Source organism: Mesorhizobium sp. NPDC059054, assembly GCF_042739215.1.
GTDB lineage: Bacteria > Pseudomonadota > Alphaproteobacteria > Rhizobiales > Rhizobiaceae > Mesorhizobium.
Genome location: NZ_JBHYHV010000006.1, coordinates 227,304 through 340,949 on the forward strand (window position 1 = coordinate 227,304; position 113,646 = coordinate 340,949).

A 113,646-nucleotide genomic window follows, 5' to 3' on the forward strand; every position below is an offset into this window, starting at 1 on the left:
CTGGCCGATGTCTTCATTTCGGTAGGTGCTGCCGCAGTCGTGCTCGACGAATTCCTTTCCTGGCGGCGGCAACCGCGACCTTAGAGCAATCCCAGCAAAAGTGCGCAGCCGGAGTTGCGCAAAAACAAAGAGTTAGAGCGTTTCCGCGGTTCCACGAAGAGCGGAAACGCTCCGGGACGATTGACCACGTTTGTTTTCGAACTAGCCTGACCTTCTCATCCAAAGATCGAGGAACAGCCTGTGCCGGATACCTTCAAAGCCATTCTCGTCTCGCGCGACGAGGACAAGAAGCAGTCGGTCGCGGTTACCGAGCTGAGCGAAGCCGATCTGATGGAAGGCGACGTCACTGTCGCGGTCGAAGCCACGACGGTGAACTACAAGGACGGGCTGGCAATCACCGGCAAGGCGCCCGTGGTGCGCCGCTGGCCGCTGGTGCCCGGCATCGATTTTGCCGGTACGGTACTTTCCTCCGATCACGCCGACTGGCGCAAGGGCGATCGCGTCATCCTGAACGGCTGGGGCGTCGGCGAAACCCACTACGGCGCTTATGCAGAACGAGCCCGCGTCAAGGGCGACTGGCTGGTGCCGCTGCCGGAAGGCATCACCGCGCACGATGCCATGGCCGTCGGCACCGCAGGTTACACCGCGATGCTGTCGGTGATGGCGCTGGAACGCCACGGCATCGTGCCGCAGCGCGGCCCGCTGATCGTGACGGGAGCGGCCGGCGGCGTGGGCTCCGTCGCGGTCGCGATCCTGTCAAAGCTCGGCTACCATGTCATTGCCTCGACGGGGCGCTCGTCCGAAGAAGCCTATCTGCGCGATCTCGGCGCCGCCGAGATCATCGCCCGCGACGAACTGACGGGTCCGGCCAAGCCACTCGCCAGGGAACGCTGGGCCGGCGGTGTCGACGCCGTCGGTTCCACCACACTGGCCAACGTGCTGTCGATGACCGCCTATGGCGGCGCTGTCGCTGCCTGCGGCCTGGCCGGCGGCATGGACCTGCCTTCTTCGGTGGCCCCCTTCATCCTGCGCGGTGTCTCGCTGCTCGGCATCGATTCCGTGATGGCGCCAAAGGAGGTGCGGCTCGAAGCCTGGCGGCGCATCGGTCGCGACCTCGATCTGGCAAAACTCAAGGCGCTTTCCACCACGATCGGTTTCGACGACATCGTTGCTGCCGCCACCGACATCGTCGACGGCAAGATCCGTGGGCGAGTGGTCGTCGACATGTAGCTCCTCGATTGCCGGGCCGGTTGGCGGCTTAACCTGCCGCCTATCCGAGGGTCTCCTCAAAAGCCTCGCGTCCGCTCCCGGAAAGCCAGGACCGGAACGAGCGAATTTCTGGATTGATCGCACGCATGGCATTCAGGTCGACGTGGTCGGCCAGTGGCCCGGCGTCCAGGCTCGCGGCCATATGCCCGAGATCGGGATTGGCCGCGAGAACCTCTTCGGGGAAGCGTGCATAGGTGATCGGACGGCCGGCAGCTTGCGTAAGGATGGCCTCCAGCTCACTGCCGGTAACGGTATCCCCCGCGATCTTCAGCGTCTTGCCGCCGAACCGCGTCTTGTCGGCAAAGACCGCGGCCACGAATTTGCCGATGTCGTCCACGGCGATGAGCTGCATTGACTGATCCGGGCGGAGGAAGAAGGTGAAGCGCCCCTCCTCCAGCCCGAACCCGGGTCTCACGAGCATCTCCATGAAGATCATGGGCCTGACGATGGTTGCAGCAATGGGCAGGCTGCGGACATGCGCCTCTATGCGCGGTTTGGCGTCGAAACGCGCCACACCTGTCAGCGTCTCCCCCGCGCTGGCGCCCGAGGAATAGACAAGATGGGCAATGCCGCTCTCTGCGGCAAGGTCCGCGATAGCGATCCCGGCGCGCACCTCTTCTTGCTGAGCCAGATTGCCCGGCAGGACGCTGAAGACGCCGTATACGTCCTTCATCGCGGCGCGGATCGCCTCGATATCCTCGAACGAACCCTGCACGAGTTCGACACCGGCATCGCGAAGCGCGATCGACCCTGGTGCCGCAATGTCCCGCACCAGAGCACGAACGGGCCACCGCGCCTGCAGCAGAGCCCGGGCAACCGATCCTCCCTGCCGGCCTGTGGCGCCGAACACCAGGACTGGAAGTTTGCCATTCGTCATCCGGGAACCCTCGTGCTGAACGAGGGTACCCATATATACTGTTGGAACGCCGCTGGAAGACGGCACATTTTCCAGCCCAGGGCACAAGGATGATACGCTTGGACAAACCGCTCCATGGCAGGCCTGATGAGATTGTGGGCCGCCGCTTCAAACCGTACCCATCGAACGGGGTCTGCACGCGGCTCGGCGACAAATGGACCGTCCAGGTCCTGTGGCGCCTCTCTGTCGCACACGGAAAACGGCTTCGTTTTTCAGCGCTCAAAAGCGAGATCGACGGAATTACGCAGCGCATGCTGACGCTTACGCTGCGCAATCTGGAACGGGACGGCCTCGTGGCGCGCCACTACTTTCCCGAAGTGCCGCCACGCGTCGAATATGAACTGACCGAGATGGGCGCAGGCATTTTGTCGGCGCTCGAAGGTCTCAACTTCTGGATCCAGGACAACTTACCTCGTATTGAGGAAAACCGGCGCGCTTACGACGATGCCGGGCAATGAGATGGCGGGCCGTCGTCAGATCACCTCGGAGTAGTCCGTCGGACGCAGCACGCGTTCGGTTATCTGGCCGACCATGCTGCCGGATTCGGTCGCGGTTCTTTCCTTGATCTCGGACCATTCGCTGTCCGCCATGAACCTCGCCCAAGCGTCGGTCATCGTCTGCTCGTCCGGCCAGCGAAGCAGATAGACAAACTCGGTTCGTCCTTGTGGCTGCGTCTCCCACAACGCGATGAAGTCGAAGCCGTATTTTTTCATGATGCGGATGGCGTGGTCGCGGAAGCGGGCATGGAACGCTGCCTTGTTCGCTTCGAATATCTCGTAGATGCGCAATTGGTGGATCACTCGGATGTCTCCTTTCTGCTTCTCAGCCAGGGCCGGAGAGATCGCGGGCCATGCCGCGACAAGCATACCCGTCAGAATCTCACGGCGGGTGGCCGATAATCGGCACCTGGAACCTCTGTTGGCCCGATCACAGTGCTGGGATTCCTCGCCCATGGCTCACTCCATCCTGGCTTCATGAACAGGATGGATGATTGGTTTCCGCAGGTAAAATATATTGTATATGACTATTTGATATCTCTAGGATATCAAACTGCTCGTTGTTCGGACAATGTCGAGGAATTTGTCCCGTGCGGGCGTTGGCCTGGATGCATCCCAGGCTGCAAGGACGTCCAGGAACGAGGCGTCTCCTGTCCCCTCCACGACGATCTGGCGAAAGACGATGCCGTCGCGTAGCCCTTGCCTGACGGAAGCGGGCACAAGGGCAATGCCGAGCCCACCCGCGACCAATCCCGTGATCGTTTCGATCTGCCGGGCTTCCTGTACGATGCGGGGAGAAAATCCTGCTGCGTTACAAAGCGCGATCATCTGATCGTAGAATCCCATCCCTTCAGAGCGAGGGGTTGCGATAAAGTCGTCTTCCGCCAGAGCCGCGAGAGGAACCCGCTGCTTGGCAGCCTGGGCATGCCCTTCCGGCAAAGCAACCACGATTCCTTCGCGGGCGATGCGCTCGAAAACCAGCTCCGGGACTGCGACGCCTGGCCGTCGCATCAAACCGATGTCGGCCAAGCCCGCTTTCAACGCGGCGATCTGTTCGTTGGTCGTTGCCTCCCGTAGCGTCAATTCGACATCGGGCAGACGGGACCGAAAAGCCTGGACCACCCTGGGAAGAAAATTGAAATGCAGCGTGCCAACGAACACTATTTTCAAGCTGCCGCTTGTTCCTGACGCGACCCGCCTCGCCTGCTCGACACCCGTTTCGAGTGCCCCGAGAACATTGCGCGCCGTCTCCAGAAACGAGACACCCGCAAGCGTCAAAGCCACATTGCGGTTGTTCCGTACGAACAATGGCGCGCCTATCTCGGCCTCCAGGCGCCGGATAGCCTGACTGAGAGGAGGCTGGGCCATATGCAGCCGCTCCGCCGCACGGTGGAAATGTAATTCTTCGGCGACAGCAACGAACTGACGAAGCAAACGAATCTCGATCATCAGGCCGACGTTACAACGATTGTACGAGACCTACATGTCCCGCATTTGCACCCATGCTGCAGACCGGCGCAGGGAAAGCGGCGAAAATCGCTAAAATTCGAGGGGTCCGGCGCAACCTTCTATAATTTATCTGTGGCTAAGATAGCCGCATGATAGGGGACGAGACTGTAACGAAGGTGGGACCGCAGCGGCTCGCTGACCAGGCCGAGCCGGCAGCGCAGCGCCGCCTGCTGGCCACCACGCCACCGCTGGCACCGACGATGGATCGGCGCGAACACGAAGGCTTGCCCTTTGCGATCTTCGTGGCGCTTGTCGTGCTCGCCGGTCTTTCCCACCTCACAGGCGCGCCGCCCTTCATCACGGCCGGCGTGCTTGCGACAAGCCTTGCCGGCTTGGCCCTCTTCCTGCGCAATCGACGCAGTGAGCACGACGCCGTTTCGATCCTTGACGACACAGCCGCCCGCAGCCGTGCCGAAATCGAAACCATGGCCGACCGCATGTGGGAGATGCAGGAAAGCGAGGAGCGTTTTCGTGGCCTCATCGACGCGCTCGGCGACCTAGTCGTGCACCGCGACCGCGACGGCCGCATCGTCTATGCAAACCGCGTCTTCGCCGACCTGGTCGGGCAGGACCAGGTCGATCTTGCCGGCATGACGCTGAAGGAGCTCGGCGTCGACATAGGCATCGTCCCGGACGCCGCCTTTTCCGGCCGCGACTGCCTGAGTTCGACCGACGTTGTCATCCGCACGCCGAACGGCCCGCGCTGGTTCTCGTGGATCGAACTGTCGATGCGCGACAAGGACAGCGCCGAGGTTTCCCACAGGGCGATCGCGCGTGACATCACTGCCCGCAAGCAGGCTGAATCTTCGCTGATCAATGCCCGCGAGCGCGCCGAATACGCCAGTCAGGCCAAGTCACGTTTCCTCGCCACCGTCAGCCATGAAATCCGTACGCCGATGAACGGCATCATGGGCATGGCCAAGCTGCTCGCCGATACCAGGCTGACGCCCGAACAGCGTACCTATGTCGGTGCGGTTTCGACATCGGCCAGCGCGCTGCTGGCGCTGATCGAGGACCTGCTCGACTATTCCAAGATCGAAGCGGGACGTTTCGCGCCCGAACCGCAGCCGATGTCGCCGCGCGAGATCGCCGACAACGTCGTGGAACTTCTGGCCGCGCGCGCCTTTGCCAAGGATATCGGCCTGGCCTGCCATGTCGCCGCGGATGTACCGCAGATCATCACGGCCGATCCTGGTCGCGTTCGTCAAGTGTTGCTCAACCTGATCGGCAACGCCGTCAAGTTCACCGAGACGGGTGGTGTGCTGGTCAACGTCACCCGTCAGAGCACCAGTGGCGGCGACCACCTCGTCTTCTCGATCACCGACACCGGCCCAGGGCTCAGCGAAGCTGACATGGACCGCATCTTCGAGGATTTCGAACAAGCAGACGGCACTTCGACACGAAAGCACGGCGGCGCCGGCCTCGGACTTGCCATTTCGAAACGGCTGGCAGCCGCTATGAGCGGGACGATCAGTGTTTCCAGCGCGCCCGGCGAAGGCTCGCAGTTCGTTTTCCAGCTGCCGGCACGGGAGCCCATCGAGACAACCGGCGACCGCGCCGGCGTCCTGGTCGATCGCCGTGCTGTCATCGTTTCGGAAAACGCCACCGAGGCCGAGGCGATCGCCCGCACCATCCGTGCCCATGGCGGCGATGCCGAAATTGTCGCCAACGCCGCCCAGGCATTGCCGTTCGCGCGTTTCTGCAACGTTCTCCTGATTGACGCGCGCCTGGAAGACAACGAATGCCGGACGCTCAAGCGACTGCGGCGGACGGGCTTCATGACCTGCGAGGCGGTGACGCTCATCGCCCCATCCGACCGCGGCGCCCTGGTCGAATTCCGTGCCGGGGGATATGCAACCTTCCTGGCCCGCCCGGTCCGCGGCGAAACCCTGCTGAGGGTGCTTCTGGCCGGCAACGCCGCCGTCGGCGGACTATTGCCCGGCCCGAGTCAGCTCGTGACCGCGCCTGCCGGCAGCGCAAGCAGCCTCTCGGTGCTGATCGCCGAGGACAACGACATCAACGCGATGCTTGCCCGCGCCACGTTGCAGAAAGCGGGACATCATGTCGACATCGTCAACAACGGCCGCGCCGCAGTCGATGCGGTAGCCACTGAAAGCCCGGCCAGGCGTTACGACGTCGTGCTGATGGACCTGCATATGCCGCTGATGGACGGCATGGACGCGATCGCGGCGATTCGCCGCCATGAAGAGGCATCCGGCATTGCCCCGGTGCCGATCATGGTGTTGTCGGCGGACAGCCAGGAAAGGACCCGTCATGCCGTTCTCGCTCACGGCGCCTCCGGTTTTGTCACAAAACCGCTTGATCCACAGGCTTTGGTGCATGCCGTGGAGAGCCAGGCGGCAGCCTGATTCCGCAGTTCCCGGTTGTTAGGTAAGCCGGCTAGGCAGGGGGTCGTTGCCGTCTTCCCCTTGCTCCTCACCATGTATCACGGTACTGTCACAATCCTGTAGCACCTACATCGTATCCCGACGCCAAGAGGGATGGCTCGAAGGAGAATCACTCGTGCATACAGCGATGCCGCAAGGTGAGATGCAGGGGAACACCGGAGGCAGCGCGATCCAGAGGATGAGGACGATCGAGTCCATCACCGGTACCTTGGGCAAGATCGGCAGCCTGGAAGTGCGGCTGGCCCGGGACGAGTTGGAAATCGCCGCCGCTCAGGAAATCCGTTATCGCGTTTTTTATGACGAGCTCGGTGCCCGCAAGAGCCGGCTGCAGTCGCTCGAACGCCGAGACGCCGACCGTTTCGACCCCGTCTGCGACCATCTCCTGGTATTCGACAACGCCCTTCCCGGCCCGGACCATCGTCGTATCGTCGGCACCTACCGGTTGCTGCGCCAGGAAACGGCGGTCCGCGCCGGCGGCTTCTATTCCGAGGATGAATTCGAACTCAGGCGGCTCATTGCCAAGCACCCCGGTCAGCGCTTTCTTGAGCTCGGCCGCTCCTGTGTTCTGCCCGAATACCGCTCAAAGCGCACCATCGAAGCGTTGTGGCAAGGTCTGTGGGCCTATTTCACCCATTACGACATCGGCGTTTTGACCGGCTGTGCTTCCTTCCACGGCATCGTTCCGGCAGCGCATGCCGAGGCGCTCACCTATCTCGCGCATCACTGCCGCACCAGTCCGGCATGGGACATCCGCGCCAATGACGGACGCTATTGCTCCATGGATCTGATGCCAATCGAGGCGGTCAACGCCAAGGCCGCGATCGCCGCGATGCCGACGCTGGTAAAAGGTTATCTGCGCGTCGGTGCGCGCATCGGCGATGGCTGCGTCATCGACCACGACTTCAAGACTGTCGACGTCTTCATCGTGTTGCCCGTGCGCGAAATCGGCGCCCGCTATCTGAATTATTACGGCGGCGAAGGGCAACGCTTCGCCGCCTAGCAACAACGATGGCTGATGACTTTTCCACCGTCTTCGAACGCCTGAAACGGGCGGCTCAGGACCTGCCTGACCTTGTCGAGACCACTTCTTACGGCACGCCGGCGCTGAAGGCCGGCAAGAAACTGCTCACCCGCGTCAAGGATGCGGAAACGGCGGTGGTGATGTGTCCGCTCGACGAGAAGGAAATGTTGCTCCAGGCAGCACCTGACATCTATTTCGAGACCGATCACTACAAGGGCTGGCCGGCGTTGCTGGTGCGCATGAACGTGGTGTCCGACCACGAACTGCGTCATCGCCTGGAGCGAACCTGGCTGACCCAGGTCCCGAAAACGAAAGCAAAGACCTGGCTGGCCGAGCGGGAAAAATCACCGGACAAACGATAACGTCGCCCCGAATTGCGTAAAAACAAAGAGTTAGAGCGTTTCCGATAAAAGCGGAAACGCTCCGCATCGAAATTACGGAATATCCTCGGGCCGCCGTCCCGGGCGGCTCTTATAAGGCGTAAACGACCAGCCGAATTTCAGTGCCCCACCCCGTACCGCGAGGGCCGCAAGCACGCCGGCAGGATATGAGAGCTGCGGCGGCAAGTGAAGAAGCTCGCCGGCCGTATAGACACCGGCGCCTATGATGGCCGCCGTCACATAGATTTCCGGCCTGAGCAGCACCGAGGGCTCGCCGGCCAGCAGATCGCGCAGGATCCCGCCGAAACACGCCGTCATCATGCCCATGATGATCGAGATGGCCGGCGAACCGGTGATCGCCATGCCCTTCGCAGCGCCGATCACCGCAAAGACCGCGAGGCCGACGGCATCCAGCCACAGTAAGAGCTTGTAGCGGGATTCGACGCGGTGCGCGCCAAAGAAGACCACGAGAGCCACCACGGTGCAGATCAGCACATAGTCGCGGTTGGCAACCCAGAACACCGGCACGCCAAGGATAAGGTCACGGAAGGTACCACCGCCGATACCAGTCACTGCCGCCAGGAAAACAAAGCCGATGATGTCGAGCTGCTTGCGCGAGGCCGCCAACGCACCCGTCGCCGCGAACACCGCGACACCGGCATAGTCGATGAAGGTGATGGCGGACATCGGAAGCCTGAGGCTGGAGCGGCAGTAGGCAGTAGGCAGTAGGCAGTAGGCAGTAGGCAGTAGGCAGTAGGCAGTAGGCAGTAGGCAGTAGGCAGTAGGCAGTAGAAACCTATATGCTGCTCAGTACAAAAGCCAAGGGCGCCGCGGTTCTCACCTGACGCCCTTTTTCTACTGCCGACTGCCTATTGCCGACTGCCTATTCAGGCATCCTTCTCGGCCTGCTCGTTGACCGGCCCTGGCTCGGTGGGCTCGGCAGTTGCCTTGGGCCCGCCCTTGGAAACGCCGACCATGGCCGGGCGCAGCACGCGCTCACCGATCGAATAGCCGGGCTGCACGACCTGGACGACGGTGTTCGCCGGCATATCGGGGTTCGGCACTTCGAACATCGCCTGATGGAAGTTCGGATCGAACTTCTCGCCTTGCGGCTCAAGCTTCTTCACGCCATGGCGCTCGAGTGCTGAGAGCATGGCACGCTCTGTTATGTCGACGCCCTCGATCAGAGCCTTGAGACCTGCGTCGGCAGCCGCCTTCGCTTCTGCCGGAATGGCATCAAGCGTGCGCGCCAGATTGTCCGATACCGAAAGCATGTCACGCGCGAAATTGGCGATCGCATAGGTACGGGCATCCTGGACGTCACGCGCGGTACGGCGGCGTAGATTCTCCATCTCGGCCGCGGTGCGTAGCGCCTTGTCCTTCAGTTCCTCGTTTTCCTTCAGCAGCCGAACCAGCGCCTCATAGTCGCCGTCGACGCCACCTTCTGCGCGTTCCGTTTCAGCTTCCGCCGCTTCGATATCTTCAGGCGCGCGTTCGTCTTTTGCCTGGTCGCTCATCGCCATTTCCCGTCATGCCGGTTGGTTCTGGATTTGTGCCCGATATCGAGGTTTGGAACTCAAAAATCAAGGGGAAAGGGCATTTCCAGCAGTATCGTTGTGCCGATCGTCAAAAGCACACAACACAAACAAATTAATTCAAATTTTACGCTGTTTCGACCCGGCGCTTGCCAAATTGCCGCAATGCGGGAACGATTCACCGGCGGGGAAGTTTCAAGGCCGACTAAGGATTTGAGGCCATGTCCCGTACCAATGCAGCCAAGCACGATCAGTTGCCGACGCAGATCAGACGCCAGTTTTCCGATCGTTCGAACCAGCGGTTCCTGCACAGCTTGCCTACCTTCAGGGTCGTCAGCGAGATCCCCGAGCCGTTGCGCACTCTGCTCGACAGGCTCGACGCACAGGAAAACAGCACTCGGAGCCGCTAGAGCAATTCCAGGAAAAATGTGTAACGGTTTTCCATCCGGAATTGCGTAAAAACAAAGAGGTAGAGCGTTTCCGCGAAAAAACGAAACGCTCCAGCAGCAAGCCAATCGACCCGCGATAAACCCGTCAGGCGGCTGCAGCCTTCATCAGGTCGGCCGCTTTTTCCGCGATCATGATCGTTGGCGCATTGGTGTTGCCGCCGATCAGCGTCGGCATCACCGAGGCATCTACGACGCGCAAGCTTGAGACACCGCGGACGCGCAACTTCGGGTCGACGACAGCCATGTCGTCCGTACCCATCCTGCAGGTGCCCACCGGGTGATAGATCGTGTCAGCGCGGGCACGGATGTGGTTCATCAGTTCGGCATCGCTGGTCACGCCAGCCATATGGAGTTCCTTGTGGCGATATTTCGCCAGCGCCGGCGCTTCCAGCACATTGCGCATCATCTTCGCGCCTTTCAGCATGAGTGCCGCATCGCGCTCGTCGGACAGATAGCGCGGATCGATCCGCGGCGCGGCCAGAGGATCAGCACTCGCAAGCGTCACCTCACCGCGCGAATGCGGCCTTAGCACGCAGACATGGCATGAGAAGCCATAACCCATATGCATTTTTCGGCCGTGGTTATCGACAATCGCGATGATGAAATGCAGTTGCAGGTCGGGCCGCTGCAGCGACGGCTCCGATTTCATGAAGGCACCGCCTTCGGCATAAGGCGTCGCGATCATGCCGGTGCCATCCTTGCGCCACTGCAGGATGTTTTTCACCAGATTGATCGTGCCCTTGAAGCCGAGACCCATCATGTCGGTTTCCCTCGATTTCCAGCTCATGATGAAATCGAGATGGTCCTGCAGGTTCTTGCCAACGCCGGGCAGATCGTGCGCCACCGAGATATTCTGACTGGCAAGTTCCCTGGCCGGACCGATGCCCGACAAAAGTAGAAGCTGCGGCGAACCGAAGGCGCCGCTTGAGACCACCACCTCGCGTCCGGCGTGGGCAAAGGCCTCGCCCTTGGCGGTGCGATAGCGCACACCGGTCGCCCGCTTGCCGTCCAGTATGATGCCGGTGGCATGGGCACCGGTGATGACGGTGAGATTCTTGCGGCTCATGGCCGGGTGCAGATAGGCGGCTGCCGCCGAACAGCGTTCGCCATTGCGCTTTCCGCCCCAGAACTGGGTGACCTGATAGAGCCCTGCCCCCTCCTGCTCCGGCCCGTTGAAATCCTCGTTCGGTCGGATCTGGTTCTCGCCGCATGCCGCGACGAAGGCACGGCTGAGCGCGCGCGGGCTTTGCTGTTCTGCCACCCGCAGCGGGCCGTCGCCGCCATGCAGATCGCTGGGGCCGCGCTGGTTGCCCTCCGCGCGCTTGAAATAGGGTAGCACTTCGTCCCAGGACCAGCCTGCACAACCGGAGGCGACCCAATCGTCATAGTCGGCTGCGTGGCCGCGAACATAGAGCATGGCATTGATGGCGCTGGAGCCACCCAGTGCCTTGCCGCGTGGCTGATAGCCCTTGCGCCCGTTGAGACCTGGTTGCGGCACCGTCTCGAAGGCCCAGTTGTTGATCTTTGGACGACCCGGCAGCAGCGCCACGATGCCAGCCGGCGCACGGATCAGCATGTCCTTGCCTTCGCCGCCCGCTTCCAGCAGGCAGACACTGACGGACGGGTCCTCCGAAAGCCGCGCGGCCAGCACCGAGCCCGCCGAGCCGCCGCCGGCGATGACATAGTCGAACTTCATGCTGGCCCCTCCAGGCTGCCGGCGGATATTCCGTCCAGCCCGCTCACAGAAGCCGCAAACGCCAGAGTTGTAAAGATATGCAACCGGCTACCAAGACCGGACCTTGGCCGATTGTTCTGCGACCGTTCCCGTGCCGTGGGATCGTTCAGTTGGTCGGGGTGCGGCGCCAGCTGTAGTTGCCGGTCGGAGCCGAAGCTTTTGCCGCCGGCTGGTAGTGGACCGGAATGCCGTCGAGGCGGCCTTCCTCCAGGCGCTTGAGCAGAACCGGATGCGTGATTTCGAACTCGTCGAAACCGACGCGCAGCATATGTGGCAGCTGGTCGATCAGCACCTGGCCGGTTGCCCTGACTGCACCTTCGAAACCATGGCGGCTGCGCAGCAGCGATGCCTTGGAGAAGGAACGGCCGTCGGTGAAGGCCGGGAAGGCCAATGCCACCAGTGAAAGCTGGTCGAGCAGGTCGACGATCTTGTCCAGTTGATCCCCCGGCTGCAGCGAAACACCGAGCCGCTCCTTCGCTGATACCCTGACCTGCGGATCGAGATCGAGGAATGCCTGCAGCGGCAGGATGAAACGGCCATTGCCGGAAAGCGCGTCGGCGGTTTCGGCATGCGTCCAGTCATCCTCGCGGAACCCGTTGGGGGTCCACAGGCGCGACGCCGGCGCGGCGCTCGTCTCGGGCTTTGCGGTTTCGGTCATGAAGGCGAGCATATGGCTTATTCTTCTGTCAATTTCCAGTGTGGAGAAGGGATTAAGGGAGTAGGGCAGTAAGGGAGATCCAGGGATTGCCCTTACTGCCCTACTCCCTCCATCTCACAGCGCTGCATCGGTCAGCGACTTCTCCAACCCGGAGAGGTGAATGCCGCATTCGGTCTTGGCGTGACCGGCCCAACGACCGGAACGTGCGTCTTCGCCCGGCTGCACGGGCTGCGTGCAAGGGAAGCAACCGATCGACAGATAGCCATAGGCGACCAGCGGATTTTCACGCAGCGCGTGCTGGCGCATGTAATCGGCCTGATCGCCGGTCGTGAAACGCGCAAGCGGATTGATCCGGACGCGCGGGCCGACCGCTTCGAACGCCGGCAGCGCCGCGCGGGTCGAGGCCTGGAAGCGCTTGCGGCCTGTGAACCAGGCGCGATACGGTTCGACACCACGCGCCATCGGTTCCACCTTGCGCACGTCGCAGCAGGCATCGGTATTGGTCTCGTGCAACTTCCCCGTCGGGTCGATACGGGCAAGTGCTGCCTCGTCAGGTGTCACGACCTGGATATTGGTCAGGCCGAAATCGGCAGCCAGCGCGTCGCGATAATCGAACGTTTCCTCGAAATGCTTGCCGGTGTCGAGGAAGATGATCGGCAGGTGCCGGTCGACCCCGGCAATCATATGCAGGAGCACCGCCGAGTCCGCGCCGAAGGAAGACACCGCAGCGAGTTCGCCTGCGAACAGCTCAGTCGCGGCGCGCTCTATGATCTCATGCGGGCTCAGATGTCCGTAAAGCGCTTCGAAGGCAACGGCTTGCGCTGCCGCTCCACTTTCGCTCGGACCAGCCTGATCAAGCGGCCTTGGCTTCGCCAGCATAGAGCGCCTCCTTGAACGGCGCCGGACCAACGCGGCGATAGGCATCGAGGAATTTTTCCGATCTGTCGAGACGGATGGCGAGATAGGTCTCGACAACGGTTTCGATGGCGTCGGTGATTTCGTCCGGACCGAAGCCGCGGCCGATGATCTCGCCGACCGAGGTGTGTTCGTCCGCCGAACCGCCGAGCGTGACCTGGTAGAGTTCAGCACCCTTCTTCTCGACGCCGAGAATGCCGATATGGCCGACATGGTGATGGCCACAGGCGTTGATGCAGCCGGAAATCTTCAGTTTGAGTTCACCGATGTCGCGCTGCCGCTCCAGCGAGGCGAAACGCTTGGAGATGTTCTGCGCCACGATGATCGAACGCGCATTGGCCAGCGCGCAATAATCGAGGCCGGGGCAAGCGATGATATCGGAGATCAGGTCCGAGTTGGCGGTCGCCAGGCCGATCTCGGCCAGCCGGTCGTAGATCGCCTTCAGGTCGGCGCGCGCCACATGCGGCAGGATCAAGTTCTGCTCGTGACTGACACGGAGCTCGTCGAACGCATATGTCTCCGCAAGGTCGGCCACCGCGTCCATCTGGCTGTCGGAGGCATCGCCCGGTACCTCGCCGATGCCTTTCAACGAAATCGTCACCGCCGCGTAATCGGGATTGCGGTGGGTAACGACGTTCTGGTCGAGCCATTCGGAGAAGCTGCGCGAGTCCAGACGAGCCAGCTTGATCGCCTCGTCACCTTCGGGCCGCGCCGGCAGCATCGGCGGCGCGAAATAGGCGTCGATCGCCTTGATGTCGGCTTCCGGCAGCGTCAGTTCGCCATCCTTCAGCTCAGCCCATTCCGCCTCGACCTGGCGCGTGAATTCTTCGACACCAGTCTCGTGCACCAGGATCTTGATGCGCGCCTTGTACTTGTTGTCGCGGCGTCCGTAGAGGTTGTACACGCGCAGGATCGCCGTGCAGTAGGACAGAAGGTGCTCTTCGGGCAGGAAGTCGCGGATCTTCTTGGCCACCAGCGGCGTGCGCCCCTGCCCGCCTCCGACATAGACCGCAAAGCCGAGTTCACCAGCCGCATTCTTCTTCAGATGCAGGCCGATGTCATGCGTCTGGATGGCGGCGCGGTCGCGCTCGGCCCCAGTCACCGCGATCTTGAACTTGCGTGGCAGATAGGAAAATTCGGGATGCACGGAGGACCACTGACGCAGGATCTCGGCATAGGGGCGCGGATCGGCGGCCTCGTCAGCGGCAGCGCCGGCAAAATGGTCGGCGGTCACGTTGCGGATGCAATTGCCGCTGGTCTGGATGGCATGCATCTCGACCGAGGCAAGGTCGGCGAGGATTGCCGGAATGTCGGATAGTGCCGGCCAGTTGAACTGGATGTTCTGGCGCGTGGTGAAATGGCCGTAGCCCTTGTCATATTTGCGCGCAATGTGGGCGAGCATCCTGAGTTGCTTCGAGGACAGCGTGCCGTAAGGCACCGCGATACGCAGCATATAGGCGTGCAATTGCAGGTAGACGCCGTTCATCAGGCGCAGCGGCCGGAACTGGTCCTCGGTGATCTCGCCGGCAAGGCGGCGTTCCACCTGGTCGCTGAACTGGGCGACGCGGGCCTGTACGAACTGATGGTCGAACTCGTCGTAGCGGTACATATCTTGTCCTCCGGGCACCGAGGCGCCCGCTTCTAGTGATCAGGCCGCGTTCGGGCGGGCCTGTTTGCCGAGATCGTTGCGGTTGGTAGGGCCGGCGGCACGGATCCTCTCGCGCAGACGCAGCGGATGAATGACGCCATCGACGACATCGACATCGATCAGGTTGACGTCGACCACTTCGTTGGCAGCCAGCGAGGCGGCGCCGATCGCTTCCAGACGCTCTTCGGCCGCCTTGTCGGCAGCGAGTTCCGAGCTGTCGATCGTCTCGGCCCAGGCGCCACCGGCGTACCAGACGGCCTCACCATCGGTGAGACGGTTCGCGGTGAGAATCTTCATGATGCTGCTCCCTGGACGGCCGGCTGACCGGCCTCTTGGTGCTTGCGGGCCGCGAGGGGCTCGGAACGGTCGAAGTTGGCGCCGGCGACCGCATCGCCGATGATGGTCATGACAGGACCGACCAGATCGCCGCGTGCCTCCAGCGACGGCAGGTCGGCCAGCGTGCCATGGAAACGGCGGCGGTTGGTCAGACTGGCATTCTCGACGACGGCAACCGCCGTATCAGGTGACAGCCCGGCTTCGATCAGCCGGCCGGCGACGTCGGCAGCGACACTGCGGCCCATATAGACAGCGACCGTGGCGCCAGAGATGGCGAGCTTCGCCCAGTCCGGCAGTGTACCGCACTTGAGGTCGTGGCCGGTGGTGAAGACCATCGAAGAGGTCACGCCGCGCAAGGTGAGCGGCAATTCGAAGTCGGCTGCAGCGGCGAAGGCGGCGGTAACGCCAGGCACCACTTCGTAGGAGATACCGGCCTCGCGCAGCGCCGCCATTTCCTCGCCTGCTCGGCCGAACACCAGCGGATCGCCGCTCTTCAGCCGCACCACGCGCCGCCCTTCGCGGCCGAGCGAAACCAGCAGGGCGTTGATTTCCGTCTGCGACTTGGAATGGCAGCCCTTGCGTTTGCCGACCGGCAGACGCTCGGCATCGCGGCGGCCCATGGCGACGACAGCTTCCGGCACCAGCGCGTCGAAAACGATGACGTCAGCTTCCATGAGAAGGCGCTGGGCGCGCAGGGTCAGCAGATCTTCGGCGCCCGGTCCGGCACCGACCAGCGCGATATGGCCACTGTAGACTTTGTTGGAAAGCAGCAGCTTGGAGGCGGCCTCATGGGCAGCCGGCAGATTGCCGGCTTCCACCGCGCGCGCCGGCGAACCGGCGAAGAAATCCGCCCAGAAGCGGCGACGGCGATTGCCCTTGGGCAGGATACGCTCCGCCGCTTCACGGAAGGTTGCGGCAAGGGCTGCCAATGGTCCGAGCGAGGGCGACAGCAATTGATCGATGCGGGCACGGATCATCTGCGCCAGCACCGGGCCGGCGCCCTCGGTGCCGATAGCGACGGCCACGGGCGCGCGGTTGACCAGGGCAGGCGTGAAGAAATCGCACAGTTCCGGCCTATCGACGGCGTTGACCGGGATATTCAGCGCACGAGCATCTTCCGAAACCCGACGGTCGAGTGCTTCCTCGCCGGTGGCGGCAAAAACCAGCGCCGCACCAGCCAGATGCGCACTGCGATAAGCTTCGACAATGTGGTTTGCGCCGTTTTCAGCGACCCAGGCAGACAGGGCCGGTTCCAGATGTTCGGCTACGATATGCAGGCGAGCACTGGACTGGCCAATCAACCGTGCCTTGGCCAGCGCTTCCTCGCTGCCGCCGACGATGACCACGGCTTCGCCTTCTACCCGCATGAAGACGGGAAAGGCATTGAGCTTGGACGTGGCGTGCGGCATTGCGGTAAGACCCTGAACAGGTTGGCATTTCTACGCGCATGCGGGAAAGATCAGAAGAAACGCACTCGCGCGCCTTCGTTTTGGATGCAATCTCTTTTCTGAAAGCAGCGGGGGCTGGAGAAAAATTTTTCTCTCGACGGCAAAACGAGGCCGGCAATGCCAGCCCATTTCCATTCCGGCCGATCTTTTAACCGCAGCCCGCCTTTCCAGCAAAACACATTTTTCTAATTTCTATCTATTTAGTAGAATTAAGCACTGGAACACCGAACGGCCCGCAGACACCGCAAATCGCCCTACCCGCGCATTTCACATGCATTTCAAGGACCTCGTGGGGTTGCACGGCATCGTCGCCATCCCCATAGTGGAATAAGGCGGCGGCTCAGGGCGACGCTCATCCAACATCGTTAGAGCGCTGCGCGTCCATTGGGGGACGCAAGAACGCTCTAACATTTTAAAGCTGCGCATCGTGCTTTCCGAAAATCGGTTCCGATTTTCGGGCCGATACGTTGGAACCAAGAAGGGCGCTCCATCGACCATGCCGCATGACACCCCCCTTATCGCAACCATCGTCGTCGGTCTGGGGTTGGCATTCGTCTTTGGCGCCATAGCCAATCGCTTCCGCATTCCGCCTTTGGTCGGCTATCTGCTGGCCGGCATCCTCGTTGGTCCCAACACGCCAGGCTTCGTCGCGGACCAGGGCCTCGCGCTCGAGCTCGCCGAGATCGGCATCATTCTCCTGATGTTCGGCGTCGGCCTGCATTTTTCAATGAAGGACCTGCTTTCCGTGCGCGCCATCGCGCTGCCCGGTGCGGTGGTGCAGATCGGCTTTGCCACCTTGCTCGGCTGGGGGTTGGCCTGGATGCTCGGCTGGTCGCTCGGTGCCGGTCTGGTGTTCGGCCTGGCGCTTTCGGTGGCCAGCACCGTGGTGCTGCTGCGCGCGCTGCAGGAGCGCCGGCTGGTCGAGACCGAGCGCGGCCGCATCGCCGTCGGCTGGCTGATCGTCGAAGATCTTGCCATGGTGTTGACGCTGGTGCTTTTGCCGGCGTTGGCTGGTGTGCTCGGCGGAGTGGATCAGGCGCCCGCACCTGGCGGCCTCTATGGGCTGACCGCCGACTATGGTGTCTGGGGCGTGGTCGGCGTCACCCTGGCCAAGGTCGTCGCCTTCGTGGTTTTGATGCTGGTGGTCGGCCGCCGTGTCATTCCCTGGGTTCTTCATTATGTCGCCCACACCGGCTCGCGTGAACTGTTCCGCCTGGCGGTGCTGGCCGTGGCACTTGGCGTCGCCTTCGGCGCGGCCAAGCTGTTCGGTGTTTCGCTGGCGCTCGGCGCCTTCTTCGCCGGCATGGTGATGAGCGAATCCGAGCTCAGCCATCGCGCCGCTGAGGAATCGCTGCCGTTGCGCGACGCCTTTTCCGTGCTGTTCTTCGTTTCGGTCGGCATGATGTTCGACCCATTCAGCGTGATGCAGCACATCTGGCCGGTGCTGGGGACGCTCTTCATCATCGTCATCGGCAAGTCGCTGGCCGCTTTCGCCATCGTGCTGCTGTTCGGCTATCCGATCGCGACGGCACTCATCATTTCGGCCAGCCTTGCGCAGATCGGCGAATTTTCCTTCATCCTGGCCGAACTCGGGGTCGGCCTGAAGCTTCTGCCCGAGGAAGGGCGCGACCTGATCCTGGTCGGCGCGATCCTTTCCATCATCCTGAACCCGGTGATGTTCCTGCTGGTCGATCGGCTGAAGCCGTGGCTTGAGCAGCGGCGTGGCGCCGATGGCGCGGCGGTCGCCACGGCCCCGATCGGCCCGGCAACGACTGTCGGACAGGTCGCGACCACGGGCGAGAAGCCGGAAGAGGACGATGCCCCCACCCCCACAACCCAGACCAACCACACGATCCTGATCGGCTACGGCCGTGTCGGCAGTCTGGTGGGCGCGGCACTGAAACAGGCCGGGGAGCCATTCCTCGTCGTGGAGGACGCGGACAAGACGGTGGCGCGCCTGAAGGCGGACGGCATCGAGACCGTGACAGGCAACGCCGCCAAGGAAGACGTCTTCGCCGCGGCCAACCCGACATTGGCCAAGCGGCTGATCCTGGCCATTCCGAATGCCTTCGAGGCTGGCCGCATCGCTCTCCTCGCCCGGGCCGCCAACCCGACGATCGAGATCGTCGCCCGCGCCCATTCCGATGCCGAAGTGGAACATCTGGAAGGACTCGGCGCCAACACGGTTATCATGGGCGAACGTGAAATCGCGCGCGGCATCGTCGAAGCCGTGCTGAAACCGGGACCAAACCAGACCACAGTGGAGCCTGTGCCGGCTGCCTAGAGCAGTTCCAGCAAAAGTGCGTAGCGGTTTTGCGTCCGGAATTGCGCAGAAACAAAGCGTTGGAGCGCCGCGCATCCTTTCGGATGCGCAATCGACGCTCCGACACCATGATTTGGTGCGTGACCTTTTCCGGAATCGATCCGATTTTCGGGGTCATGCGCGAGGGCTGGCGGTTTTCGGCTTCGCAGCCTTGCGGCCACGCTGCCGCACCAGCAGCCGTGCACGGTCGCGTTCCTCGGCAACACGCCGCGCCCTGGCAGCCAGAAGATCCTTGCGGGCGACCAGGCCGACCAGCTTGCCTGCGGCGTCGATCACCGGCACACGGCCGATCCCGTTTTCCGCCATGCGGTCCGCCAGATGGCCGACCAGTTCGTCCGGCCTGCCAAACAGCGGTTCCTCGACAAGCACATCGCCAAGTAGGGCTCCGCGGTCGACCTCGCCGCTCTCGCTGATCCAGGCCAGAACGTCTCCCCGCGAGACCATCCCCACAACGATCCGATCCGATGTGATGACAGGATAGCTCTTGTGGCGATGATCGGCGCTCATGAAATAGTCGATCGTCTGGCCGACGCTCCAGGATGCGTCGATCGCATCCGGTTTCACCATCACATCCTTCACCCAGGCTTGTTCGAACGGATCGGCTTGATATTCGCGCGTGATGTGCAGGCCACGACGCGCGATCTTCTCGGTCAGGATGGACCGTTTGAGCAGAAGCACCGTCGTGGCGTAGGCGATCGCGCAGGCAACCAGCAGCGGCAGCAGCGCGTGCTGATCTCCCGTCAGTTCGATCGCGAAAAGCGTTGCCGTCAATGGCGCGCGCATCGTGCCGCCCATCATGGCAGCCATACCGAGAAGCGCCCAGAAACCGTTGTCAGCCTGCGGTAGCAGAGGTGTCAAAAGCGCACCCAGCGCGCCGCCGAAGATCAACAGCGGCGCCAGCACACCACCGGACGTGCCCGAGCCCAGCGCCACTGCCCAGATGATGGCCTTGACGACAAGAAGCAGAAGGGCCGCTTTGAAAACGAGGTCTCCGGCCAGCAGATGGTGGATATTGTCGTAGCCGACGCCCAATGCCGCCGGTTCGATCAGGCCGCCAAGACCGACCACGAGACCACCGATCATCGGCCACCACATCCAGTGGATCGGCAGCTTCTGGAACAGGTCCTCCGTGCCATAGACCATGGCCGTGAGCAGACCTGAACCCAGCCCCATGGCGAGCCCAACCACCGTCCATGACAGAAAGGCCGGCAGCGAGGGGGCCATCTGGCCCGCATAGGCAAACAGCGGCGCCGGATCGAGCAACAGCGTGCGTTCGGCCGCCGCAACCGTCGCGGCGACGACCACCGGCAGGAAACTTCTCGGTTTCCATTCGAAAAGCAGAAGCTCGACCGCCAGCAGCACCGCGGCAAGCGGCGTGCCGAAGATAGCCGTCATACCGGCGGCCGCGCCCGCCACCAGCAGCGCCTTGCGCTCACCGGAGCTGAGATGGATCGTCTGCGCGATCAGCGAGCCGACGGCGCCGCCCGTCATGATGATCGGGCCCTCCGCGCCGAAGGGACCACCGGTGCCGATCGAGACCGCCGAGGAAAGCGGTTTGAGCAGGGCAACCTTGGCGCTGATGCGGCTCTGGCCGATCAGGATCGCTTCGATGGCCTCGGGTATGCCATGACCGCGGATTTTTTCCGAGCCGAAACGCGCCATCAGGCCGATGATCAGGCAGCCAATTACTGGCACCGCAACCATCCCCCATCCGAGAGGTGAGCCTGCGATCGGCAAGGCTTCCAGGGAGAAGCGGCCATAATAGGCGATGTTGGTGCAAAGTGTGATCAGCCTGAGCAGGACCCAGGCGGTACCCACCGAGGCGGTGCCCACGACGGCGGCAATGGCCATCAGCATGAGCACACGTGCATCGGCGGTGAAGTCACCCGGCCTTGGCACGGAGTGCCTGGACGAGAAATGGGGCGGGTGTCCCAGCGCAACGCTGGCTGGCTTATGGGTCTCGGTCGATGTAGGCATGATGACAGTGCTGTTGATGAATTTATATCGCACTACGATATAAATTCTCGAAAGGGAATGACCCGGTGATCAAAAAACCGAAAGCAGGCTCGGGGCGCCCGCGTTCTGGCGGCTCGCAAAGCGTCGACTATCGCTCCCTCGCCGAGTTCCGTTATGCGATCCGCAGGTTTCTTGCCTTCAGCGAAGCGGCGGCAAGCAAGGCAGGCCTGACGGCGCAGCAGCACCAGGCGCTGCTCACGATCAAGGGCGTGGGCGAGGCTGACGGCTTGTCGATCGGCGATCTGGCGACCCGGCTGCTGGTGCGACAGCATACGGCCGCAGAACTCGCCAATCGGCTTGAGGAAGCGGGCCTCGTGCGCCGCCGGTCTGATCCGAACGATGGCCGGCGGGTGCTGCTTACGCTCACACCGGAAAGCGAAAAACGCCTGCAATCGCTTTCTGATATCCATCTGGACGAAATCAGCTCGATGGCGCCACAGCTGGTGTCCATTCTGGCGAAATTGAGCAACACCGGTGCGTAAGAGATGAGCTAGCGCGACCGCGCTTTTCCGAAACCCGCCGGCGTCTCAGCCACCGCTCAGGATATCGAAGATCGAGGTGCTGCGCTTCTTGGTAGGCCCACCGACATCGCCGGGCGGTACCGGATGATCGATCGAGGCGGTGCTGCCATTGTCGCGTGGCATGGCAGGACTGTCGTCCTGAGCCTGTTGACGCACCGCGCGCGCCGGCTGATCGGCCGAGGCCGACGGCACGCCTCCCGACACCGGCGCCGGTGGCGTGAGGTCCGAGGGAATATCGTCCTGCACGACCGTATCGGATGGCGTCGAGCGCCAGGTGCCAGGCAGAGGCTTCACCGGAACGCCCTGATGCGCGGCCATCATGAATTCATGCCAGGCCTGCGCCGGCAATGCGCCGCCGGTGACGTTCTTCATCGCGGTGCCGTCGTCATTGCCGAACCACACGCCGGTGGTGAGATTGGCGGTGTAGCCAACGAACCAGGCATCGCGCGAATTCTGGCTGGTACCGGTCTTGCCGGCGGAAGGCCAGCCGAAAGCGGCTTTTTTCGCGGTACCGACCTCGACGGTGCCCGACATCATCGAATTCATCATGCCGATGATCTCGGTGCGCGCCACGCGCGGCGCCGAGCCTTCCTTGGCCTTATAGAGCACCTTGCCGTTGGTGTCGGTGATGCGGCGCACGAAATGCACCTCCGGCCGGAAGCCGCCATTGGCGAAGGGGACGTAGGCCGAGGTCAGTTCCAGCGGCGTCACTTCCGAAGTGCCGAGCGCGATCGCCGTGTTGTTCTGCAAATCGGACTCGATGCCCATGCGGTGCGCGGTTTCAATGACCGCATCGGGGCCAACTTCCATGGTAAGCTGCGCCGCCACCGAATTCAGTGATTTGGCCAGGGCCGTCGCCAGTGTGACCTTGCCGTAATATTTGCCCTTGAAGTTGGCCGGCGTCCATTTTCCGATGCGGATGGGAGCGTCGTTGCGCACGCTGTCAGGCGTGCGGCCGGCTTCCAGCGCCGTCATGTAGACGAAGGGCTTGAAGGCCGAGCCGGGCTGTCGCCGTGCCTCCGAGACGCGGTTGAACTGGCTGGTCGAATAGTCGTAACCGCCGACCATCGCCCGCACCGCACCGGAATTGTCGATCGACACCAATGCTCCCTGGGTGACATTGAGTTTCTTGCCCTTCGCATCGACCAGTTCGCGGATCGATTTTTCAGCGAGCTTCTGCAGCGTGAGGTCCACCGTCGTTTCCACGACAATGTCGCCGCGCACATCACCGATCAGGGTCGGGATTTCTTCGACGATGGTATCGGCGACGTAGTTTTCCGAGCCGGTCCAGTAGGATGGCGCGCGCACCGCGGGGGCTGCCATCGCCGTCTTCAGTTGCTTGTCGCTGATCATGCCCTCCTCACGCATGGCGCCCAGCACCAGCTGAGCACGGCGCTCGGCGGCCTTGGGATCGCGCGCCGGCGAGAAGCGCGATGGCGCCTTGAGCAGGCCGGCGAGCAATGCTGCTTCCGAGAGCGTCACGTCCCGCGCGCTCTTGCCGAAATAGCGGCGCGAGGCCGCTTCGACGCCATGCGCGCCGGAGCCGAAATAAACCCGGTTCAGATACATTTCGAGGATCTGATCCTTGGTGTGCTTCTGCTCCAGCCAGATGGCGAGCAACACCTCCTGCACCTTGCGCTCCAGCGTCCGGTCCGGCGTCAAGAACAGGTTCTTGGCCAACTGCTGGGTCAATGTCGAACCGCCCTGCCGCAGGCTGCCGCCGATAAGGTTGGTCACGACCGCACGGGTGAAGCCGATCGGGTCGATGCCGTAGTGTGAATAGAAGCGCCGGTCCTCGATGGCGATGACGGCTTCGGGAATATAGCGCGACATCTCGTTGAGGCCGACCGCCTCGCCACCACTCGCTCCCCGATTGGCGATCAATTGGTCATCGACATCGACGATCTTGATATTGGGCGCCCGGTCCGGAACCGACCATGTGGTGGCCGCCGGCATCTTGGCGCCGTAATAGACGACGACGCCGGCACCTGCGATGCCGCCCCAGATGGCAAGCACGAAACACCAATAGAGCAGCCGTCCGAACAGGCCGGTCTTGCTGCGCTTGCGCCGGCCGCCACGGGCCGGCTTGGGCCTGGTCGCGCTGCGTTTGCTGGAGGATTTACGGTTTCCCGGCACGACGCGGTCCTCTTCCCGCACCGAGAATCCCGTAGAAGAAGCCGCTTGCGACGGCCCGTCGAAGCTGGGCTCGATGCGTCTGTCCCTGCGGTCCGCCATGCGCGCTGCCGATAGTCCCGATGCCGATGGCGCTCCGATGGAGACTAGATGAGGCGGTTTAAAGGCGGGTTAACCAGCGCTTGAAACAGCACCATTACCGCGCATTCGCGATCAGGCGTCGGAGAGTTAGGCGTGCGTGGCGGGCTTTCCAAACAGCTTTGCTGTCGCGATTCACCGAGCAGCGGATCACTCCCGCAGCAGCGCTTCATAGCGATCTCCGATCTTCCCGACCTCGAAATCCGCCGCCCTGCCTGCCAGGATCTGGGCGGGTTTCGGCCGATCCAGCATCTCGGCCATTGCATTTGCCATCGCCGTGTCGTCGCCTACTGGCACGAGGGCTCCGAAACGGCCATCCCCAAGAATCTCGCGCGGGCCATGTGGTGCATCCGTGGAGACTACCGGGACACCCGCTGCCATGGCCTCGACCAGGACATTGCCGAAGCCCTCGCTTGTCGATGAGAGAACGAACAGATCGGTTGCCGCATAGCAAGCTGCGGGATCATTGACATAGCCCGCAAAGAGCACGTCGGAGCCTATGCCGATTTCCTGCGCATAGACTTGCAGCTCTGCCGCCAGCGGCCCTTCACCGAAAATGACAAGACGAGCCCGGCGGTCGGCGCGCAGCGCGGCAAAAGCTCTCAGCAAAGTCCAATGGTCCTTGACCGGAACGAGGCGTCCCATGGTGGCGATGACCGGACCATCGCCCATCGCCTTCAACCGGGCCTGCCAAGCATGGGAATGCCCTGGGCTCGCGGCGGTCGGTGGCAGCGGGTTGTTGATGACGACTACCTTGGATTTGGGAAAGCCCCCCGCCACAAGATCCCTGCCAACGCCTTCCGATACCGCGATGACCCTGGTTGCGCGTGCCGCCACCAATCTGGAAAGATGGTGTGCCAGTCTGGCGCCGAGCCTGTCAGACGAAAGCGAAGCGGCGGCATGGAAGCTCGGAAAGAACTTGGCCCGGCTTCTTGCCAGCAACAACGCCACCGCCATCAGCAGATTGGCGAATTCGGGCGCGCTGAAGACCGCATCGGGTGCGAGACGCTTGAGCAGGCGTGCGCCTTGCACGACGCCCTTCAGTGTTTTCGCCTTGCTATAACCTTCGTCTCGAATGGCAAAACCGAGGTCGATCAGGCGTACCGCGGGCGAGCGCAAGGCGGCATTCGGTCCTTCGGCATTCCAGGTAAAAAGCGTGACGTCGTGTCCCCGGGCGGCGAGTTCATTTGCCATGAGGACAAAGACACGCTCTGCGCCGCCGCCTCTTAAGCTGGCGATGTGGAAAACAATGCGCTTTGCCATATTGTTTTTCAGGCGCGGGCTGCGCCAACTTTCGGATTGTTTGGAGGGCGGCGCATGTCACGTATGATACCCCAGGCGATAGCGAGGAACATGCCGAGAGCAAAGCCAGCTACTGCCCCCAACACGATCATGATCGAGGTACGGGGTGGCCACGAGCGCCCATTCGGCGGCACCGCCATGGAAATCACCTGGACGTTTGTGGTGTCGATCTGCTCGCGTTCGGTGATCTGGCGCGCACGGGAAAGGAAGCTCTCATAGATCGCCGACTTCGACGCTGCATCGCGCAGAAGCTCGCGCAGGGCGACTTCCGATTCATTGTCCGTAAAAACCCTGCCTTTGAGATCATTCATTTTTGCATTGAGCGAAGCCAACGCTGCTCTGCTCCTGTCGAGATCGACTTTTGCCTGATCGACAGTGCGGCTGAACTCGGCTCTGAGCTGCGCGTCGACGGTCGTCAATTCCGTTTTGAGACGTACGATCGTTGGATGGCGAGGGCCAAACGTCATGGCTTGCGAATCGATTTGCTGCCGCAGGCTGTTTGCCCTTTCGCGCAGCGCCGCAAGCGTTCCTGAAGTCTCGGGAGCGGAACGAGTTCCGTTGACGCCCGATGCGACCAAGGCATCATAGTTCGCCTGCGCGGCGACAACACGCGATTGCTCCTCGACAAGTTGGGTATTGAGCTGCGTCATCGTTTGAGAGCTGACGAGCTGGCCATTGCTGGAAGACAGACTGTGGCTGCGCCTGTAGGCCTCGACTTTTTCTTCGGCCGCCTGCACATCGTTCCTGAGCTGGCCCAGTCGTGCGTCGAGAGCGGCAGCGGCACGGCTTGCACCGGAAGCCTCGGCATTCGCCAGTTCTTCCTGGAACGTCTTGGTTATGGCCTGCGATATCTCGACGGCTTTGTCCGCAGTTTGGGCCGATACAGAAAGCGTCGTCACGAACGACTTTTCATCCCCACTGGTTTTGACCTTCTGCGCCAGGTTTTTCAGCGCGGTAAGTTTCGGGTCGGCCTTGGCGTCGTTGGCTTTGCCGCCACTTCGGCTGGCATCAAAGAATTCTGGATCGTTGGTGAGGTCAAGCTCATCCACCACACGTGAAAGCACACTGCCCGAGGTCATGATACGCTGCTTGCTGCGCATGCTCAGGATCTGTCCATCGACCTGCCCCGATTGAGGGTAAAGATCGTTCTGGACAACCTGCAAATTGGCGGGGTTGATCAAGATGTCGGTAGTGACAGTATAGCGTTGCTTGCCCAGCAGCCCGTAGGCTCCCCCGAGGATACCGCCGACGATTGCCAGTAGAAGAGCCATCACAAGACCCGCGCGCAGCCACACAAACAGACGCCGAAAATCAAGTTCCAAAAAGGCCCCGATCTTGTCGAGCGTCACCGTTGCGACTGGTTCTTTGGCAGTCATCACCTCCTTCGAAGGTGACGTGAGCGCCGATGCCACGGGTGAAGCACGTTGTTGCAGCCCTGCTCCGCTGGCACGCCGCGCATTTTCGATCCGTTCATAAGGGCTGATACCGCCGGCCGCCGCGGACGTTGGGGGGCGGGAACCCGCAGACATGTGTTAACCCTTGTTATTCTTCACCATACGCAGCCTGCTTACCGAAACATCGTTAACATTTTATTTTCCATGTTTGCATATAGATTGGCCAATCCGGCATACCATGACGATCCGGCGAACCTTGCGGATATCGGTGACCAGATGTCGTGTGAATACCCCTATTTAGGATAGGCTATGAGCAGCCTGACTGCCGGATCGGAACAGTTATCCAGCCGGGCGCGCCGTCAGAATGCGCTGTCGCTTCTGTTTTTCCTATGCGCGGCCTTTGCACTCCTGATCCGCTTCACCGTACCGCCGCAGCTGATGAACATGGTGGTCAACTATACGGACGAGGGCGGGCCTTTCTACGCAAAACTCCATTTCGGCACCTATGCGATCTTCTTGCTGACCCCGCTTGTTCTTTTCAGCCGGCCCTTTCTGCTGCGCGGCGACGAAATTGGAATATTCAAGGTGTTGCTTCGCTATTCAGTGCTGGTTTTGGCACTGGTGCCCTACCTGTTTGCTGCCGGCCGCGCCGGTGCGTCCGGTTTTGTGGTCGACACATATCTGGTGGCAGGCGCCGCGGGCTTGATGATGCTGGCCTTGAACCCGCAAGCGAGACGAGCATTGGGCGATGTGGTCCTCGTAGTGCTGATCCTGAGCGCCGCAATAGGTGTTGTTGAAGTCATGATCCAACATCGTTTTCTACCCTTCACCGAGAATGAACCCGAGTTCAGGCCAATCGGATTGGCGGGACACCCCCTGGCATTGGGGGGGCTTAGCGCTATCGCGATAGGCTTCGTGGCGTCGACCCGCTGGCGCATATGGGTGCGGGTGCTTTCGATCTTGATATTGTTCGTCGGCATCGCGGCGTCGGGCGCGCGCACTGCCCTGATCCTCACAGTTGGTGAAATCTTCATTCTCCTGTTGTTCGTGCGCTGGCCGCGATTGACGCTCGAACATCAGCGGCAAGCCAAGTTCGTCGTGCTGATGTTCGCCGCGATAGCTGGCATGGCGATGATCGCTGTCCTGTTTTCCGCCGGTTTCCTGAATCGGTTCAGCAACACGATCTTCGACGCAAATTTCATGGCACGGGTGACGATCTACCAAGTTTTCGGGCTCGTCAGCTGGAAGGACATTCTGTTTGGGATGGACGCAAACGACCTCTTGAGGATTGTGAATGAGCAGTTGGGGCTACCCCACATCGAGAGCGCTCCGGTGGTCTTTGCCCTGTTGTTCGGCATTCCCGTAGCCATACTCTTCTTCGCATTGATACTCTGGTTCATCTTCAGGTTGCTGCACGACGTCCCTCTACCAGCCAAGGTCGCCACCGCTGTATTCCTGCTCGCCTCGCTGTCGAACAACGCCCTGTCTTCGAAAACGCCCGACGTGACGATTTTGGTGGTGTTGTTGCTTGCCTCCAGAAAGCCGCCAGACGTTTCGCCTTCGGTTGTCTTCGAACGGGCGCGCACTCAATCCGGCTGATGCATTTCGCAGGAGGACCTGCCGGCTTGGGACCGGCGGAAAAATTTAGCCGGCGCTGTCTATGACTTCGACACGCCCTGCGCGGTTGAGCGTATGAATGCCGGCGCGTGCCCACGCTGACCCCGGACAGATCGGGCGAGGCGAGGAAAAACGGACATCGTTATCGTCGAGCTGCTCCAGGCTCATCAGGCCAAGACCGCCGCCATAGGCGCGTGAGCCGTCTTGAACGGGCAACACCTGAGTTGCGCCGCGGCGAATGATAGCGCCGCCGGGACGGGCCGCAGAGTGATCGACGGCGATGGGATTGAGCGCATGGCCAATCCATGGTCCTCGCAGTGAGGGCGCACCATAGACAGCCAATGTGTCCGAGGCGCTGCCATAGCCGTACCGTTCTGTTCCCAGCAGCCAGAAACGACCATCGGATTCGAGCAATGTCGCGTCATTGAAATCACTGTCGGGGATCAGCACCGTGTCGCGTACCCACCGGTCCGGAAACCGCACGGCACGATAGAGCACGACTTCGCGCGCCGAACCGCTCTCGGGGATCATGAAAACCTCGCCGTCGTGGGCGAATACCTGCGGATATGACAGGTGGTGCCCTTCTTCGAGTACGAGCCGCGGAACCCCGAACTTGCCATCACCATGGAGTTCTGCGACGGAGATTACGCCGCGACCCGTCGCATATGGAAATTCCTCGACAAACAGATAGTGGCGGCCATCGCGCTCGAAAACAAACGGGTCAGCGTAAAAACGTTCGCCATCATCCGGAAGAACCGTGAACGGCGAACCGTCAATCCTCCCGGTTTCGGCGATTCCAGGTCCATCGATCAGCCGATAGGCGACCTGCCAATAGAACGGACGCCGTCTCTGCCTGAGTTTCTCTACGGCGCGATTGACCAAGCCTTTGCAGAAATATGGCCCGGCGTGCCGAACAAAACCGCCATTCTTCAGAGGGGGCTGCGCGCTATCGGCAATCGGCTGGAGCTTGCCCCCGAAAAAACGGGCGACGCTTTGCACAATCAGCGAGATAGCGCCGGCAAGCAGATTGTTGCTGGTCCGAGAAAGCCAGAACCTGTCCCCGAGCATGGGGCGAGCCCGTGCCACGACAACGCCATCGAGGCGAGCAGCAAGTTCGGGCAGTTGCCCGCTCGCCAGCATTGTGTTGATGCCGGCGAGAAAAGTGCCTTGACCGCAAAACTCCAGTTGCAGGATCGGTGTCGTTTGTCTCGTTGCACTGCCGGTGAGATCGATGATGAGATCGGGAGGGCCGCGATCGATCGCCGGAAGCGGCGCGACGCGAGTCGCCAGAGAGGGACCAAAGCGCCAGCTTTCGATCGCCAGAACAGCATCGAATGCGCGAGTGCTCGGTGCCGCTGCCGATGTGCGACGGTATGAAGCGACGTGGCCCGCCGCTTCCAGCCGCACAAAAAGCTCATTTTCCCAGCGCCGAGACATGGCGGCGTGGCCGATAAATAAAATATTACCCAAGCCCAAGTATTCTCTTTAGCGCCACTGCGGTTTGATATCTTTCGATACAGTCCTTGGCAAGAGATGTTGCAGAAGATGTGAACTCGAAGATTAACCGTATGATAACGTTTACAATCGTGAAGACGCTACCAAATGCTATGCAGTCTGGCAGGGACGCCATCTTCGGCGATCGAGGGTAACCATGAACGCCGCTTCATCTGCCAAGGTGCCTTCCAAGAGGAAACTGCTGATCGTGTTCGGCACGAGGCCGGAGGCGCTCAAATGTTTTCCCGTAGCGCGTGCCGCCCTTGCCCAACCAGGCTTTGTCACGGAGATATGCGTCACGGGCCAGCATCGCGAAATGGTCGATCAGGTCATTGAGCTGACAGGCCTGCCGGTGCACCACGATCTCAATATCATGCAACCCGGCCAGACATTGTTCGACGTGACTTCGCGCGTGCTACTCGGGATGGCCAATGTGCTGGACAAGGCCAAGCCCGATATTGTCCTCGTGCAGGGCGATACGACCACCGCGATGACAGCGGCGCTCGCTGCCTTTTACAAGCGTATCCCGGTCGCTCACATAGAAGCAGGGTTGCGCAGCCATGACATCAATTCTCCCTTTCCGGAGGAATTGAACCGCAAGATCGCCGGCAGCATCGCCACCTGGCATTTCGCGCCAACCGCCGAAGCACGCGACAATCTGCTCGCCGAGGGAAAGGCTGCGGACACGATCTTCGTGACCGGCAACACGGTCATCGACACGCTGCTGCATTTCTCCGACGAGATCGATGCCAACATCGAGATGAACGCCAAGTTTGCCGCGCGTTTTCCTTTCCTCGATCCAACCAAGAAGATGATCCTCGTCACCGGTCACCGGCGGGAAAATTTCGACGGCGGCATCCAGCGCATCTGCAGCGCCCTCAAGACATTGGCGATGCGCGAGGATGTGCAGATCGTCTATCCGGTCCATCCGAACCCCAACATCCGGCAGGTGGTCGACGAGGCACTTGCCGGAGTGCAGAACATCCACCTGATCGACCCGCAGGACTATCTGCCGTTCCTGTACTTGCAGAAACGGAGTTATCTGGTGCTGACCGACAGCGGTGGTGTGCAGGAAGAAGCACCATCGCTTGGGAAGCCGGTACTGGTGATGCGGGAAAATACCGAGCGCCCGGAGGGCGTCGCGGCAGGCACCGCTCGGCTGGTCGGCACCGACATCGAGAAAATTCTGTTCAATGCCAATAGCTTGCTCGACGACGGGCGCGTCTATCGTAGTATGGCGGAGCGACACAATCCCTACGGCGATGGCCGAGCCGCGACCCGGATCATTGAGGAACTACAGCATCATGGCTGAAATCAGAACCGTTTCCGTTATCGGCATGGGCTATATCGGCCTGCCGACCTGCGCCATCTTTGCCAGCCGTGGATTCGAAGTCATCGGCATTGATGTTAATGAGTCGGTGGTCGCGAAGGTCAACCGTGGCGAAATCCACATCGTCGAACCCGACTTGGACGGTTTGATCCAAAAGGTTGTGGCCAATGGCAAGCTCAGGGCCTTCGGCACCCCCCAGTCGGCTGATGCCTATATCATCGCCGTACCGACCCCGATCACCGAAGAGCACAAGCCGGATATCAGCTATGTGCTTGATGCGGCTCGAAGCATCGCTCCGGTCCTGAAGCGCGATGACCTCATCGTGCTGGAATCGACGTCGCCGGTCGGCACAACACGCACCATGACAACCCTTCTTGCCGAGTTGCGGCCCGATCTCAAATTCCCTGTCCCGCATGGCGAAGAGGCGGAGGTACTGGTTGCCTATTCTCCCGAGCGCGTGCTGCCGGGAAAGGTGCTGACCGAGCTGATCAACAATGACCGTTCGATCGGCGGGCTTTCGCGCAAGTCGTCGGAAAGAGCCGCTACACTTTATTCGAGCTTTGTCGCCGGCGATCTGTTCATAACGCAGGCCGAAAGCGCGGAACTGGTAAAGCTGACCGAAAATGCGTTTCGTGACGTCAATATCGCCTTCGCCAACGAACTTGCGGCGGTCTGCCAGGATTTGTCGCTCAATGTCTGGGAGGTGATCGATCTCGCAAACCGGCATCCGCGCGTGAATATCCTCCAGCCGAGCCCTGGCGTCGGTGGTCACTGTATTGCGGTCGATCCGTATTTCATCATCGACGCCGCACCGAACAGCACGCGGCTGATCAGTTCGGCGCGCCGCATCAATTCCGAGCGTCCACTGTCGGTGGTCAAGGACATCGAAGCATTACTCGACCCTACCCGCGAGCAGACAATCGCCTGCCTTGGACTCAGCTTCAAACCCAACATCGACGATATGCGCGAGAGTCCTGCCGTCGAGGTGGTGAAACTTCTGTCCAAGCTCCCCAATCTCAAGATCATCGCGGCAGAGCCCAACGCGCGCGCGCTGCCACGCGAGCTCGAGGGCAACGATATCGCTTTTACAGATGCACTTTCCGCCATCGACCAATCCGATATCGTGGTTCTCCTGGTTGATCATCGACAGTTCAATTTCGTTGATCCCGAGGCGCTGAAAGACAAGAAGCTGGTCGACACGAGAGGCCTCTGGACCTGGCGCAAGGCGCGTAAGCCGGATGCCCGCATCGAAGGCAAGAGATCCGAACTGGAGCGTTCCCGTACCGGGGAAGCGGCATGAACGTGCACGATGCGGCGTGGGCGCAACATCCCCTGTTGGCATCACGGCACCGGGAGTTTCTCGGCGCGCCCATTCATGCGTTGACCATGGCGGAGACGCTTTCCATTGTCGACGAGGCAATGGCCACGCGTCGACCGCTGCACCATGTCGTCGTGAACGTCGCCAAGCTTGTAAACATGCGCAACAATGCCGAATTGCGCGAAGATGTGGTCTCGGCCGACGTGATCAATGTCGACGGCAAGGGAGTGCTTTGGGGCGCTCGGCTCTGCGGGATCAAATTGCCGGAGCGCGTCACCGGTGTCGATGTCATGATCAATGTGCTCGCCCTCTGCGCAAAGAGGGGTTACCGGCCGTTTCTTCTGGGTGCCGAACAGCACGTTCTCGACGCGGTTGAAAGTCAGCTCGCCAAAGATCATCCAAGTCTCAGCATTGCCGGCAAGCGCAATGGTTATTTCAAGACGGAGGAAGAGGCCGAGGTCGTCCAGGCCATCAACGATTCAGGTGCGGACTGTCTGTTCGTGGCCATGCCGACGCCGAGAAAAGAGCGCTTCCTCAAGCGCTATCGTGACGAACTTACGCCGAATTTCTTCATGGGGGTGGGAGGCAGTTTCGACGTCTATGGCGGGAAAGTCGCCCGGGCACCTAAATTGGTCCAGGCGGCCGGCATGGAGTGGCTGTTTCGCGTCGCGCAGGAGCCACGGCGTTTGTGGCGGCGTTACTACGATACCAACACCGCCTATGCATGGTTGCTGTGCCAGGAGTTCTGGTCCCGCCGGATACGCCGGAACGTCAATCCATAGGATTGGTCTAAAAGGTCGGCAGGCGCGCCTTGACCTTGTCGAGGAAAAGCACGGCCTCCGCAGGATAGAACATACAGATCAGCGCAAAAAACGTCGCCGTCCCTGCGCTGCCGCCGGCCGCCAGCGGCAGAATTGCCGGCGCTTGACCAAGAAAACCGGCAGCAAGAGCGGCGACCAGGCCCGTGCTCGCAGAGAGGACGACAGAGATGCCAATGTCGCGCCACGGCACGGGCACCGGCGTGAGCCGATGGCTGATGACAATGCAGGTTACCAGAGCTGCCACCGATCCACCCGCCAACGCCAGCGCAGCACCCAGTTCCGCCATCTTGGGGATCAACAGGAAAGACAGCGAAATCGTCCCGACCGAGCCGAAGAAATTGACAATGATCAGCAGCCACGGCCGCTTGTGTGCGTGCACCACGACGCCATAAACGAAGGTTGCGAGATTGGCGCAGAGCACGCTGAAAGCGATAACTGGAAACAGCAGCCCGAAGCGGCCATGATAATCCGCAGGCAGCATAAGCCGCGTGATATCGGTGCTGAGCGCGACGAGCATTGCCGCGACCGGCAGGCAAAGGCGCATCATCAAGGCTATAAGCTTCGACAACAAGCGGCTTGATGCCTCAGGACCCTCCTCGTCAAAGCGGTTCACCACCTCCGGAAATGCCCCTGTGTTGATTGCATTTGCAATCATGTCGATCGGCTGTCGGGCCAGTGCATAGGCGGCAGCGAAGACTGCTACGGCGCTGGCATCGTAGTAAACCTTGAGGAACAGTCGTTCAGCACTGTTCAGTCCAAAGCCGACCAGGGCCATGATGACCAAGGGAGCGCCGAAGGCAAAAAACTCCTGGCGAGTGAAGCGCGACGGGCCGGGAACGACGTGCCGGGACGCGACGATACTCGCTGTGATGCCTGCAATCAGCATGCCAAGGCTCGAGCCGAGTGACACCGCAAGGAAGGAGCGTTGGAACAGCAGGATGGCGGCAATCGGCAATACGAGTTGCAGCAGACTGCGCAAGGCTTCAAGGATCGAATAGACCGAATGCCGCTGTTGCATCTGCAGTATAGTCAATGCGAAGCGGCCGATCGACCCGGCAATCAGATAGCTGCCGACGGCAATGGCAAACTCGCCCCAATGTTCCGGCACGATTATCACCGAGGCAATTGCGGAGATAACCAGCGCAACGAGGGTCGTGGCAAGCAACACCTGCCCCGCCAGGATCAGGCTGCCTTTGCTGATGTCGCCTTTGCCACCAAGTCTAAGAAGCGAAATGCGCAGCCAGTTGGTGACAGCGACATCCGTCATTTCGCCCACCGTGACCACCAGCGTCAGCAAGCCGTAGTGGGTCTGATCGATCATGCGCGTCATGATGACCAGCAGGAGCAAAGCGGAAATACGTGTCAGCAGAATCGCCGGGGCGTATATTAGCGTGGAACGAAGTAGCAAAGGTTTTCCCCGGACAATTCAGCCTGATTAACCGTTGACCGGCGCGAAAGCCAGCAGCATGCCACCAAAGAACGACAGATCAGTTGGGCTATAAGCTTTATTTGACACCTTTGCTTTACCGCTGGTCGCATGTGCTATCCGCAATGGTGTCATGTTGCAGTCTCCCCTGAGCAACCCAAAACTGCATGTCCTCGTCGCAACGCCTTCGGGTGGCTCGGGGCAAGGGGGCATTGACCGCATCATGGGGGCGCTCAAGCGGGAGTTCGCCCGCCAGGAAATTGCGGACATCGACGTGCGGTTCATTGCCAGCCGCGGTCCGGGACATGTCGGGCTTTCGATCTTCTATACACTCGGTTTTTGTCTGCGCATGTCTGCGGCACGCTTTGCCGGAACCGCCGACGTCGTTCACATCAACGTAGCGAGCACGGGCAGCACATACCGGAAGATGGTTATTGCGATGTGCGCACGAATGCTCGGCATCTCCTATGTGCTGCATCTGCACGGGGCGGAATACAGGACCTTCTGGAGCGGAGATGGCGGTTTTTTGGACCGCCGTATCCGAAGCATGTTCGAGCATGCCAGCCGCATCGTGGTGTTGGGCCGAATTTGGCGCGACTTCATCGCCAGCCGCGCGCCGGGTGCCGCTGGAAACATCGTCATCGTGCCCAACGCCACTGAAACTCCGGTGCTGGAACATGTCGGCGGCGGAGACGGTGTCCATATCCTGTTTCTTGGTCGTATCGGCGAGCGCAAAGGCGTGCCGCAACTATGCGATGCCCTGGGGAACATGAAGTCTGTAGGGCGTTGGCGCGCGACGATTGCCGGCGACGGCGAGGTCGAGGAGACGCGTGCGCGATTGGCACGACTCAGCCTCGCGGACCGCGTTCAGCTTCCGGGCTGGGTCGGGCCAGATGAGGTTGCCGCTCTGATCGCTTCCGCCGACGTGCTGGTGCTTCCCTCCTTTGCCGAAAATCTGCCTGTCTCGGTCATTGAAGGCATGGCCAGCGGCCTAGCCGTTGTGGCGACGCCGGTCGGAGCCGTGGAGGACATTGTGACCAACGAGCAAAATGGTTTGTTGGTCCCTCCCGGTGACGTTGCTGCATTGACGGAAGCGTTGACGCGCTTGGTTGAAGATCCGGCACTGCGTAAGCGCCTTGGAGAAGCCGCCAAGGCTGTGCACAGGGAGCGGTTGGAAATTGCTCCCTTCGCGATGGCATTGCAGTGCGTGTGGCGCGACGCGGCGAGCGGCACCCGACTGGAGGCAAGATCATGAAATTGCTCGACATCGCACGCGGCGCCTATGTGCGAAGCCCCGAACCCGTGAGGCGGCTTTTAGCGCCGCTGGTGGCGCGCGTACCGACCACGATGAAGTTCGGTGCGACCTATCGTTCGTGGCGAGAGCAGATCGCTCACGCGGCGGCGGATCCTGCTTACGCCGGGCAAGCACATCTGGCCGCGCTGCGGGGATTGCTGCAGAAAGCGCATGGGGGCAGTCCCTTCTATCGTGGGTTGATCGACAAGGCCCTTGGTCCCGGCTTCGACCTTGCGGCACTGCAGCTCGCCGACCTGCGCCGCCTGCCAGTGCTTACCAAACAGGCCTTGCGCGACGCGGGTAGCGCCGCGCTGGCGGAGCCCGCCGCAGACCTCGACGAAGCCACGACCAGCGGAAATCATACCGAGCAGCCTTTTGTCTTCTATCTGGACAAGGACCGGAGCTCCCGCGAGATCGCCTTCGTCTATGACGCGTGGTCGCGCATAGGCTACGACGAGCAGACCGCGCGCGCCTGCTTCCGGGGTTTCGGCCTCGACGCCCAAGGCAAACGCCTGCACGAGTGGGAGCCGGCGTTGCGCGAACTGCGGCTTTCGGTGTTTCCGATGACTGTCGAAGATGCTGCCTTCTACCTCGATCTGATCGACGAACGAGGCATCCGTTTTCTCTATGGCTATCCTTCGGCGATCGAGTTGTTTTGCCGGCATATGCGCAAGCTCGGCAGGATACCGAAACTGCGCATCGAAGGCATCATGCCGATTTCGGAGCCCCTTTTTCCTCACCAGCGTGCCAGCATCCAGGCCGTGCTTGGCGAGGTGCCTTTCGCCTGTTTTTACGGCCTCAGTGAAAAGGCACTGTTCGCCATTGAAATACCCGGACGCGTGGACAGTTACGAGTTCAATCCGCTTTACGGGCTGGCGGAACTGATCGATGACAACGATGCTCCCGTCGTGAAACCGGGCAAGCTGGGGCGGCTCGTCGGCACCGGCTTCCTGTCGACCGGCATGCCGTTCATCCGCTACGATACCGGCGATCGTGCCCGGCTGCTCGAACTGCCCAGTGCCGAAAACGGCCAGCGGCTGAGAGTCGAGGCCATCATGCCACGCCGCAACATTGATTATCTGATTGCCGCGGACGGCAGCCATGTGGTGAGTTTGTCGCTCGCGCCGGAGGATCCCATTTTCTTTGAAGGACTGCAGGAATTCCAATTCTATCAGGATACGCCGGGTGAAGCGGTGGTCCGCTACATTCCGATCGACGGGACCGCGGGCAATCCAGCCGAGCGGCTGATCGCCAACCTGAATGCGCAGACCCATGGCGCTATCCGGTTTTCGTCGAAGCAGGTCGAGCGCATTGCCTGGGGGCGCGGCGGCAAGCGCGCGTTTGTCGATCAGCGTCTCAACATCGCGGACTTTGAATAGAGGGCCTCAAGGTGCGAGACCCAGTGCCTTCAACAAATCGAGATCCGGTAGCGCAGGCCCGCTGGGCTGGATGACGGTCATTCCATACGGATTGGTGTATTCCCAGATCGACCACGGCATCCCATAGCGCTCCGCCAACTGCCGTACCGCCGTCAGATAACGCAAACGGTCGGCATTGAATGCGCCCATGCTGCCATCGGAGGACATCAGGATGACGCCGAATTCGCCCATGAACAGGCGCCGGCTTTCAATGTTGTTGGCCTTGGCCCAATCGACCGCCTGTTGAAAAACAGCTTCGAGCTGGCTCGCCCCCCAGTTTTCCTCGAAATATTGGGCAATCCTTTCGCGCGCCGCCACTGTGTTCATCATGCGTTCGACCTGGCTCAGACCGGCGGCTTCCATTTGCGCTGCAAGCGTTTCAATCACGACTTCAGGCGTGCTGCTGGCGGCCGGCCACGGAAGGCCTGAGGCGAAAGTGGTTGTCCCGTCTGGCCGCTGGTGCGTGAAACTGTGCGGCTCGTACATATGAAAGCTGTAGTAGAGGTGGGGATCGTCGAAGCCGGGCTTCAGATTGACCAATCCGGCAACGCTGCCGCCACAGCCACCTGTCGCGACGACCGTGAGATCGCGGCTGACCGCGCGGATATCGCGGACCGTGTCCGACATGATCCGCTGCCAGTCATCGCTTCCGCTTGAATCGCAAGGGTAGTGGGTCGGCTCATTAAAAGGTTCCAGGGCAACCTTGTCGGTGCCGATCTTGACCAGCATCGCAGCCACCGCCGCGACCATCGTGCGGTAGCGGGTCACGCCTTCGCTGTCGGCGCTACCAGAAATTATCTTGAGACCGTAGGCCGGAACCTGTTCGACGCTGTGCAGGTTGAAAACCACCTTGAGCCCGTTCGACACGACATGCTCCACTGCGGCGGCAAGGACGTCCAGTGCCTGCTGGCGTTTGGCGCCATCGCTGGCAAGCAGAGGGCCCGGATCGACAGTCAGCCGGACGAAGTCGAAACCCATGGAACGGATGCCGGCAAAGACCTCCCCATCGGGCCAGTCGGCGAGAGGCCTGCCTGCGCCGAGCCATTCCTTCTCGGTTCGGTAAGGCGGCCATTTGTAGGAGCGGTCCTGTTCGACCGGGGACCAGTTCAGCCACCCATGCACGCCAACGCCTTTTTGCAGGGCAATCGGCTCGGCTTCGGCGCCTGTGATCAGCGAGAGTGCCCATATTGCGACAAACGCCACTATTCTCATCGCCGATCTCCGTATCATTATCGAAGATATTAACCGGGGGAATGCAAAGGAAGCATTGCGGTCAAATGGCTTCCCGGCGGCATGGAGTACAACTGTGGCGGAGCTTGCATGAGGATCGGCTGGTACATCAACCGATTGCGCAGCATGAGCCCGGCCGAGATTTTGCATCGGCTGGGCGAGCATCGTCGCAAGGTTGTTTCCAAGCGTCGCGACGATGGCTGGCAGCGTTATCGTTCACCCCAACTGCATCCCGTGTTCCGCGCATTGAGGGGCGCCGCGCAGGCAAACGCGACCGCTGACCGACGGCAAGCCATTACGGCTGCCGTCGCGGACACACTTGCAGGGCGGTTTTCCGCGCTCGGGCGGACATGGCCACCGCGCGATCCCGGCTTTCTGTTTCCGGCTGAATTCTGGCGTCTCGATCCGGTGAGCGGCACGCTCTGGCCCGGCCCTGAAGTGCATGCCTTCAATGTCGACTTCCGGTCGACCGGCGATCGTGGCGACGTAAAATATGTATGGGAGATCAACCGGCTACAGCAGTTGCCGCCGCTGGCTATGCATTGGCTTCTCTCTGGCGATCCACAATGCCTAAACGCCATCGAGGCGACCATCGACAGTTGGCATTCCGCCAATTCCCCCTTTCGCGGAGTCGCCTGGGCCTCCGGCATTGAAGTCGCGTTACGAGCCATCAGCCTGATTGTGACGCTGGATATTGCAGGCGACAAACTGGCTGCGACGACACGCGACAAAATAGGTGAGATACTAGCGGCGAGCGCTTACTGGCTGCCTCGGTTTCCTTCCCGGTTTTCGTCCGCGAATAACCATCTCGTCGCGGAACTGGCCGGGGAATATTTGATCAGTCTGGCTTTTGGGGCCGAGTCCGCCTCCGCCCGCACGGCACTCATTGCCGAAGTCGACAAGCAGATTCTTGCCGACGGCGCCGGCGCCGAGCAAACCCCGACTTATGCGGCCTTCACCGCCGAGCTCATCTTGCTGTGCGCCACCGCGGCACATCAGGCCGAGGCGCCGTTTCCCGCATCCGTCGAGAAACGCTTGGCTGCCTTCGCCGATTTCGTGGATTGGCTTCCCGCAAAGGCCCGGGGATTTGGTGACGACGATGAAGGCCGCGTGATCACGCTGGGGGATGAGTGCGATTATGTCCGATCGGTCGCGGCTGCCATTCACGGTTATTTCGGCATGGCAGGCGCTGCCCCGGTGCCAGATGATTTTCGCAGCCTTTTCTTTGGCGTGCCACTGCAGCCGGCAGCAATGCCGCACGGATTACGAACATTTGAGCAAGGTGGCCTCTCCGTCTGGCGCGGGACGATGAATGGTCGCAGCATCGAACTGACATATGATCACGGCCCACTCGGCTATCTCTCGATAGCGGCTCACGGTCATGCGGACGCGCTCTCACTCACCTTGTGTATCGACGGCGATCCGGTACTGGTCGATCCTGGCACGTGGCTCTATGGCTCGGGAAGAGAGTGGCGCGATTGGTTTCGCTCCACCCCGGCGCACAACACCTTGAATATAGAAGGTCAGAGCCAAAGCATCATCTCGGGCCCGTTCAACTGGTCACACAAGGCGCAGGCAACATTGGTGGAGAGCCGACACGAGTTGCCATGGAGGCTGCGCGCGCTGCATGATGGATACAAAAGCCGTTTCGGCATTGTGCATCAGCGCACTGTAACGGGCGAAGCCGACGGCATTCTGGTCACCGACCAATTGCTTGGCCGCAGCCGTAAGGCCGAAATCGTTTTCCAACTTGCAGCCGGCTTGGAGGCAAACCGAGACGGAAACACCGTCATGGTGTCGCGCGGCGGCGAAACACTGATGACAATCCGCTTTCCGGACAATTCGGTCGACATCCGCGCTGGCGGCGATACACCGGGGCAAGGTGGCTGGGTTTCACCACGTTTCGGCGTAAGACAACCTGCGCAACGTCTCGCCTGGCGTGGTGAGGTCGGCAAGCACGGCGTAGATGTTCGTCTCGCGGTAAGTCCACCACAGCATCAATAAGACGGCCAGGCTTTCCGTCCTGTTCAACATCATTTAAAATACATTCAGGGGTTTAGCAGTTTTGACACGGTTGATCTGCTAACCGGAGCGGCATGTTGCCCTTTCGCATTTCGAATGATCGCGAGTCTCATGCGGCGGGCTTGGCAAAATTTGCGTTTCACATCTAACCGGATCGCCAATTCACGATCCAGGAGACCATGGCATCGATGCTCTCGGAAGTTGTCAGAGTGGTCACCACAAAGCTGGCGAACATCGACTACGTGACGCTCGGCCTCCTGTTGGTCACGGCGTTGGGCAGTGCGTTGATCGTCTACTGGCGAACCGTCGAGCATAAGTCCTTCCGGGATTTCTTCGATTTCGCTTTTCCGGCGGAAGTCATGCTGCATCCCTCGGCACGGGCAGACCTTTTATTCTGGGTCACCAAAAAGCTGATGATGCCTTTCCTGCTCATTCCTGCCGGCGTCACTTTCATCGCCGCTATGGGCTATGCGACAAATCAGTCGCTCGGCTGGCTCTTTGGCATCTCGGGTCCGATCATCGACGGGCCCGCCGGGCCGGTGACCCTCATCCTCTTCACCGTGACCATGCTGATCGCCTATGACATCTCGTACTATCTCTACCATGTCGCCCAGCATCGCTTCCCGTTCCTATGGGAATTGCACAAGGTGCACCATTCAGCGGAAGTGATGGTGGGGATCACCAAGGATCGGGTTCATCCGCTTGACGATCTGATGAACCGTGCCTGGGACGGCGTTATCCCGGGGATCTCCTTCGGCATATGGAGCCTGATCGCGCTAAATCCCGTAGAGATCGCCGTTTTTGGCATCAACGTCTATGTCATCCGCAACATCCTGATGATGGACTTTGTCCGCCACACCCATCTGAAGATCTCCTTTGGCCCGCTGGACCACGTTATCCTGTCTCCGCATTGGCACCAGGTGCACCACAGCGTGGATCCCAGACACTATGACAAGAATTTCGGCCTGCTTTTTTCGTTCTGGGATCGCATTTTTGGAACGCAGTTTGTTCCGGATCCGAAGGAGGATCTCAAATTCGGCCTGATGGACCGTGATGTGCGCGACTATCAATCGCTCTACGGTCTTTACATCCTGCCGCTCAAGAAGATGGCGGGACACATCGTTCGATTTTTCAAAAGACGCTCCGCAAATGTTGCGCAGCCGGAAGATCGTCTTCATCCATGAACGAAACTGTCGCGATCGACACCGTTGGGATGGAGCGGATGGAAATTGTCGGCTCAGCTGATCGCTTGGCTGCGGTCGAATCCGAGTGGATGGAGCTATGGCAGCGCACCGACAGCCTGGTCTTTCAAAGCCATGGCTGGATTTCGGCCTGGTGGAGCACGGTACGGGACCGTGATCAGCGCTCGCTGCGGATCGGCCTTGTCTGGAACGCCGATCGATTGGTCGCTGTCATTCCCCTGGCGATCAGCAGGCGCAAGGGCCTTCGGTTCCTCGAATGGGCTGCCAACAGCTACACAGACTATGGAAACATTCTGGTCGCACCAGAATGCAGCCAAACAACGCTCGAGCATCTCTGGACTCGCATCTGGTCCGAAGGTGGTTTCGATATCGCCTTTATCAATCGTCTTTTGCCGGATGCGCAGGCCCACAGGATTTTCGCACCAGGAGTTTCCGGCGGCATCAAGCTTCGCCGCAATCATCGGGAAGAAGTCAGCTATCGGGTAGTCGGACAATGGGACAGCGGAGCAGCATGGCTGGCAACGCATCCGAAGAAAACGCGGCAGAACTATCGGCGTGGCATCAAAATGCTGGAAGAGGCAGGCGAAGTGAAGTTTCGCCTGGTTGCGCCTGACGAGCCTCTGCAGCCAATGTTGGAGAGGCTGTCTGAACTCAAGCGTAGATGGTTGGTGCAGCACACACGCGAATCCGACCTTTTTGAAGAGGGCGAGTCCGTCCTCACCGCGCTGGTGGACATGCTTGCGCGCGCCGGTGTGCTGCGGATTTTTGTGATTGAATGCAACGGCGAAATGGTCGCAGTCTCGATCAATATCGTCCAGCGCGGCGTCATGATGGCATTCGTCACCACCTACGATCCGGATTTCAGCCGTGCGTCGCCGGGGGTCGTCTTGATGGTGGACTATATACAATGGTCGATCGACCACGGCTTGCGGATGGTCGATTTCCTCTGTGGTGGCGAGGCTTTCAAACATAGGTTTGCAACGGAGGCTGTGACCCTCCAGTCGGTTCTTGGCGCACGCACCACGCGGGGCGCACTCGCTGTCTGCGCCGATCGCATCTGGAAGAAGATCGGCAGCGTGCGCACACGCGAATCGACGTCCGAGCGCCAATCCAGCCCGACCAAGGAGACTGCCGAATAGCCAGTCGCCTCTTTCCCGCGCGTAAACTTGCGGTTCAAAAGAAATCCGTTGAAAGCCTGCTCCAGCTTTCGCCTGCCAAGCCGCCTATAAAGATATCGTTTTGTTGAACCGCGCTCAGCACGTCGGCGCGTGCGGTCAAAACACAGACATTGGTCGCCAGGCGAAAGAACATCGTAGATTGTTGTGAAAGCGCACTGAGATAGCGTGGATCTACCCGACCTTGCGCCGCAATATGACCCTCTTCTTGCAGATGAAATAGCATGCCGTCGACGGCATGCCTTTCCGTGCCGGACTTTGCGATCACACTCAACACTTGCGCCATGCCGTTCGGTCGGCGGTAATAACAAAAGAAGCCGGTTGGACTTCCAGCACGATCGTTGATTGCAAACAGTCGTAGCGTGCCCATGGCACGATTTTCCATTGCCATGCCGAGCAACCAGCTGAAATCGTCCTCTGTCCAGGCCGGATGCGCCGGATAACTTTTGAGCAGAACCGGAATAAGGGAAATGGCTTCGTCCTGCGCTATTTCCTTCACTGTCGCACGGGATTTTGCGGCTTGGCTAACCGGAAAAAGCGGATTCAGAATCTTGCCTACGGCGTTTGATGCCAATCCGCCCAGGAAGGGCAGCCGATTTGCAACGTACTTCGTCACATAGCTTCCCGTCTTGAATATGCGGGTCCATCCGAGCCCATGTGCGCCGAGCGTCACGCCTCCGATGGCCTCAAAATGCCTCAGACTCACCGGAGCGGCGCTGTCGCTGAAACTAAATATCTTTTCGCTCGGCCGCAGGCTGAGGGTCAATTCGGCTGCCCCGCGTGGCGAACCTCCCGGTTTCATCATGTAAGCGCAAAGGAGCCGCCCCATGATCGATTGTCCGTTAACGGTGTAAGGAATTGGCAAGGCTGCGACCACGCTGTCTATTTCGCCATGGTCATTTTCATGCACGATGCTCGCGATCGCCGGATCGTAATAAGCATTCTCAAAAAAGAGCCGCTGAAAATACCGATCGAAGTTTTCGTTGCATGACTTCGAATGGGGGCGGAAAACCAATTTGAACAGGGCACGGACGGCTGGAATGTCGTCAATATTCATCGCGCGCACATGTCGCAATTTGACGTTATTCGCCGATGACGAGATATACCCCATCTGGGCCCCCAATTGTTTGTCCCTCGGTGGAACTGCGACTCACCTGGCCACATAATTTAGACAGGTGACAGCATCGTTGCGAATTTACGTTAAGCTGCCGGTTGCAATACCGTAAGCGTCGAAATTCGGTTATCTTTCGGTTAATCCTTCTCGTTGTTTGATGATTATTTCAGGGGCGTCTGCCAGAATCAAAACTTTAAGGTCATAGAATCGGGCAGCCCTTAAGCTTTAGCCAGATTGATCAATTCTTGCGGGATCATTCCGACGTCGACGATCCGGGATCCAAAATCGAGATAGCGCAGATCGCAGGAGATCGAAGTGGCGTGGTCTTCGCGACACTTCGGATAGCGGCATGGCGGCGCCCACAACCGGCTGACACGAGAGCAACTGCTCGCGCGGTGTTGATGCGGATGCTGATCGCACAGAACAGGTATGAGCCGTCCTAAGTGTCATCTGCCCCCAGCCGCAGCAAACCAGATCTTCGTCAACTACTCCGTGAAAACAGACCGCGTCACTCTTTCGTGAATGAAACGGAAGGAACTTTGCCGGGAACGGCCCGTTGAGGGGGACTTCCTGAGGAATTTTCGTCCGCTCGAAGTCAGGCATGTCCCTCCATGTCCTGTAAACGGCTCGCTGCAACACCCCCTGCAGCGGGCCGTTCAATTTTTAAGGTCCCGGGGAATTAAGTTCGCTGACGAACGGCTATCAGAGACGTCACGATCGCCGGCAGGAGGCGCTCCAGATCAATTTTTGAATCTGGTCATCAATCCTACGTGCGTGGCCTTTCGCTCTCCCCACAAAGGAGTACAGTGAACATCTCTCCTCACAAAGGAGTACAGTGAACTGCTCCAGTGCATGACCCCGAAATCGGGTTCGATTTCGGAAAGGAGCATGCGCTGATGTCTGGGAGGTTGCCAATGAACCGCCTGCAATTTGTCGTGCCGGTGCGGCTTTCGCGTGGACCGGGCCATCCGATCAAAGAAATCGAAGGCGTCGCCGAAGCGATCGCATTTTTGCGTGAATGGCCTGCAGGGCGTCGCGGCCCCGTTTTCAACTGCGCCATGAACTGCTGCCTCGCCGCCGATGCCGGCCAGATCAGCACCGATGATGCGCGCCGCTCCTTTGCCGGCTTCATCCGCATCAGCGGAATGCTCGTCGATGAGAGGATTGGCCACTATGTGGTCGATCATAGCCATGAAAGGCCGATGCGCAGAAGCGCTTAAGGTCGATCCGGATAGGACAAGGCCGTTTTGAAAGCCATTCCCAGGAACAGGCCCGGGAATGGCTTTTTCATTTTTTCTGCCGCGGCAGGCGTTCTGAAGCAATTCCAGGAAAAGTGTGTAACGGCTTTCCGTCCGGAATTGCGTAAGACAAAGAGCTGGGGCGTTTTCGTGAAACGCTCTAGGCCTGTTTGACCAGCCTGATCAGGACCAGAAGAATGATCGCGCCGATCGCGGCGTGAATGATCGAGGCAATGATACCCGATCCCAGGCTGATGCCCAGCGCTGGAAACAGCCAGCCTGCGATGAAAGCGCCGACGATACCGACAACGATATTGCCGATCAGGCCGAAACCGAAGCCCTTGACGATCAGGCCGGCTAGCCAGCCGGCAATCGCGCCGATGATGAGGAAGACAATCAGACTTTCGACACCCATGGCAGTCCCTCTCGAACATGGGCCGAAACCAGGCGAAGCTGCGAATCAGGCCCCGGTTGCAATGCGGGGACGATAGTTCAACCGGGCAAGAAAAGCCAAGCGCGCTTTAAAGCGCCGCTCTAGAGCAAATTGCGAAAAACAAAAGCTAGAGCGTTTCCGTGAAAAACGGAAACGCTCTAGGCGTCGTCATCCTCGTCGGCGGAGGCAGGCCGCCAGCTTGTCGGTTCTATCTTTTTCTGGGTATGGCCGTCGATCGCCGCCCACCAACCGATATCGCCAGGATTGACGTCACCGCCGAGAGCCTTGAGGCGCTCGGCCGAGCGGTATTGCGCGATGGATTCGTTCAACACGCCGTCGCCGTCGGTCCAGTAGACGGTCACCTTGGAGCCGTCCTTCGGCGCGGTTTCGATCGGTTGTCTTTCAGCCATGTCCTAGCCTCCATCGGCCCTCAACTGTGGGCGAAAATATCCTCTTCGTCCCAGCCCATGAGGTCGAGTTTGGCACGGGTCGGCAGGAAGCGGAAGCATGCGTCTGCTTCCTTGACCCTGCCGTCGCGCTCCAATCGGCCGGCCAGCACATCGCGCAGCCGATGCAGGTAGAGCACGTCGGAGGCAGCATATTCGAGCTGTTCCGGCGAAAGCGTCTCCGCTGCCCAATCGGAGGACTGCTGCTGCTTCGACAGACTGACCCCAAGCAGTTCCTGGCAGATGTCCTTCAGCCCATGGCGGTCGGTATAAGTGCGCACCAGTCGCGATGCGATCTTGGTGCAGAACACCGGCTCCGGCATGACGCCGAAGGCGTTGTAGAGCACGGCAAGATCGAAGCGGCCGAAATGGAACAGCTTGGTGACCTTGCGGTTTTTCAGCAGGCTGACCAGGTTCGGCGCCTTCTTCTGGCCAGGCGCGATCTGGATGACGTCGGCAGAGCCGTCGCCCGGCGAGATCTGCACGACACAGAGCCGGTCGCGGTGCGGGTTGAGGCCCAGAGTCTCGGTGTCGATGGCAACTGCATCGACATCGTAATGGCTGAGATCGGGCAGATCGTTCTTGTGGAAGCGAATGGTGCTCATGGCCGGCGCTCTCAACGGGTCAGCGCGTCGAGGATACGCGCCCAGGAGCGCTGTCCTTTGTGGAACGAGCTCAAATCGTATTTCTCGTTCGGCGAGTGGATACGATCATCCGAAAGGCCGTAACCGACCAGCAGCGATTCCATGCCGAGGAAATTCTGGAAATCGCCAACGATCGGGATCGAACCACCCATGGCGATCATCACCGCCGGCTTCGGCCATTCATCCGACAGCGCGTTCTTGGCCTTGGTCAGGAATGGCGAGTCATAGGAAAGCTGGATCGCCGGCGAGCCGCCATGCGGGTGGAATTCGACCGAGCAGTCCGCCGGCAGGCGGCTCTCGACGAATTTGCGGAAGGCGGCGCGGATCTTGTCCGGGTCCTGCTTGTGCACGAGGCGGAAGGAGACCTTTGCGGAGGCCTCCGCCGCGATCACCGTCTTGAAACCCTTGCCGGTGTAACCACCATTGATGCCGTTGAACTCGGCGGTCGGGCGCGCCCACACCAGTTCCAGCACCGAACGGCCCTTCTCTCCCGACGGAACCGAAAGGCCGATTGGGCCGAGGAAGGTCTCGGCCGTCTCACCCAACGCTTCCCACGATTTCAGCACCTGCGACGGCGTCTCTTCGACACCGTCGTAGAAGCCAGGGATGGTCACGTGGCCGGTCTCGTCATGGATGTCGGCCAGGATCCTGGCCAGGATGCGGATCGGGTTGGCCGCGGCGCCGCCGAATTCGCCCGAATGCAGGTCGCGGTTGGCTGCCTTGATGACGATTTCTTCGCCGACGAGACCACGCAGCGCAGTCGAAATGGCCGGGGTTTCGCGGTCCCACATGCCGGTATCGCAGACCAGCGCGAAATCCGCCTTCAGTTCCTTGGCATTGGCATCGAGGAACGGCTTCAGCGATGGCGAGCCGCTCTCCTCTTCGCCTTCGAACAGGATGGTGATGCGGCAGGGTAAAGAACCATGTTCGGCTTTCCAGGCACGGCAGGCCTCGACGAAGGTCATCAACTGTCCCTTGTCGTCGGCGGAACCGCGACCGGTGATGACCTTGCGGCCTGGCTCGATCTCCTTCATCGCCGGCGCGAACGGATCGTCGTGCCACAGATTGAGCGGGTCGACCGGCTGCACGTCATAGTGACCGTAGAACAGCACGTGCGGCGCACCGGCAGGACCTTCGTGATGGGCAACCACCATCGGGTGGCCGGGCGTGTCGCGCACAGAGGCGTCGAAACCGATCGACTTCAGATCCGCCACCAGCCATTCGGCGGCCTTGCGGCAGTCGGCCGAAAAGGCCGGGTCGGTGGAAATCGACTTGATCTTCAACAGGTCGAAGAGACGATCAAGGCTCTGGTCGAGGTTCTTGTCGAGACGATCGAGGACGGGATTGAGAGCGGTCATTGCGGGCCTTCTGATCTAAAACGGCGATTCCGCGGCGACCCTATCGCATGACCCCGAAAATCGAAATCGATTTTCGGAAAGGATCATGCGCCAAATCAAAATGTTAGAGCGTCCTTTGCGCGTCCAAGTGGACGCGCGGCGCTCTAATAGAAGCGTCGCCCAAAGAAAACCACGGCCGGCTGATTGGCTCTATCGTCAGTCATCGGTGCCTGGCGGCGCATAGACGGCGATCGCTTCAGGATGGACAAGGAAAGAGGCCGGCGTCGAGGTGACGATCTCGCCATCCGTGTTCACCGGCTGCGGTGTCTTGGTGGTCACATCGAACTGCACGCAGCGTGCCGTCCTTACTTCGTTCCATGCACCATGTGTGCCGGAACGGAAGGAACGCAGCAACAGCGCCAGCTTCCAGACGTTGCGCATTTCGAGGCTGTAGAGATCGAGGAAACCATCATCGATGGCGGCGCTCGCCTCGACGACATTGCCGCCGCCATAGTGGCGGCCATTGCCGACGGCGACCTGGAAGGTCTTCACCCGCACCGTCTCGCCCTTCTCACGGATCCAAGCAGTGAAAGGCCGCGCCTTGAACAGCACGCGCGCCGCGGCAATGGCGTAACCAAGCCGGCCCCAGCGCTTTTTCAGCTTGGGTTGCAGGCCCTGCGCCAATTGTGTCGAGAGCCCAATGCTGGCGACGTTGAAGAATGCGTGCCCGTTGACGGAACCCAGATCGATACGGCGTTCGTAGCCGCCGACGATGACATCGACAGCCTGCATGATATCCATCGGCAGGCCGAGCGTGCGGGCAAGGTCGTTGGCGGTGCCCATCGGCAGGATGCCCATCGGCAACCCGCTTTCCATCACGGCCATGGCGCCTGACGAAACGGTACCGTCGCCACCGCTGATGATGATGCAGTCGGCCTGTTCACGCAGCCTTGTGATATCGCGAGCGAGTTCCGGCAGCGCCGAAAACGGCTCGACCGTCACCTGCAGCCCGCCAGACCGCAATCTCTCGAGAATGCCGTCGAGCGGCATGTCGCCACGCCGCGCCTTCTGATTGATGAGCAACAACGCGCGCCGCTTGGATCTCTTCGAGACCTTCGTGGTCGCTGTCTTTTCGGCTGTTTCGGTGATGATCCTGCTCCCAAAAAAGTGCCGCCGTGGTGGAGGGGGAACCACGGCGGCGCTACTCGAAACAATGCGGCAGCCCGGAGAGGGGGAAAGGCTGCCGCAGATGTCCGGCATAGGCGGGGGACGGGCCTTGTTCCGGACTTCGGCGAAAACTGCCGATGACCCTTATTTGTGGAGGCGAACATGGCGATTCAAGGGCACGAACATTACACTTTCGTAACATGCCCGTGAGCAGCCTCATCAGCAGCAATGAACGGCTGTTTCGGGTCGGGAACAAGGCCGATCATCTTTTGCCAACGACGGCGCGCGACCGCAGCCGGAAAGCCGCCTCAAGTCTTTTGACGGATCGCCTGCGATCCTTGGTCGGCACTGTTCGGCCGGAGACCCACCGATGCCCCGATGCTTCATTTCGACCTTGTCTGGGACAGCGACGACGAGGCCTGAGAAGCATCCGGCGCAAACCTGTTCGAAGAATGTCAGGAGACGGCGGCACAGCGGCCTAAACCATGGACAGCCGCCTGTTGCCGGGCTACCCGTATCGCCATGAAAAAAGGCGATCATCTCTTCCTTGTCGACGGCTCCGGCTACATCTTCCGCGCCTATCATGCGCTGCCACCGCTCAACCGTAAGTCCGACGGCCTGCCCACCAACGCGGTGCTCGGTTTCTGCAACATGGTGTGGAAGCTGATGCAGGACGCGCGCAACACCAGCGTCGGTATTACACCCACCCATTTCGCCGTCATCTTCGACTATTCGTCGAAGACCTTCCGCAACGAACTCTATGCGGAATACAAGGCCAACCGATCGGCGCCGCCGGAGGACCTGATCCCGCAATTCGGCCTCATCCGCGAGGCCACCCGCGCATTCGATCTGCCTTGCATCGAGATGGAAGGTTTCGAGGCCGACGACCTCATCGCCACCTATTCGCGGCTGGCGCGTGAGGCAGGCGCCGATGCCACCATCATCTCCTCGGACAAGGACCTGATGCAACTCGTCGGCACGGCTGTCGGCATGTACGACCCGATGAAGGATCGGCAGATCGGTATTCCAGAGGTAATCGAGAAATGGGGCGTGCCGCCGGAAAAGATGATCGACCTGCAGGCTCTGACCGGCGACTCCGTCGACAATGTGCCGGGCGTGCCCGGCATCGGTCCGAAGACGGCGGCGCAGCTTCTGGAACAGTTCGGCGACCTCGACACGCTGCTTGCCCGCGCCGGCGAGATCAAGCAGGAGAAGCGCCGCCAGTCGATCGTCGACAACGCCGACAAGGCCCGCATCTCGCGCGATCTGGTGACGCTCAAGAATGATGTTCCGGTGGTCGAGGGCCTGGACGACCTGGTGCTGCAGCCCCCCAACGGCCCACGGCTCATCAGCTTCCTGAAGGCGATGGAATTCACCACGCTGACACGGCGTGTCGCCGAGGCGACCGACACCGATGTCGCGGCCATTGATGCGGCAGCGCTGACGGTCGAAACCGGCGATACCGCGCATGGGCCTGACGTCGGTGCCGGCGTGCAAAAGCAGCCGGCTGCCGAACCGACCCCGGTGGCAACGGCCACGCAAGGCAATGTCGAAGGCACCGTCGCCGCGCTCGTCGCGGCCCGCATCCAGCAAGCGGCGGTGGCCAAGTTCGATCCGACGACCTATGTCTGCGTCCGCGATGCCGCCACCCTGCAGTCCTGGGTCGCGGAAGCCCGGGAGGCCGGCATCGTCGCTTTCCGCGCCGAAACGACATCGCTCGATCCGATGCAGGCGGATCTGGTGGGTTTCTCGCTGGCAACACGGCCCGGCCGTGCCGCCTATGTGCCGCTCACGCATCGAAGCGCCGAAGACGACCTGCTCGGCGGCGGCATGGCGCCGCAACAGATATCGTTCGACGACGCACGCGCGGCGATCGCTCCGCTGCTTGCGGATCCGTCGGTGCTGAAGATCGGCCACAATGTGAAATACGACTGGCTGGTGCTGCGCCGGCACGGCCTGCTGCTCCAGCCTTATGACGACGCCATGCTGTTGTCCTATGTGCTCGACGGCGGCACGGCGGGCGGGCACGACATCGCTTCGCTGGCCGACAAGTGGCTCGGACGCACGATGACCCCTTACAAGGACATTGTCGGCTCCGGCAAGAAGCTGGTGACGTTCGCTTTTGTCGAGATCGACCGTGCGACGTCCTATTCCGCCGAAGGCGCCGATGTGGCGTTCCGGCTGTGGCAGGTGCTGAAGCCCCAGCTTGCGGCCAAGCGGGTCGCTTCGGTCTATGAGCGGCTCGAACGGCCACTGGTGGAGACGCTGGCAAAGATGGAGGAGCGCGGCATCTCCGTCGACCGGCAGATGTTGTCGCGGCTGTCGGGAGACTTCGCGCAGCGTGCGGCGGCACTCGAGGATGAAATCTACCGGGTTGCCGGCGAACGCTTCACCATCGGTTCGCCGAAGCAGCTTGGCGATATCCTGTTCGACCGGATGAAACTGCCCGGTGGAACCAAGACGAAGTCGGGCCAATGGTCGACCACGGCGCAGGTGCTGGAGGAACTGGCGGCGGAAGGCCATGAGCTGCCGCGCAAGATTGTCGACTGGCGCCAGGTCACCAAGCTGAAATCGACCTATACGGATGCGCTGCCGGAGTATGTGAACCCGGAGACCAAGCGCGTGCACACATCCTATGCGCTCGCCGCCACCACGACCGGACGTCTGTCATCGTCTGAGCCAAATCTGCAGAACATCCCGATCCGTACGGCCGAAGGACGCAAGATCCGTACCGCCTTCATCGCGGACAAGGGCAACAAGCTGATCTCGGCCGATTACAGCCAGATCGAACTGCGTGTACTGGCCCATGTCGCCGATATTCCCCAGTTGAAGCAGGCATTCGCCAATGGCGACGACATCCACGCCGCGACGGCTTCGGAGATGTTCAACACGCCCGTCGAAGGCATGGCACGTGAAATCCGCAACCGCGCCAAGGCGATCAATTTCGGCATCATCTACGGCATTTCGGCCTTCGGCCTGGCCAACCAGCTCTCGATCCCACGCGAGGAGGCTTCCGACTACATCAAGAAGTATTTCGAGCGTTTCCCGGGCATCCGCGACTACATCGAATCCACCAAGGCATCGGCGCGTGAGTTGGGCTATGTCGAGACCATCTTCGGCCGGCGCATTCACTATCCTGAAATCCGTTCGTCCAACCCGTCGATCCGCGCCTTCAACGAGCGCGCGTCGACCAACGCCCGCCTGCAGGGCACGGCCGCCGACATCATCCGCCGCGCCATGATCCGCGTCGACCAGGCGCTGGAAGACGCCGGACTTTCAGCGCGCATGCTGCTGCAGGTGCATGACGAACTGATCTTCGAGACCGTTGAAAGCGAGGTCGAGGCGACCATCCCTGTCGTGCGCGACGTCATGGAGAACGCGGCCATGCCGGCGGTTGCGCTGTCGGTTCCGCTGCAGGTGGACGCTCGCGCTGCCAACAACTGGGACGAGGCACATTGACAGGCTCCAGGGTGGAAGAAAAAGCCTCCCGGCTGAGCGGCGGCTGCTTCTGCAAGGCTTCACGCTACGAAGTCGAGGACGCCTTCGTCTATGCAGCCAACTGCCACTGTTCGGATTGCCGACGCACAACGGGTTCGGCCTTCAAACCTTTCGCCGGCATCGAGCGGGAAAAGTTTCGCCTCGTCACCGATAGAGATGCACTGTTGATCTACGGCGACGACACTACCCACGACAGCTCCCATAACGCGCATTGTGCCCGCTGCGGCTCGCTGCTCTATTCCGTGGTGCGGGATGGTGCCTTCGTCCATATTCCGATGGGCACGCTGATCGACGCGCCGACCATCCGCCCGGACCACCATATCTTCGTCGGCTCCAAGGCGGCGTGGTTCACCATCACCGACGACTTGCCGCAATATCAGGAGCACGCCAGCGAATAGTCGGACGCAGCCTATGCCAAAGCCGCCTGACAATGATGGTTCACAGGTTGGGATGGTTCACAGGTTGGGATGGTTCGCAGGTTGGGATGGTTCGCAGGTTGGCTGCGGCAATAGTGTGTTCACCAAAAGCGATTGTAGCGCGTGACGCGGATACACTCTTAACTAGAAATTATTCTACTGGCTGGTAGAAGGCGCCACCTATTTCAAGCATGAAATGATTTGGGTGGTCATGACGAGACGCTTCGAGATTGTCCTTGGTCACGCTTTCTTCGGCCTGGGCTTCGGCTTCCTGGCGATTGCCTTGTGGTCGGCCGTCGCGTCGACCCCACCTTCAGGTGAACGTCTCGCCAGTCTGGTCATTCTTGTTACATTCGGCATGGCAGCGGCAGGTGTCGTGATGGGTGTGCTCAATGCGCGAAATGTGCCAGCGCTGCTGCCCGCCAAGGCGCGATACAGCGCCAGAAGAACTCTTTTCTATGCTCTGGGTCCGATACTGATCACAGCGCTTGTCGCCCTCATCGTCAGTTTCCCGCCGCAATAGACCAAGTCACGACCAACTCCGCCCCCGCGCGTCCGCAAGGCTCTACGGGTGATCCTTCCACGCACGAGTTAGATGGAGAAAACCACCAGCATCGTCAGGACGATTGAGCCCTGTCCGACGTAGACCCAAAACCCCGCCGCAGGAACGACAGTCTCCTGGAATTGCTCTAGGCGGCTTCTGCCCGACACTTGGCACAGGTGCCACGGAACTCGATCACCGCCTTCTTGGCGACGAAACCGGCTGTGCCGACCCATTCATCCAGCCGCTCGCCGATCTTCTCGTCGCAGAATTCGGTGACCTGGCCGCAATTGTCGCAGATGGCAAAGGCGGTCATGCCGTGACTGTGGCCATGCGCGTGGCCGTGGTCGTGCGGATCCGAGCAGGCGACGAAGGCATTCAAGCTTTCCAGCCGGTGCACATAGCCTTCCTTCATCAGCGTATCGAGCGCGCGATAGACCTGCAGCGGCGCGCGGAAACCGCGCTCACGCAACTGGTCGAGCAGCGTGTAGGCGCTGAGTGGCGCGTTGGCCGCTTCCAGTTTTTCCAACACACTCTGCTGGTTCTTGGTCAGCACGTTCCTTGCTGTCATGATCCCGCTTTCAATTCCTCAGTCGACCGGCTCACCATCCTGACCGGCAAACCGTCAGCCTCAGAAATAAGCATGAATCGACGATTTTGCCATCATCTCGCGCATCGGCCCAAAAATCGAAATCGATTTTCGGAAAGCACGATGCACAGCTCAAAGTATTGGAGTGTCCTTTGCGCGTCCCAATGAACGTGACGGCCCGGAGGGCGACCGGACCGTCCTGGCACGGATTGGCGTGCTTACTTGCGCGCCGGTCCCGTTCTCTCAGCAGAAGCGGCCCACAGATTGATGTTGGCCTCGCGTGCATAGCCGTCGATCTCGGCAAGCTCAGCGTCGCTGAAATCGAGATTCTTGAGCGCGCCGACGCAATCCTCCACCTGCTCCGGCCGGCTGGCACCGATCAATGCCGAGGTGACGCGGCCGCCACGCAGCACCCAGGCCAGCGCCATCTGTGCCAACGTCTGACCGCGCTTCTTCGCAATGCCGTTCAGCGCCTGGATGTTGGTGATCGTCTGTTCGTTGAGGAAGGATTGACGCAGCGATTTGCCTTGCGTGGCGCGGCTGCCTTCCGGCACGCCGCTCAGATACTTGTCGGTGAGCATACCCTGAGCCAGCGGTGAGAACACGATCGAACCGACGCCAAGTCCTTCCAACGTATCGAGCAGGCCGTCATCCTCGACCCAGCGGTTCAGCAGGGAATAGCTGGGCTGGTGAATGATACAGGGCGTGCCGAGTTGCTTCAGGATATCGGCCGCCTCACGCGTACGCTGTGAATTGTAGGAGGAAATGCCGGCATAGAGCGCCTTGCCCGAGCGCACGGCGTGATCGAGCGCGCCCATCGTTTCTTCCAGCGGCGTGTCGGGATCGAAACGGTGCGAATAGAAGATGTCGACATAGTCGAGCCCCATGCGCTTCAGGCTCTGGTCGAGGCTGGCGAGCAGGTATTTGCGGCTGCCCCATTCGCCGTAAGGCCCTGCCCACATTTCGTAGCCGGCCTTGGTCGAGATGATCAATTCGTCGCGATGGCCGGCGAAATCGCTGCTCAGGATCTCGCCGAACGCAATCTCCGCCGAACCGGGCGGTGGGCCATAATTGTTGGCCAGATCGAAATGAGTGATACCGAGGTCGAATGCCTTCTGGCAGATGGCACGCTTGACCCGGTGCGGTGTGTCTTCCCCGAAATTATGCCACAACCCCAGCGAGATGGCCGGCAGCTTCAGGCCGGAATGGCCGCAGCGGTTGTAGATCATCGACTGGTAGCGGTCGGCGGCTGGAGCGTAGGGCATGGTTGATCCTTGGACAGGGTGTTCCGCAAATAGATGCGTCCTTCGAGGCAACCCTCGAAGGACGCATCTATAGTTCAATCAGCCGCCTGGACAAACCGCCGCTAGAGCAATTTCAGGGAAAGTGCGTAGCGGTTTTCCGTCCGGGATTGCGTCAAAACAGAAAGTTAGAGCGTTTCGCGTTTTCGTGAAAACGGAAACGCTCTAGCGAAGATTCAATTCTTCGCCAGCAGCGCCTTGGCCTCCTTGACGCCCAGTGCCGCCGGCCGCTCACAGCTTGTCTGCATGGAGACGAACTTGCCGGTCTCCGCAGATTTCAGCAGGCTGGTCATCACCTCCACCGCATGCAGCGCCAGTTCCATCGAGCAGCGGTGCGGGCGGCCTTCCATGATGGCCAGCGCCATGTCGGCAAGGCCGGCGGTTCGATAATTCGCCATCATGCCCTGGGAGTGCTTTTCATTGGGCACGCCGAACGGATGCTGCCATTTCGGCAGCGACTTCATCGCCTTGCTTTCCTTGGTGTAGGCAACGTTGCCGCCGAAGAAATTGGGGTCCGGCACATAGAGCGTACCTTTCTCGCCGTAGAGTTCCATCGGCGCGTGGCCATGGGCCCAGACGTCCCAGCTGGTGTTCAAAGTCACCACCGCGCCGTTGGCAAATTCGAGCAGGCCATGAATGGTGGTTGGCGTGTTGACCGGGATCCTTTCGCCGGCGCGCGGCTTCGAGGAAATGATGCGCTCCTTGGCTGGGATCGAGGCAAAGGCCGCCACCCGCCTCACCGGGCCGACCAACTGGATCAGGTTGGTGACGTAGTAAGGCCCGATGTCGAGCACGGGTCCGGCACCCGGCTGGAAGAAGAAATCCGGGTTCGGATGCCAATGCTCCATGCCATGGCTCATCACCGTGCAGGTGCCCCCGGTGATCGCCCCGACCTTGCCTTCGTCGATGAGATTGCGCGCCAGCTGATGCGCACCCCCGAGGAAGGTGTCGGGCGCCGAGCCGATGCGCAGACCCTTCTTCTCGGCGCGTTTGCGCAGATCCAACCCCTCCTGCAGCGACAGCACGAACGGCTTTTCCGAATAGACATGCTTGCCGGCGTCGAGCACCCGCTTCGATACTTCATAGTGAACGGCGGGGATGGTGAGGTTGACCACGATATCGATATCGTCGGCCTTCAAGAGTTCGTCGACGGTATCTGCCCGCAGCTTGAACTCTTTCGCGCGCGCCTTGGCGGCGGCCATGTTGATGTCGGCACACGCCCGCATCTCGATGCCGCGAAACAGCGGCGCCAACCTGAAATAGGCGGCCGAAATGTTGCCGGCGCCGATGACGCCGATCCCGAGTTTCTTTGCCATCGTCCCTCTCCTAGAAAGTCCTGGCTGCCTCGATCGACCGGCGCGCGAAGCGCTCGATGTCGTTCGGGTTGTCCTGTTCCATGATGAAATATTTAGCGTCGCTGCGCTCACGCAGCACCTTGGCCAGCTTCGGCCAGTCGATGGTGCCGTGGCCGACATCCGACCAGCCGTCCTCGTCCAGACCCTGACCGGCCTTGGCGATATCCTTGACATGGACAGCCACAATGCGGCGGCCGTGCCGTTCGATCCAGGGCAGCGGATCGGCACCGCCGCGCACCACCCAGGCGACATCCATCTCCCAGCCTATGTCAGGCGCCGCCGACAAGATATGTTCCTGCGGGATCGAGCCGTCCGGCAGCGTCTTGAACTCGAAATCGTGGTTGTGCCAGGCAAAGCCGTAGCCAGCCTTCTTCGCCGTCTCGCCAACCTTGGCCAGCCGCTCGCCGAAACCGCGCCAGCCGGCAGCGTCCGTCGGGCGTGCCTCCGCAACCAGATAGGGGCAGATCAGGAGCCCGATGCCGAACGCATCGGCTGTTCTGCGCACGCTGTCAAAATCGGTCTCCAGCGCCTCGATCGAGAAATGCCCGGTCGGCATGGCGAGCTTGTTCTTGTCGAGCTCCGCGCGGAAGGCCTTCGGATCGTCATAGACGCCGCCGAAACCTTCGACCTGAGCATAGCCGAGACTGCCCAGCAGTTTCAGCACCTTGTCCCAGGGCTGAAAGTTGCGGGCACTGTAAAGTTGAAATGACCAGTCCATTCTATCTGTCCATTCTGCTTGGGGCTGCTTGGTGGGGATTCCTTTGGCTGTCACAGCCGATTGCCGTCTTCGCCGAATAGCGAGGCACGCATGGGGTCGAAGCCGATCTCGACCTGGCTGCCGATCTGGGGGGCACGCTCGGAAGGCATGCGTACCGAAAGGCTTTGCGCCCCTAACCGCACCCAGACCAGCGTGTCGGAACCCATTGGCTCGACGACATCGACGGTGGCCTTCGCCGAAAACGGCCAGCCGGAGCCGGAATTGAGGCCGATATGTTCCGGTCGAACGCCGAACACCGCCGGTCCGGCAACCGGTTGCTTGTCGAAGTCGTAAGTTGAAAGCCGGATGCTCAGGTCACCGGTTCCGAAGCGCCAGCTGCCATCGCTCTCTTCCAGCCTGCCGTCGACGAAATTCATGCCGGGCGATCCGATGAAGCCTGCGACGAAGCGGTTGACCGGACGGCTGTAGATCGCCTGCGGCGCGTCCAGTTGCTGGATCACACCGCCACGCATGACGGCGATGCGGTCGGCCAGCGTCATCGCCTCGATCTGGTCGTGGGTGACATAGATCATGGTGTTGGCAAGCCGCTGATGCAGCCGCTTGATCTCGACGCGCAATTCCGAGCGCAGCTTGGCGTCCAGATTGGACAGCGGTTCGTCGAACAGGAAGACATCGACATCACGCACCAGGGCCCGGCCGATCGCCACGCGCTGGCGCTGGCCGCCGGAAAGCGCTGCCGGCTTACGCTGCAGGAGTGGCTCGATCTGCAGGATCTCGGCTGCGCGCGCGATCCGCTTGCCAATCTCCTCCTTCGGCGTCCCCGCCACCTTCAGGCCGAAGGACAGGTTCTTCTCCACGCTCATCTGCGGATAGAGTGCATAGGACTGGAACACCATGCCGATGCCGCGGTCCTTGGGTTCTTCCCAAGTGACGTTCTTGCCCTTGATGAAGATGCGCCCGTCGGAAATATCGAGCAGGCCGGCGATGCAGTTGAGCAGTGTGGACTTGCCACAACCGGACGGCCCGAGCAGCACGATGAACTCGCCCTCCGCAATGTCTAGGTTGAGCGACTGCAACACCGAGACCATGCCGAAATTGAGCGTCAGGTCCTGAATTGAGACGCTGGTATTGACGGTCGCGCTCATGCTCACCCTTTCACCGCGCCGGCGGCGATGCCGCGCACGAACAGTTTGCCGGAGATGAAATAGACGACGAGGGGCACGAGGCCGGTCAGCAGCGTGGCTGCCATGTTGACGTTGTATTCCTTCACGCCCTGCACGGAATTGACGATGTTGTTGAGCTGCACCGTCATCGGATAAGTGTCTGGGCGCGTGTAGACGACGCCGAACAGGAAGTCGTTCCAGATGCCGGTGATCTGCAGGATCACGGCGACAACGAAGATCGGCACCGACATCGGCAGCATGATGCGCAGGTAGATGCTCCAGAAGCCGGCGCCATCGACACGTGCGGCCTTGAACAGTTCCTCCGGCAGTGACGCGAAATAGTTGCGGAACAGAAGCGTCAGGATCGGCATGCCGAAGATCGAATGCACGATGACCAACCCTGTCAGGCTGCCATAAAGCCCGATCTCGCGAAGGATGATGACGATCGGGTAGAGCATCACCTGATAGGGGATGAAGGCGCCGATGATGAGGATGGTGAAGAACAGTTCCGAGCCCTTGAAGCGCCAGTTGGCAAGCGCATAGCCATTCACCGAGGCGATCGCGATCGACAGGATCACCGACGGCACGGTGATGCGCACCGAGTTCCAGAAACCACGCGAAAGCCCGTCGCAATTCAGCCCGGTGCAAGCCGTCGCCCAAGCCTTCACCCAAGGTTCGAAGGTGATTTCCAGCGGCGGGGAAAAGATATTGCCGAGCCTTACCTCTGGCATGCCCTTCAGGGACGTGACCACCATCACGTAGAGCGGCAGCAGATAGTAGACAGCGACCACGAACAGCGTGCCGTAGATGAAGATGTTGCGCTTCGAGAAGCGATGGCGTGGCTTCGGCCCGCGTGGGCCGTCTGCGGCAAGCGTCTGCGACATCGCCATCGTCAGCGCCTCCGCCCGAATTCGAGATAGGCCCAGGGCACGATGATGATGGCAACCGACAGCAGCATCATCGTCGAGGCGGCAAAACCCTGGCCGAGATTCTGGGCGAAGAACATGTAGTCGTAGACATATTTGGCCGGCACCTCGGAGGCGATGCCAGGGCCGCCACTGGTCTGCGCCACCACGAGGTCATAGACCTTGACGATGCCCGCGGCGATGATGACCAGCGTGGTGACCAGCACCGGCCGCATCATCGGCAGGACGATGAAGAGATAGGTTCTCCAGGCCGGAATGCCGTCTACCCGCGCGGCCTTCCAGATGTCCTCGTCGATGCCGCGCAAACCCGCCAGCATCAGGCACATCACGAAACCGGTGCCCTGCCACAACGCCGCGATCAGCACGCCATAGATGACGATGCTGGAATTGTAGAGGGGATCGAAAGCGAAGCTTTCCCAACCCAGCGAGCGCACCACCGCTTGCACACCGAAATCAGGGTTAAGCAGCCATTGCCAGACCACGCCGGTGACGACGAAGGAAAGCGCGAAGGGGTAGAGGAAGATGGTGCGGAACGTGTCTTCGAAGCGGATTTTCTGGTCGAGCAGCGCCGCCAGCACGAAGCCGATCACCAGGGAGAAGATCAATGACAGGATGCCGTAAATGGCAAGGTTCTCGATCGACACCAGCCAGCGCGGCGTTGCCCACAATCGCTCATACTGGTCGAGGCCGACGAATTTGAGCCGCGGCAACAACCGCGAATTGGTGAAGGAATAGAGCACGGTCCACAACGTGCCGCCGACGAACACCACCAACGCGGTGAGGATCATCGGCACCGAGGCGATCTTGGCGCTGAGGTTGCGGAACAGTCTGCTTGGGCGCTTGGCTGCACTGGTCATGGTGGAGGCCACGCGTTAGCCCTCCGGGAATTCCGGCCCTGTCAAGCACATGGCAGGACCGGAACCCGGGAGGATCGGGTGAAACAGGATCAAGATCAGGACAAGGTCCTAATCTAGTCGGCGCTGGAGATGATGTCGGCGAAGCGCTTCTGCGCATCCTCGACAGTCAGGTCCGGCTTGGCGAAGAATTCGGAGAACAGGTCCTCCTTCTGCTTCTGCGTATCCTGCGACAGCAGCTGATCCGTCCATGGGATCACGGTGCCCTTGGCGAGGATGTCGAGACCCTTCTTCATGCAGTCATTGGCGGAGTTGAGATCGACATCGCCACGCACCGGCAGCGAACCCTTCTTCAGATTGAAGGCAACCTGCGTCTTGGGATCGAGCAGCGTTTCAGCAAGCACTTCCTGCGCCTTGGCCTTCTCGGCATCCTTGAGCAGCGGGAAATAGAAGGCATCGCCACCCGTAGCGAGGGCATTGCTCATGCCAAGGCCGGGCAGACAGGTGTAATCCTTGCCGGCAACCTTGCCGGCCACCTGGAACTCGCCTTGAGCCCAGTCGCCCATGATCTGTCCGCCGGCCTTGCCGGTGATGACCATGTTGGTGGCCTGGTTCCAATCCTGCACATTGGTGCCCTTGGACATCTTGCGGGCATCGTCGGCCGCCTTGAACACCTTGGCGATCTCGGCTCCGCCGGCGAACTCGCCATCCTTGTCCTTGTAGACCTTGAGGAAGGCATCCGTACCGCCGACCGCCAGCAGGAGCACGTCGAAGGCGCCCGAGGCCTGCCAGGGCTGGCCACCCACGGCGAGCGGCACGATGCCGGCCTTTTCCAGTGCCGGCGCCGCCGCCACATATTCGTCCCAGGTCTTCGGCACAGCCACGCCGGCCTTGGCGAAGGCTTCGTTGGAGAGCCACAGCCATTGCCAGGAGTGGATGTTGACAGGCACGCAATAGATCTTGCCGTCGATGGTGCAGGAATCGAGCAGCCCCTTCGGGCGCACGACTTCCGTCCACTTGCTCTTGGTGGCGATGTCGGTGAGGTCGCGCATCAATCCGGCCTGCACCAGCTCCTCGGCCTGACGGCCATGGTTGAACTGCGTGGCGCCCATCGGATCGCCACCGGTGATGCGTGAAATCATGATGGGGCGCGCCGTGCCGCCGGAGCCGGCGATGGCACCATCCACCCATTTGTTCCCGGTAGCATCGAAGGCCTTGGCGAGCTCGGCGACGGCAGCAGCCTCGCCGCCCGACGTCCACCAGTGCGTGACTTCCAGATCCGTCGCGTAAGCGGCTCCGGCGAAGCCAAGAGCCGTCCCAGCCGCCAGCACGGCAGCCTTCAAAGTGCGTCGCATTCCGATTCCTCCCAAAATCTGAAACGTTACAGATTTTGGATACGGCAATTGCGCCTATGTGGCAATCCCCAATCAACAGCCGGGTCAAAATATTTTCGAAGCTCGACAAAATAGAGGGCCGGAACTCCTAGGAATGCAAAATTGTCCATATTGCGCTGCAAAATCGGTCACTGCGGTGCAAAATGCCGGAATTCGAGACGCGCCTCCCCTTACCGACCAAAGGTTGGGCTGGAGAATCTGTAACGTTTCAGTATATTGCATAGCGAAGGCGCAGACAGCGTACCCGGCGAATTCAGTCATTGTCCCCGCGGGGACAGGCTGATATGCGCGCTGCGGGCAGGGTTATGGACAAGTCGAGCAACAACACGGGCGAGGAAGAAGCGGAGGCCGGCAGGCCGACGCTGAAGACGCTTGCCTTCATGACCGGCCTCGGCGTCACCACCGTCTCGCGGGCCTTGAAAGACGCTCCCGAAATCGGCGCCGAGACGCGCAAGCGCGTGCAGCTCGTCGCGCGCCAGATCGGCTACCGGCCGAACCGGGCCGGCGTACGCCTGCGCACAGGCAAGACCAACGTCATCTCCGTCGTACTCAATACCACCGAACAGATCGGCGGCTTCCTGTCCGATTTCATCTACGGCATTTCAGAACGGCTTGCGGCGACGCCCTACCATCTGGTCGTCGCCCCCTATTCCCACAACAACGATCCTATGGAGCCGATCCGTTATGTGGTCGAAACCGGCTCCGCCGACGGCATCATCATCTCGCGCACCGAACCGAACGATCCGCGCGTGCGCTATCTGACCGAGCGTGGCTTTCCTTTCGCCGCGCATGGCCGCACGGCGATGGGCATCGAGCACGCCTATCATGATTTCGACAACGAGACCTTCGCACGACTGGCCGTCCGCCGGCTGGCGGAACTCGGCCGCAGGCGTCTCGCGCTTCTGGCGCCACCGCCTGCCCTCACCTACCACCAGCATATGCGCGGCGGCTTCCTCGACGAGTTGGACCGGCACGGACAGAGCGAGGCTCCGTTCTCGTCCGTCAGCAGCGACAACATCATCGACGACATCCGCCGCCACACCATCGAACTGATGCGACGGACAGGCCGGCCCGACGGCATCATTTGCGGCGCAGGTGGCCCGGCCTTCGCGCTCATCGCCGGCATCGAGGCGGCGGGCTTCAAGCTTGGGCGCGATGTCGACCTCGTCGCCAAGGAACCTTTCAACCTGCTGCAGCTGGTTCGTCCCGAAATCCATGTCGTCGAGGAAGATTTCAGGCTCGCCGGACGCGATCTGGCCACAGCGGTGCTCAGCAGCATTAGCGACAGATCGGCACCCCCGATGCAGCGCCTGGTAGTACCGGCCGAGGTCATCGCTCCGCGATAATCTCCGCCGTCAGAAAGGTCAGGCCGGAACGAGGCCGCTCGCTCAATTTGCCACTGCCGAATCTATCGCGGAGCAGGGTCTCTGCTGTGGATAGGGACGCCAAGAGGTGATGCTGGAGAGCTCTCTTGCCATCAGCTCCACAGCGAGGTCCAGTTGTGGATCAGCTCCCATTGCATAGGGAATTGGTGCCTCCACAGCGATGTCCGGCACGACACCCTTGCCCTCTAGAACTTCGCCATCGACGCGAACCGTTCCGACCGCCAGCATCAGGAGACTTTTGTCCGGAAGCAGATAACCTCTGCCACCGAGCACCACCCCTGCTGTTTTTTTGCCAATCACGGCAAAGCCACGCTTTTTGATCGCACAGGCCAGTACCTCGCCATTGCTGCGCGTTCCTTCGTCGACGAGGACAACGATGGGTCTGCGCCAGGCCTCTTGCCACCCGAAGGTTTGACCATCGCGCGTGGTTATCGTGATGTCGGAAAAATCCTCCATCAGCATCGCCGGAAGCTCACTCGATAAGCCTCCCCAGCGCCCCCGCAAATCGAGGATCAGACCTTGAGCACCGCTCAAAACACCGTCGCGCAGCATCGCTTCCACGGTGTCTTTCGTCTGCCTCGAAGCGAGTGTCCAAATTCGGACATAACCAATGTCATGGCCGCGGTTTTCGATAATGCGACCACTGGCTCTGATTGCGTCGAAGTACATTCGAACCGGCGAGATTGAAGCGACTGTTACCGGTATGTTCATGGGCCGGCTGTTGACGGCGCGCCTCACGGTGACGACCACCGTTTTCCCCGCCCGTCCTTCGAAAGATCCAACTTCGTCGAATGGCTTTCCGTCGACCGTTACGATTTCGTCGCCGACGAGAATGCCCGCTTTCTTTGCCGCCGCCCCATCATAGACACGAGTGACAAATCGCCTATCGTCGATGATGGCAGTATTGATCCCGATACCGTCATAGGTAACTTCGCCGTCCGGGGGGAAAATCAGGCGATTGACCCCTCGCCATGGTCCGAAAATATCGGCCACTTCATAATAATCAATGGTTCCAGGTAAGAACCGATGTGTGTGGGACGCCTTCAGCTCGATCAAAGCCTTGTCGATATCGGCGTTTGTTGGGTGCTTTCCTGTAAAAGAAGGAAAGTCTACTGATTTGTAAAAATCCCTCTCGACGAGTTCTTCGATCTTCGTGGCCACCTCATCAGCCACGAGCTCTTCTGCGGTCTTGCTCTGGGCCTGCGCCGTCATTGCCCAGCAAATGACAGCCGCAGCCGACAGAAACCACCTCACGCGCATATGCCCCTCCAGCCCGGAACCAGCGGACGGCATCCAAACACGAACGGCCGCGTGGCGCCACTTTTTCAGCGATCGCCGCGTTTCGAACTGACGCTATCTGAAAAACCTCAGCCCTGCCCCCATGGCCCGTGGAAAGCACCTTTTTCGCCAATGCGCTCAAAGCCATGCGCACCGAAGAAATCGCGCTGCGCCTGGATGAGATTGGAGGTTCCCCGGCCCTGGCGATAGCTGTCGAAATAAGCGAGCGCCGACGACAGCGCCGGAACCGGCGAGCCGGCTTCCATGGCCAGCGCCACCACGCGCCGCAAAGCCGGGTGCGCCTCCTGCATCATTTTCACGAAATCCGGAGCCATCAAAAGATTGGTCGTAGCGGCGCCGGCCCCAAAGGCCTCGGCCATCGTGTCCAGCATCTGTGAACGGATGATGCAGCCGGCGCGCCAGATCTTGGCAATCGTCGGCATGGGCAGGTTCCAATCGAATTCCTTCGACGCGCCGGTCATCACGGCGAAGCCTTGCGCATAGGCCGCGATCTTGCCCGCGAACAGCGCCAGTTCCAGCTGCTTGAGCAGCGCGTCACGCGGAGCCGTGATGCGCGCCACTCCATCGCCATAGACCTTCTCCGCCGCCAGCCGTTCGTCCCTGAGCGACGACAGCACGCGGGCAGCCACCGCCGCCTCGATGGCGGTCGCTGGAATGCCGAGCTGCTGCGCTTCGATCACCGACCACTTGCCGGTGCCCTTCTGGCCGGCACGGTCGAGGATGATGTCGACCACCGGCTTGCCGGTCTTGGCATCGTCGGCCTTCAGCACCTCGGCGGTGATCTCGATCAGGTAGGAATTCAACCGGCCCTTGTTCCATTCGGCGAAGACCGGCGCGATTTCCTTGGGTGCCATGCCGAGCCCATCGCGCAGGATGCCGTAGATCTCGGCGATCATCTGCATATCGGCATATTCGATGCCGTTGTGGATGGTCTTGACGAAATGACCCGCCCCATCAGGGCCGAGCCAGGCCGCACAGGGCTCACCCTTGAACTTGGCCGAGATCGCGGTAAGCACGCTTTCGATCCGGTGCCAGGACTCCTCCTTGCCGCCGACCATGATCGACGGACCGTGACGCGCCCCCTCTTCACCGCCAGAAACGCCCATGCCGATGAAGGTCAGGCCCGAACCCTCCAACTCCTTGAAACGACGCATCGTATCGCGGAAATTGGCGTTACCGGCATCTATGATGATGTCGTTGGCGGCAAGTTCTCCGCGCAGCGCCGCGATCTGCTCGTCCACGGGGGTGCCGGCCAGCACCATGATGATGATCGGCCGCGGCGGACGGATGGCGGCGGCAAGATCGGCAAGGCTCTCGCAAGGCACGATGCGGCTGGCGAGATCGCCGGCCTTGGCCACGAAATCGTCGGTTCGCGACGGCGTACGATTGTACACCGCGATGCGATGGCCCTTCTCGGCAATGTTGAGGGCGAGGTTTGACCCCATCGTACCGAGGCCAATCAGGCCGATTTCGGCTTTTTCCATGCTGTCGTTCCTGTCTGCGAATACCGGCTAGCGCCGTAAAGCCGGCATGATTGGCCTTCGGAACCCGCTTCGTCAACAAGTGTCGCTATCTGCCCAGCGGAAATTTCAATCGATTAGTGCGTATTGGGTTTCGCGTAAGGATGAGCCCCCGGAAGTGCAGACGCGGCCGATTGTTCGAACCTCAACACGCCCGAAGCCATGCCTGCACAAACGTCAGGGCCGGATATCGATGGGGCCTTCCAGCTTCACCATTTCGAAGTCCGAAACCAGAATGTCGAGCCGCACCGTCCAACGCCCGGGGAACGGGATGACCAGACCGTCGACCAGCCATGTGCCGTCACCGGGCTTTGCCGCGATACGTTTCAACGGCTCTATGCTCGTCTCAGGCTTCGAAAGCACCAATGTCACTTCCTTGGCATCGAGTGGTCCGAAATCGCCGGTCATCAGCATGATGCTGGCTGACACCGACCCGGCTCGGCCAGGCGTCACGGTGAGATCGGCCATGGCGTCCAATGTCATCATATGCGTCGAGGCGGGCTCGGCAGCGGCAATCGCCAGAGCACGGGGCGGCGGCGTGAAGCGCCAGCCGGCGGCAACGCCGAAGATCACCAGCACGATCACGGTCTCCACCGCAATCGAACGCACCAGCCGGCGCCCCGCCGCAGTCTGCCCGGCTTCCGCGGGACGTGTCAGCACCCAGCGATTGGTTGCGGCGAGAGCGAACAGTCCGACCACAAGCGCGAGCTTTGCCAGCAGCAGCCGGCCGTAGTCGGTGTCGGCCAGCGCCGAAAGCGTTTCCACCTGGATCACAGCAAGCACAGTGCCGGCAATCACAAGGATGCAGACTATCGGCATGATAGCCTTCGAGAAGCGGCGCAGGAATGTTTCCGCGCCCGGCGTCTGGCGGCTCAATGTCACAGCCAGCGGCGTCAGGGCACCGGCCCAGAAGGCAATTCCCACGCCATGGAGGAAGACCATCGGCCGCGTCAGCCATTGCGGTGCGGCGGCACTGGCATGACCGCTGGCGGCAAGTGCCACACCGACCGCGATCAAGGCGACAGCGGCGAACGGCTTGGCATCGGCACGCGGCAGGACGAGCGCCAGAAGACCCAGTCCCAGCGCGATGGCGGCAATCAGCGCCGTCCAGACAAAGCTGGTGCCAAAGGCAGTCTTCCAGACGATCGCTTGCGCGAATTGCTCGAACGGCGCGCCCAGCGCATCGAGCCCTTGCAGGCCGAGTGACACGGGTGCAACGACCAGACCTGCAAACAGCATCGCGAGCACGAAGCGTTCAGCTCCACGCCCCTCGCCTGCCAACCAGGTCAGGGCGAACGCCCCACCCACGCCCAGGAACAGGCCCAGATAGAGCACGATCTTCGCCGCCCAGATCGCGCAATGCAGCCAGGGATCGGCGATCTCGCCGATTGCCGGCGCGGCACTGATCGAGCCTACCGAAAACAAAAGCGAACCGCCGACCGGATGCCCGTCGGCGGAAATGACCCGCCAGCTCAGCACATGCGTACCGTTGCCGAGCGGTTGTGGACTGTCGATGTCGAGTGTCTGCCCGTCGCTGCGGAATGACGTCAGCCGCTCCTGTGTGCCATCCGGGCGCACAAGGGTGAGCACCAGCGGCGAAACCGGCTCACTGAAACCAAGCGAAAACCGGCTGGGACTTTGTTGCAGCATCGCCCCGTCCGCCGGCTCGGTCTTGACCAGGCTGGCGTGTGCGGAAGCTTGACTAACCCCGAAAACAGCAAGCAGGCCGAACACAACGACAACCGCAGCAGCAAGGCTCTGGAAACCTGCTCGCAGACTGTGGGAAATGAGGTGCTGCATGGACCGGGTACACCTGAGGGGCGGCGCGCCATGACAGGCGCGCCGCAGGTCATTATTTCTTGGGCAGAAGTTTCAGGCCGGGTGCAGGATGCTCGAGCGCATCCTCGTCCTGGCCGGCGGCCGGAATTTCGATCCAGCGGGCGGTGCCGCCACCTTCGCACTCCTGCACGACCGGAAAGCGCAAGGTCTCGCCGGCAGGGAGATCGCCGGTCAGCCGCGCCCGCAGCACGAATTCGTCGTAGAATTCGTCCGGCAGGTTACCGCCGTTCCAGTTGACCTCGGTCACGCCTTCGCTGACCGTCTCGCCCCAAAGGGAATAGGGCTTGGCGTATTTGCCCTTCACCGTCTCCAGCTTCCAATCGGCCTTTGGCATCGGCTTCACGTCGATGACACCTTCCGGGATCTTGATGCGCACGGCAGTGGTCGCCTTGCCATCGCAGCCGTGTGGAACGCGGAAGACCGCCTTGTAGGTGGAATCGACCGCCGCTTCCTGTGTCTCCAGCGAGACGTGGGCAAAGGCTGCCCCCATGCCGGCGCCCACGAAAAGGCCGGCAACAATCATGGTTCTGAACATTGGAGTTCCTCTAAAATCGTCAGTTCGCGTGGTCGCCATGCGCCTTGGGCGCAGCACCACCAACGGCCTCGACATTGAACTCCACCGTGACCGGTCCAGCCTTCTCGAAGGTCAGCGTCGCGGCGAATTTCTCGCCCTGCTTGGGCTGGCGATTGAGGCCGATGAACATCAGATGATAACCGCCGGGCGCGAGTTCCGCCTTGCCGTTGGCCGGGATTTCCAGGCCGCTGTCGAGTTTGCGCATGGTCATGACGCCGTCCTTGACCGACATCTCATGCACCTCGGCTTTCTGCGAAACATCCGAAGCGATCGAGACCAGGCGATCCGGCTCGCCGCCGCTGTTCTTGATGGTGAGGTAGCCGCCGGCCACCTTGGCGCCGGGTGGCGTGGCACGCGACCAGGGATGATCGATCTCGAGATTGCCGACCTTGAATTCATGCGCGAACGCAGCCGGCGCGCCGACAAGCAGAACCGCGAAGGCGGCCGACACAAGGCCAAGCCGTGCGGGGACCGAGTTACCGAAGGAAGACGCGCGCGAAGCGCTGTTGGAAATAGGCATGGGGGTTGCTCCATGGCAGACGCGCCGTTGCCGGACGCGCGGATAAGACGAAGGAGAAAATCGTGGCGCGGCCAGAGGCCAGGCACAACGGCAAAGATCAGGCCGAAGCGGGTGGCGCGCGCGGATTGCCCGGCGACCAGTCATGGCTGAAGCCAACGGCATTGCGAGCAGGGAAGGCCATCAAGAGGCTGGCGGCAAAGGCTAAGCCGTCAAGCAGAAGAGAAGCTTCCGGCGGCGCGCCAAAGGCTGACGAGTACATGTTGCAGCCCAGCACGCAGCACGATTGCTGGTGCTGCTGCGGCTGCTCGCCCGGCGGCAACTGCGCCGCACCGTCATGGGTACAGATGACGTTGCCGAAGGCATCGAGCTGAGCAGGGTTGGGGCCGACACCAGCGGCAAAGGCGCCAAGCGCGGATTGCAGGACGAGCAGCCACGCAACGGCGAGGGCCGTCGGCATGCTCCATCTCCTGCGCCCAGCGATCACGGCGTCGCGCACTCCCTTGCCAGTCCGCAAAGACCTACCACGAGCCAAAGGACCGGCAAACCGTCAAATCGGCGCTGCGGCAACAAGCCCATCGTGAAGCAGGGTGTCAGGCTGTATTCGCGGCAGGCGTTCCAGCGCGTTTCGCCATGACGTTCTGCCGGCCCTCAGGCGTCGAATCGATCAGGGTCTGCCGCGCCGACATCAGATGCTTGCGGCAGGCAGCCTCGACCTTCGCCGCATCGCGCGACTTGAGCGCCGCGATATAAGCGAGATGCTCGGCTACGGCCGTCTCGTTGCGGCTGCGCTGGCCGGCCTTGTTCCACTGGTAGTGGTAGTGGAAGATCATGGCGATGACATCGTAGAAATCGACGATGAAGCGGTTGCGCGAAGCGCTGTGGATCAGTCGGTGGAAGCGCTCGTCCAGTTCCGAAAACTCGGGATAGCGATTGGCGATGTCACGCGCCAGGACATGGTGCTCGGCTTCCAGCCGGTCGAGATCGACCCAGACGGGACTGTCATCGGGCAAGACAGCAAAGGCTGCCGCCGAACGCAACTCGAACATCTCGCGGATGTCGGCCAGTTCCAGCGCGAAGGCATGAGTGAAACCCTTCAGCACCCAATGGCTGTTGCGACGCTTCTCGATCAGGCCGAAGCGGCTGAAGCGGATAAGGAACTCGCGCACGCTGGTGGTGCCGACACCGATTTCGCGTGCCAGCTCCAGTTCGTTGATCTGCATGCCGGCTTCGGCGCCTTCGGCCAGCAGGCGCCGCATGAAGGAGCGCTCGATGATCTGCGACAGCGAGTCGGTTTCCTCCTCCGGGAAGAAGTCGTCTTCCTTCGGTGCACGCAGCACTGTCTTGTCGCGCTTGTCCCAGGCGATCAGCCCGTTTTCAGCCATGCGGGCCAGGATGCCGCGAACCGTTGTGCGACTGACGCCCAGTGTCGCCCCAAGCTCCGGCTCCGAGGGCAGGTTGCTGGTTTCCTCCAGCAGCCGCAGGCAGCGATTATAGGCATCCTTATAGACGTTGTTGCTCTTCGACATCCTGTTCTCTTGGCCTGCGCACCGTTCGCGGAAAGCGCTCTAACCGAAAATGCCAATTGACGCTCAAATGTTTTTTTACGATAAAAGACATTATCGACAGGAATGCCGGTGTCAATCCGGCAAAAGACCCAGGACCGTCCCAGGAACCACCACCGTGACCACCGCCAATTCGATCGTGCTCTCGCCTTCCGACAATGTCGTCGTTGCCAACGGACGGCTGGAGAAAGGCACGGCACTGCCCGGCGGCGCTGCCACAGCGGATGCAATCGAATCCGGACACAAGGTGGCGATCCGGGCCATCCCGGCCGGCTCCGCCGTCGTCAAATACGCGCAGGCGATCGGGCGCGCCACGCAGGACATTGCGGCGGGCCAGCACGTACATTCGCACAATCTGGTCTTCGAGGCCGGCCGCATGCCGGTGGTGCCGCCTTCGGCGCCGCTGGAGGCCACCGAGACGGACAAAGGCCGCACCTTCATGGGTTATCGCCGCGCCGACGGTCGCGCCGGCACCCGCAATTTTGTCGGCATCGTCGCCAGCGTGAACTGTTCGGCCACCGTCTGCCACGCGATCGCCGACGAGGCCAACCGCCGCCTGCTGCCGCTTTATCCCGGCATCGACGGTTTCGTGCCCATCGTGCACGGCCAGGGCTGCGGCATGAGCGCCACCGGCGACGGCATGATGGTTCTGCACCGCACGCTGGCCGGCTACGCGCGCCACCCCAATTTCGGCGGCGTGCTGATGGTGGGGCTGGGTTGCGAGGTCAACCAGCTCACCCTGTATGGCCAGAAAGGCGTTGCCGCCGGCAAGCGGCATTTCAACATCCAGGATGCCGGCGGCTCGCGCAAATCGGTCGAAAAGGCAATGGGCGTGCTGGCCGAGATCGCCGAAGAGGTCGGCAAGCTGCAGCGCGAGCCGATCCCGGTCTCGGAGATCGTCGTCGGCCTGCAATGTGGTGGCTCGGACGGCATGTCCGGCATCACCGCCAATCCGGCGCTGGGGGCTGCGGTCGATCTGCTCGCCGGCGTCGGCGCCATCGGCATCCTCTCGGAAACCACCGAGATCTACGGCGCCGAGCACCTGCTCGCCTATCGCGCCGCCACGCCGGAAATCGCCGACAAGCTCGATCGTCTGATCAAATGGTGGGAAAACCATACCGCCATGCACGGTGCTTCCATCGACAACAACCCCTCGCCCGGCAACAAACGCGGTGGACTGACCACCATCCTCGAAAAATCGCTCGGTGCGGTCGCCAAGGGCGGCCAGACCCCGCTCAACGGTGTCTTTGCCTATGCCGAGAAAGTCACCGGCAGTGGCCTCGTCTTCATGGACACGCCGGGCTACGACCCCGTCTCGGCCACCGGCCAGGTGGCGGGCGGCGCCAACGTCATCGTCTTCACCACGGGGCGCGGTTCCTGCTTCGGCAGCCACCCGACCCCTTCGATCAAGGTAGCCACCAACACCACGCTGTTCGAAGCCATGGAAGAAGACATGGACGTCAATTGCGGCGTCATCGCTTCCGGTGACAGGACGATCGCCGAGATGGGCCGTGAGATGTTCGAACTGATCATCGAGACCGCCTCGGGCAAGAAGACCAAGAGCGAGCAGTTCGGCTACGGCGACAACGAGTTCGTGCCTTGGCATCTCGGCGCAACGCTGTAGCTTCGACAAGTCAGCCAACGGCCGGGGAGCGGCCGCGAATGGGAGTGCCTGCATGAAGACCCGCCGTATCGGCAAAACCGCGCTGGAAGTCACCGAGATCAGTTTCGGCGGCGCCTCGCTGGGCAATCTCTATCAGGCTGTTCCCAACAAGGACGCCGAAGCGGTGCTCGACGCAGCCTGGAATTCCGGTATCCGCTATTTCGACACGGCACCCCACTACGGCTTCGGGCTCTCGGAGCGCCGTTTCGGTGATTTCCTGCGCGACAAGCCGCGCGACAGCTATGCACTTTCCACCAAGGTCGGCCGTCTGCTGAAGCCGGCACCGGAACACGAGGTTCCCAATCTCGGTTTCTTCAACCCGCTGCCGTTCAAGCTGGAATATGACTACAGCTATGACGGCATCATGCGCTCGGTCGAGTTCAGCTATGCGCGGCTTGGCCTCAACCGCATCGACATCCTCTATGTGCACGACATCGGTGTCTACACGCACGGCATCGAGCTCACCAAGGCGCATCTCGGCCAGTTGCTGGGCGGCGGCATCAAGGCACTGGAAGAGCTGAAATCGGGCGGGGTCATTTCCGCGTATGGGCTTGGCGTCAACGAAGTGGAGATCTGCGTGGAAGTGATGCGCCGCGCGCCGCTCGACTGCATCCTGCTTGCCGGTCGCTATTCACTGCTTGACCGCTCGGCAGAGGCGGAACTCTTGCCGCTCTGTCATCAAAGCGGCACCACGCTGGTCATCGGCGGCGTCTTCAACTCCGGCATTCTGGCGACAGGCGCAAAGCCCGGCTCGCATTTCGACTATGGCCCGGCTTCGCCGGAAATCCTGTCGAAGGTCTCAGCCATGGACAAGATCGCCGGTCAGGCCGGATACCCGCTGGCTGCGGCCGCGCTGCAGTTCCCCTTGCATGAGAAAGCGGTTTCGACCGTGCTGATCGGTACCGCCAAGGCTTCCAGCCTGACGCGCAATGTGGACCTGCTCAAGATTGACGTTCCCGAGGCGGAATTTGAAAAATACCGTCCTCATACGACTGTCCAGCCGCCGCTGACAGGAGCCGTGCGCGAATGAGATCGGTTGAGCGGAGCGCGAACTCCAGGAAGGATATCGCCTGATGCTGCGCGGCATTCACCCCCTTCTCGGGCCCGATCTGCTGCACGCGCTGCGCAGCATGGGGCACGGCGACGAGATTGTCATCGCCGACGGCAATTTCCCGGCGAGCACACTGGGTCCGAAGGTCGTGCGTGCCGACGGGCTGGGAGGCGAGGCATTGCTGGAAGCGATCCTTACCCACATGCCGCTCGATACTTACGCGCCGGCCTCGGCATTTCGCATGGCGGTTGTCGAAGATCCGGACCGTGTTCCTGAAATATGCCGGTCCTATCAGGCGATCATCGACCGTCTGGCCGGTCCCTTCGTCATCGCTCCCGTCGAGCGGTTCGCCTTCTATGAACGCGCGGCCAAGGCCGCCTACATCGTCGCCTCCGGCGAACGCGTCGCCTATGCGAACATCCTTCTCAAGAAAGGCGTGATCCAGACGGAGCAGGATTGATCGCCAGAGACGCACGGCCAAACAATATGGAATGAATATTCCGTCTTGACCTTATTTTGGAATTGATGCTTCATATCGGAAAGAGAGCAGTGAGGACGACGGAGGAAAGCGCCACACTTGCAAGCGCAGTTGCGATCCATTAAAAATCGTAGTGCTGTTTTTTATCTATAAAGTCCTGATTGGACTTCGCCTATCCAGAAGGGACTCCGCATAATCGACTGGGCGACTTTGGGAGGAAGCCTATGAAATTCGTGAAAAGCATGCTCAACCGCCGCGCTTTCGTGGCGCTCGCCGCCGCTTCCATGCTGGCCGGCGCATTCCAGACGGGGCCGGCCGCCGCTGCCGACACCACCATTCCGATCATCGTGAAGGACACCACCTCCTTCTATTGGCAGATCGTGCTTGCCGGGGCCCGCAAGGCCGGCAAGGACCTCGGCGTCAACGTGCCGGAACTCGGCGCGCAGGCTGAGACCGACGTGAACGGCCAGATCTCGATCCTTGAAAACGCAGTTGCCGGCAATCCGTCCGCTGTCGTCATCTCCCCGACCGAAGCCAAGGCTCTCGGCAAGCCGATCGACGAAGCCGCCAAGAAGGTGAAGATCATCGGCATCGACTCCTCGGCCGACTCCAAGGCCTTCACATCCTTCCTGACCACCGACAACAAGGTCGGTGGCCAGGTTGCGGCCGATGGTCTGGCTGCGGCGATCGGTGCCGCCAATGGTGGCAAGGTCGAAGGCAAGGTGGCGATCATCACTGCGCTTCCAGGCGCCGGCTCGCTTGAGCAGCGCCGCGAGGGCTTCCTCGAACAGGTCAAGGCCAAGTATCCAGGCCTCACGGTGGTCGCCGACAAATACGCTGACGGTCAGGCCACGACCGGCCTCAACATCGCAACCGACTTGATCACTGCCAATCCGGACCTCAAGGGTATCTTCGCCTCGAACCTGATCATGGCGCAGGGTGTCGGCCAGGCGATCGCCGAAAACAACCTCTCCGGCAAGGTCGGACTGATCGGTTTCGACAGCGATGAGAAGCTGATCAAGTTCCTCAATGACGGTGTCATTTCCGGCCTTGTCGTGCAGGACCCGTATCGCATGGGTTATGACGGCATCAAGACCGCGCTCGCGGCCTCCAAGGGCGAGAAGGTCGAAACCTTCGTCGACACCGGCGCCAACCTCGTCACCAAGGAAAACATGAAGGAGCCGAAGATCGACGCGCTCCTCAATCCGAAGCTCAACTGAGCCTCGACAACCAAACGTCTCCGGGGCCGTGTCGGCCCTGGAGATCCTGCCAGGGGTGCCGTCCGTGCCCAGCCTGGCAAAGACATCGCTCTTGCGAGAGCGTTTCCTGAAGCGCGACGGCATGCCTGTCCGGCTCAGGACTCATGCGCTAGGCTGCACGAGCTGTCCAAAGCGTGCCAATCGGGAGGATTGTCATGACATCGGCGACACAGCACCAGCATCCTGCCCCGGAACTCGAACCCGGCAAGGTGATCCTGGAACTGCGCGGCCTGGAGAAGAAGTATCCCGGTACCCATGCCTTGAAGCCGGTGAGCCTCGCTTTCAGGGCTGGCGAAATCCACGCGATCGTCGGCGAGAACGGCGCCGGCAAATCCACGCTCATCAAGCTTCTGACCGGCGTGATGCCGCGCACCTCCGGCGATGTCATCTGGGAAGGTGAACCGGTCGCGCTCGCCACGCCGCATGAAGCGATGGCGCTCGGCATCAACGCGGTGCACCAGGAAGTGGTGTTGTGCCGTCACCTCACCGTTGCCGCCAACATGTTCCTCGGCGAGGAAAACGTCCGCTACGGCCTCCTGCAGCAGCGAGCCATGGTGCGCGACGCACAGAAGATCATCAACGATCTCGGCTTCAACCTGCCCGCCCACGCCATGCTGGGCGACCTCACAATCGGCCAGCAGCAGTTGATCGCCGCTGCCCGCGCTACCGTGCGCGGCACCAAATTCCTGATCTTCGACGAACCGACCGCCTATCTCACCCGCAAGGAGGCCGACCAGCTTTTCGCGCTGATCCGCCGCCTCAAGGCCGAAGGCGTCACCATCATCTACATCAGCCACCGCATGGAAGAAGTGTTCGAACTGGCCGACCGTGTCTCGGTGCTGCGCGACGGCACCTATGTCGGCACCCGCAACATCAAGGAAACCGACGAAGCCGAGTTGGTGCGGCTGATGATCAACCGCTCGATCGAACAGATCTACCACAAGGACGAGTTCCCGATCGGCAAGGCTATCCTGGAAGCCAGGCAGCTTTCCGGCAAGGGTTTCGAGAATGTCTCGATGACCGTGCGCGAAGGCGAGATCGTTGGCCTCTACGGCCTGATCGGCGCCGGCCGCAGCGAATTCGTCACCACGCTCTACGGCCGCCACGCCAAATCCTCCGGCACGGTGTTGTGGGACGGCAAGGAAGTGCACATCCGTTCTGAGCATGATGCGATCAAGCTCGGCATGGCGCTGGCGCCCGAAAGCCGGCGCGACCAGGGGCTTTGTCTCAACCTGCCGGTGGGACTGAACCTCAACCTGCCAATCTACAAGAGTATCAGCAAAGGCCTACTGATCTCCGGCAGTGAAGAGGCAAAGCACGCCGAACAGCAGATTGCCGGCCTGCGCATCAAGACTCCCGGGCGGCATGCGCTGGCTTCCAGCCTGTCAGGCGGCAACCAGCAGAAGATCGTCATCGGCAAATGGCTGAACCACGGTGCCAAGCTGTTCATCTTCGATGAACCGACGGTCGGCGTGGACGTCGGCACCAAGGCTGAAATCTACCGCCTTTTCTCGACGCTCCTATCTCAGGGCGCGGGCATCATCCTGATCTCGTCCTATCTGCCGGAAGTCTATGAACTGGCCGATACGCTGCATGTTTTCCGGCGCGGCAAGCTGGTCGCCACGCATGGCTTCCACACCGCCAGCCACGAAGACATCCTGACCCAGGCGCTCGCCGAAAAACAGGAAAAACCGGGAGGACAATCATGAGCACCGAGGTGATCCCCGCCGAAAAGCCAAAGCGCAACTACAACGCGCTGTTCGGGCTGACGCTGCTGGCATTGCTGGTGCTGTTGTGGGTCCTGCTGTCCTTCTCGACATCCAGCTTCGCCACCGCCAACAACATCTCCAATCTGCTGCGCCAGGGCTCCATGATCGCCATCCTGGCAGTCGGGCAGACCTTCGTCATCATCACCGGCGGCATCGATCTTTCCGTTGGCGCGGTGGTTGGCTTCGCGACCGTGACGACGGCGATGCTGATCAATTCCGGCCTGCCGGTTTTCGTCGCCATCCTGATCACCTTGCTGATCGGCGTCGCCATCGGCCTCTTCCACGGCTTCGGCATCGTCAAGATGGGGCTACCGCCCTTCATCATCACGCTGGCCACATTGACCTCGCTGCGCGGCATCGGCCTTTTGATGACCAACGGCAACTCCATTTCCATCAACAACGATGCCTTCCAGGAATTCTCGCGCGGCTCCTTCGTCGGCGTGCCCAACCTGTTCTGGATGGTCATCCTCGTCGGCGTGCCGGCTTACATCTTCCTGCATCACACGCGCTGGGGTCGCTACCTGTTCTCGGTCGGCTCCAACGCCGAGGCCGCGCGCCTTTCCGGCGTCAATGTCCAGCGTACGATCTACATGGCCTATACGCTGTCGGGCCTCTGTGCGGCCTTCGTCGGCGTGTTGCTCGCGTCCCGCATCGGCATCGGCAACCCCACCCAGGCCGAAGGTTGGGAACTGCAGGCGATCGCCTCGTCGGTCATCGGCGGCACATCGCTGTTCGGCGCCGTCGGTTCGGTGCACGGGCCACTGCTCGGCGCCTTCATCCTGGCCACCATCAACAACGGCGCCAATTTGCTCAACGTCAACGCGTTCTGGCAGCGTGTCATCACCGGCGTGCTGATCATTGTCATCGTCTATTTCGACGGGCTGCGCCGGCGCGGCAGCAAATAAGGGCCCCGATAGAGCGGAAGTGTTCCCGCTCTATCGCCTGCCTTGCAGAACCGGTTCAGGCCTTCAGCAAGGATTCGACCGAAGCCGCGATCGCCAGCAGGCGACGGTCATGGCCATTGCGACCGACCAGCATCAGGCCGGATGGCAAAGCGGTACCTGGCATCGGCAGCGAGATCGCGCACTGGTCGAAATAGTTGAACACCTCGGTGTTGCGCAGCAGCAGCCCTTCCATGCGATCGTCGAATTTCGGGTCTGCCATCACCGCATCGATCAGCGGGGCCGCGACCGGCACGGTCGGCAGCGCCAGCACGTCGAAATCCACCAGCCTGCGATCCATCTCGACGACATGCTCGGCGCGGCTGCGCATGGTGCGGATGTAGATCGGAACCGGCGCCTTGGCGTAACGGGCCAAAGGCACGCTGACGTGCGGATCGACCGGCACGTCCGTACCAGCCTCCAGCCAGTCGGCATGAATGGCGGCACCTTCCATGCCGGCAATCGAACCATATTGGGTGGCCTCATTCATCGCATCGACCAGGTCGTCGATGGCGATGTCGAAAAGGCGCGCGCCGGATCGCTCCAGCTTGCGGATCGCGTCCTCGAAGGCGCGCGCGATCGGCTCTTCGGTGTCGTTGAACAGATCGCCGCGCGGAATGCCGACGCGCAGGCCATCCAGCCGCGCCGGCACGAGTGGTACGGCTTCTTCACCTGCCAAGACCGCGTCGGCCGCCGCGCATTCGGCGACGGTGCGTGCCAGGGGGCCAAGCGAATCCAGCGCGAAGGAAAGCGGAAAGGCGCCTTGCAAAGGCACGCGCCGCGCGGTTGGCTTGAAGCCGACAACGCCGTTCAGCGCCGCCGGGATACGAATCGATCCGCCGGTGTCCGACCCGATCGAAATGGCGCTGGTGCCTTCGGCCACCGACACGCCGGCGCCGGAAGAGGATCCTCCCGGCACACGCTTCGCATCGGCGCCGTTGCCCGGCGTGCCGTAGTGCGGATTGAGGCCAAGCGCCGTGAAGGCGAATTCGGTCATGTTGGTCTTGCCGATGATGACGGCACCGGCCTGACGCAGGCGTTGCACCACCGGCGCGTCTTTCTCCGCCGGCGCGGCGGTGCGGCGAAGCAATGAACCGGCCAGCGTCGGCTCACCACCGACATCGAGCAGATCCTTGATCGAGACGATCTCGCCGTCGAGCGGTCCCAGCGCGATGCCGGCCTTCCGTCGTGCGTCGGCCGCATCGGCGGCCGCGCGAGCCACTTCGGGATAAAGCTTGGTGAACACCTTCTCGTCGGCAACTCGCTCGCCAAGGCGCGAGAGAACAGCTTCGAGACGATCGCGCGCTGAGGACATCGGCATCTCACCTGGCGTTGATGTTCGGACTCCCCTGCTGTCTCATGCGTATCGTCAAATCGCAACGTCTTTGGCCGGCACGACCGCTGGTCCAGCGGATGGAAATTTCACCGCCAGAGCCTTCCGCGCCAAATCCTTCTCTGGCGAAACGGTGGACAAAGGTCATAATCCGCGCCGGTGGAACAGGCGGCCAAGCCTGTCCGGAATTGTCAGCCCCGCCTGGCGGGTCATTTGGGGGTTCAGTCATGTCGGATTTCAGCCTCACCAGACGTTCGGTGCTATCAGGGGCTGCATTGCTGCTTGCCTCGACCGCCCTCCCAACCATTGGCCGGGCGCAGGAGCCACAGAAGGGTGGACGCTTGACGGTTGCGGCCGACTCCGAGCCGCGCAACCTGAACCCGGCAATAGTCGCGTCCAACGGCGTCTTCTTCATTTCCTCCAAGATCGTCGAACCGCTCGCCGAAGCCGACTATGAAGGCAAGGATGGGCTCAGTCCTCGCCTCGCCGTCAGTTGGGAAGGTTCGGAAGACGGCAAGTCCGTCACCTTCAAGCTGCGCGAAGGCGTGAGCTGGCACGACGGCAAGCCGTTCACCTCGGCCGATGTCGCCTTCTCGGCCTTGCAGATCTGGAAGCCGTTGCAGAACCTCGGCCGTGTCGTCTTCAAGGATCTCGAGGCGGTCGAGACGCCGGACGAACACACCGCTGTCTTCAAGTTTGCCAAGCCGACGCCGTTCCAGCTGATCCGCAACGCATTGCCGGCGCTGACCAGCGTCGTGCCCAGGCACGTCTATGAAAACGGCAAGATCGACGAAAACCCGGCCAACACCGCGCCCATCGGCACCGGTCCGTTCAAGTTCGCCGAACACAAGGCGGGCCAATATTACCGGCTGGAGAAGAACGCGGCCTACTGGGGCAAGAGCGAGCCCTATCTCGACGAAATCGTCTATCAGGTGCTGCCGGATCGCTCCGCAGCCGCCAATGCGCTGGAGGCCGAGGAAATCCAGCTCGCGGCCTTCTCGGCCGTGCCGTTGGCTGACCTCGATCGCATTTCCAAGGTTCCGGGCCTGAAGGTCGTCACCAAAGGCTATGAAGGCCTCACCTATCAGCTCGTCGTGGAAATCAACCACCGCCGCAAGGAACTCGCTGATGTGAAGGTGCGGCAGGCGATCGCCCATGCCATCGACAGGGACTTCGTCGTCAAGACGATCTTCCTCGGCTACGCCGAGACCGCCACCGGACCGGTGCCGAAGAACGACAAGCAGTTCTATACCCCCGACGTGCCGGCCTATGCCTTCGATGTCGCCAAGGCCAACGCCTTGCTCGACGAGGCCGGCTACAAGCCCGGCGCCGACGGCAAGCGCTTCAAGCTCAAACTGCTGCCGGCTCCCTATTTCAACGAAACCAAGCAGTTCGGCGACTATCTGCGCCAAGCGCTCGCGGCCATCGGCATCGATGCCGAGCTCGTCAACAACGACTCTGCCGCGCACATGAAGGCGGTCTATACCGACCACGCCTTCGATCTGGCGGTCGGCCCGCCCGTGTTCCGTGGCGACCCCGCGATCTCCACCACCATCCTGGCGCAGAGCGGCATTCCCGATGGTGTGCCCTTCTCCAACCAGGGCGGCTACAAGAATGCCGACATCGACGCCATCATCGGGAAGGCGGCCGAAACGCTGGATGCCAAGGCGCGCACCGAGCTCTACAAGGAGTTCCAGAAAAAGGTTGTCGAAGACCTGCCCTTCATCAACGTCGCCGATTGGACCTTCATTTCGGTTGCCAGCGACAAGGTGGGCAACATCGCCGACAATCCGCGCTGGGCCGTGTCCAACTGGTCGGACACCTGGCTGGCGCAGTAATCCGGATCGGTGCTTGAGGTCAGCCGCCGCCAGCGGCTAAGTTGGCGGCTCCGGCCTCGAAGTTTGTATTCATGTCACGCGCCTTCCTCCTCCTGCGCCGGCGGCTTGTCGGCTCCGTCTTCGTGCTTCTGATCGTCGTTGTCGGCACGTTCCTCCTGCTCGAGGCGGCTCCAGGCGATGCGGTCGACGCCTATCTTGTGTCGACCGGCGGCGATGCCGGCCTTGTCGAGGCAATGCGGCAAAGCTGGGGTCTCGACCAGTCCGCCGCGACGCGGCTGGCCAACTATCTGTGGGCGCTGCTGCATCTCGATCTCGGCCACTCGGTTGCCTTCTCGCGGCCGATCCGCGACGTCATCCTGGAGCGCCTGCCGGTTACGCTCATCCTGATGGGCGCTTCGACCGCACTGTCCTTCGGTCTCGGCTCGGCGCTGGGCATCTATGCCGGCGCAAGACCCGGCAGCTTGCGCGACCGTTTCCTGTCGACGGCGTCGCTGGCGCTCTATGCGGTTCCCGGATTCTGGCTGGCGCTCGTCCTCGTCATCGTCTTCGCCGTCGACCTGCGCTGGTTCCCGATCTCCGGGTTCGAGACAATCGCGTCCGGCAAGACCGGCCTTGCCCGCGCCGCCGACATCGCCCACCATCTCGTCTTGCCCGTGACCTCCCTCGGCGTGATCTATCTGGCGCTGTATCTGCGGATGATGCGGGCCGGCATGGCCGAGGTCTGGCGGCTGGATTTCATACGTGCCGCCCGCGCCAAGGGGCTCAGCCGCCGACGCATCGTGCTGGCCCATGTCGCGCGCAACGCGCTGTTGCCTCTGGTCACCATGCTAGGCCTGCAATCCGCGCAGATGCTGGGCGGCAGCGTCGTCATCGAAAGCATCTTTTCCGTACCAGGCCTCGGTAGGCTGGCACAGGAAGCCGTGGCGCTGCGCGACACGCCGCTGCTGCTCGGCATTATTCTGGTCAGTGCCGTTCTGGTCGTTCTCATCAACCTTCTGGTCGATATCGCCTATGCCTTCCTCGACCCACGTGTCGGCGCCAGCGAGGCCAGCGCATGAGGCGGCTGACAAGCGTACCCGAAGCACTGGTCGGGCTGGGCATCCTGGCCGTGCTGGCGGCCATGGCGCTGGCAGCTTCCGCGCTTTTCCCGGGCGATCCTCTCGCCATCAAGGGAACGCCGCTGCTGCTGCCGTTCCAGGATTGGTCGCTGCCGCTCGGCACTGACCGCCTCGGCCGCGACGTGCTGGCTGAGCTCTTCCATGGCGCCCGCACATCGTTGGCCGTGGGTCTCGCCGCAGCAGCCGCTGCCATTGCCGTCGGTGCGGTGATCGGCACATTGGCAGGCTTTGCCGGCGGCTTTGTCGATGAGGCGCTGATGCGTATCACCGACGCCTTCCAGACCGTGCCATCCTTCCTGCTGGCGCTCGCTTTCGTCAGTGTCGTTGGCCCGTCGCTCACCGTCGTGGTCATCGCGATAGCCCTTTCGGCCTGGACCGGACCGGCACGCGTGGCGCGCGCTGAAGTGCTTTCCATCCGCGAGCGCGATTTCGTTGCCGGCGCGAGGGTCATCGGCATGCATCCGCTGGAGATCGCCTTGCGCGAGGTGCTGCCCAATGCCTTGCCGCCGGTGCTCGCACTTTCCTCCGTCATCGTCGCATCAGCGATCCTGATCGAGGCCGCACTTTCCTTCCTCGGACTCGGCGACCCCAACCGCGTCACCTGGGGCGGCATGATCGCGGAGGGCCGCACCGTGCTGCGTTCGGCGCCGTTCCTCTCGATCGTGCCCGGCATCGCGCTGGTGCTGACCGTACTTGGTGTCTATCTCGCCGGCGAAGGCGTGGTCGAAGGTACCGCAGTCCGAAAGGGCCTGTCATGACCGGCCCGCTCGTCTCGATCCGCAACCTGTCGGTCTCCTATCGGCGCGACGCGATCGCGCCTTCGCTCGGCAATATCGATCTCGACATCGCCGCCGGCGAGCGTCTGGCGATCATCGGCGAAAGCGGTTCGGGCAAAAGCACACTGGCGCTTGCCATCGCCGGGCTGCTGCCGCCGACGGCAGCGGTGAACGGCACGATCCTGTGGTCAGGACAGCCGCAGCTGCCCCGTGGCGGCCGCGACATCGGCTTCGTCTTCCAGGATGCTTCGGCGAGCCTTGACCCGGTGATGACTGTCGGCCGGCAGATTGCCGAGGTCGCACACACGCATCTCGACCTCAATTGGGTGCAAGCGCGAAGCCACGCCCTCGACCTGTTGCGGCGTGTCCGGCTGCCAGACCCGGACACCGCGCTGCATGCCTATCCGCATCAGCTATCCGGAGGACAAAGGCAGCGGGTAGCCATCGCGGCGGCCATCGCCGCCGGCCCGAGATTGCTGATCGCCGACGAGGCAACCAGCGCGCTCGACACCATCGTGCAGGCCGACATCATCGCACTGATCCGGCGGTTGGTGGCCGAGGATGGAATGGCGCTGCTGTTCGTCAGCCACGATATCGCGCTTGCCGCCGAACTGGCCGATCGCATCGCTGTCTTCCGCAGCGGCGAGATGGTCGAACTGGGCACCGCCGACGCAGTGATCGAGGCACCGCAGCATGCCTATACAAAGAAGCTGCTGGACGCCCATATCGGCCTCGACGCCGCGCCGATGATCGCAGCGACAGGGCATGGCCATGTCTGATCCGCTGCTTGCCATTTCCGGGCTGACCAAACGCTTCCGCCGCAGCGGAACAACCGTCACTGCAGCCGACAATATTTCCCTTTCGATTTCTGGCGGCGAAACGCTGGCGCTCGCTGGTCCTTCAGGCTCCGGCAAATCCACCATAGCCCGCCTGATCCTGCGGCTGATCGAACCCGATGCCGGCCGCGTGGATTTCGAAGGCGGGGATTTCCTCGCTCTGCGCGGTTCGGCATTACGAGCCAGACGCGCACGGCTGCAGATGGTGTTCCAGGATCCGCTTGCCGCGCTCAACCCGCGCGCGACGGTCGCGCGTGTTCTGGATGATCCGTTGCGCATCCATAGGCTTGCTGCCCGCAGCGAACGCCCGGACCGCATTGCAGCTCTGCTCCAACGCGTCGGCCTGACGCCGGATCTCGCCGGTCGCCATCTTCACGAGATTTCCGGCGGTCAACGCCAGCGTGTGGCGATCGCCCGCGCCATCGCCACGAAGCCGTCCTTGATTGTGCTGGATGAGGCCGTTTCGGCGCTCGACGTCTCGGTGCGCGGCCAGATCCTCGAACTGCTGCTCGACCTGCAGCGCACGGAACGCATCGCCTATCTTTTCGTTTCGCATGACCTTGGCGTGGTGCGCGCCTTCGCGCATCGCGTCATCTTTCTCGAAGATGGTCGTATCGTCGAGCAAGGGGATGCCCGCACGGTCATCGACAATCCGCAATCGACCATCGGCAAGGCGCTGGTTGCCGCTGTGCCCAGGCTGACAAGAACACAGGACCGATCATGACTGACCCTCAGGCACGCGCGGAAAAGCTTGCCCGCGAACTCGACTCCGCCTTCCGCAATCGCGCCGATCTCTACCGGCTCATGCTGGACGAACTGACGGCGGAACTGGGCGCGGAACAGGCAGAAGCGATCATGGTGCGCGCCATCGAAAAGCGCGGCCAGGAGGTTGCGACGGCGGCCTTCGGCAAGTTCGGGCCAAACGACGCGCGCGCCATCGGCGAGGCCTTTCTGTCCTTCAGTCCCGATGACGGACGCATGTATCCGACCGATGTCGAGCGCGCGCCGGACCGCATCGCTTTCAAGGTGAAGCGTTGCCCGCTCAAGGACGCCTGGATCGAGGCCGGTGTCGGCGAAGAACAGCTCACCACGCTCTGCAGGATTGCAGGCGCTTTCGACCGTGGCCTGTTCGAAGCCACCGGCGTGCGCTTCGACAACGTCACCTGGTCGCCCGGCCACGGCAGCGGCTGCTGCCACATCGCGCTCACCGATCGCGACGCGGCCTGAGGGGTTATTCCTTATTGGCCTGTCTGAGTTCCACCCGGCGGATCTTGCCGGAAATGGTCTTGGGCAGCGCGTCGACGAACTCGATCTCGCGCGGATATTTGTAAGGCGCGGTCAGGTTGCGGCAGAACTCCTGGATATCGCGTGCAAGCTCGTCCGATGCCGCGAACCCCTTTGCCAGGATGACATAGGCCTTGACGATCTGCCCGCGGGTCGGGTCGGGCTTGCCGATGACCGCGCTTTCAGCGACCGCCTTGTGCTCTATCAGCGCGCTTTCCACCTCGAACGGGCTGATGCGATAACCGGCGGATGAAATCAGGTCGTCGGAACGACCGACGAACCAGAGATAACCATCCTTGTCGCGGCGGGCGGTATCGCCCGTATAATACCAGCCATTGCGGAATGAGCCGGTGTCCAGCGCCTTGCCGGTGTAGTAGCCGTGGAACAGGCCGCCCGGGTGCGGATCGGTGACCCTGACCGCGATATGGCCGACTTCCTCGTCGGGCAGACGCTTGCCATCGTCATCGACGACGTCGACATCGTAACCCGGCACCGGTTTGCCCATCGAGCCGAACCGAACTTCCTCGCCGGGGAAATTGGCGACGATGTTGATGGTCTCGGTCTGGCCGTAACCATCGGCGATGGTCGTGCCGGTCGCTTCCTTCCAGATGCGCATCACCTCCGGATTGAGGGGCTCGCCCGCACCCAGCGAACGGCGCAAGCTGGAAAGATCGTAGCGTTTCAAATCCTGCTGTGCGAACAGGCGGTAGACGGTGGGGGGCGCGCAGAAGGTCGAGACCTTGAGCTTCCCGATCAGCTTCAGATGCATGTCGGCATCGAAGGCGCCGTCGCCATTGTAGAGCACCGCCGGCGTGCCGAGCATCAGCTGTGGAAACAGGATGCCCCAGGCAGCCTTCGCCCAGCCGGTATCGGTGAGCGACCAGTGCACGTCGCCGGGCCTGAGATCCATCCAGAACAGGCCGGTCGCCACATGAGCCAGAGCATAACCATGGTCGCGCGGCACCATCTTCGGCATCGAGGTGGTGCCGGAGGTGAAATAGGCCATCATCATGTCGGTGGCGCGATTTGGCGGAAAGTCCTTCCGGTCCAGCTCCGGCGAAGCCTCGGCAAGCAGCTTCTCGAACGACAGCCAGCCATCGCGCTCGCCGTCGACGACGATGAAGGTCTTCAGCGTCGGGCATTCGGCGCGGATGGCATCGACCTTGGCGCAGTGCTCGGAGGTGACGATGACCACCGTGGCCTTCGAATGGTTGACCCGATAGGCGATGTCATGCGCGGTCAGCAGATTGGTGCCCGGCATCGAGACGACGCCCGCCTTCATGCAACCGAACAGCACGGTGTACCAGGCCGGCACGCGGCCGATGACGAGACACGCAAAGTCGCCGGCGGCAACGCCCAGCGTGCGCAAGGCGTTGGCAAAGCGGTTCGAACTTTCCGAAAGCTGCGAATAGGCGATGCGCTGGATCGTCTCGCCGTCGCGCGAGACGGCAATTACTGCCGTGCGATCGTCCCGCTTCGCCCAGCCGTCGATGACGTCGAAAGCGAAATTGAAATGCTCGGGTATTTCCAGGCGAAATTCCGCTCGCGCCCTGGCATAGGTGCGGTCGACCGTCGAAAAATCCATCCTCTCCTCCGCGATGGCGATGCAACGTTCAGGTCGCATCACATAGCGCGGACGAACTTAGGAAGCCATCGAACGAAAGGCTATGCCTTTTAGTGCCATTTCTCCTGCATCAGCCAGGATTCGAGAATGTTGTACTTCGTAAGGCCCAACTCGCTGTGAACAAGCGAGAATGTCCTGATTGTGAAATGCAAGGGACCGATCTGTTGGGGCGCAACCGATCGAGGGCTGTAGAAGAGCGTGATATGCGGATTGAAGTTCAGCGTCCCATGCAACCCGTTAGAGATGAGAGCAACACCAAGCCGACGCTGAAGATCCATCAACGCCGTGCTTCCGCCGAGAAGCACCGTTGCTCGCCTGTCCGGTCGCCCAGCTGGGAATGTGACGATGCGATCGAAACAGACATCAAACGCATCGGCGCTAACGGAATTCGCAGCGCATTTGGCCGCAAACACATATTTCTCGCGCAAACGTTTGTCGTCCATGATGTGTTGAAGCGAGATGTGCAGGTGTTTCAGCGGACGCAATTTCGCCTGGAACCCGTTTGCCGTCTGTATCTCGGACGCGATCTCCAGCGCCTGACTGCCCACCGGCGTTTCAAGCAACGCCATCAAGATCAGTCGCTCCGGCTTCTTGGGTCGACGCGGGCCTTCTGACTGGCCGAAATCGAAAACACCTTGGGACATGTTTCGCCCAATTCGCAGGGTCGAAACACTCAGAATAGAACAAATAGGGAACAAACGCAAGCGCGATCCCGAAGGACCGCGCTTGCGCCGCCAGCCCCCTACGCCAGCGAAATCCAGGCCGTTTTCAGGTCCGAATATTTGTCGAAAGCGTGCAACGACTTGTCCCGGCCGAAGCCTGACTGGCCGAAACCGCCGAGCGGTACGGTCATGTCCGCACCGCCATAGGTGTTGACGTGCACCACGCCGGCACGGATCGCCCGCACCATGTGGTGGGCCCTGGCAAGGTTCGACGTCCACACTGCCGAGGCGAGCCCGTAGACGGTACCATTGGCGAGCCGCACGGCCTCCGCTTCATCCTCGAAGCGCTGCACGGCCAGCACAGGGCCGAACACTTCCTCGCGCGCCACGGTCATGCCGGGAGCGACGCCGCCGAAGATGGTCGGCTCCATGTAATAGCCACCGGTTTCCTCGCGGATGCGGCGGCCACCGGAAACCAGTTGCGCGCCTTCGTCCAGCGCCGTCGCCACATGACCGAGATCCTTCTTGAGCTGCTCCATGCTGCTCACCGCGCCGATGTCCGATTTGATGTTGAGCGGATCGCCGACCTTCATCCTGGTCGTTGCCGCCACCAGCTTTTCCACGAAGGTGTCATAGATCGAGGACTGCACAAGCAGCCGCGAGCCGGCAACACAGACCTGGCCGGCATTGCGGAAGATGCCATGCGCGGAGACCTTGGCCGCGACATCGAGATCTGGCGCGTCGGCAAAGACGACGTTGGGCGATTTGCCGCCAAGTTCCAGATGCACCCGCTTGAGATTGGAGCGCGCCGAATAGTCGAGCAGACGGCGCCCCACTCCGCCGGAACCGGTGAAGACGATGGCGTCAACATCCATGTGCAGGCCAAGCGCCTCGCCCGTCACGCTGCCACGCCCCGTGACGACATTGAGAACCCCCTCCGGCAGGCCGGCTTCCGCCGCCAGCTCGCCGAGGCGCAACAAGGTGAGGGATGCCACTTCTGCCGGTTTCAGGACCACGCTGTTGCCGGCGGCAAGTGCCGGCGCCACCTTCCAGGCGCCGATCATCATCGGGAAGTTCCACGGCACGATGGCGGCGACGACACCCAGCGGCTCGCGATGGATAAGGCCGAGCACGTCCGGCGCCGTCGGCGCGATCTCGCCATAGACCTTGTCAATGGCCTCGGCGTAGTAGCGGAACGTGCCCGCCGCCGACAACGGCTCGGCCTTGTAAGCCATGCCGATTTCGGTGCCGTTGTCACGGACGCCGAGCACGGCCAGTTCGAGTGCGTGCTTCTCGATCAGATCGGCCAGTTTCAGCAGCACTTTCTTGCGCGCGGCCGGTGCTGCACGCGACCAGCTTCCCTTCTCGAAGGCAGCACGCGCGGCGGCCACTGCACGATCGACATCCGTGGCTCCCGCATCGGCAATCGAAGTCAAAGTCGTACCGTCGATCGGCGAGATGACGGGAAGCGTTTCCCCATCCCGGCTGTCGGCGAATGCGCCTCCGATGAAGAGCTTTTGCGCTGCGACAGGTTTCTGCCGCAGCGCGTCGATCGTGGCCTGGTCCATCAGGTCTTTTCTCCGAATGTCACATGAAGCGCGGTCGGCGCGCGGAACTCCCAACCCCGGAACACAGGGGTTTCACCATTCGCCAGTCGCATATTGGGGAACCGCGCCAGCAGCAAGGCTACCGCCAGGCACATCTGCTCGCGTGCGAAGAAGCGGCCCGAACAGAAGTGATGACCGAAGCCGAAAGCTGCATGGCTGCCATGGTTGCGAAGGATGTCGAACCGGTCTGGATCGGGAAACCGGCTCTCGTCACGGTTTGCCGACGAGACCAGCGCGGCAACTGGCGCACCGGCCGGGATCGAAGCGCCGCCGAGCTCGACGGCGCGCGTGGTCTGTTTTGTCTGCGTGCCGATCGGGGCAATCCAGCGCAGGCCTTCGTCGACCGCCTTCGGCACCAGCCCGTCAGGATCGGCCAGTACGGCCTGCATCTGCTCAGGATGCGTCAAGAGGCCGGCAAGGACTGAACCGGCGCCATGACCTGGCTCCTGCATGCCGCCCAAAAGGATGACCTTGATGGTTGGCATCAGAAAGTCGATCGACCGCGTCTGTCCGGGCGGCATGCCGCCATGCAACATGTGCGAAAATGCCGAGCCGTCCGGTTCGCGTGCCAGCCGCTCCAGTGTTGGCCGAACAGCTTCGCTCACCTCAACGCTGACGGCCTCGGCGATCTCGTCTCGCTTCGGGTCGTTCTCGAAATTGATGGCGCCTTGCGCCAACCCGTAGAACCAACGGCGCAGCGTCGGCACATCGACGTCATAAAGCCCCATCGAATGAGCTAGCGCCAATGTCGAGACCGGCTCGAAATACTCCGCCATCAGTTCGGCCGAACTCCGCTTGGCCAATTCATCCAGAAGGGGCTCGGCGATGCCGCGCACCAAGTCGCCGGCATAGCCGGCGACGGTCCGGGGGCGATACTTGGGATCGACGCCGGTGCGAAGCTCCCTATGAACCTCCCCATCGGTGGTGAGGATGGTTGGCTTGCCGAAGGAGCGCTCCACCGGCGAGGTGCCAACCACATTCGAGAAGATGTCCGGCGTCTTGCCGACCGTCTCGACGTCCTTCCAGCGCGTGACGAACCAGAGATCGACGGCTGGAACATAGGCCACCGGTGCGGTGCGTCTCAGCTCCGCATAGATCGGATAGGGATCGGCTTCGAGGGCCTCGACGGTTATGCTGTCCGCATAGGTCATGGCACCGCCCTACCCTTTCACCTCGTTGCCGAGTTGGGCGAAGGCTGCCGGGTTCTTGCTCTTGAGGGCAAGGGCCAGCACCAGGCCGAGCACTGCCGCGATCAGAACCAGGGAAGGCAGGAACCAGGACAGTGTGCCCGATGCGCCCGACAGGCTGCCGAAGTTCTCCACGATCTGGAAGATGATGTAGGCAAGAACCAGGCCGGCAATGACCGGCGCGACCTTGGCCTTCAGCACATTGCTTTCCAGCGAGGGATTGCGGCTGAAAAAGGCAAGCACCGAGAACGACGTCAGCGCCATCAGCGTGATGATGCCGAGCGTACCGACATTGGTGAGCCAGGAGAACAGCGCCAGCACCGGATCCTGACCGGTAGCGGCGAACAGCGCGATGACCAGGAAGGCGATTGCCGTCTGGATCAGCGAGCCGACATGCGGGCTCTTGAACACCGGATGCGTGACGCCAAGCGACTCAGGCAACAACTTCTCGCGCCCGGCGACATAGAAGTAGCGGGCGACGCCGTTGTGGAAGGCGACCACTCCGGCGAACAGGCTGGACACGAACAGGATGCTCATCAACTGCGTCACCGCAGTGCCGACATAACGCTCGGACAGCGTGAACAGGAAGGTCGTCGGATCCTGAAGCGCCTGCAATGAAGGCACCAGCTTGTCGACACCCGCGCCATTCGCCATCAGCCAGGACGTGAACATGTAGAACACGCCGATGACCAGGATCGAAATGTATGTGGCGCGCGGCACCGTGCGATGCGGCTCGCGCGCTTCCTCGGAATAGATCGTGGTAGCCTCGACACCGATGAAGGCGGCGAAGCAGAAAAGCAGACCAATGGCCGGCGCGCCGCTCAGGATCTGGGTCGGCGTGAACGGCGCCATGCTGAGGCCGGAATCGCCTCCCTTGAGCAGGATGGCGAGATCGACCACCAGCACCACGAGATACTCGAGCAGCACCAGAACGGTGAGGATTTTGGCCGACAGGTCGACCCGGCGATAGCCGAGGACGCCGACCAGGGCGACGCCGATGAAGCAGCACACCCACCATGGCAAGTTGATGCCCCAGCCAGCGAACAGGCCCGAGGTGGCGGCGCCGAACAGGCCGAAGACGCCGATCTGCATGGCATTGTAGGACAAGATGGCGATGAGCGCTGCGGCACCGCCCAGCGCACCGCCGAGGCCCTTGGCCGTATAGGCGTAAAAGGCGCCGGCATTGGCGACGTGCCGGGCCATCGCGACGTAGCCGACCGCGAAGATCAAAAGCACTGCGGTGACGATCAGGAAGGTGCCGGGAATGCCGGCACCATTGCCCATCAGCATGGAAAGCGGCACGCCGCCTGCGACCGCTGTCAGCGGTGCTGCGGCTGAAACCACCAGAAACGTTACGGCGCCGACGCCAAGGCTGTTCTTTCTCAGCCGATTGGCTTCTCCGGATTCCACTACGGTTGTCATGAATTCCTCCTCCTTCCCCGCCAGGCGGGGCCACAAGCCCATTTGAAATGCCGGATAGCCGAACGGCCTGTTTTCATTTCATTATTTAAAACGACATTTCGAATATAGACTTGCAAAGATGCTCGGCACCTGTCAAGTTAATTCGCGCGTTAAGTATCTGGAGGAGAGACAAACGCATGAGCACTGTGGCCAAGGCCGTGTCCCTGCTGGAGGTGCTGGGGCAAGGCGAGCCGGAAAGGACGCTGGCGGATCTCGCCCGGTCGGCCGATTTCGACAAGGCGACGACCCGACGTCTGCTTCTGGCGTTGATGGACCAGGGGCTGGTCGAGCAGGATGGCGGCAGCCGCCTCTACCGGCTGGGCATTGGCGTGGCACGGCTGGCGTTGATGCGCGAAGCGCAGTTTCCTTTTCTCAGGACAGCGGTTCCGCTCGCCGAGGCACTGGCCGCCAAGACCGGCGAGACCGTACACTTCTCCGAACATTCGAGCCGCGGGCTGATCTCTGTCCACGTGGTGGAATCGAGCAAAGCCAACCGCGTTGCCGTGCCGATCGGCGAAACCCTGCCCCTGCACGCCACGGCCTCGGGCATCGCTTTCATGGCTTTTGCCGACCGCCGCATCATGGAAGCGGCGTTGGGCGCCAGGCTGGCATCCTACACACCGCACACGGTCACCAATCCGGCGGCGATCAGGGATCTGGTCTCGGCCGCCCGTGCGAGAGGTTATTCCATCGGCGCACAAGGCTATGAAGACGGCGTCTTTTCCGTCGCAGCGCCCATCCTGGGTTCGCGCGGCACCGCGGTCGGCGCGCTTGCGATCGCGGCACCACGTGCCCGCATCGAACCCGCTGACACGGAGTCCCTGGGGACTGCTGTCGTCGAGACCGCCTTCCAGATCAGCGAGCGCCTGACCGGCCGTCGCGCCAAGGCAGCCAACGAATAGAACCAAAAATCACCAGAGCGGAACGGATGACCAAAATCCCGAAGATTCTTCTATGCGGCACCGGCGACACCAAGGCCGACGAACTGCTTTACATGGCCGAACGCATCCGCAGCGCAGGTGGCGAGCCCATCATGCTCGACGTCAGCGTGCTCGGCGACCCACCCTACCGCCCCGAATACGACAAGCACGCCGTGGCCGCCGCGATCGGCACCACCATCGAGGCGATCGCGCAGTCCGGCGACGAGAACAGTGCCATGGAACTGATGGCGCGAGGCGCCTCCGTCCTCGTCCGCGAGCTCGAAGCTGGCGGCAAGATCGATGCCTTCATAGCCATCGGCGGCACGATGGGCACCGACCTGGCGCTCGACATCGCGCTCGCGTTGCCGATCGGCGTGCCGAAATTCATCGTCTCCACCATCGCCTACTCCCATCTGATCCCGCCCGAGCGGATCGCGCCGGATCTGATGATGATCCTGTGGGCCGGCGGTCTCTATGGCCTCAACGACACCTGCAAGGCCGTGCTCTCCCAGGCATCCGGCGCCGTTGTCGGCGCCGCGATCACGACGGCGAAACCGCGCCCGAACCTGCCGACCGTGGCAATTTCGTCGCTCGGGACGAGCTGCCTTTCCTACATGAAGACGCTGCGGCCTGAGCTCGAGAAACGCGGCTACGAAGTTGTCATCTTCCACACCACCGGCATGGGCGGACGTGCGCTTGAATCGCTCGCAGCCGGCAACCGCTTCGTCGCGGTTCTGGATTTCAGCCTGCAGGAAGTCGCTAATCATTTGAACGGCAGCGTCGTCTCTTCCGGCGTCGACCGTCTGGAAAATGCCGGCCGCGCCGGTATCCCGCAGATCGTTGCCCCGGGAGCGGTCGACATGGTCGACTTCCCGACCTGGAAGCCGGTTCCGGACGGACTGTCAGATCGTCCTTATCACGCCCACAATCGTCTGCTCGCCTCCGTCACGACGGGAAAAGCCGGCCGCCGCCGTGTCGCCCGGGCAATTTCGGAAAAGCTTGCTTTGGCTTCCGGCCCCGTCGCTTTCATCCTGCCGGCAGGCGGTATCGAACAATGGGATCAGGAAGGTGAGCCGCTCTACGAACCCGACGCGCTTGCAGCCTTTTCCGACGAGATACGCAGCGTCATCAAAGCACCTGTCGAACTCCACGAGATCGAAGGCCACATCAACAGCGCCGAGTTCACCACCACGGCTCTGGCGATCTTCGATCGTTGGGCGGCGAACGGCGTGATCGCCCCCGGCCTTCGCCGGGAGCGGGTCCAGGGGCAAGCATCGTGAATGCCCCCAAAGCCCTGGTGTTGGATTTCGGCGGCGTCGTCACCAGGACGCTGTTCGAAACGCACGAGCTCACCGAGAAGGCGCTCGGCCTCAAGCCCGGCACACTGACCTGGCAAGGACCGTTCGACCTGGCTTCCGACCCACTCTGGCGCTCCATGCAGGCAGATGAGATCAGCGAACGCGACTACTGGAAAACCCGCACCCGCGAGGTCGGCCGGCTCGTCGGCGAGGATTGGGATGCGATGGAGACCTTCGTGCGCCGCGCCCGCGGCGCCGATCCGGAAGCCGTCGTGCGACCGGAAGCCGATCGCGCCATCCGCAAGGCTCATGCCGTGGGTGTGAGGCTTGCGGTGCTCTCCAATGAACTGGACCTGTTCTACGGTGCCGACTTCCGCGGCCGGCTGCCGCTGCTTTCCCTCTTCGAGACGATCGTCGATGCCACCCACACGAAGATCCTGAAACCGGACCTTCGCGCCTACCAGTCCGTTGCCGATGCACTTGGCTTGCCGGCCAGTGACTGCGTGTTTGTCGACGACCAGAAACGCAACATCGACGGAGCGGTCGCCGCCGGCATGCGGCCCGTTCATTTCGATGTGGCCAGCCCTGCCCGATCTTACGCCGAAGCGCTCGGCCATTTCGGCCTCACCCTTTAGGAATTGGAGACTTCAGATGCGCGACACCAACTTTTTCGCCGAAAACAATGCCAAGCCGATCTGGCATCCAATGGCGCATCCTGCGGAGATGCGCGCATCGCCGCCGCGCGTGATCATGAAAGGCGAAGGTGCCCATGTCACCGATATCGAAGGGCGTACGGTGCTGGACGCCGTCGGCGGCCTGTGGAACGTCAATCTCGGCTACAGCAGCGATCCGATCAAGCAGGCGATCGCAGCCCAACTCGACACCCTCCCTTATTATTCGGGCTTCCGCGGCACCTCGACCGGCCCGTCGATCGAGCTCGCCTATGAGCTCTCGCAGTGGTTCGCGCCGGAAGGCATGGTGCGCACCTTCTTCACCTCGGGCGGTTCGGATTCCGTCGAGACCGCGCTGCGCCTTGCCCGTCAATACTGGAAAATCCGCGGCCAGGCCGATCGCACAAAATTCCTGGCGCTGAAGAAGGGCTATCACGGCACGCATTTCGGCGGCGCCTCGGTCAACGGCAATGCCAATTTCCGTCGCAACTACGAGCCGCTTCTGCCGGGCTGCTTCCACACGCCGGCGCCCTGGACCTATCGCAACCCGTTCGATGAAACCGATCCGGCCACGCTCGCCAGGCTGTGCGCGCGCGCCATCGAGGAAGAGATCGCCTTCCAGGGTGCCGACACCATCGCCGCCTTCATCATGGAACCGGTTCTCGGTGCCGGTGGCGTCATCGTGCCGCCGGAAACCTTCATGCCGCTGGTACGCGAGATCTGCGACCGGCACGACATCCTCCTGATCGCCGACGAAGTGGTGACGGCTTTCGGCCGCACCGGCGCCTGGTCAGGATCCCGGCTCTGGAACGTGAAGCCGGATTTCATGACCATCGCCAAGGCGATCACCTGCGGCTACTTCCCGCTCGGCGCCACGCTGATCGGACAGAAAGTGGCGGATGTCTTCGAAGCCGACAAGACCAGCTTCGGCGCCATCGGTCACGGCTACACCTATTCCGGCCATCCGGTTGGCTGTGCAGCGGGCCTTGCCGCGCTCGCCGAAACCAAACGTCTCGGCGTCAACGAAAACGCGGCAGCGCGCGGCGTTGAACTGGGCAAGGCGCTGGAAGCGCTGAAAGCCAAGCATGCGCTGGTCGGCGATGTACGCAGCAAGGGCCTGATGGGAGCGCTCGAACTGGTGTCCAATCGCGGCACCAAGAAAGCAGCCGACAAGAAGACCATGGCCAAGGTGGCCGATGCCGCCTACGACGCCGGCGTCATGCTGCGCGTATCGGGCAACATGATCATCCTCTCGCCGCCGCTCATCATCACCGCCGCCGACGTCGCCAGGATCGCGGAAGGTCTCGATGCCGGCCTGACGGCGGCGACCGCCTGAGCAGGCTTCAACCGGCGGAGGGACCTAGTCGCTCCCTCCGCCACGCCGCGGGCGACAAGCCTGTCGCCTTGCGGAAGAAACGCGAGAAATAGGCAGGGTCGTTGAAGCCCGTCTCGAAGGCGATGTCTTCAACCGAGCGGATGGTAAAGGCGAGCAGCCGCTTGGCTTCCACCAGGCGCCTTTCATTGACGGCTTGCCGCACCCCGGTGCCCAGCACTTGCTGGGCGGCCTTGTCGAGCAGGTGCCGTGTGGTGCCCAGTGTCTCGACAAAACGCTCCACCGGCCAGTCTTCACGAAAGTTCCGGTCGATGAGATGGCGCAGCCTGGCCGCCAGCGCGCCCGCCGCGGGAAGTTCGATCGGTTGCGGCCCGCTGCCCAGCCGCGCAATGCCGGAAAGCGCCACGGCGATCAGCGACGGCAGGATTTTGTCCATGCCTGGCAGCGCATCGGCATATTCCTCCTGGATTGCCTGGATACTGGTCTCCAGTTTTCGCCACAGCGTGTCGTCGCCGCGTCCGGTGATGAAAACCGGCCGGTCAAGTGGCAGCAACGTGTTCGCTGCGATTGCGGCGAGCGCATCGTCGGCAACCGAGACCACGATCGCGTCCGTGCCCGGCTCGATAATGAAGCCATGCACCACGCCGCTCGGCACGAAACTCACGGCGGGTGCTGCAAAATCTTCGGAAAACTGTTCGATCCGGTAATTACCGCGGCCGCTTGTCCAGAAGGTGATCTGGCCCATCTGCGGATGCTTGTGCGGCTGCACGCGGCCGCGATGGATACCTTCGCGCGCGAGAACGGTTTCGACGTGGAAGAAACCGACGTCGAGCGCGCGCGCGGGTTCGCCGTAGACGAAGAATTCAGGGATGAAGACCTGGCTCATGGCGCCCGAAAAAGTCCAAGCGGTTTTCAACTTTTGTCCATAAACCATCGCCCTGCCCGGCGCTACTCTCAACGCATCAAGGGAGGATCATGATGCGAGCAGAAGATTTCCGGGCCGACAAGACGCGCCCGTTCACAGGCGCCGAATATCTGGAAAGCCTGCGCGACGGCCGCGAGGTCTATATCAACGGCGAACGGATAACCGACGTCACCACCCATCCGGCGATGCGCAATTCGGTGCGCTCGCTCGCCCGTCTCTACGATGCTCTCCACGACCCCAAGCAGCAGGCTGTTCTCACTTCACCGACCGATACCGGCTCGGGTGGCTATACCCACAAATACTTCCGCGTCGCCCATTCACCGGCCGACCTCGTCGCACAGCAGGGTGCCATCGCCCATTGGGCGCGCATGACCTATGGCTGGATGGGGCGCACCGCCGACTACAAGGCGGCGCTGATGAACACGCTGGGCGCCAATGCCGACTGGTACGGCCCGTTCAAGGACAACGCTCGCGCCTGGCACAAGCGGGCGCAAGAATCCGTCCTGTTCATGAACCATGCCATCGTCAATCCGCCGATCGATCGCCACAAGCCGGCCGAACAGGTGAAGGATGTCTTCGTCCACATCACCAAGGAGAACGATGCGGGTATCTGGGTCTCCGGCGCCAAGGTGGTGGCAACCTCGTCGGCGCTGACCCACTACAATTTCCTGGCGCAGAGTTCCGCCACGGTGACGGAAGATCCCTCGCTTTCGGTGATGTTCATCGTGCCTATGAATGCGCCGGGCGTGAAGATGTTCTGCCGCGTTTCCTACGAGCAGACGGCCAACACGGTCGGCCACCCCTTCGATTATCCATTGTCGTCCCGCTTCGACGAGAACGACGCCATTCTAGTGCTCGACAATGTCTTCGTGCCCTGGGAGGACGTTCTCGTGCTGCGCGACGCGCAGAAGATCCTCTCGTTCCACCCCGCTTCCGGCTTCATGCACGGCTATTGCTTCCAGGGCTGCACACGTTTTGCCGTGAAGCTCGATTTCCTGGCCGGCCTGCTTGCAAAGGCGTTGCGCGCCACTGGCGGCGATGCCTTCCGCGGCAACCAGGCGGCACTCGGTGAAGTGATCGCGCTGCGCCACATGTTCTGGAGCTTCTCCAACGCAATGGCCTATAACCCGATCCCATGGGCAGGCGGTGCCGTGCTGCCGAACATGGAAGCTGCGCTCGCCTACCGCACCTTCATGTCCGAGGCCTATCCGCGCGTCATCGAGACGGTACGTAAGGTCGTCGCGTCCGGCCTGATCTACCTGCCTTCCTCCGCCAAGGATTTCGGCAATCCCGACATCGACCGCTACCTGGCGCAATATGTGCGGGGTTCCGACAACATGGGGCACATCGAGCGCATCAAGATCATGAAGCTGCTTTGGGACGCCACCGGCACAGAGTTCGGCGGCCGCCACGCGCTTTATGAACTCAACTATGCCGGCGCCCAGGAAGAGGTCCGGCTGCAGGTTCTGAAGGGCGCCGAGCGCGGTGGCCGGCTTAAGCAGATGGAAGAACTCGTCGACACCTGCATGGCCGACTATGACGAGAACGGCTGGACCGGCAACACCTGGCTGCCGCCGTTAGGCGACGATTGAGCATGAGGACCAGCCATGCAACCGCAGGTCTCGAGACTGGAATTTCGTGACGCCATGGCGCGTGTCTGCGCGCCCGTCAACATCGTCACAACGGATGGACCGGCCGGTCGCGGCGGCTTTACCGCGACGGCCATGTGCAGTGTTTCCGACGATCCGCCAACCTTGCTCATCTGCATGAACGAGCGCTCGGGGCAGACGGGAATGTTCCTCGACAACCGACGTTTCTGCGTCAACGTGCTGACGCAGGCACACATGCATCTGGCCTCGAAATTCGCTGGCGCCATCCGGGACATGGCCGAGCGCTACCAGGCAGCGACCTGGCAGACCATGCCGTCCGGCATGCCGGCGCTGCTCGACGCCATCGTTTCGTTCGATTGCGAGATCGGCGACGTCAACAAGGTTGGTACGCACAATGTGATGTTCGGCCGCGTCGTCGACATCCGCCACGGCAGCGGCGAAGCGGCACTGCTTTACGTCGACCGCAACTATTCGCAGCCGATGGCGCTCGGCAGTTTCGGTGGGTGAGAAACGGGCCACGATGGCGGATGGTCGAACGAGGCTCGCAGCCGCTCGATCCCCAAAGAGAAAAAACTCAGCCTTCGCTGCTCTCCGACTGGATCAGGCTTTCCAGCATGTCGAGGAGCTGTTCGTACTGCTCGGCGCCATATCGTCCCTCGATCGCCTCGTAGATGGCGATGCGCTCGGGAGCCAGGTCCTCGATCAGCGCCACGCCGCTTGGCGTGATGGCAAGCAGCGCGCGCCGGCCATCGTCCTTTACCCGATTGCGGGTGATGAGCCGGCGCTCCTCCAGCGCCTTGATGATGCGTGTGAGACTCGGCGGCAGGATCGAAGCGCGGCCGGCAAGTTCGGTTGCCTCGAGCGGCCCGGTCTCGGCCAGCACGCGCAAAACGCGCCACTGCTGTTCGGTGATGTCGTGCCGGGCCAGCATCGGCCGAAAATGTGCCATGATCACTTCGCGGGCACGCAGAAGCGTCATCGGCAGGGAGCGTCGTGTGGAAGGCGGCAGCAAGATGGCGTCTCCGCTCTGGTTCCGTCTGTTTCACGAACCGGCACACGCGCTACGCGCAGTCGGCTTTTAAGCGCTATATCCGCGATTTTGGCGGCACCGGCAATCCCGCCGCGAGCGGATGGCACAACCCATTCAACAGCGCTTGACTTTCATCGGTCAAGATGTAATTCACATGTTAATTACAAACAGTCGACTTTATAGTGGAGGAACGCCGTGCCCCACATGGCGATCGAATATTCCGCGAACCTCGATGAAACGGTCGATATCCAAGGCCTGTGCACGTTGGTGGCGGACACGATCCTGGAAACGGGTCTGTTCGAGATCGGCGCCATCCGTGTGCGGGCATTTCGCGCGGAAGCCTACGCGATCGCCGACCGGCTGCCTCAGAACGGCTTCATCGACATGAATTTCCGCATCGGCAAGGGCCGCACAGCGGAAGAAAAGAAGCGCACCGGCGAGGCCATCTTCGCCGCCGTGTCACAACGGCTGGTACCGCTGTTTGCCACCCCTCATTTCGCGCTGTCGCTCGAGATCCGCGAGATCGACGCCGAACTGAGCTGGAAGAAGAATGCGATCCACCCGCGACTGCGCGGCAAGTAACGAGGACGAAAGCATGAGCGCACTGGACGACAATCTGCGCAAGGCAAGCGCCTATCTTGAACGCTTCAAGCGCGACGGCGTGCTCAATCATATCGCCGGCGAGGCAGTACCGGCCGCCGACGGCACGACCTTCGAAACGATCTCGCCAGTCGACCTGAAGCCGCTGGCCAAGGTGGCGCACGGCAAGGCCGCCGACATCGACCGCGCCGCCAAGGCAGCGAAAGCCACATTCCGCGACTGGGCGGCCATGTCGGGCGATGCCCGCAAGAAGTTGCTGCACAAGATCGCTGATGCCATCGTCGCGCGCGCCGAGGAAATCGCCTTCGTCGAATGCATGGACACCGGGCAGTCGCTGAAATTCATGGCCAAGGCGGCACTGCGCGGCGCCGAGAACTTCCGCTTCTACGCCGACCGTGCACCACAGGCACGCGACGGCCGCACCCTGCAGGACGCCGGCCAGGTCAACATGACGACACGCGTGCCGATCGGCCCTGTCGGTGTCATCACGCCCTGGAACACCCCCTTCATGCTGTCGACCTGGAAGATCGCGCCGGCGCTGGCCGCCGGCTGCACGATCGTCCACAAGCCGGCGGAGTTCTCGCCGCTGAGCGCGCGTCTCCTGGTCGAGATCGCCGAAGAGGCCGGTCTGCCCAAGGGTGTGTGGAACCTCGTCAACGGCCTCGGCGAAGATGCCGGCAAGTCACTGACCGAGCACCCCGACATCAAGGCCATCGGTTTCGTCGGCGAGAGCCGCACCGGCTCCATGATCATGAAGCAGGGCGCCGATACGCTGAAGCGCGTGCATTTCGAACTGGGTGGCAAGAACCCGGTCATCGTCTTCGCCGACGCCGATCTGGAACGTGCGGCGGATGCCGCGGTCTTCATGATCTATTCGCTCAATGGCGAACGCTGCACCTCTTCGTCGCGCCTGCTGGTCGAGGCTTCCATCCACGACAAGTTCACCGCGCTGGTTGCCGAGAAGGCCAAGCGTATCAAGATCGGCCATCCGCTCGATCCCGAGACGGTGGTCGGCCCGCTGATCCACCCCGTGCACGAGAAGAAGGTGCTCTCCTACATCGAGATCGCCAAGTCGGAAGGCGTCACCATCGCTGCCGGCGGCACCAAGTTCGATGGTCCTGGCGGCGGCTGCTATATCGCCCCCACCCTCTTCACCGGCGCCAACAATTCGATGCGCGTCGCCCGCGAAGAGATCTTCGGCCCTGTGCTCACCGCCATCCCGTTCAAGGACGAGGCAGAAGCGCTGGCAATCGCCAACGACACCGATTACGGCCTCACCGGCTATCTGTGGACGTCCGACGTGACACGCGCCTTCCGCTTCACCGAAGCGCTGGAAGCCGGCATGATCTGGGTGAATTCCGAGAATGTGCGCCATCTGCCGACACCATTCGGTGGCGTGAAGAATTCCGGTATCGGCCGCGACGGCGGTGACTGGTCGTTCGACTTCTACATGGAAACCAAGAACATCGCTTTCGCGACCAAGCCGCACGCCATCCAGAGGCTTGGCGGCTGACGCCCTGCCGCGCGGCTTCGCCATGCCGCGCAGCCAGGCCGCGCAGCGACACATACGAGGAGGAACCCGATGCCTTTGCCGCAACCCAATCTCTATCCCGCTTTCAACATCGTGCGGCTGAGCCATGTCGAACTTGCCGTCACGGACCTGGCGAAATCCCGCGCGTTCTATGTCGATACGCTCGGCCTGCAGGTGACTGACGAGAGCAAAGACGCCATCTACCTGCGTGCGCTGGAGGAGCGTGGCCATCACTGCATCGTTTTGCGCAAGGCCGACAAGGCGGAAGCCTGCGACCTCGGCTTCAAGCTGTACAGCGAGGAAGACCTCGACAAGGCCGAGCATTTCTTCAAGGCCAAGGGCCTGCCGGTGGAGTGGGTCGAGCGGCCCTACCAGTCGCGCACTTTCCGCACACGCGATCCGCACGGCATTCCGCTCGAATTCTATTCCAAGATGGACCGTCTGCCGCCCATCCATCAGAAATATGCCCTCTACAAGGGCGTGAAGCCGCTGCGCATCGACCACTTCAATTGCTATTCGCCGAATGTCGATGAATCGGTTGCCTTCTACAACGAGCTCGGCTTCCGCGTGACCGAATACACGGAAGACGCCGAGACCGGAAAGTTGTGGGCCGCCTGGACGCACCGCAAGGGCGGCGTGCACGACATCGCCTTCACCAACGGCCGCGGCCCGCGCCTGCACCATGTCGCCTTCTGGGTGCCGACGCCGCTCAACATCATCGATCTGCTCGATCTGATGGCCACCACCGGCTACATCGGCAACATCGAACGCGGCCCTGGCCGCCACGGCATTTCGAACGCCTTCTTCCTCTACGTCCGCGACCCCGACAACCATCGCATCGAGATCTATTGCTCGGATTACCAGACGGTCGATCCCGATCTTGAGCCCATCAAGTGGGACCTGAAGGATCCGCAGCGGCAGACCTTGTGGGGGGCACCTGCGCCGCGTTCCTGGTTCGAGGAAGGCAGCGTGTTCGCCGGCGTCGAGCCGCGCGACCCCGATCTCGCCGCTTCGCCGATCATCGCGCCCTGACCGATATCGACGTAGGTAAGGAGCCGGGCATGAACGGACGCATCGCCACATTCACCGCAGGCGGCAAGACGCGCTACGGCGCCATCACCGATAACGGTGCCGTTGATCTTTCCAGCCGCTATGGCGGCCAATGGCCAACGCTGCGGGAAGTCATCGAAGCCGGTGCCTTGCGCCGCCTGGCAGAAGAAGCGGCCGGCTTGCCGGCCGACTTCTCGCTCTCCGACATCGCCTATGAGATCCCGGTGCCGATGCCGGAAAAGCTGATCTGCGTTGGCGTCAATTTTCCCGACCGCAACGAAGAGTACAAGGACGGCCAGGCCGCGCCTTCCAACCCTTCGCTGTTCATCCGCTTTCCGCGTTCCTTCGTCGGCCATGGGGCCAATCTGGTGCGCCCACCGGAATCACCGCAGCTCGACTATGAGGGCGAGATCGTCATCGTCATCGGCAAGGGCGGTCGCCGCATTCCGGAAGCAAGCGCACTCGACCACATCGCAGCGCTTTCGCTGTGCAACGAAGGCACGATCCGCGACTGGGTCCGGCACGCCAAATTCAACGTCACTCAGGGCAAGAATTTCGACCGTACCGGTTCGATCGGCCCCTGGCTCGTGCCGTTCACCGATGAGGCGCAGATCGCCGACATCAAGCTGGAAACGCGTGTCAACGGCGAGGTTCGCCAGAGCGATCGCACCAGCCGCATGATCTTCTCTTTCCGCAAGATCATCGCCTATATTTCGACCTTCACGACCCTGGTGCCGGGCGATGTCATCGTCACCGGAACCCCGACCGGCGCCGGCGCCCGTTTCGACCCGCCGATCTGGCTGAAGCCTGGCGACGTTATCGAGGTCGAGGCCGAGGGCATCGGCATCCTGCGCAACGGAGTTGTTGACGAGTGAGCGCGACGACCATGACACCCGCCGAAATCGACGATGCCGCGACACGCCTGTTCGAGGCCGAACGCAGCCGGCGCCAGATCCGCCTGCTCAGCCTCGATTTCCCGAACGCCACCATGGACGACGCCTACAAAGTGCAGGCAGCTCTGGTGAAGAAAAAGAGCGAAGCCGGCGCAGTCACCAAGGGCTGGAAGATCGGCCTGACCTCCAAGGCCATGCAGTCGGCGCTCAACATCAATATCCCGGATTCCGGCATTCTGTTCGATGACATGTTCTTCGCCGACGGCGGAACGGTTCCCGCCGATCGCTTCATCCAGCCGCGCATCGAGGCCGAGATCGCCTTTGTCATGAAGGCGTCGCTGCGCGGCCCGAACGTGACCATCTTCGATGTGCTGAATGCCACCGACTACATCACGCCGGCGCTGGAAATCCTCGACACGCGCATCGAGCGCACCAACAAGGAAGCCGGCAAGGCCCGCACCTTCTTCGACACCATCTCCGACAACGCCGCCAATGCCGGTATCGTGCTCGGCGGACGGCCGATCCGTCCACTTGACGCCGACATGCGCTGGATCGGCGCTATCGTCTCGCGCAATGCCGAGGTTGAGGAAACCGGCCTGGGCGCCGGCGTGCTGAACCATCCGGCCATGGGCATTGTCTGGCTGGTCAACCGGCTGCACGCCTACGGGATGGGGATCGCCGCCGGTGAAGTCGTTTTGTCGGGTTCCTTCGTGCGCCCGGTCGAAGCGCGGCATGGTGACACCATCGCCGCCGACTTCGGTCCCTATGGAACCATCAGCGTCTACTTCGAATAAGAGCTTCCACGCGGCATGACTGGTAACCCGGCCATGCCGCTGAAAGATCAAGCCGCCAGTTGCTGCAGGTAACGGTCGGCTTCTTCGGGCACGGCGAACCAGGGGAACAGGTCCGGCGGGTTGTTGAAGCCGTTGGCTATTCTCCTGGCGAGCGCTGGATAGGCCTGTGCCGACCCCATGATGTTGAGCACATGCGGCGGTGGCGGCGTCAGCATCGCATTCGTCCAGCCGACGACATATTGCGCATAGTGCCAATAGCGGTCGAAGGCCGCCTGCATGAAGGCGGCGTCGAACGGCCGGTCGCCATGCGCCAGAATGGCGTCCATATAGATCCTCGCCGCTTTCGAAGCGTTGTTCGATCCCTGCCCGGTGATGGGATCGTTGAGGCAGACGGCATCCGCGAGACCGAGCACCAGCCGGCCTGAAGGCAGGTGCCCGACAGGCTTGCGCACGGTGGGCGGGAATGCTCCTGACAGGATACCGTTGGCATCGGTCAGTTCGACGTTGCGGCAGCGATCCGCTTCCCAGGGCAGGAATGTATCTAGGATCCATTTCGACCGCGCCAGATGTTCCTGCGGTGAAGTCACGTCCTTCCAGCAATCCATCGGCCCGCCGGGAATGCCTTCCAGCACCATGATCTCGCAAGCACCCGAATTGGTCAGCGCCGGAAAGACGAAATATTCACCGACGCCGGGGATCAGATTGAAATTGACCGCCGAATGGTCCGGCCGCGGCACCATGCCATGGACATAGGTCAGTGCCAGCGCGCGCTGCGGCTTATCGAAGGGGGATTTTTCCGCGTCGCGCTCGAACAGCTTGGCAATGTCGCCCTTGCCTGCGGCAACGATGGTGAGGTCAGACGACGCAGCGTAGGTCTCGAGATCGGCGATGCCGGCTTCCTTGATTTCCAGCGTGCCACCACGCCGCTCGAATTCGCTCATCCAGACCGGGATCTTCACGCGCTGGTCAACACTTTGCGCCGGCTTGTCGAGTTTGCCGTTCCAGTCGATCGCCTTGGCGCCAGGCTGATCCGGCGATGGTACGACGAAATTGATGGAATCGACGGTCGGGCACTCCTTTTCCCAGAAATTGAGGCCAATCTCCCTTTCGTTCTGCAAGGCGGTGTCGAACATGCATTGGCTGGACAGAACCTTGCCGGTGCGCATGTCTTCCGCCGTCCGGTTCTGGACGACCTTCACCTCGTAGCCGTGCTGAAGCAGGCCGCAGGCGAGCTGCAGGCCCGCCTGCCCTCCTCCTAAAATCGTGATGCGCTTGCTCATCGTCGTTCTCTTCCCTTGTTTCTCTTTGCAGCGCTTGCCAGGCTTATTCCATCAAAAGCGGGATGGCCGGATCGATGCGTTCCGGCCCCATCGCCGTGTAGCCGCCGTCGACACGGATATCGGTGCCGGTGATGAAACTCGCCGCATCGGAAAGCAGAAATGCCACTGCTTCCGCGACTTCCGCCGGGTCGCCGGTACGCCTCAGCAGATGGAAAGGAGCCGCTACCCCGTCGGTCTTCGGTCGGTTGTCATTGGACAGCTGGCGCATGATGTTGCTCCAGGTCCAGCCTGGCGACACCGCATTGACGCGGATGCCGTCGGCTGCGAGATCGAGTGCCTGGTTGCGGGTCAGTTGCAGGATCGCTGCCTTGGAAACCGGGTAGGCCCAGCGTCCGACCTGGGCGACACGCGCCGAGATCGAACCGAAATTGACGATCGCGCCCTTGGTCTTGGCCAGATGCGGACGCGCCTCCTGCATCAGCACCACCGAACCGACAACATTGACATCGAACGCTTTCAGCCATTCGCTGCGCGTGGTTTCTGCACCATTGTCGAGATAGGTGGCAGCGACATTGACCAGGAAGTCCAGCCGGCCATGACGTTTCACCGTCGCCTCGACGAGAGCCTTGATGTCTTCGTCGCTGGTGATGTCGGTGCGGATGAAACTGGCCTTGGCGCCGATCCGACTGGCGACCGCCTCACCATCCGCTTCGTTGATATCGGCGATGACGACGTTGACGCCGTAGCCTGCAAGAACCGCTGCGCAGCCTTCGCCGATCAGCGTGGCCCCACCTGAAATGATCGCCGTCTTTCCGTTCAAACCCTTCATCGATCTTCTCCCAGCTCGTTTCGATCCATTGGTTCAGGCAGCGGACCGGACATGCCCGACCGCCGAGAAACCGCCTTCGACATAGACCAGCGATTGCCCGTCCCCGAGCACCGTCTCCACCACATGACCGATCAGGATCACATGGGTCGTGTGCTCGACGACCTGTTCCAACCGGCATTCGAACGAGGCGAGCGCCCCGCGCACGACCGGAACGCCGGTCACTCCCGAATGCCAATCGCCAATGCCGAACCGCTCGCCCGCCGCGAGCTCGGTCTGGCCGGCGAAGGTGCGCGCAACGTCTTCCTGCAGATGCGACAGCACATTGATCGCGAACACGCCGGAATCCGGCACGAATTGCGCCACCCAGGTCTTGCGGTTGACGCAGGCGACCAGCGAAGGCGGCTCGGTCGACAAAGAGCACACGGCCGTTGCGGTAAGGCCGCGCCGCTCCCCGTCGCTGCCCGTCGTGGTGATCACGGAGACGGCGCCTGCGACCTTGCGCATGCCGGCGATGAAAGGCGCGGACGACATAGGCTCCTCCAGATATTCCCCGTCCGACGCGTTACCCCGACTTTGGCGGGACTCGCGTTTCTTTTAGACTTCAACTAGATTAAGACTGAGGTGGAAGCGCCGTGGCCGCAATCCAATACGCGCAAAGACTATCCAGAATGCGCGGCCGTACGGGGTGAATGGGAAGGCTGCCGCATGGACGCAGTCAATCTGAGATCGCCGCTGGCCCGGCACGCCCTGGTGGACACGTTTTCACCGGAGGAAGCGCGCCAGGAGATCGGCCGCATCTTCTGCCCGCATTTCCTGTCGCCGCGCCAGGCCAACGCCGCCGGCTTCCACGCCGTTCATCGCGCCTCGCGACAGCGCGGCTATTCGCTGAATTTCGTTGGCTATGGCTCGGAAGTCGAAATCGACCCCGGCGAACTCTCGTCCTTCTTCCTGCTGCAGATCCCCCTTGCCGGCTCGGCCGAAGTCCGTTGCGGCACCACCACGGCCCAGGCGCGCCCGGGTCATATCGCCTCGCTGCTGTCGCCGACGTTGCCGACCCGCATGCGCTGGTCCGACGGCTGCGCCAAGCTGATCGTGCTGATCGAGCGTGAAGTCATGCAAAGGCAATGCGCCGAATTGGCGGATCGCGCCGTCGACAAGGTCGAGTTCGAGACGGCCGTCGACCTGTCGAGCCTTGCGGGACGGCTGGCACTCAATCATGTCGGCCTGATGCTGGAAAGTGTCGAGAACGGCAATGCCGCGTTCGGCACCTATCTGGCGAGGCTCGGGGAAAGCCTGTCTTCCCTGCTGCTTTCTTCGCTTGCCCATTCGCAACGCACGGCGCTCGATGCGCCGGCTCCAGCGGCGGCATCATCCACCATCGGTCGGGCACAGGATTGGATCCGCGCCAACATCGAACGAGACTTCAGCGTCGGCGACATCGCCATGGCGGTCGACGTCAGCCTGCGCTCGCTGCAGGAGACAGTACGCCGCCACAATGGAACGACACTGGTGCAGATGATCGAGGCCGTCCGCCTCGATCATTTCCGCTCGCTACTCAACGATCCTCAAAGCAGACGATCCGTGACCGAACTGGCTGGCCAGGCCGGCCTCGGGCATCTCGGCCGCGCTGCAGCTGCCTATCGCCGCAGATATGGTGAAACGCCGTCCCAGACGGTGCGTCGCAGCCGGTGATTTGAAACCAGCATCGACTTTTGCCCCCACAAATGAGCCCAGGTGCCGAAAGGGCTTCTGAAGAACACTCTTCTTGGGACGTCTTAAGCATCTGTTCGCCAAGCTTCACATCTTCTTCCAAACTATGGCGCTGCCAATCATTTGGTTAGAAGTTGCTGATACGACGCTGCCCATACGTAAAGCTGTGCTCGCGATTGGAAGCGTAGACGTGTTCAGGATTGGCCGAGGCGACAAGCATGCCTGAGATCAGACCGGTAACGGCTCAGGATCTGCCGGCCGTCGCAGCGCTGTTTCAGCGGCTCCTGCGCAGCAACGGCGTGGACCCGCGCGCCCTCGCCGATTATCTGAAGACACTGTTCCTCGAAGGTCCGAATTACGATCCAGAACTGGCCTCCAAGGTCCACGTGCGTGACGACGGCACCGTGAGCGGTTTCTTCGGCATCTTCCCGCTTGCGATGGAACATGCCGGCAGGACGCTGCGCGCAGCCGTCTGCGGCACCTTTATGGTGGATGCCCGCAAAGACGACCCCTTCGCCGGTGCCCGACTGTTGCGGGATGTCCTCTCCGGTCCACAGGATCTCTCCTTCACCGAAACCTCGAACGACCTGTCGACAGCTCTCTGGCAGAAGGTGAACGGGCATATCCTGCCGGACTACAGCCTCGAATGGCTGCGCATCCTGCGTCCTGTTTCGTTTGTCGCGGACAGCGTCGCAAAGCGTGTGCCTGGGGCAAGGCTTCTCACGCCTCTTCTCCGGCCCTTCGATGCGCTGGCGCAGCGTGCCAAATCAGACTGGTACGGTTATGTGCCGGAGGTCAGTCGCGCGGACGCATTCACCGATGGCGACGTCAGCGAGGACGAAGCCGCCGAGATTATCCCGACATTCCTGCGCCAGTTCGCGTTGCGGCCGCAGTGGGATGCTGAACGCCTGCGCTATATGCTGGCCGAGGCTCGCCGGAAGGTTATCCATGGTGAAAGGGTGCTGCGGGTTGTTCGCGCCCGCTCGAACGGCGCACCAATCGGCTTGTTCCTCTACTACGGCGACAGGGGGCGTCTCGGTCGCGTCGTCCAGGTCCTATCACTGCCTGGTCGCGAAGGACTCGTGATCGACCGGATGATGCGTCATGCCGACTCACGGAACATGCCGGCGTTGCGCGGACGCACGCAGCCTGCGCTTCTCGGCGCCATGATGGGACGCAAGATCGCATTCGTGCATGCCGCATCCACCATCGTTCATTCTCGCGACCCGAAACTGATCGAGGCCTTTACCAGCGGGCAGGCCTTCGTCAACGGTCTTGCCGGAGAAGGTTGGACTCGTCTGATCGGCGACCGCTTCACATGACGGTGGCCTGATGTGCGGGGTGGCGGGGTATTTCGGAAAGGGTGTAGCGCCGGCTGAAGCGAAGGCGCTGCTGGCTCGCATGACGAGGCAACTCTCTCATCGGGGTCCGGACGACAGTGGCATCCATATCGATGGCGAGGCCGGGCTGGCGCATCGACGGCTGTCGATCGTCGGTCTCTCCGACGGCCACCAGCCGATGTCCGGTCCGTCCGACAATCTGGTGATCTCCTACAATGGCGAGATCTTCAACTATGTCGAACTGCGGAATGAGCTGATCGCCAAGGGCCGGCAATTCCGCACCCGGTCGGACACCGAGGTGATCCTGCAACTCTACGACGAGAAGGGCCTGGATTGCCTTGATGAACTCAATGGCGATTTCGCCTTCGCGCTTTGGGATGCACGTCAGGGACGCATGATTCTGGCTCGCGATCGCATGGGCGTGCGCCCGCTGTTTTACACACAGCGCAGCGACACGCTGTTCTTCGCATCCGAGATCAAGGCGCTGCTCGCTGTCCCGGGCATCGAGGCGAGGCTCGACCCGCTTGCACTAGACCAGATCTTCACCTTGTGGACGCCGCTTGCTCCCCGTACCGCATTCCAGGGCATTTCGGAATTGCCGCCCGGTCACCTGATGATCGTGGAAAGTGGACGCGTCGAACAGCGCGCCTGGTGGCGGCAGACCTATCTCGATGCCGGTGATATCCGGCCGCGATCCGACGCGGTCGAAGAGCTGCGGGCATTGCTCGACGACGCCACCCGCATTCGGCTTCGTGCCGACGTGCCTGTCGGCTCCTATCTTTCCGGCGGTCTGGATTCTTCTCTTGTGTCGGCGCTCGCCGCTCGCACGCACCCCGAAAGGCTCAGAACCTTTTCGCTGGGCTTCGACAGCGAAGAACACGACGAGAGCAAATGGCAGGCCGTGATGGCCTCAGAGCTCGGCGTGGAACACACTACTGCCCGTTGCTCCGCCAGCGATATCTCGGGCTTGTTCCCATCCGTCATACGACATGTCGAACGGCCGATCCTGCGCACGGCGCCGGCGCCACTCGCCAAGCTCTCGGCACTGGTGCACGACAACGGCATAAAGGCAGTGCTCACCGGTGAAGGCGCGGATGAATTGTTTGCCGGGTACGATATTTTCCGCGAAGCGAAACTGCGCCGCTTCTGTGGCCGCCAGCCCAACTCGAAGTTCCGGCCATTGCTGTTCCAGCGGCTCTATCCCTATCTGCCTGGCCTGCAGCGGCAATCGCCGGAATATCTGGCCCGCTTCTTCGGTGCCGACGACGACCGCATCGACGATCTCCTCTATTCGCATCGGCCGCGCTTCCGCTCGACAGGTGCCGCCAAACTTTTCTTTTCATCTGAACTCAAGCAGGAGCTCGGCGACTATGATGGGACCGCGGAGCTGGCCTCCATGCTGCCGTCGGATTTTTCCCGCTGGCATCCATTGCATCAGGCCCAATATCTGGAAACGACGTTCCTTCTGCCGGGCTACATCCTTTCCGCGCAGGGCGATCGCGTCATGATGGCAAACAGTGTGGAAGGCCGCTTTCCGTTCCTCGACCCGCGCATCATCGACTTTGCTGCGGGCTTGTCTCCGGACATGAAGCTGCACGGCCTGCGGGAGAAGCATATTCTCAAGCAGTCTGCGAAAGGCCTGGTTCCCGAGGCGATCATCGAGCGGCCGAAGCAGCCCTATCGCGCGCCGGACAGCCAGGCCTTTGCGGCAACGCCCCCGCGTTATCTGGCAGACGTACTCTCCGGGGCCGCCATCACCAAAGGCGGCTTCTTCAACGCTACAGCGGTCGAAAAACTGAAAAACAAGGTCTTGCATCAGGAGACGGCCAGCTTCCGGGACGATACCGCTTTTGTGGGCATCGTTTCGACCCAGCTTTGGCTGGACAGCTTCTCCACGAAGACCGATTGATGGAAAACACCGGGACAGAGACCATGGCAGATGACACCAAAACGGCGATCCGCGCCTTCATCATCGAGAACTTTCTGTTTGGCGACGACAACCACCCGTTGCCCGATGATATGTCGCTGATCGACAACGACCTTGTCGATTCCACAGGCATCCTCGAACTGGTCGGCCACATCGAGAAAGAGTTCGGCTTCAAGGTCGAAGACCGCGAGATCGTTCCGGCTAATCTCGATTCGATCGCCCGCATCGTCGCCTACATCGACGGCAAACGAGCCAAGTAAAGGGCAGGCTGCAGATGCGTCTCGAAGATCATCTTCGCGCACGTGCAGCCGATGCTGGCCTGAAGACGGCGCTGGTCTGTGGCGACCGGCGGATCAACTATGCCGAATTCAGGCAGTCGGCAGAGCGCATCGCCAGTGCACTTGCCGTCGCCGGCGTGCGACGGGGCGATCGCGTCCTGGTGTTCATGGACAATGGCCTCGAGGCCGTGCTTTCCATTTTCGCAGTCTGGATGGCCGATGCGGTGCTGGTGCCGGTCAATCCGTCAGCCAAGGCCGGACGCATCGCATTCCTAATCAACCATTGCCGCCCCACCGCCATCATGGCGCAAGGCAGGCTGGCCCCCATCCTTGCCGAAGCCGCATCGCAATTCCCGACACCGATCCACATTCTGCTGACGGAGCCGCACGCCGCGCTTCCGGATGCGCCCCTTCTCGAGAACTCTCCGCGCGCCGAACCGGTGTCGATGATCGACGACGGTCGGCAAGAGGACGATCTCGCAGCAATTCTCTACACGTCCGGTTCCACAGGCGACCCGAAGGGCGTGACGATGGCGCACGCCAATCTCGATGCCGCCGCATCTTCCATCGCCTCCTATCTCGAGAACACCGCAGACGACGTCATCCTCAGCGTGCTGCCACTGTCCTTCGGTTATGGACTGACGCAACTGCTGACCGCGGTCTTCAGCGGCGCGACGCTCGTTCTCGAAAAGTCCTTTGCTTTCCCCTATGCCGTCTTCGAGCGCCTACGGGATGAGCGCGCCACAGGCTTCCCATTGGTGCCGTCGATGGTCGCCATGATGCTGCAGATGAAGGACTTTGACGCCGCCCTGTTCGCCAGTTTGCGCTACATCACCAGTGCTGCCGCACCGTTGCCGGTCGACCATATTCGCCGGCTAAGAACCGTGCTGCCTGGTGTGCGTCTCTATTCGATGTACGGGCAGACCGAGTGCATCCGCGCCACCTATCTGCCGTCTGAGCAGTTGGAGACACGCCCTGGCTCCGTTGGCATCGCCATCCCCGGTTCGCAAGCCTATGTCGTGGACGAAGCCGGCAAACCGGCAAAACCTGATGACATTGGCGAGTTGGTGGTGACCGGGCCGAATGTCATGAAAGGCTATTGGGAAGCACCGGAAGCGACCGCTCTGGCGCTCCGCCCACATCCGGAAACCGGTACGTTGCGGCTCCATACCGGCGACCTTTTCACCGCCGACGCCGACGGCTTCCTCACTTTCATCGCCCGCCGAGACGACATCATCAAATCGCGAGGCGAAAAGGTAGCGCCGAAGGAGGTCGAGACCGTCCTGCATGCGCTGCCCGGCATCGCTGAAGCGCTCGTGACAGGCGTCCCCGACCCGGTACTCGGACAGTCCATCAAGGCCTTTGTGGTGTTGGCCGATCCGCAGCTGACCGAACGCGACGTGCTGCGCCACTGCGCACGTCAGCTCGAAGACTATATGGTTCCCAAGACGATTGAATTCGTCGCTGCTTTGCCGAAGACCGACAGCGGCAAGCTCAGCCGCCGGCTGGCGGCAGCGATGCACCTCAGAAAAGGGCCTGATGTATGACCATCCGCTTTTCGGCCGCTGCGCTCGATTTCGATCCGGCAGCGGAAACCGACCGCATTGCCGATGCAATTCGTGAAAGCCTGCGCAAGGATCTGCGCCGACGTGGGCTGGTCCTCGGCCTTTCCGGCGGCATCGATTCCAGCGTCTGCGCTGCGCTGGCGGTGCGGGCGCTGGGCGCTGGCAACGTCTTTGCGCTGCTGATGCCCGAGGCCGACTCCGATCCCGACAGCCTGCGTCTTGGAACGTTGGTGGCCGATACATTCGGCATCGAACGCACCAAAGAAGATATGGCGCCAATGCTGGCCGCGATGGGGTGTTATGAGCGACGCGATGCCTTTATTCGCCAGGTCGAGCCGGATTACGGCCCGGGGTGGGCGTCCAAGATCGTCTTCGACAACGGCCTCACCACCGGAGGCTACAATATCTCGTCGCTGGTCGTGCGCTCGCCGGACGGTGTGGAGA

General features: G+C 61.7%; 103 protein-coding genes (2 of these 103 running past the window's edge). 52 read left to right on the forward strand and 51 right to left on the reverse strand.

Annotated elements, in window-relative coordinates; translation table 11 throughout:
- Both lspA and ACFWXH_RS24970 read left to right on the forward strand, forming a co-directional pair.
- Positions 1-84, forward strand: partial view of a signal peptidase II gene (gene lspA, locus ACFWXH_RS24965; RefSeq protein WP_379124408.1) — the 3' portion only. It extends 390 nt beyond the left edge of the window; only the last 84 of its 474 coding nucleotides appear in the window; its start codon lies beyond the left edge, outside the window; the stop codon is at positions 82-84.
- A 156-nt stretch (positions 85-240) separates the two neighbouring features.
- Complete coding sequence (locus tag ACFWXH_RS24970; RefSeq protein WP_379124012.1) at positions 241-1,230, forward strand: MDR family oxidoreductase; 990 nt, start codon at positions 241-243, stop codon at positions 1,228-1,230.
- A 40-nt stretch (positions 1,231-1,270) separates the two neighbouring features.
- Here ACFWXH_RS24970 and ACFWXH_RS24975 read toward each other — a convergent pair whose 3' ends face one another.
- Positions 1,271-2,146, reverse strand: a complete 876-nt coding sequence (locus ACFWXH_RS24975) for an NmrA/HSCARG family protein (RefSeq protein ID WP_379124013.1) — start codon at positions 2,144-2,146, stop codon at positions 1,271-1,273.
- Positions 2,147-2,235: 89 nt separating this feature from the next.
- Between ACFWXH_RS24975 and ACFWXH_RS24980 the strand changes: the two genes are divergently transcribed.
- A complete protein-coding gene (locus ACFWXH_RS24980) occupies positions 2,236-2,643 on the forward strand; it encodes a winged helix-turn-helix transcriptional regulator (RefSeq protein ID WP_379124409.1) in 408 nt (135 codons plus the stop codon).
- Positions 2,644-2,658: 15 nt separating this feature from the next.
- Here ACFWXH_RS24980 and ACFWXH_RS24985 read toward each other — a convergent pair whose 3' ends face one another.
- Together ACFWXH_RS24985 and ACFWXH_RS24990 are read right to left on the reverse strand one after the other, a co-directional pair.
- Positions 2,659-3,138 (reverse strand): NIPSNAP family protein, encoded by a 480-nt coding sequence (locus tag ACFWXH_RS24985; protein ID WP_379124014.1) that lies wholly within the window; start codon positions 3,136-3,138, stop codon positions 2,659-2,661.
- 84 nt (positions 3,139-3,222) lie between these two features.
- A complete protein-coding gene (locus ACFWXH_RS24990; protein WP_379124015.1) occupies positions 3,223-4,131 on the reverse strand; it encodes a LysR substrate-binding domain-containing protein in 909 nt (302 codons plus the stop codon).
- Between the two features lie 149 nt (positions 4,132-4,280).
- Between ACFWXH_RS24990 and ACFWXH_RS24995 the strand changes: the two genes are divergently transcribed.
- The 3 genes from ACFWXH_RS24995 to ACFWXH_RS25005 all read left to right on the forward strand — a co-directional run bounded on the left by ACFWXH_RS24995 (position 4,281) and on the right by ACFWXH_RS25005 (position 7,982).
- Positions 4,281-6,560, forward strand: a complete 2,280-nt coding sequence (locus ACFWXH_RS24995; RefSeq protein WP_379124016.1) for an ATP-binding protein — start codon at positions 4,281-4,283, stop codon at positions 6,558-6,560.
- 217 nt (positions 6,561-6,777) lie between these two features.
- Positions 6,778-7,599: a GNAT family N-acetyltransferase gene (locus ACFWXH_RS25000; RefSeq protein ID WP_379124410.1), complete on the forward strand. Its 822-nt coding sequence runs from the start codon at positions 6,778-6,780 to the stop codon at positions 7,597-7,599.
- Positions 7,600-7,607: 8 nt separating this feature from the next.
- Positions 7,608-7,982 carry an MmcQ/YjbR family DNA-binding protein gene (locus tag ACFWXH_RS25005; RefSeq protein ID WP_379124017.1) on the forward strand — a complete coding sequence of 125 codons (375 nt, stop codon included), beginning with the start codon at positions 7,608-7,610 and terminating at the stop codon, positions 7,980-7,982.
- A gap of 72 nt (positions 7,983-8,054) precedes the next feature.
- On the opposite strand, the gene ACFWXH_RS25010 is transcribed toward ACFWXH_RS25005, so the two are convergent.
- Both ACFWXH_RS25010 and grpE read right to left on the reverse strand, forming a co-directional pair.
- Complete coding sequence (locus ACFWXH_RS25010) at positions 8,055-8,687, reverse strand: trimeric intracellular cation channel family protein (protein ID WP_379124018.1); 633 nt, start codon at positions 8,685-8,687, stop codon at positions 8,055-8,057.
- Positions 8,688-8,887: 200 nt separating this feature from the next.
- Entirely contained in the window at positions 8,888-9,517 is a 630-nt protein-coding gene (grpE, locus tag ACFWXH_RS25015) for a nucleotide exchange factor GrpE (protein WP_054309674.1), read from the reverse strand.
- A 239-nt stretch (positions 9,518-9,756) separates the two neighbouring features.
- Here grpE and ACFWXH_RS25020 point away from each other — a divergent pair, with 239 nt between their 5' ends.
- Positions 9,757-9,945, forward strand: a complete 189-nt coding sequence (locus ACFWXH_RS25020; protein WP_379124019.1) for a hypothetical protein — start codon at positions 9,757-9,759, stop codon at positions 9,943-9,945.
- 124 nt (positions 9,946-10,069) lie between these two features.
- On the opposite strand, the gene ACFWXH_RS25025 is transcribed toward ACFWXH_RS25020, so the two are convergent.
- The 6 genes from ACFWXH_RS25025 to cysG form a co-directional block, all read right to left on the reverse strand.
- The gene (locus tag ACFWXH_RS25025; protein WP_379124020.1) at positions 10,070-11,680 is read right to left on the reverse strand and encodes a GMC family oxidoreductase; all 1,611 of its coding nucleotides are present in this window, start codon (positions 11,678-11,680) and stop codon (positions 10,070-10,072) included.
- A 145-nt stretch (positions 11,681-11,825) separates the two neighbouring features.
- Complete coding sequence (locus ACFWXH_RS25030; RefSeq protein ID WP_379124411.1) at positions 11,826-12,377, reverse strand: DUF934 domain-containing protein; 552 nt, start codon at positions 12,375-12,377, stop codon at positions 11,826-11,828.
- A 114-nt stretch (positions 12,378-12,491) separates the two neighbouring features.
- Entirely contained in the window at positions 12,492-13,256 is a 765-nt protein-coding gene (locus ACFWXH_RS25035) for a phosphoadenylyl-sulfate reductase (protein WP_379124021.1), read from the reverse strand.
- Complete coding sequence (locus ACFWXH_RS25040; protein ID WP_379124022.1) at positions 13,231-14,901, reverse strand: nitrite/sulfite reductase; 1,671 nt, start codon at positions 14,899-14,901, stop codon at positions 13,231-13,233. Before ACFWXH_RS25040 ends, ACFWXH_RS25035 begins: the two co-directional genes overlap by 26 nt.
- Before the next feature lie 39 nt (positions 14,902-14,940).
- A complete protein-coding gene (locus ACFWXH_RS25045; protein WP_379124023.1) occupies positions 14,941-15,237 on the reverse strand; it encodes a DUF2849 domain-containing protein in 297 nt (98 codons plus the stop codon).
- Positions 15,234-16,685 (reverse strand): siroheme synthase CysG, encoded by a 1,452-nt coding sequence (cysG, locus tag ACFWXH_RS25050; protein ID WP_379124024.1) that lies wholly within the window; start codon positions 16,683-16,685, stop codon positions 15,234-15,236. Before cysG ends, ACFWXH_RS25045 begins: the two co-directional genes overlap by 4 nt.
- A gap of 535 nt (positions 16,686-17,220) precedes the next feature.
- Here cysG and ybaL point away from each other — a divergent pair.
- Positions 17,221-19,008, forward strand: coding sequence for a YbaL family putative K(+) efflux transporter (ybaL, locus tag ACFWXH_RS25055; protein ID WP_379124025.1), 1,788 nt, complete (start codon positions 17,221-17,223; stop codon positions 19,006-19,008).
- 153 nt (positions 19,009-19,161) lie between these two features.
- On the opposite strand, the gene ACFWXH_RS25060 is transcribed toward ybaL, so the two are convergent.
- Positions 19,162-21,024 (reverse strand): chloride channel protein, encoded by a 1,863-nt coding sequence (locus ACFWXH_RS25060; RefSeq protein ID WP_379124026.1) that lies wholly within the window; start codon positions 21,022-21,024, stop codon positions 19,162-19,164.
- Between the two features lie 65 nt (positions 21,025-21,089).
- Here ACFWXH_RS25060 and ACFWXH_RS25065 point away from each other — a divergent pair, with 65 nt between their 5' ends.
- Complete coding sequence (locus tag ACFWXH_RS25065; RefSeq protein WP_379124027.1) at positions 21,090-21,545, forward strand: MarR family winged helix-turn-helix transcriptional regulator; 456 nt, start codon at positions 21,090-21,092, stop codon at positions 21,543-21,545.
- 45 nt (positions 21,546-21,590) lie between these two features.
- Here the strand turns inward: ACFWXH_RS25065 and ACFWXH_RS25070 are convergent, their stop codons facing one another.
- From ACFWXH_RS25070 to ACFWXH_RS25080, 3 genes are all read right to left on the reverse strand, one after another.
- Positions 21,591-23,819, reverse strand: a complete 2,229-nt coding sequence (locus tag ACFWXH_RS25070) for a transglycosylase domain-containing protein (protein WP_379124028.1) — start codon at positions 23,817-23,819, stop codon at positions 21,591-21,593.
- A gap of 186 nt (positions 23,820-24,005) precedes the next feature.
- Positions 24,006-25,118 carry a glycosyltransferase gene (locus ACFWXH_RS25075; protein ID WP_379124029.1) on the reverse strand — a complete coding sequence of 371 codons (1,113 nt, stop codon included), beginning with the start codon at positions 25,116-25,118 and terminating at the stop codon, positions 24,006-24,008.
- Positions 25,119-25,126: 8 nt separating this feature from the next.
- Positions 25,127-26,533 (reverse strand): GumC family protein, encoded by a 1,407-nt coding sequence (locus ACFWXH_RS25080; protein WP_379124030.1) that lies wholly within the window; start codon positions 26,531-26,533, stop codon positions 25,127-25,129.
- 327 nt (positions 26,534-26,860) lie between these two features.
- On the opposite strand from ACFWXH_RS25080, the gene ACFWXH_RS25085 reads away from it, so the two are divergent.
- Positions 26,861-28,150: a VpsF family polysaccharide biosynthesis protein gene (locus ACFWXH_RS25085; RefSeq protein WP_379124031.1), complete on the forward strand. Its 1,290-nt coding sequence runs from the start codon at positions 26,861-26,863 to the stop codon at positions 28,148-28,150.
- A gap of 45 nt (positions 28,151-28,195) precedes the next feature.
- Here the strand turns inward: ACFWXH_RS25085 and ACFWXH_RS25090 are convergent, their stop codons facing one another.
- Positions 28,196-29,644 carry a hypothetical protein gene (locus ACFWXH_RS25090; RefSeq protein ID WP_379124032.1) on the reverse strand — a complete coding sequence of 483 codons (1,449 nt, stop codon included), beginning with the start codon at positions 29,642-29,644 and terminating at the stop codon, positions 28,196-28,198.
- Positions 29,645-29,819: 175 nt separating this feature from the next.
- Here ACFWXH_RS25090 and wecB point away from each other — a divergent pair, with 175 nt between their 5' ends.
- Genes wecB through ACFWXH_RS25105 form a run of 3 tightly spaced genes read left to right on the forward strand, consistent with a single transcriptional unit; the run spans position 29,820 to position 33,092 of the window.
- Positions 29,820-30,974 (forward strand): non-hydrolyzing UDP-N-acetylglucosamine 2-epimerase, encoded by a 1,155-nt coding sequence (gene wecB / locus ACFWXH_RS25095; RefSeq protein WP_379124033.1) that lies wholly within the window; start codon positions 29,820-29,822, stop codon positions 30,972-30,974.
- Complete coding sequence (wecC, locus tag ACFWXH_RS25100) at positions 30,967-32,292, forward strand: UDP-N-acetyl-D-mannosamine dehydrogenase (RefSeq protein ID WP_379124034.1); 1,326 nt, start codon at positions 30,967-30,969, stop codon at positions 32,290-32,292. The genes wecB and wecC overlap by 8 nt, the downstream gene beginning before the upstream one ends.
- On the forward strand, positions 32,289-33,092 hold the full coding sequence (locus ACFWXH_RS25105; RefSeq protein WP_379124035.1) for a WecB/TagA/CpsF family glycosyltransferase: 804 nt from the start codon (positions 32,289-32,291) through the stop codon (positions 33,090-33,092). Before wecC ends, ACFWXH_RS25105 begins: the two co-directional genes overlap by 4 nt.
- A 7-nt stretch (positions 33,093-33,099) precedes the next feature.
- Here ACFWXH_RS25105 and ACFWXH_RS25110 read toward each other — a convergent pair whose 3' ends face one another.
- Together ACFWXH_RS25110 and ACFWXH_RS25115 are read right to left on the reverse strand one after the other, a co-directional pair.
- Entirely contained in the window at positions 33,100-34,539 is a 1,440-nt protein-coding gene (locus ACFWXH_RS25110; protein WP_379124036.1) for a lipopolysaccharide biosynthesis protein, read from the reverse strand.
- Between the two features lie 27 nt (positions 34,540-34,566).
- Positions 34,567-34,692, reverse strand: coding sequence for a hypothetical protein (locus ACFWXH_RS25115; protein WP_280138578.1), 126 nt, complete (start codon positions 34,690-34,692; stop codon positions 34,567-34,569).
- Between ACFWXH_RS25115 and ACFWXH_RS25120 the strand changes: the two genes are divergently transcribed.
- On the forward strand, positions 34,691-35,812 hold the full coding sequence (locus ACFWXH_RS25120; RefSeq protein ID WP_379124037.1) for a glycosyltransferase family 4 protein: 1,122 nt from the start codon (positions 34,691-34,693) through the stop codon (positions 35,810-35,812). The two genes, ACFWXH_RS25115 and ACFWXH_RS25120, sit on opposite strands and share 2 nt — an antisense overlap.
- Entirely contained in the window at positions 35,809-37,230 is a 1,422-nt protein-coding gene (locus tag ACFWXH_RS25125) for a hypothetical protein (protein WP_379124038.1), read from the forward strand. The genes ACFWXH_RS25120 and ACFWXH_RS25125 overlap by 4 nt, the downstream gene beginning before the upstream one ends.
- Before the next feature lie 6 nt (positions 37,231-37,236).
- Here the strand turns inward: ACFWXH_RS25125 and ACFWXH_RS25130 are convergent, their stop codons facing one another.
- Positions 37,237-38,481: a glycoside hydrolase family 5 protein gene (locus ACFWXH_RS25130; RefSeq protein WP_379124039.1), complete on the reverse strand. Its 1,245-nt coding sequence runs from the start codon at positions 38,479-38,481 to the stop codon at positions 37,237-37,239.
- 108 nt (positions 38,482-38,589) lie between these two features.
- Here ACFWXH_RS25130 and ACFWXH_RS25135 point away from each other — a divergent pair, with 108 nt between their 5' ends.
- The 3 genes from ACFWXH_RS25135 to ACFWXH_RS25145 all read left to right on the forward strand — a co-directional run bounded on the left by ACFWXH_RS25135 (position 38,590) and on the right by ACFWXH_RS25145 (position 42,862).
- Complete coding sequence (locus ACFWXH_RS25135) at positions 38,590-40,503, forward strand: heparinase II/III-family protein (protein ID WP_379124040.1); 1,914 nt, start codon at positions 38,590-38,592, stop codon at positions 40,501-40,503.
- Between the two features lie 206 nt (positions 40,504-40,709).
- A complete protein-coding gene (locus tag ACFWXH_RS25140) occupies positions 40,710-41,705 on the forward strand; it encodes a sterol desaturase family protein (protein ID WP_379124412.1) in 996 nt (331 codons plus the stop codon).
- The gene (locus ACFWXH_RS25145) at positions 41,702-42,862 is read left to right on the forward strand and encodes a GNAT family N-acetyltransferase (RefSeq protein ID WP_379124041.1); all 1,161 of its coding nucleotides are present in this window, start codon (positions 41,702-41,704) and stop codon (positions 42,860-42,862) included. Before ACFWXH_RS25140 ends, ACFWXH_RS25145 begins: the two co-directional genes overlap by 4 nt.
- 34 nt (positions 42,863-42,896) lie before the next feature.
- On the opposite strand, the gene ACFWXH_RS25150 is transcribed toward ACFWXH_RS25145, so the two are convergent.
- Positions 42,897-44,009, reverse strand: a complete 1,113-nt coding sequence (locus tag ACFWXH_RS25150; RefSeq protein WP_379124042.1) for a hypothetical protein — start codon at positions 44,007-44,009, stop codon at positions 42,897-42,899.
- A 917-nt stretch (positions 44,010-44,926) separates the two neighbouring features.
- Here ACFWXH_RS25150 and ACFWXH_RS25155 point away from each other — a divergent pair.
- Complete coding sequence (locus ACFWXH_RS25155; protein ID WP_054309651.1) at positions 44,927-45,232, forward strand: DUF982 domain-containing protein; 306 nt, start codon at positions 44,927-44,929, stop codon at positions 45,230-45,232.
- A 178-nt stretch (positions 45,233-45,410) separates the two neighbouring features.
- Here ACFWXH_RS25155 and ACFWXH_RS25160 read toward each other — a convergent pair whose 3' ends face one another.
- The 5 genes from ACFWXH_RS25160 to ACFWXH_RS25180 all read right to left on the reverse strand — a co-directional run bounded on the left by ACFWXH_RS25160 (position 45,411) and on the right by ACFWXH_RS25180 (position 49,262).
- Positions 45,411-45,665: a GlsB/YeaQ/YmgE family stress response membrane protein gene (locus ACFWXH_RS25160; RefSeq protein ID WP_054309650.1), complete on the reverse strand. Its 255-nt coding sequence runs from the start codon at positions 45,663-45,665 to the stop codon at positions 45,411-45,413.
- Positions 45,666-45,841: 176 nt separating this feature from the next.
- Positions 45,842-46,093, reverse strand: coding sequence for a hypothetical protein (locus ACFWXH_RS25165; protein WP_379124043.1), 252 nt, complete (start codon positions 46,091-46,093; stop codon positions 45,842-45,844).
- 20 nt (positions 46,094-46,113) lie between these two features.
- On the reverse strand, positions 46,114-46,734 hold the full coding sequence (locus ACFWXH_RS25170) for a ribonuclease D (RefSeq protein WP_054309648.1): 621 nt from the start codon (positions 46,732-46,734) through the stop codon (positions 46,114-46,116).
- Between the two features lie 11 nt (positions 46,735-46,745).
- Positions 46,746-48,131: a M20/M25/M40 family metallo-hydrolase gene (locus tag ACFWXH_RS25175; protein ID WP_379124044.1), complete on the reverse strand. Its 1,386-nt coding sequence runs from the start codon at positions 48,129-48,131 to the stop codon at positions 46,746-46,748.
- Positions 48,132-48,326: 195 nt separating this feature from the next.
- Entirely contained in the window at positions 48,327-49,262 is a 936-nt protein-coding gene (locus tag ACFWXH_RS25180; RefSeq protein WP_379124413.1) for a lipid kinase, read from the reverse strand.
- Positions 49,263-49,799: 537 nt separating this feature from the next.
- Here ACFWXH_RS25180 and polA point away from each other — a divergent pair.
- From polA to ACFWXH_RS25195, 3 genes are all read left to right on the forward strand, one after another.
- Positions 49,800-52,736 carry a DNA polymerase I gene (polA, locus tag ACFWXH_RS25185; protein WP_379124045.1) on the forward strand — a complete coding sequence of 979 codons (2,937 nt, stop codon included), beginning with the start codon at positions 49,800-49,802 and terminating at the stop codon, positions 52,734-52,736.
- Positions 52,733-53,173, forward strand: a complete 441-nt coding sequence (locus ACFWXH_RS25190) for a GFA family protein (protein WP_379124046.1) — start codon at positions 52,733-52,735, stop codon at positions 53,171-53,173. The genes polA and ACFWXH_RS25190 overlap by 4 nt, the downstream gene beginning before the upstream one ends.
- A 229-nt stretch (positions 53,174-53,402) precedes the next feature.
- Positions 53,403-53,714, forward strand: coding sequence for a hypothetical protein (locus ACFWXH_RS25195; RefSeq protein ID WP_379124047.1), 312 nt, complete (start codon positions 53,403-53,405; stop codon positions 53,712-53,714).
- A 166-nt stretch (positions 53,715-53,880) separates the two neighbouring features.
- Here ACFWXH_RS25195 and ACFWXH_RS25200 read toward each other — a convergent pair whose 3' ends face one another.
- The 8 genes from ACFWXH_RS25200 to ACFWXH_RS25235 form a co-directional block, all read right to left on the reverse strand.
- Positions 53,881-54,303: a Fur family transcriptional regulator gene (locus ACFWXH_RS25200; protein ID WP_054309643.1), complete on the reverse strand. Its 423-nt coding sequence runs from the start codon at positions 54,301-54,303 to the stop codon at positions 53,881-53,883.
- 236 nt (positions 54,304-54,539) lie between these two features.
- The gene (gene mgrA, locus ACFWXH_RS25205) at positions 54,540-55,586 is read right to left on the reverse strand and encodes an L-glyceraldehyde 3-phosphate reductase (RefSeq protein ID WP_379124048.1); all 1,047 of its coding nucleotides are present in this window, start codon (positions 55,584-55,586) and stop codon (positions 54,540-54,542) included.
- A gap of 212 nt (positions 55,587-55,798) precedes the next feature.
- The gene (locus tag ACFWXH_RS25210) at positions 55,799-56,938 is read right to left on the reverse strand and encodes a Gfo/Idh/MocA family protein (protein ID WP_379124049.1); all 1,140 of its coding nucleotides are present in this window, start codon (positions 56,936-56,938) and stop codon (positions 55,799-55,801) included.
- Between the two features lie 10 nt (positions 56,939-56,948).
- Positions 56,949-57,695: a sugar phosphate isomerase/epimerase family protein gene (locus ACFWXH_RS25215; RefSeq protein WP_379124050.1), complete on the reverse strand. Its 747-nt coding sequence runs from the start codon at positions 57,693-57,695 to the stop codon at positions 56,949-56,951.
- Between the two features lie 50 nt (positions 57,696-57,745).
- Complete coding sequence (locus ACFWXH_RS25220) at positions 57,746-58,840, reverse strand: ABC transporter ATP-binding protein (protein ID WP_379124051.1); 1,095 nt, start codon at positions 58,838-58,840, stop codon at positions 57,746-57,748.
- Positions 58,841-58,842: 2 nt separating this feature from the next.
- On the reverse strand, positions 58,843-59,748 hold the full coding sequence (locus tag ACFWXH_RS25225; protein WP_054309638.1) for a carbohydrate ABC transporter permease: 906 nt from the start codon (positions 59,746-59,748) through the stop codon (positions 58,843-58,845).
- 2 nt (positions 59,749-59,750) lie between these two features.
- The gene (locus ACFWXH_RS25230) at positions 59,751-60,641 is read right to left on the reverse strand and encodes a carbohydrate ABC transporter permease (RefSeq protein ID WP_379124414.1); all 891 of its coding nucleotides are present in this window, start codon (positions 60,639-60,641) and stop codon (positions 59,751-59,753) included.
- A 113-nt stretch (positions 60,642-60,754) separates the two neighbouring features.
- Positions 60,755-61,993: an ABC transporter substrate-binding protein gene (locus ACFWXH_RS25235; protein ID WP_379124052.1), complete on the reverse strand. Its 1,239-nt coding sequence runs from the start codon at positions 61,991-61,993 to the stop codon at positions 60,755-60,757.
- A gap of 344 nt (positions 61,994-62,337) precedes the next feature.
- Here ACFWXH_RS25235 and ACFWXH_RS25240 point away from each other — a divergent pair, with 344 nt between their 5' ends.
- Complete coding sequence (locus ACFWXH_RS25240; protein ID WP_379124053.1) at positions 62,338-63,378, forward strand: LacI family transcriptional regulator; 1,041 nt, start codon at positions 62,338-62,340, stop codon at positions 63,376-63,378.
- A gap of 42 nt (positions 63,379-63,420) precedes the next feature.
- Here ACFWXH_RS25240 and ACFWXH_RS25245 read toward each other — a convergent pair whose 3' ends face one another.
- The 7 genes from ACFWXH_RS25245 to ACFWXH_RS25275 form a co-directional block, all read right to left on the reverse strand.
- Positions 63,421-64,677, reverse strand: coding sequence for a S41 family peptidase (locus ACFWXH_RS25245; RefSeq protein WP_379124054.1), 1,257 nt, complete (start codon positions 64,675-64,677; stop codon positions 63,421-63,423).
- Between the two features lie 107 nt (positions 64,678-64,784).
- Positions 64,785-66,200, reverse strand: a complete 1,416-nt coding sequence (gene gndA / locus ACFWXH_RS25250; RefSeq protein WP_379124055.1) for an NADP-dependent phosphogluconate dehydrogenase — start codon at positions 66,198-66,200, stop codon at positions 64,785-64,787.
- A 213-nt stretch (positions 66,201-66,413) separates the two neighbouring features.
- The gene (locus ACFWXH_RS25255) at positions 66,414-68,036 is read right to left on the reverse strand and encodes a copper resistance CopC/CopD family protein (RefSeq protein WP_379124056.1); all 1,623 of its coding nucleotides are present in this window, start codon (positions 68,034-68,036) and stop codon (positions 66,414-66,416) included.
- 52 nt (positions 68,037-68,088) lie between these two features.
- Entirely contained in the window at positions 68,089-68,610 is a 522-nt protein-coding gene (locus ACFWXH_RS25260; RefSeq protein WP_379124057.1) for a YcnI family protein, read from the reverse strand.
- A gap of 19 nt (positions 68,611-68,629) precedes the next feature.
- Positions 68,630-69,169 (reverse strand): copper chaperone PCu(A)C, encoded by a 540-nt coding sequence (locus ACFWXH_RS25265; RefSeq protein ID WP_379124058.1) that lies wholly within the window; start codon positions 69,167-69,169, stop codon positions 68,630-68,632.
- Between the two features lie 97 nt (positions 69,170-69,266).
- On the reverse strand, positions 69,267-69,626 hold the full coding sequence (locus ACFWXH_RS25270) for a DUF2946 family protein (protein WP_379124059.1): 360 nt from the start codon (positions 69,624-69,626) through the stop codon (positions 69,267-69,269).
- Between the two features lie 133 nt (positions 69,627-69,759).
- Positions 69,760-70,695: an FCD domain-containing protein gene (locus ACFWXH_RS25275; RefSeq protein WP_379124060.1), complete on the reverse strand. Its 936-nt coding sequence runs from the start codon at positions 70,693-70,695 to the stop codon at positions 69,760-69,762.
- Positions 70,696-70,849: 154 nt separating this feature from the next.
- On the opposite strand from ACFWXH_RS25275, the gene ACFWXH_RS25280 reads away from it, so the two are divergent.
- From ACFWXH_RS25280 to ACFWXH_RS25305, 6 genes are all read left to right on the forward strand, one after another.
- Positions 70,850-72,355, forward strand: coding sequence for a UxaA family hydrolase (locus tag ACFWXH_RS25280; RefSeq protein ID WP_379124061.1), 1,506 nt, complete (start codon positions 70,850-70,852; stop codon positions 72,353-72,355).
- 52 nt (positions 72,356-72,407) lie between these two features.
- Positions 72,408-73,424, forward strand: coding sequence for an aldo/keto reductase (locus ACFWXH_RS25285; RefSeq protein WP_054309627.1), 1,017 nt, complete (start codon positions 72,408-72,410; stop codon positions 73,422-73,424).
- Positions 73,425-73,467: 43 nt separating this feature from the next.
- The gene (locus tag ACFWXH_RS25290) at positions 73,468-73,905 is read left to right on the forward strand and encodes an RbsD/FucU family protein (protein WP_379124062.1); all 438 of its coding nucleotides are present in this window, start codon (positions 73,468-73,470) and stop codon (positions 73,903-73,905) included.
- Positions 73,906-74,147: 242 nt separating this feature from the next.
- Positions 74,148-75,143, forward strand: a complete 996-nt coding sequence (locus tag ACFWXH_RS25295) for an ABC transporter substrate-binding protein (RefSeq protein WP_379124063.1) — start codon at positions 74,148-74,150, stop codon at positions 75,141-75,143.
- Between the two features lie 194 nt (positions 75,144-75,337).
- Complete coding sequence (locus ACFWXH_RS25300) at positions 75,338-76,891, forward strand: sugar ABC transporter ATP-binding protein (RefSeq protein ID WP_379124064.1); 1,554 nt, start codon at positions 75,338-75,340, stop codon at positions 76,889-76,891.
- Positions 76,888-77,856 (forward strand): ABC transporter permease, encoded by a 969-nt coding sequence (locus ACFWXH_RS25305; protein WP_379124065.1) that lies wholly within the window; start codon positions 76,888-76,890, stop codon positions 77,854-77,856. Before ACFWXH_RS25300 ends, ACFWXH_RS25305 begins: the two co-directional genes overlap by 4 nt.
- Positions 77,857-77,911: 55 nt before the next feature.
- On the opposite strand, the gene ACFWXH_RS25310 is transcribed toward ACFWXH_RS25305, so the two are convergent.
- Entirely contained in the window at positions 77,912-79,207 is a 1,296-nt protein-coding gene (locus ACFWXH_RS25310; RefSeq protein WP_379124066.1) for an amidase, read from the reverse strand.
- A 245-nt stretch (positions 79,208-79,452) separates the two neighbouring features.
- Between ACFWXH_RS25310 and ACFWXH_RS25315 the strand changes: the two genes are divergently transcribed.
- From ACFWXH_RS25315 to ACFWXH_RS25340, 6 genes are all read left to right on the forward strand, one after another.
- Complete coding sequence (locus tag ACFWXH_RS25315) at positions 79,453-81,063, forward strand: ABC transporter substrate-binding protein (protein ID WP_379124067.1); 1,611 nt, start codon at positions 79,453-79,455, stop codon at positions 81,061-81,063.
- Positions 81,064-81,134: 71 nt separating this feature from the next.
- Entirely contained in the window at positions 81,135-82,121 is a 987-nt protein-coding gene (locus tag ACFWXH_RS25320) for an ABC transporter permease (protein ID WP_379124068.1), read from the forward strand.
- Entirely contained in the window at positions 82,118-82,939 is an 822-nt protein-coding gene (locus tag ACFWXH_RS25325) for an ABC transporter permease (RefSeq protein ID WP_379124069.1), read from the forward strand. The genes ACFWXH_RS25320 and ACFWXH_RS25325 overlap by 4 nt, the downstream gene beginning before the upstream one ends.
- Positions 82,936-83,736, forward strand: a complete 801-nt coding sequence (locus tag ACFWXH_RS25330) for an ABC transporter ATP-binding protein (RefSeq protein ID WP_379124070.1) — start codon at positions 82,936-82,938, stop codon at positions 83,734-83,736. Before ACFWXH_RS25325 ends, ACFWXH_RS25330 begins: the two co-directional genes overlap by 4 nt.
- A complete protein-coding gene (locus ACFWXH_RS25335) occupies positions 83,729-84,517 on the forward strand; it encodes an ATP-binding cassette domain-containing protein (RefSeq protein ID WP_379124071.1) in 789 nt (262 codons plus the stop codon). The genes ACFWXH_RS25330 and ACFWXH_RS25335 overlap by 8 nt, the downstream gene beginning before the upstream one ends.
- The gene (locus tag ACFWXH_RS25340; RefSeq protein ID WP_379124072.1) at positions 84,514-85,020 is read left to right on the forward strand and encodes an L-2-amino-thiazoline-4-carboxylic acid hydrolase; all 507 of its coding nucleotides are present in this window, start codon (positions 84,514-84,516) and stop codon (positions 85,018-85,020) included. Before ACFWXH_RS25335 ends, ACFWXH_RS25340 begins: the two co-directional genes overlap by 4 nt.
- Positions 85,021-85,024: 4 nt before the next feature.
- On the opposite strand, the gene ACFWXH_RS25345 is transcribed toward ACFWXH_RS25340, so the two are convergent.
- From ACFWXH_RS25345 to ACFWXH_RS25365, 5 genes are all read right to left on the reverse strand, one after another.
- Positions 85,025-86,662 (reverse strand): acyl-CoA synthetase, encoded by a 1,638-nt coding sequence (locus ACFWXH_RS25345; protein WP_379124073.1) that lies wholly within the window; start codon positions 86,660-86,662, stop codon positions 85,025-85,027.
- Positions 86,663-86,751: 89 nt separating this feature from the next.
- Entirely contained in the window at positions 86,752-87,345 is a 594-nt protein-coding gene (locus tag ACFWXH_RS25350; RefSeq protein WP_379124074.1) for a 2'-5' RNA ligase family protein, read from the reverse strand.
- Positions 87,346-87,443: 98 nt separating this feature from the next.
- The gene (locus ACFWXH_RS25355; protein WP_379124075.1) at positions 87,444-88,931 is read right to left on the reverse strand and encodes an aldehyde dehydrogenase; all 1,488 of its coding nucleotides are present in this window, start codon (positions 88,929-88,931) and stop codon (positions 87,444-87,446) included.
- Positions 88,931-90,121: a cytochrome P450 gene (locus tag ACFWXH_RS25360; protein ID WP_379124076.1), complete on the reverse strand. Its 1,191-nt coding sequence runs from the start codon at positions 90,119-90,121 to the stop codon at positions 88,931-88,933. Before ACFWXH_RS25360 ends, ACFWXH_RS25355 begins: the two co-directional genes overlap by 1 nt.
- Positions 90,122-90,130: 9 nt before the next feature.
- Complete coding sequence (locus ACFWXH_RS25365; RefSeq protein ID WP_379124077.1) at positions 90,131-91,579, reverse strand: APC family permease; 1,449 nt, start codon at positions 91,577-91,579, stop codon at positions 90,131-90,133.
- A 176-nt stretch (positions 91,580-91,755) separates the two neighbouring features.
- On the opposite strand from ACFWXH_RS25365, the gene ACFWXH_RS25370 reads away from it, so the two are divergent.
- The 4 genes from ACFWXH_RS25370 to ACFWXH_RS25385 are packed head-to-tail and all read left to right on the forward strand — an operon-like array spanning position 91,756 to position 95,843.
- Positions 91,756-92,520, forward strand: coding sequence for an IclR family transcriptional regulator (locus ACFWXH_RS25370; RefSeq protein ID WP_379124078.1), 765 nt, complete (start codon positions 91,756-91,758; stop codon positions 92,518-92,520).
- A gap of 26 nt (positions 92,521-92,546) precedes the next feature.
- Positions 92,547-93,818, forward strand: coding sequence for a Tm-1-like ATP-binding domain-containing protein (locus ACFWXH_RS25375; RefSeq protein WP_379124079.1), 1,272 nt, complete (start codon positions 92,547-92,549; stop codon positions 93,816-93,818).
- On the forward strand, positions 93,815-94,471 hold the full coding sequence (locus ACFWXH_RS25380) for an HAD family hydrolase (RefSeq protein ID WP_379124080.1): 657 nt from the start codon (positions 93,815-93,817) through the stop codon (positions 94,469-94,471). The genes ACFWXH_RS25375 and ACFWXH_RS25380 overlap by 4 nt, the downstream gene beginning before the upstream one ends.
- A 16-nt stretch (positions 94,472-94,487) precedes the next feature.
- Complete coding sequence (locus ACFWXH_RS25385; protein ID WP_379124081.1) at positions 94,488-95,843, forward strand: aminotransferase class III-fold pyridoxal phosphate-dependent enzyme; 1,356 nt, start codon at positions 94,488-94,490, stop codon at positions 95,841-95,843.
- 7 nt (positions 95,844-95,850) lie between these two features.
- On the opposite strand, the gene ACFWXH_RS25390 is transcribed toward ACFWXH_RS25385, so the two are convergent.
- On the reverse strand, positions 95,851-96,726 hold the full coding sequence (locus ACFWXH_RS25390; RefSeq protein WP_379124415.1) for a helix-turn-helix domain-containing protein: 876 nt from the start codon (positions 96,724-96,726) through the stop codon (positions 95,851-95,853).
- A gap of 92 nt (positions 96,727-96,818) precedes the next feature.
- On the opposite strand from ACFWXH_RS25390, the gene ACFWXH_RS25395 reads away from it, so the two are divergent.
- Positions 96,819-98,357: a 4-hydroxyphenylacetate 3-hydroxylase N-terminal domain-containing protein gene (locus tag ACFWXH_RS25395; RefSeq protein ID WP_054309608.1), complete on the forward strand. Its 1,539-nt coding sequence runs from the start codon at positions 96,819-96,821 to the stop codon at positions 98,355-98,357.
- 15 nt (positions 98,358-98,372) lie between these two features.
- Entirely contained in the window at positions 98,373-98,882 is a 510-nt protein-coding gene (locus ACFWXH_RS25400; protein ID WP_379124082.1) for a flavin reductase, read from the forward strand.
- A 67-nt stretch (positions 98,883-98,949) separates the two neighbouring features.
- Here the strand turns inward: ACFWXH_RS25400 and hpaR are convergent, their stop codons facing one another.
- The gene (gene hpaR, locus ACFWXH_RS25405) at positions 98,950-99,354 is read right to left on the reverse strand and encodes a homoprotocatechuate degradation operon regulator HpaR (RefSeq protein ID WP_162839659.1); all 405 of its coding nucleotides are present in this window, start codon (positions 99,352-99,354) and stop codon (positions 98,950-98,952) included.
- Between the two features lie 246 nt (positions 99,355-99,600).
- Between hpaR and ACFWXH_RS25410 the strand changes: the two genes are divergently transcribed.
- From ACFWXH_RS25410 to hpaH, 5 genes are all read left to right on the forward strand, one after another.
- Complete coding sequence (locus ACFWXH_RS25410; RefSeq protein ID WP_379124083.1) at positions 99,601-99,987, forward strand: 5-carboxymethyl-2-hydroxymuconate Delta-isomerase; 387 nt, start codon at positions 99,601-99,603, stop codon at positions 99,985-99,987.
- Between the two features lie 13 nt (positions 99,988-100,000).
- Positions 100,001-101,518, forward strand: a complete 1,518-nt coding sequence (hpaE, locus tag ACFWXH_RS25415) for a 5-carboxymethyl-2-hydroxymuconate semialdehyde dehydrogenase (RefSeq protein ID WP_379124084.1) — start codon at positions 100,001-100,003, stop codon at positions 101,516-101,518.
- A gap of 69 nt (positions 101,519-101,587) precedes the next feature.
- Positions 101,588-102,568 carry a 3,4-dihydroxyphenylacetate 2,3-dioxygenase gene (gene hpaD / locus ACFWXH_RS25420; protein ID WP_054309603.1) on the forward strand — a complete coding sequence of 327 codons (981 nt, stop codon included), beginning with the start codon at positions 101,588-101,590 and terminating at the stop codon, positions 102,566-102,568.
- A 29-nt stretch (positions 102,569-102,597) separates the two neighbouring features.
- Positions 102,598-103,461, forward strand: a complete 864-nt coding sequence (locus ACFWXH_RS25425; protein ID WP_379124085.1) for a fumarylacetoacetate hydrolase family protein — start codon at positions 102,598-102,600, stop codon at positions 103,459-103,461.
- Positions 103,462-103,472: 11 nt separating this feature from the next.
- On the forward strand, positions 103,473-104,273 hold the full coding sequence (gene hpaH, locus ACFWXH_RS25430) for a 2-oxo-hept-4-ene-1,7-dioate hydratase (protein WP_379124416.1): 801 nt from the start codon (positions 103,473-103,475) through the stop codon (positions 104,271-104,273).
- A 47-nt stretch (positions 104,274-104,320) separates the two neighbouring features.
- Here hpaH and ACFWXH_RS25435 read toward each other — a convergent pair whose 3' ends face one another.
- Genes ACFWXH_RS25435 through ACFWXH_RS25445 form a run of 3 tightly spaced genes read right to left on the reverse strand, consistent with a single transcriptional unit; the run spans position 104,321 to position 106,913 of the window.
- Positions 104,321-105,553: a styrene monooxygenase/indole monooxygenase family protein gene (locus tag ACFWXH_RS25435; RefSeq protein ID WP_379124086.1), complete on the reverse strand. Its 1,233-nt coding sequence runs from the start codon at positions 105,551-105,553 to the stop codon at positions 104,321-104,323.
- A 43-nt stretch (positions 105,554-105,596) separates the two neighbouring features.
- Positions 105,597-106,382: an SDR family oxidoreductase gene (locus ACFWXH_RS25440; protein WP_379124087.1), complete on the reverse strand. Its 786-nt coding sequence runs from the start codon at positions 106,380-106,382 to the stop codon at positions 105,597-105,599.
- 33 nt (positions 106,383-106,415) lie between these two features.
- Positions 106,416-106,913, reverse strand: a complete 498-nt coding sequence (locus tag ACFWXH_RS25445; protein ID WP_054309599.1) for a flavin reductase family protein — start codon at positions 106,911-106,913, stop codon at positions 106,416-106,418.
- A gap of 174 nt (positions 106,914-107,087) precedes the next feature.
- On the opposite strand from ACFWXH_RS25445, the gene ACFWXH_RS25450 reads away from it, so the two are divergent.
- The 6 genes from ACFWXH_RS25450 to nadE form a co-directional block, all read left to right on the forward strand.
- Positions 107,088-108,074 carry a helix-turn-helix domain-containing protein gene (locus ACFWXH_RS25450; RefSeq protein WP_379124088.1) on the forward strand — a complete coding sequence of 329 codons (987 nt, stop codon included), beginning with the start codon at positions 107,088-107,090 and terminating at the stop codon, positions 108,072-108,074.
- Positions 108,075-108,310: 236 nt separating this feature from the next.
- A complete protein-coding gene (locus tag ACFWXH_RS25455; RefSeq protein ID WP_379124089.1) occupies positions 108,311-109,414 on the forward strand; it encodes a hypothetical protein in 1,104 nt (367 codons plus the stop codon).
- Positions 109,415-109,424: 10 nt separating this feature from the next.
- A complete protein-coding gene (gene asnB, locus ACFWXH_RS25460; protein ID WP_379124090.1) occupies positions 109,425-111,341 on the forward strand; it encodes an asparagine synthase (glutamine-hydrolyzing) in 1,917 nt (638 codons plus the stop codon).
- Positions 111,342-111,364: 23 nt separating this feature from the next.
- Positions 111,365-111,619 (forward strand): acyl carrier protein, encoded by a 255-nt coding sequence (locus ACFWXH_RS25465; RefSeq protein ID WP_379124091.1) that lies wholly within the window; start codon positions 111,365-111,367, stop codon positions 111,617-111,619.
- 14 nt (positions 111,620-111,633) lie between these two features.
- Complete coding sequence (locus tag ACFWXH_RS25470) at positions 111,634-113,184, forward strand: class I adenylate-forming enzyme family protein (protein WP_379124092.1); 1,551 nt, start codon at positions 111,634-111,636, stop codon at positions 113,182-113,184.
- Positions 113,181-113,646, forward strand: partial view of an NAD(+) synthase gene (gene nadE / locus ACFWXH_RS25475; RefSeq protein WP_379124093.1) — the 5' portion only. Its footprint extends 506 nt past the window's final position; the window shows 466 of its 972 coding nt (coding positions 1-466); the start codon lies at positions 113,181-113,183; its stop codon lies off the right edge, out of view. The genes ACFWXH_RS25470 and nadE overlap by 4 nt, the downstream gene beginning before the upstream one ends.

Excerpts from the sequence above, each read along its gene's own strand:
- ACFWXH_RS25340 (WP_379124072.1), top strand. The coding sequence starts at position 84,514 with ATGACTGACCCTCAGGCACGCGCGGAAAAGCTTGCCCGCGAACTCGAC.
- ACFWXH_RS25465 (WP_379124091.1), top strand. The coding sequence starts at position 111,365 with ATGGCAGATGACACCAAAACGGCGATCCGCGCCTTCATCATCGAGAAC.
- ACFWXH_RS25220 (WP_379124051.1), bottom strand. The coding sequence starts at position 58,840 with ATGAGCGCGACCGTCAATACCAGCGTCTCAATTCAGGACCTGACGCTC.
- ACFWXH_RS25260 (WP_379124057.1), bottom strand. The coding sequence starts at position 68,610 with ATGTTCAGAACCATGATTGTTGCCGGCCTTTTCGTGGGCGCCGGCATG.
- ACFWXH_RS25195 (WP_379124047.1), top strand. The coding sequence starts at position 53,403 with ATGACGAGACGCTTCGAGATTGTCCTTGGTCACGCTTTCTTCGGCCTG.
- ACFWXH_RS25165 (WP_379124043.1), bottom strand. The coding sequence starts at position 46,093 with ATGGCTGAAAGACAACCGATCGAAACCGCGCCGAAGGACGGCTCCAAG.
- ACFWXH_RS25290 (WP_379124062.1), top strand. The coding sequence starts at position 73,468 with ATGCTGCGCGGCATTCACCCCCTTCTCGGGCCCGATCTGCTGCACGCG.
- ACFWXH_RS25300 (WP_379124064.1), top strand. The coding sequence starts at position 75,338 with ATGACATCGGCGACACAGCACCAGCATCCTGCCCCGGAACTCGAACCC.
- ACFWXH_RS25265 (WP_379124058.1), bottom strand. The coding sequence starts at position 69,169 with ATGCCTATTTCCAACAGCGCTTCGCGCGCGTCTTCCTTCGGTAACTCG.
- ACFWXH_RS25240 (WP_379124053.1), top strand. The coding sequence starts at position 62,338 with ATGGACAAGTCGAGCAACAACACGGGCGAGGAAGAAGCGGAGGCCGGC.
- ACFWXH_RS25385 (WP_379124081.1), top strand. The coding sequence starts at position 94,488 with ATGCGCGACACCAACTTTTTCGCCGAAAACAATGCCAAGCCGATCTGG.
- ACFWXH_RS25040 (WP_379124022.1), bottom strand. The coding sequence starts at position 14,901 with ATGTACCGCTACGACGAGTTCGACCATCAGTTCGTACAGGCCCGCGTC.
- ACFWXH_RS25140 (WP_379124412.1), top strand. The coding sequence starts at position 40,710 with ATGCTCTCGGAAGTTGTCAGAGTGGTCACCACAAAGCTGGCGAACATC.
- ACFWXH_RS25230 (WP_379124414.1), bottom strand. The coding sequence starts at position 60,641 with ATGACCAGTGCAGCCAAGCGCCCAAGCAGACTGTTCCGCAACCTCAGC.
- ACFWXH_RS25330 (WP_379124070.1), top strand. The coding sequence starts at position 82,936 with ATGACCGGCCCGCTCGTCTCGATCCGCAACCTGTCGGTCTCCTATCGG.
- ACFWXH_RS25370 (WP_379124078.1), top strand. The coding sequence starts at position 91,756 with ATGAGCACTGTGGCCAAGGCCGTGTCCCTGCTGGAGGTGCTGGGGCAA.
- ACFWXH_RS25175 (WP_379124044.1), bottom strand. The coding sequence starts at position 48,131 with ATGACCGCTCTCAATCCCGTCCTCGATCGTCTCGACAAGAACCTCGAC.
- ACFWXH_RS25360 (WP_379124076.1), bottom strand. The coding sequence starts at position 90,121 with ATGACCTATGCGGACAGCATAACCGTCGAGGCCCTCGAAGCCGATCCC.
- ACFWXH_RS25025 (WP_379124020.1), bottom strand. The coding sequence starts at position 11,680 with ATGAAGTTCGACTATGTCATCGCCGGCGGCGGCTCGGCGGGCTCGGTG.
- hpaD (WP_054309603.1), top strand. The coding sequence starts at position 101,588 with ATGCCTTTGCCGCAACCCAATCTCTATCCCGCTTTCAACATCGTGCGG.
- wecB (WP_379124033.1), top strand. The coding sequence starts at position 29,820 with ATGAACGCCGCTTCATCTGCCAAGGTGCCTTCCAAGAGGAAACTGCTG.
- ACFWXH_RS25305 (WP_379124065.1), top strand. The coding sequence starts at position 76,888 with ATGAGCACCGAGGTGATCCCCGCCGAAAAGCCAAAGCGCAACTACAAC.
- ACFWXH_RS25285 (WP_054309627.1), top strand. The coding sequence starts at position 72,408 with ATGAAGACCCGCCGTATCGGCAAAACCGCGCTGGAAGTCACCGAGATC.
- ACFWXH_RS25105 (WP_379124035.1), top strand. The coding sequence starts at position 32,289 with ATGAACGTGCACGATGCGGCGTGGGCGCAACATCCCCTGTTGGCATCA.
- ACFWXH_RS25060 (WP_379124026.1), bottom strand. The coding sequence starts at position 21,024 with ATGCCTACATCGACCGAGACCCATAAGCCAGCCAGCGTTGCGCTGGGA.
- ACFWXH_RS25070 (WP_379124028.1), bottom strand. The coding sequence starts at position 23,819 with ATGGCGGACCGCAGGGACAGACGCATCGAGCCCAGCTTCGACGGGCCG.
- ACFWXH_RS25030 (WP_379124411.1), bottom strand. The coding sequence starts at position 12,377 with ATGACCGAAACCGCAAAGCCCGAGACGAGCGCCGCGCCGGCGTCGCGC.
- ACFWXH_RS25450 (WP_379124088.1), top strand. The coding sequence starts at position 107,088 with ATGGACGCAGTCAATCTGAGATCGCCGCTGGCCCGGCACGCCCTGGTG.
- ACFWXH_RS24975 (WP_379124013.1), bottom strand. The coding sequence starts at position 2,146 with ATGACGAATGGCAAACTTCCAGTCCTGGTGTTCGGCGCCACAGGCCGG.
- ACFWXH_RS25075 (WP_379124029.1), bottom strand. The coding sequence starts at position 25,118 with ATGGCAAAGCGCATTGTTTTCCACATCGCCAGCTTAAGAGGCGGCGGC.
- ACFWXH_RS25295 (WP_379124063.1), top strand. The coding sequence starts at position 74,148 with ATGAAATTCGTGAAAAGCATGCTCAACCGCCGCGCTTTCGTGGCGCTC.
- ACFWXH_RS25275 (WP_379124060.1), bottom strand. The coding sequence starts at position 70,695 with ATGTCGAAGAGCAACAACGTCTATAAGGATGCCTATAATCGCTGCCTG.
- ACFWXH_RS25130 (WP_379124039.1), bottom strand. The coding sequence starts at position 38,481 with ATGAGAATAGTGGCGTTTGTCGCAATATGGGCACTCTCGCTGATCACA.
- wecC (WP_379124034.1), top strand. The coding sequence starts at position 30,967 with ATGGCTGAAATCAGAACCGTTTCCGTTATCGGCATGGGCTATATCGGC.
- ACFWXH_RS24985 (WP_379124014.1), bottom strand. The coding sequence starts at position 3,138 with ATGGGCGAGGAATCCCAGCACTGTGATCGGGCCAACAGAGGTTCCAGG.
- asnB (WP_379124090.1), top strand. The coding sequence starts at position 109,425 with ATGTGCGGGGTGGCGGGGTATTTCGGAAAGGGTGTAGCGCCGGCTGAA.
- ACFWXH_RS25155 (WP_054309651.1), top strand. The coding sequence starts at position 44,927 with ATGAACCGCCTGCAATTTGTCGTGCCGGTGCGGCTTTCGCGTGGACCG.
- ACFWXH_RS24995 (WP_379124016.1), top strand. The coding sequence starts at position 4,281 with ATGATAGGGGACGAGACTGTAACGAAGGTGGGACCGCAGCGGCTCGCT.
- ybaL (WP_379124025.1), top strand. The coding sequence starts at position 17,221 with ATGCCGCATGACACCCCCCTTATCGCAACCATCGTCGTCGGTCTGGGG.
- ACFWXH_RS25315 (WP_379124067.1), top strand. The coding sequence starts at position 79,453 with ATGTCGGATTTCAGCCTCACCAGACGTTCGGTGCTATCAGGGGCTGCA.
- ACFWXH_RS25080 (WP_379124030.1), bottom strand. The coding sequence starts at position 26,533 with ATGACTGCCAAAGAACCAGTCGCAACGGTGACGCTCGACAAGATCGGG.
- ACFWXH_RS25150 (WP_379124042.1), bottom strand. The coding sequence starts at position 44,009 with ATGGGGTATATCTCGTCATCGGCGAATAACGTCAAATTGCGACATGTG.
- ACFWXH_RS25235 (WP_379124052.1), bottom strand. The coding sequence starts at position 61,993 with ATGCGACGCACTTTGAAGGCTGCCGTGCTGGCGGCTGGGACGGCTCTT.
- mgrA (WP_379124048.1), bottom strand. The coding sequence starts at position 55,586 with ATGCCCTACGCTCCAGCCGCCGACCGCTACCAGTCGATGATCTACAAC.
- ACFWXH_RS25335 (WP_379124071.1), top strand. The coding sequence starts at position 83,729 with ATGTCTGATCCGCTGCTTGCCATTTCCGGGCTGACCAAACGCTTCCGC.
- ACFWXH_RS25215 (WP_379124050.1), bottom strand. The coding sequence starts at position 57,695 with ATGGACTGGTCATTTCAACTTTACAGTGCCCGCAACTTTCAGCCCTGG.
- ACFWXH_RS25085 (WP_379124031.1), top strand. The coding sequence starts at position 26,861 with ATGAGCAGCCTGACTGCCGGATCGGAACAGTTATCCAGCCGGGCGCGC.
- ACFWXH_RS25035 (WP_379124021.1), bottom strand. The coding sequence starts at position 13,256 with ATGCTGGCGAAGCCAAGGCCGCTTGATCAGGCTGGTCCGAGCGAAAGT.
- ACFWXH_RS25400 (WP_379124082.1), top strand. The coding sequence starts at position 98,373 with ATGCAACCGCAGGTCTCGAGACTGGAATTTCGTGACGCCATGGCGCGT.
- polA (WP_379124045.1), top strand. The coding sequence starts at position 49,800 with ATGAAAAAAGGCGATCATCTCTTCCTTGTCGACGGCTCCGGCTACATC.
- hpaR (WP_162839659.1), bottom strand. The coding sequence starts at position 99,354 with ATGACGCTTCTGCGTGCCCGCGAAGTGATCATGGCACATTTTCGGCCG.
- ACFWXH_RS25445 (WP_054309599.1), bottom strand. The coding sequence starts at position 106,913 with ATGTCGTCCGCGCCTTTCATCGCCGGCATGCGCAAGGTCGCAGGCGCC.
- ACFWXH_RS25395 (WP_054309608.1), top strand. The coding sequence starts at position 96,819 with ATGCGAGCAGAAGATTTCCGGGCCGACAAGACGCGCCCGTTCACAGGC.
- ACFWXH_RS25270 (WP_379124059.1), bottom strand. The coding sequence starts at position 69,626 with ATGCCGACGGCCCTCGCCGTTGCGTGGCTGCTCGTCCTGCAATCCGCG.
- ACFWXH_RS25170 (WP_054309648.1), bottom strand. The coding sequence starts at position 46,734 with ATGAGCACCATTCGCTTCCACAAGAACGATCTGCCCGATCTCAGCCAT.
- ACFWXH_RS25435 (WP_379124086.1), bottom strand. The coding sequence starts at position 105,553 with ATGAGCAAGCGCATCACGATTTTAGGAGGAGGGCAGGCGGGCCTGCAG.
- ACFWXH_RS25145 (WP_379124041.1), top strand. The coding sequence starts at position 41,702 with ATGAACGAAACTGTCGCGATCGACACCGTTGGGATGGAGCGGATGGAA.
- ACFWXH_RS25225 (WP_054309638.1), bottom strand. The coding sequence starts at position 59,748 with ATGGCGATGTCGCAGACGCTTGCCGCAGACGGCCCACGCGGGCCGAAG.
- ACFWXH_RS25020 (WP_379124019.1), top strand. The coding sequence starts at position 9,757 with ATGTCCCGTACCAATGCAGCCAAGCACGATCAGTTGCCGACGCAGATC.
- ACFWXH_RS25325 (WP_379124069.1), top strand. The coding sequence starts at position 82,118 with ATGAGGCGGCTGACAAGCGTACCCGAAGCACTGGTCGGGCTGGGCATC.
- ACFWXH_RS25350 (WP_379124074.1), bottom strand. The coding sequence starts at position 87,345 with ATGTCCCAAGGTGTTTTCGATTTCGGCCAGTCAGAAGGCCCGCGTCGA.
- ACFWXH_RS25310 (WP_379124066.1), bottom strand. The coding sequence starts at position 79,207 with ATGTCCTCAGCGCGCGATCGTCTCGAAGCTGTTCTCTCGCGCCTTGGC.
- ACFWXH_RS25115 (WP_280138578.1), bottom strand. The coding sequence starts at position 34,692 with ATGACACCATTGCGGATAGCACATGCGACCAGCGGTAAAGCAAAGGTG.
- cysG (WP_379124024.1), bottom strand. The coding sequence starts at position 16,685 with ATGCCGCACGCCACGTCCAAGCTCAATGCCTTTCCCGTCTTCATGCGG.
- ACFWXH_RS25005 (WP_379124017.1), top strand. The coding sequence starts at position 7,608 with ATGGCTGATGACTTTTCCACCGTCTTCGAACGCCTGAAACGGGCGGCT.
- ACFWXH_RS25245 (WP_379124054.1), bottom strand. The coding sequence starts at position 64,677 with ATGCGCGTGAGGTGGTTTCTGTCGGCTGCGGCTGTCATTTGCTGGGCA.
- hpaH (WP_379124416.1), top strand. The coding sequence starts at position 103,473 with ATGACACCCGCCGAAATCGACGATGCCGCGACACGCCTGTTCGAGGCC.
- ACFWXH_RS24980 (WP_379124409.1), top strand. The coding sequence starts at position 2,236 with ATGATACGCTTGGACAAACCGCTCCATGGCAGGCCTGATGAGATTGTG.
- ACFWXH_RS25045 (WP_379124023.1), bottom strand. The coding sequence starts at position 15,237 with ATGAAGATTCTCACCGCGAACCGTCTCACCGATGGTGAGGCCGTCTGG.
- ACFWXH_RS25345 (WP_379124073.1), bottom strand. The coding sequence starts at position 86,662 with ATGGATTTTTCGACGGTCGACCGCACCTATGCCAGGGCGCGAGCGGAA.
- ACFWXH_RS25375 (WP_379124079.1), top strand. The coding sequence starts at position 92,547 with ATGACCAAAATCCCGAAGATTCTTCTATGCGGCACCGGCGACACCAAG.
- ACFWXH_RS25255 (WP_379124056.1), bottom strand. The coding sequence starts at position 68,036 with ATGCAGCACCTCATTTCCCACAGTCTGCGAGCAGGTTTCCAGAGCCTT.
- ACFWXH_RS25355 (WP_379124075.1), bottom strand. The coding sequence starts at position 88,931 with ATGGACCAGGCCACGATCGACGCGCTGCGGCAGAAACCTGTCGCAGCG.
- ACFWXH_RS25125 (WP_379124038.1), top strand. The coding sequence starts at position 35,809 with ATGAAATTGCTCGACATCGCACGCGGCGCCTATGTGCGAAGCCCCGAA.
- ACFWXH_RS25365 (WP_379124077.1), bottom strand. The coding sequence starts at position 91,579 with ATGACAACCGTAGTGGAATCCGGAGAAGCCAATCGGCTGAGAAAGAAC.
- ACFWXH_RS25425 (WP_379124085.1), top strand. The coding sequence starts at position 102,598 with ATGAACGGACGCATCGCCACATTCACCGCAGGCGGCAAGACGCGCTAC.
- ACFWXH_RS25320 (WP_379124068.1), top strand. The coding sequence starts at position 81,135 with ATGTCACGCGCCTTCCTCCTCCTGCGCCGGCGGCTTGTCGGCTCCGTC.
- ACFWXH_RS25440 (WP_379124087.1), bottom strand. The coding sequence starts at position 106,382 with ATGAAGGGTTTGAACGGAAAGACGGCGATCATTTCAGGTGGGGCCACG.
- ACFWXH_RS25160 (WP_054309650.1), bottom strand. The coding sequence starts at position 45,665 with ATGGGTGTCGAAAGTCTGATTGTCTTCCTCATCATCGGCGCGATTGCC.
- ACFWXH_RS25210 (WP_379124049.1), bottom strand. The coding sequence starts at position 56,938 with ATGGCAAAGAAACTCGGGATCGGCGTCATCGGCGCCGGCAACATTTCG.
- ACFWXH_RS25010 (WP_379124018.1), bottom strand. The coding sequence starts at position 8,687 with ATGTCCGCCATCACCTTCATCGACTATGCCGGTGTCGCGGTGTTCGCG.
- ACFWXH_RS25135 (WP_379124040.1), top strand. The coding sequence starts at position 38,590 with ATGAGGATCGGCTGGTACATCAACCGATTGCGCAGCATGAGCCCGGCC.
- ACFWXH_RS25000 (WP_379124410.1), top strand. The coding sequence starts at position 6,778 with ATGAGGACGATCGAGTCCATCACCGGTACCTTGGGCAAGATCGGCAGC.
- grpE (WP_054309674.1), bottom strand. The coding sequence starts at position 9,517 with ATGAGCGACCAGGCAAAAGACGAACGCGCGCCTGAAGATATCGAAGCG.
- ACFWXH_RS25455 (WP_379124089.1), top strand. The coding sequence starts at position 108,311 with ATGCCTGAGATCAGACCGGTAACGGCTCAGGATCTGCCGGCCGTCGCA.
- ACFWXH_RS25200 (WP_054309643.1), bottom strand. The coding sequence starts at position 54,303 with ATGACAGCAAGGAACGTGCTGACCAAGAACCAGCAGAGTGTGTTGGAA.
- hpaE (WP_379124084.1), top strand. The coding sequence starts at position 100,001 with ATGAGCGCACTGGACGACAATCTGCGCAAGGCAAGCGCCTATCTTGAA.
- ACFWXH_RS25470 (WP_379124092.1), top strand. The coding sequence starts at position 111,634 with ATGCGTCTCGAAGATCATCTTCGCGCACGTGCAGCCGATGCTGGCCTG.
- ACFWXH_RS25390 (WP_379124415.1), bottom strand. The coding sequence starts at position 96,726 with ATGAGCCAGGTCTTCATCCCTGAATTCTTCGTCTACGGCGAACCCGCG.
- ACFWXH_RS24990 (WP_379124015.1), bottom strand. The coding sequence starts at position 4,131 with ATGATCGAGATTCGTTTGCTTCGTCAGTTCGTTGCTGTCGCCGAAGAA.
- gndA (WP_379124055.1), bottom strand. The coding sequence starts at position 66,200 with ATGGAAAAAGCCGAAATCGGCCTGATTGGCCTCGGTACGATGGGGTCA.
- ACFWXH_RS25120 (WP_379124037.1), top strand. The coding sequence starts at position 34,691 with ATGTTGCAGTCTCCCCTGAGCAACCCAAAACTGCATGTCCTCGTCGCA.